123 protein-coding genes, 1 other RNA gene and 1 pseudogene (2 of these 125 cut by a window edge) are annotated in these 107141 nt (G+C 71.9%); 47 read left to right on the plus strand and 78 right to left on the minus strand.

The window, feature by feature from the left end; all coding sequences use genetic code 11:
- The 28 genes from RGE_RS06265 to RGE_RS06400 form a co-directional block, all read right to left on the minus strand.
- Positions 1 to 33: the 5' end (the start) of a DAPG hydrolase family protein gene (locus RGE_RS06265; RefSeq protein WP_014427489.1), read on the minus strand. It extends 870 nt beyond the left edge of the window; the window shows 33 of its 903 coding nt (coding positions 1-33); its start codon is at positions 31 to 33; its stop codon lies off the left edge, out of view.
- A gap of 25 nt (positions 34 to 58) precedes the next feature.
- The gene (locus RGE_RS06270) at positions 59 to 850 is read right to left on the minus strand and encodes an EthD domain-containing protein (protein WP_014427490.1); all 792 of its coding nucleotides are present in this window, start codon (positions 848 to 850) and stop codon (positions 59 to 61) included.
- 320 nt (positions 851 to 1170) lie between these two features.
- Positions 1171 to 1899 (minus strand): SIR2 family NAD-dependent protein deacylase, encoded by a 729-nt coding sequence (locus tag RGE_RS06275; RefSeq protein ID WP_014427491.1) that lies wholly within the window; start codon positions 1897 to 1899, stop codon positions 1171 to 1173.
- Entirely contained in the window at positions 1896 to 2213 is a 318-nt protein-coding gene (locus RGE_RS06280; RefSeq protein WP_014427492.1) for an MliC family protein, read from the minus strand. Before RGE_RS06280 ends, RGE_RS06275 begins: the two co-directional genes overlap by 4 nt.
- Complete coding sequence (locus RGE_RS06285; protein WP_014427493.1) at positions 2210 to 2746, minus strand: DUF523 domain-containing protein; 537 nt, start codon at positions 2744 to 2746, stop codon at positions 2210 to 2212. Before RGE_RS06285 ends, RGE_RS06280 begins: the two co-directional genes overlap by 4 nt.
- Before the next feature lie 4 nt (positions 2747 to 2750).
- Positions 2751 to 3749 (minus strand): GNAT family N-acetyltransferase, encoded by a 999-nt coding sequence (locus RGE_RS06290; protein ID WP_014427494.1) that lies wholly within the window; start codon positions 3747 to 3749, stop codon positions 2751 to 2753.
- 8 nt (positions 3750 to 3757) lie between these two features.
- A complete protein-coding gene (locus RGE_RS06295; RefSeq protein WP_014427495.1) occupies positions 3758 to 4165 on the minus strand; it encodes a hypothetical protein in 408 nt (135 codons plus the stop codon).
- Complete coding sequence (locus tag RGE_RS06300; RefSeq protein ID WP_014427496.1) at positions 4162 to 4758, minus strand: GNAT family N-acetyltransferase; 597 nt, start codon at positions 4756 to 4758, stop codon at positions 4162 to 4164. Before RGE_RS06300 ends, RGE_RS06295 begins: the two co-directional genes overlap by 4 nt.
- Complete coding sequence (locus RGE_RS06305; RefSeq protein ID WP_014427497.1) at positions 4755 to 5801, minus strand: histone deacetylase family protein; 1047 nt, start codon at positions 5799 to 5801, stop codon at positions 4755 to 4757. Before RGE_RS06305 ends, RGE_RS06300 begins: the two co-directional genes overlap by 4 nt.
- A 43-nt stretch (positions 5802 to 5844) precedes the next feature.
- Positions 5845 to 6267 carry a nucleotide triphosphate diphosphatase NUDT15 gene (locus RGE_RS06310; RefSeq protein ID WP_014427498.1) on the minus strand — a complete coding sequence of 141 codons (423 nt, stop codon included), beginning with the start codon at positions 6265 to 6267 and terminating at the stop codon, positions 5845 to 5847.
- The gene (locus RGE_RS06315; RefSeq protein WP_014427499.1) at positions 6264 to 6722 is read right to left on the minus strand and encodes a hypothetical protein; all 459 of its coding nucleotides are present in this window, start codon (positions 6720 to 6722) and stop codon (positions 6264 to 6266) included. Before RGE_RS06315 ends, RGE_RS06310 begins: the two co-directional genes overlap by 4 nt.
- Before the next feature lie 106 nt (positions 6723 to 6828).
- A complete protein-coding gene (locus RGE_RS06320; protein WP_014427500.1) occupies positions 6829 to 7449 on the minus strand; it encodes a class I SAM-dependent methyltransferase in 621 nt (206 codons plus the stop codon).
- 6 nt (positions 7450 to 7455) lie between these two features.
- Positions 7456 to 7929: a DUF2127 domain-containing protein gene (locus tag RGE_RS06325; RefSeq protein ID WP_014427501.1), complete on the minus strand. Its 474-nt coding sequence runs from the start codon at positions 7927 to 7929 to the stop codon at positions 7456 to 7458.
- Positions 7930 to 7977: 48 nt separating this feature from the next.
- Positions 7978 to 8484, minus strand: a complete 507-nt coding sequence (locus tag RGE_RS06330) for a hypothetical protein (RefSeq protein ID WP_014427502.1) — start codon at positions 8482 to 8484, stop codon at positions 7978 to 7980.
- Positions 8474 to 8914: an NUDIX hydrolase gene (locus RGE_RS06335; RefSeq protein ID WP_014427503.1), complete on the minus strand. Its 441-nt coding sequence runs from the start codon at positions 8912 to 8914 to the stop codon at positions 8474 to 8476. The genes RGE_RS06330 and RGE_RS06335 overlap by 11 nt, the downstream gene beginning before the upstream one ends.
- A gap of 99 nt (positions 8915 to 9013) precedes the next feature.
- Positions 9014 to 9460, minus strand: a complete 447-nt coding sequence (locus RGE_RS06340; protein ID WP_014427504.1) for an SRPBCC family protein — start codon at positions 9458 to 9460, stop codon at positions 9014 to 9016.
- Between the two features lie 65 nt (positions 9461 to 9525).
- Positions 9526 to 9903: a VOC family protein gene (locus RGE_RS06345; RefSeq protein ID WP_043783861.1), complete on the minus strand. Its 378-nt coding sequence runs from the start codon at positions 9901 to 9903 to the stop codon at positions 9526 to 9528.
- A gap of 13 nt (positions 9904 to 9916) precedes the next feature.
- Positions 9917 to 10483 (minus strand): GNAT family N-acetyltransferase, encoded by a 567-nt coding sequence (locus tag RGE_RS06350; RefSeq protein WP_014427506.1) that lies wholly within the window; start codon positions 10481 to 10483, stop codon positions 9917 to 9919.
- A 14-nt stretch (positions 10484 to 10497) separates the two neighbouring features.
- Entirely contained in the window at positions 10498 to 11451 is a 954-nt protein-coding gene (locus tag RGE_RS23465) for a GNAT family N-acetyltransferase (protein WP_014427507.1), read from the minus strand.
- A gap of 11 nt (positions 11452 to 11462) precedes the next feature.
- A complete protein-coding gene (locus tag RGE_RS23070) occupies positions 11463 to 11999 on the minus strand; it encodes a GNAT family N-acetyltransferase (protein ID WP_014427508.1) in 537 nt (178 codons plus the stop codon).
- 10 nt (positions 12000 to 12009) lie between these two features.
- Positions 12010 to 12552: an AAA family ATPase gene (locus tag RGE_RS06365; RefSeq protein ID WP_014427509.1), complete on the minus strand. Its 543-nt coding sequence runs from the start codon at positions 12550 to 12552 to the stop codon at positions 12010 to 12012.
- A gap of 4 nt (positions 12553 to 12556) precedes the next feature.
- Entirely contained in the window at positions 12557 to 13402 is an 846-nt protein-coding gene (locus tag RGE_RS06370; protein WP_014427510.1) for a GNAT family N-acetyltransferase, read from the minus strand.
- Complete coding sequence (locus RGE_RS06375; RefSeq protein WP_014427511.1) at positions 13399 to 13923, minus strand: GNAT family N-acetyltransferase; 525 nt, start codon at positions 13921 to 13923, stop codon at positions 13399 to 13401. Before RGE_RS06375 ends, RGE_RS06370 begins: the two co-directional genes overlap by 4 nt.
- Before the next feature lie 76 nt (positions 13924 to 13999).
- Entirely contained in the window at positions 14000 to 14332 is a 333-nt protein-coding gene (locus RGE_RS06380; protein ID WP_014427512.1) for a YnfA family protein, read from the minus strand.
- Positions 14333 to 14391: 59 nt separating this feature from the next.
- The gene (locus RGE_RS06385; protein ID WP_014427513.1) at positions 14392 to 14670 is read right to left on the minus strand and encodes a hypothetical protein; all 279 of its coding nucleotides are present in this window, start codon (positions 14668 to 14670) and stop codon (positions 14392 to 14394) included.
- Positions 14671 to 14822: 152 nt separating this feature from the next.
- Positions 14823 to 15290 carry a GNAT family N-acetyltransferase gene (locus RGE_RS06390; protein ID WP_014427514.1) on the minus strand — a complete coding sequence of 156 codons (468 nt, stop codon included), beginning with the start codon at positions 15288 to 15290 and terminating at the stop codon, positions 14823 to 14825.
- On the minus strand, positions 15287 to 15919 hold the full coding sequence (locus RGE_RS06395; RefSeq protein WP_014427515.1) for a glutathione S-transferase family protein: 633 nt from the start codon (positions 15917 to 15919) through the stop codon (positions 15287 to 15289). The genes RGE_RS06390 and RGE_RS06395 overlap by 4 nt, the downstream gene beginning before the upstream one ends.
- A gap of 30 nt (positions 15920 to 15949) precedes the next feature.
- The gene (locus RGE_RS06400; protein WP_014427516.1) at positions 15950 to 16525 is read right to left on the minus strand and encodes a GNAT family N-acetyltransferase; all 576 of its coding nucleotides are present in this window, start codon (positions 16523 to 16525) and stop codon (positions 15950 to 15952) included.
- Positions 16526 to 16711: 186 nt separating this feature from the next.
- Between RGE_RS06400 and RGE_RS06405 the strand changes: the two genes are divergently transcribed.
- From RGE_RS06405 to RGE_RS06415, 3 genes are all read left to right on the plus strand, one after another.
- Positions 16712 to 17524 (plus strand): ABC transporter substrate-binding protein, encoded by an 813-nt coding sequence (locus RGE_RS06405; protein ID WP_014427517.1) that lies wholly within the window; start codon positions 16712 to 16714, stop codon positions 17522 to 17524.
- 70 nt (positions 17525 to 17594) lie between these two features.
- On the plus strand, positions 17595 to 18350 hold the full coding sequence (locus RGE_RS06410) for an amino acid ABC transporter permease (RefSeq protein ID WP_014427518.1): 756 nt from the start codon (positions 17595 to 17597) through the stop codon (positions 18348 to 18350).
- Between the two features lie 4 nt (positions 18351 to 18354).
- Entirely contained in the window at positions 18355 to 19053 is a 699-nt protein-coding gene (locus RGE_RS06415; RefSeq protein WP_014427519.1) for an ABC transporter permease subunit, read from the plus strand.
- Position 19054: 1 nt separating this feature from the next.
- Here RGE_RS06415 and RGE_RS06420 read toward each other — a convergent pair whose 3' ends face one another.
- The 3 genes from RGE_RS06420 to RGE_RS06430 form a co-directional block, all read right to left on the minus strand.
- A complete protein-coding gene (locus RGE_RS06420) occupies positions 19055 to 19900 on the minus strand; it encodes an undecaprenyl-diphosphate phosphatase (protein ID WP_014427520.1) in 846 nt (281 codons plus the stop codon).
- 133 nt (positions 19901 to 20033) lie between these two features.
- Positions 20034 to 20477, minus strand: coding sequence for a DUF2721 domain-containing protein (locus tag RGE_RS06425; RefSeq protein ID WP_014427521.1), 444 nt, complete (start codon positions 20475 to 20477; stop codon positions 20034 to 20036).
- Between the two features lie 118 nt (positions 20478 to 20595).
- Positions 20596 to 21465 (minus strand): hypothetical protein, encoded by an 870-nt coding sequence (locus tag RGE_RS06430; protein ID WP_043814301.1) that lies wholly within the window; start codon positions 21463 to 21465, stop codon positions 20596 to 20598.
- A gap of 118 nt (positions 21466 to 21583) precedes the next feature.
- Between RGE_RS06430 and RGE_RS06435 the strand changes: the two genes are divergently transcribed.
- From RGE_RS06435 to RGE_RS06455, 5 genes are read left to right on the plus strand one after another with little or no spacing between them, the layout of a single operon-like run.
- On the plus strand, positions 21584 to 24754 hold the full coding sequence (locus RGE_RS06435) for an error-prone DNA polymerase (RefSeq protein WP_014427523.1): 3171 nt from the start codon (positions 21584 to 21586) through the stop codon (positions 24752 to 24754).
- A 54-nt stretch (positions 24755 to 24808) separates the two neighbouring features.
- The gene (gene ypfH / locus RGE_RS06440) at positions 24809 to 25513 is read left to right on the plus strand and encodes an esterase (protein WP_014427524.1); all 705 of its coding nucleotides are present in this window, start codon (positions 24809 to 24811) and stop codon (positions 25511 to 25513) included.
- Positions 25514 to 25526: 13 nt separating this feature from the next.
- Complete coding sequence (gene yaaA / locus RGE_RS06445) at positions 25527 to 26312, plus strand: peroxide stress protein YaaA (protein ID WP_014427525.1); 786 nt, start codon at positions 25527 to 25529, stop codon at positions 26310 to 26312.
- A 32-nt stretch (positions 26313 to 26344) separates the two neighbouring features.
- Positions 26345 to 26662 (plus strand): ExbD/TolR family protein, encoded by a 318-nt coding sequence (locus RGE_RS06450; protein ID WP_014427526.1) that lies wholly within the window; start codon positions 26345 to 26347, stop codon positions 26660 to 26662.
- A 49-nt stretch (positions 26663 to 26711) separates the two neighbouring features.
- The gene (locus RGE_RS06455) at positions 26712 to 27551 is read left to right on the plus strand and encodes a 2OG-Fe(II) oxygenase (RefSeq protein WP_014427527.1); all 840 of its coding nucleotides are present in this window, start codon (positions 26712 to 26714) and stop codon (positions 27549 to 27551) included.
- A 6-nt stretch (positions 27552 to 27557) separates the two neighbouring features.
- Here RGE_RS06455 and RGE_RS06460 read toward each other — a convergent pair whose 3' ends face one another.
- From RGE_RS06460 to RGE_RS06520, 13 genes are all read right to left on the minus strand, one after another.
- Positions 27558 to 28829, minus strand: a complete 1272-nt coding sequence (locus RGE_RS06460) for an MgtC/SapB family protein (RefSeq protein WP_014427528.1) — start codon at positions 28827 to 28829, stop codon at positions 27558 to 27560.
- 10 nt (positions 28830 to 28839) lie between these two features.
- Complete coding sequence (locus RGE_RS06465) at positions 28840 to 30195, minus strand: MBL fold metallo-hydrolase RNA specificity domain-containing protein (protein ID WP_014427529.1); 1356 nt, start codon at positions 30193 to 30195, stop codon at positions 28840 to 28842.
- Between the two features lie 18 nt (positions 30196 to 30213).
- Positions 30214 to 30897 (minus strand): NAD(P)H-binding protein, encoded by a 684-nt coding sequence (locus RGE_RS06470; protein WP_014427530.1) that lies wholly within the window; start codon positions 30895 to 30897, stop codon positions 30214 to 30216.
- 179 nt (positions 30898 to 31076) lie between these two features.
- The gene (locus RGE_RS06475; protein WP_014427531.1) at positions 31077 to 32891 is read right to left on the minus strand and encodes an aminopeptidase family protein P; all 1815 of its coding nucleotides are present in this window, start codon (positions 32889 to 32891) and stop codon (positions 31077 to 31079) included.
- An 87-nt stretch (positions 32892 to 32978) separates the two neighbouring features.
- Complete coding sequence (locus RGE_RS06480; RefSeq protein ID WP_014427532.1) at positions 32979 to 33578, minus strand: hypothetical protein; 600 nt, start codon at positions 33576 to 33578, stop codon at positions 32979 to 32981.
- 90 nt (positions 33579 to 33668) lie between these two features.
- Complete coding sequence (gene kynU / locus RGE_RS06485) at positions 33669 to 34928, minus strand: kynureninase (RefSeq protein WP_014427533.1); 1260 nt, start codon at positions 34926 to 34928, stop codon at positions 33669 to 33671.
- Positions 34925 to 35557 (minus strand): arylformamidase, encoded by a 633-nt coding sequence (gene kynB / locus RGE_RS06490; RefSeq protein ID WP_014427534.1) that lies wholly within the window; start codon positions 35555 to 35557, stop codon positions 34925 to 34927. The genes kynU and kynB overlap by 4 nt, the downstream gene beginning before the upstream one ends.
- Before the next feature lie 8 nt (positions 35558 to 35565).
- The gene (locus RGE_RS06495) at positions 35566 to 35892 is read right to left on the minus strand and encodes a YkgJ family cysteine cluster protein (RefSeq protein ID WP_014427535.1); all 327 of its coding nucleotides are present in this window, start codon (positions 35890 to 35892) and stop codon (positions 35566 to 35568) included.
- Positions 35889 to 37337: a serine/threonine protein kinase gene (locus RGE_RS06500; protein WP_014427536.1), complete on the minus strand. Its 1449-nt coding sequence runs from the start codon at positions 37335 to 37337 to the stop codon at positions 35889 to 35891. The genes RGE_RS06495 and RGE_RS06500 overlap by 4 nt, the downstream gene beginning before the upstream one ends.
- Positions 37327 to 38070: a metallophosphoesterase family protein gene (locus RGE_RS06505; RefSeq protein WP_043784893.1), complete on the minus strand. Its 744-nt coding sequence runs from the start codon at positions 38068 to 38070 to the stop codon at positions 37327 to 37329. Before RGE_RS06505 ends, RGE_RS06500 begins: the two co-directional genes overlap by 11 nt.
- Before the next feature lie 129 nt (positions 38071 to 38199).
- Positions 38200 to 39060: a fumarylacetoacetate hydrolase family protein gene (locus tag RGE_RS06510; RefSeq protein ID WP_014427538.1), complete on the minus strand. Its 861-nt coding sequence runs from the start codon at positions 39058 to 39060 to the stop codon at positions 38200 to 38202.
- Between the two features lie 110 nt (positions 39061 to 39170).
- Positions 39171 to 39698, minus strand: coding sequence for a dihydrofolate reductase family protein (locus tag RGE_RS06515; RefSeq protein WP_014427539.1), 528 nt, complete (start codon positions 39696 to 39698; stop codon positions 39171 to 39173).
- Positions 39699 to 39701: 3 nt separating this feature from the next.
- Complete coding sequence (locus RGE_RS06520; protein ID WP_014427540.1) at positions 39702 to 40451, minus strand: SDR family oxidoreductase; 750 nt, start codon at positions 40449 to 40451, stop codon at positions 39702 to 39704.
- Between the two features lie 63 nt (positions 40452 to 40514).
- Here RGE_RS06520 and RGE_RS06525 point away from each other — a divergent pair, with 63 nt between their 5' ends.
- Positions 40515 to 40898 (plus strand): cupin domain-containing protein, encoded by a 384-nt coding sequence (locus tag RGE_RS06525; RefSeq protein ID WP_014427541.1) that lies wholly within the window; start codon positions 40515 to 40517, stop codon positions 40896 to 40898.
- Positions 40899 to 40969: 71 nt separating this feature from the next.
- On the plus strand, positions 40970 to 41311 hold the full coding sequence (locus tag RGE_RS06530; RefSeq protein WP_014427542.1) for an HPF/RaiA family ribosome-associated protein: 342 nt from the start codon (positions 40970 to 40972) through the stop codon (positions 41309 to 41311).
- A gap of 53 nt (positions 41312 to 41364) precedes the next feature.
- On the opposite strand, the gene argF is transcribed toward RGE_RS06530, so the two are convergent.
- Complete coding sequence (gene argF / locus RGE_RS06535) at positions 41365 to 42297, minus strand: ornithine carbamoyltransferase (RefSeq protein ID WP_014427543.1); 933 nt, start codon at positions 42295 to 42297, stop codon at positions 41365 to 41367.
- Positions 42294 to 43502: an aspartate aminotransferase family protein gene (locus RGE_RS06540; RefSeq protein WP_014427544.1), complete on the minus strand. Its 1209-nt coding sequence runs from the start codon at positions 43500 to 43502 to the stop codon at positions 42294 to 42296. Before RGE_RS06540 ends, argF begins: the two co-directional genes overlap by 4 nt.
- A gap of 189 nt (positions 43503 to 43691) precedes the next feature.
- Between RGE_RS06540 and RGE_RS06545 the strand changes: the two genes are divergently transcribed.
- Positions 43692 to 44012 (plus strand): DUF3579 domain-containing protein, encoded by a 321-nt coding sequence (locus RGE_RS06545; RefSeq protein WP_014427545.1) that lies wholly within the window; start codon positions 43692 to 43694, stop codon positions 44010 to 44012.
- A gap of 89 nt (positions 44013 to 44101) precedes the next feature.
- Here the strand turns inward: RGE_RS06545 and rpsT are convergent, their stop codons facing one another.
- The gene (gene rpsT / locus RGE_RS06550; protein WP_014427546.1) at positions 44102 to 44404 is read right to left on the minus strand and encodes a 30S ribosomal protein S20; all 303 of its coding nucleotides are present in this window, start codon (positions 44402 to 44404) and stop codon (positions 44102 to 44104) included.
- A gap of 138 nt (positions 44405 to 44542) precedes the next feature.
- On the opposite strand from rpsT, the gene murJ reads away from it, so the two are divergent.
- From murJ to RGE_RS06595, 9 genes are all read left to right on the plus strand, one after another.
- Positions 44543 to 46099: a murein biosynthesis integral membrane protein MurJ gene (murJ, locus tag RGE_RS06555; protein ID WP_014427547.1), complete on the plus strand. Its 1557-nt coding sequence runs from the start codon at positions 44543 to 44545 to the stop codon at positions 46097 to 46099.
- Positions 46100 to 46115: 16 nt separating this feature from the next.
- The gene (locus RGE_RS06560) at positions 46116 to 46985 is read left to right on the plus strand and encodes a SirB1 family protein (RefSeq protein ID WP_014427548.1); all 870 of its coding nucleotides are present in this window, start codon (positions 46116 to 46118) and stop codon (positions 46983 to 46985) included.
- 13 nt (positions 46986 to 46998) lie between these two features.
- A complete protein-coding gene (locus tag RGE_RS06565; RefSeq protein ID WP_014427549.1) occupies positions 46999 to 47679 on the plus strand; it encodes an HdaA/DnaA family protein in 681 nt (226 codons plus the stop codon).
- On the plus strand, positions 47676 to 48344 hold the full coding sequence (locus RGE_RS06570; protein WP_014427550.1) for a histidinol-phosphatase: 669 nt from the start codon (positions 47676 to 47678) through the stop codon (positions 48342 to 48344). The genes RGE_RS06565 and RGE_RS06570 overlap by 4 nt, the downstream gene beginning before the upstream one ends.
- Positions 48341 to 49909 carry a polynucleotide adenylyltransferase PcnB gene (pcnB, locus tag RGE_RS06575; protein WP_014427551.1) on the plus strand — a complete coding sequence of 523 codons (1569 nt, stop codon included), beginning with the start codon at positions 48341 to 48343 and terminating at the stop codon, positions 49907 to 49909. Before RGE_RS06570 ends, pcnB begins: the two co-directional genes overlap by 4 nt.
- A complete protein-coding gene (folK, locus tag RGE_RS06580) occupies positions 49906 to 50379 on the plus strand; it encodes a 2-amino-4-hydroxy-6-hydroxymethyldihydropteridine diphosphokinase (protein ID WP_014427552.1) in 474 nt (157 codons plus the stop codon). Before pcnB ends, folK begins: the two co-directional genes overlap by 4 nt.
- Before the next feature lie 13 nt (positions 50380 to 50392).
- Complete coding sequence (locus tag RGE_RS06585) at positions 50393 to 50746, plus strand: DMT family protein (RefSeq protein ID WP_014427553.1); 354 nt, start codon at positions 50393 to 50395, stop codon at positions 50744 to 50746.
- 61 nt (positions 50747 to 50807) lie between these two features.
- Entirely contained in the window at positions 50808 to 51455 is a 648-nt protein-coding gene (locus RGE_RS06590) for a DUF47 domain-containing protein (RefSeq protein WP_014427554.1), read from the plus strand.
- A 19-nt stretch (positions 51456 to 51474) separates the two neighbouring features.
- The gene (locus RGE_RS06595; RefSeq protein WP_014427555.1) at positions 51475 to 52485 is read left to right on the plus strand and encodes an inorganic phosphate transporter; all 1011 of its coding nucleotides are present in this window, start codon (positions 51475 to 51477) and stop codon (positions 52483 to 52485) included.
- On the opposite strand, the gene RGE_RS06600 is transcribed toward RGE_RS06595, so the two are convergent.
- Together RGE_RS06600 and RGE_RS06605 are read right to left on the minus strand one after the other, a co-directional pair.
- Positions 52473 to 52928: an NINE protein gene (locus RGE_RS06600; protein WP_014427556.1), complete on the minus strand. Its 456-nt coding sequence runs from the start codon at positions 52926 to 52928 to the stop codon at positions 52473 to 52475. The genes RGE_RS06595 and RGE_RS06600 overlap by 13 nt on opposite strands.
- A gap of 16 nt (positions 52929 to 52944) precedes the next feature.
- Positions 52945 to 53478 carry a GNAT family N-acetyltransferase gene (locus RGE_RS06605; protein ID WP_014427557.1) on the minus strand — a complete coding sequence of 178 codons (534 nt, stop codon included), beginning with the start codon at positions 53476 to 53478 and terminating at the stop codon, positions 52945 to 52947.
- Between the two features lie 267 nt (positions 53479 to 53745).
- Here RGE_RS06605 and rpsP point away from each other — a divergent pair, with 267 nt between their 5' ends.
- From rpsP to RGE_RS06635, 6 genes are all read left to right on the plus strand, one after another.
- The gene (gene rpsP / locus RGE_RS06610; protein WP_014427558.1) at positions 53746 to 53994 is read left to right on the plus strand and encodes a 30S ribosomal protein S16; all 249 of its coding nucleotides are present in this window, start codon (positions 53746 to 53748) and stop codon (positions 53992 to 53994) included.
- A gap of 6 nt (positions 53995 to 54000) precedes the next feature.
- Complete coding sequence (rimM, locus tag RGE_RS06615; RefSeq protein WP_014427559.1) at positions 54001 to 54582, plus strand: ribosome maturation factor RimM; 582 nt, start codon at positions 54001 to 54003, stop codon at positions 54580 to 54582.
- Positions 54583 to 54593: 11 nt separating this feature from the next.
- A complete protein-coding gene (trmD, locus tag RGE_RS06620; RefSeq protein WP_014427560.1) occupies positions 54594 to 55340 on the plus strand; it encodes a tRNA (guanosine(37)-N1)-methyltransferase TrmD in 747 nt (248 codons plus the stop codon).
- 110 nt (positions 55341 to 55450) lie between these two features.
- Entirely contained in the window at positions 55451 to 55804 is a 354-nt protein-coding gene (gene rplS / locus RGE_RS06625) for a 50S ribosomal protein L19 (protein ID WP_009856317.1), read from the plus strand.
- A gap of 82 nt (positions 55805 to 55886) precedes the next feature.
- The gene (locus RGE_RS06630) at positions 55887 to 56558 is read left to right on the plus strand and encodes a CoA pyrophosphatase (protein ID WP_014427561.1); all 672 of its coding nucleotides are present in this window, start codon (positions 55887 to 55889) and stop codon (positions 56556 to 56558) included.
- A gap of 27 nt (positions 56559 to 56585) precedes the next feature.
- Positions 56586 to 57575 carry a CobD/CbiB family protein gene (locus RGE_RS06635; RefSeq protein WP_014427562.1) on the plus strand — a complete coding sequence of 330 codons (990 nt, stop codon included), beginning with the start codon at positions 56586 to 56588 and terminating at the stop codon, positions 57573 to 57575.
- Between the two features lie 10 nt (positions 57576 to 57585).
- Here the strand turns inward: RGE_RS06635 and rsgA are convergent, their stop codons facing one another.
- Both rsgA and RGE_RS06645 read right to left on the minus strand, forming a co-directional pair.
- On the minus strand, positions 57586 to 58488 hold the full coding sequence (rsgA, locus tag RGE_RS06640; RefSeq protein ID WP_014427563.1) for a ribosome small subunit-dependent GTPase A: 903 nt from the start codon (positions 58486 to 58488) through the stop codon (positions 57586 to 57588).
- Positions 58485 to 59759 (minus strand): M48 family metallopeptidase, encoded by a 1275-nt coding sequence (locus RGE_RS06645; RefSeq protein ID WP_014427564.1) that lies wholly within the window; start codon positions 59757 to 59759, stop codon positions 58485 to 58487. The genes rsgA and RGE_RS06645 overlap by 4 nt, the downstream gene beginning before the upstream one ends.
- A 55-nt stretch (positions 59760 to 59814) precedes the next feature.
- On the opposite strand from RGE_RS06645, the gene orn reads away from it, so the two are divergent.
- The 3 genes and pseudogenes from orn to RGE_RS06660 all read left to right on the plus strand — a co-directional run.
- Positions 59815 to 60375 carry an oligoribonuclease gene (gene orn, locus RGE_RS06650; protein WP_014427565.1) on the plus strand — a complete coding sequence of 187 codons (561 nt, stop codon included), beginning with the start codon at positions 59815 to 59817 and terminating at the stop codon, positions 60373 to 60375.
- Positions 60372 to 61265 (plus strand): AraC family transcriptional regulator, encoded by an 894-nt coding sequence (locus tag RGE_RS06655; protein WP_014427566.1) that lies wholly within the window; start codon positions 60372 to 60374, stop codon positions 61263 to 61265. Before orn ends, RGE_RS06655 begins: the two co-directional genes overlap by 4 nt.
- Positions 61213 to 62076 (plus strand): annotated as a pseudogene (locus RGE_RS06660) (alpha/beta hydrolase family protein); the annotation flags it as partial. The gene RGE_RS06655 and the pseudogene RGE_RS06660, both read left to right, overlap by 53 nt.
- A 48-nt stretch (positions 62077 to 62124) precedes the next feature.
- Here RGE_RS06660 and RGE_RS23570 read toward each other — a convergent pair.
- A complete protein-coding gene (locus RGE_RS23570) occupies positions 62125 to 62874 on the minus strand; it encodes a DUF2087 domain-containing protein (protein ID WP_232504993.1) in 750 nt (249 codons plus the stop codon).
- Between the two features lie 412 nt (positions 62875 to 63286).
- Between RGE_RS23570 and RGE_RS06665 the strand changes: the two genes are divergently transcribed.
- Positions 63287 to 64858: a DEAD/DEAH box helicase gene (locus RGE_RS06665; protein WP_014427569.1), complete on the plus strand. Its 1572-nt coding sequence runs from the start codon at positions 63287 to 63289 to the stop codon at positions 64856 to 64858.
- Between the two features lie 67 nt (positions 64859 to 64925).
- Here RGE_RS06665 and RGE_RS06670 read toward each other — a convergent pair whose 3' ends face one another.
- The 3 genes from RGE_RS06670 to RGE_RS06680 are packed head-to-tail and all read right to left on the minus strand — an operon-like array spanning position 64926 to position 67142.
- Entirely contained in the window at positions 64926 to 65267 is a 342-nt protein-coding gene (locus tag RGE_RS06670) for an FKBP-type peptidyl-prolyl cis-trans isomerase (protein WP_014427570.1), read from the minus strand.
- The gene (gluQRS, locus tag RGE_RS06675; protein ID WP_014427571.1) at positions 65264 to 66157 is read right to left on the minus strand and encodes a tRNA glutamyl-Q(34) synthetase GluQRS; all 894 of its coding nucleotides are present in this window, start codon (positions 66155 to 66157) and stop codon (positions 65264 to 65266) included. Before gluQRS ends, RGE_RS06670 begins: the two co-directional genes overlap by 4 nt.
- A gap of 4 nt (positions 66158 to 66161) precedes the next feature.
- On the minus strand, positions 66162 to 67142 hold the full coding sequence (locus tag RGE_RS06680; protein ID WP_014427572.1) for a LysR family transcriptional regulator: 981 nt from the start codon (positions 67140 to 67142) through the stop codon (positions 66162 to 66164).
- Positions 67143 to 67217: 75 nt separating this feature from the next.
- On the opposite strand from RGE_RS06680, the gene RGE_RS06685 reads away from it, so the two are divergent.
- Entirely contained in the window at positions 67218 to 67919 is a 702-nt protein-coding gene (locus tag RGE_RS06685; protein ID WP_014427573.1) for a pirin family protein, read from the plus strand.
- 48 nt (positions 67920 to 67967) lie between these two features.
- A complete protein-coding gene (locus RGE_RS06690) occupies positions 67968 to 68696 on the plus strand; it encodes a DUF599 domain-containing protein (protein WP_014427574.1) in 729 nt (242 codons plus the stop codon).
- On the opposite strand, the gene argE is transcribed toward RGE_RS06690, so the two are convergent.
- On the minus strand, positions 68662 to 69843 hold the full coding sequence (argE, locus tag RGE_RS06695; protein WP_014427575.1) for an acetylornithine deacetylase: 1182 nt from the start codon (positions 69841 to 69843) through the stop codon (positions 68662 to 68664). The two genes, RGE_RS06690 and argE, sit on opposite strands and share 35 nt — an antisense overlap.
- Before the next feature lie 56 nt (positions 69844 to 69899).
- Between argE and RGE_RS06700 the strand changes: the two genes are divergently transcribed.
- Positions 69900 to 70835, plus strand: a complete 936-nt coding sequence (locus RGE_RS06700; RefSeq protein WP_014427576.1) for a serine/threonine dehydratase — start codon at positions 69900 to 69902, stop codon at positions 70833 to 70835.
- Here the strand turns inward: RGE_RS06700 and RGE_RS06705 are convergent, their stop codons facing one another.
- Positions 70836 to 71786: an alpha/beta fold hydrolase gene (locus RGE_RS06705; RefSeq protein WP_014427577.1), complete on the minus strand. Its 951-nt coding sequence runs from the start codon at positions 71784 to 71786 to the stop codon at positions 70836 to 70838.
- Positions 71787 to 71884: 98 nt separating this feature from the next.
- Here RGE_RS06705 and dnaE point away from each other — a divergent pair, with 98 nt between their 5' ends.
- The 3 genes from dnaE (at position 71885) to RGE_RS24260 (ending at position 76436) form a co-directional block, all read left to right on the plus strand.
- Positions 71885 to 75394: a DNA polymerase III subunit alpha gene (gene dnaE, locus RGE_RS06710; RefSeq protein ID WP_014427578.1), complete on the plus strand. Its 3510-nt coding sequence runs from the start codon at positions 71885 to 71887 to the stop codon at positions 75392 to 75394.
- Positions 75395 to 75479: 85 nt separating this feature from the next.
- Positions 75480 to 75986 (plus strand): hypothetical protein, encoded by a 507-nt coding sequence (locus RGE_RS06715; RefSeq protein ID WP_043783869.1) that lies wholly within the window; start codon positions 75480 to 75482, stop codon positions 75984 to 75986.
- 117 nt (positions 75987 to 76103) lie between these two features.
- Positions 76104 to 76436, plus strand: a complete 333-nt coding sequence (locus RGE_RS24260) for a hypothetical protein (RefSeq protein ID WP_043783871.1) — start codon at positions 76104 to 76106, stop codon at positions 76434 to 76436.
- A 45-nt stretch (positions 76437 to 76481) separates the two neighbouring features.
- Here the strand turns inward: RGE_RS24260 and RGE_RS06725 are convergent, their stop codons facing one another.
- A complete protein-coding gene (locus RGE_RS06725) occupies positions 76482 to 76799 on the minus strand; it encodes a ComEA family DNA-binding protein (RefSeq protein WP_014427581.1) in 318 nt (105 codons plus the stop codon).
- A 230-nt stretch (positions 76800 to 77029) separates the two neighbouring features.
- Between RGE_RS06725 and RGE_RS06730 the strand changes: the two genes are divergently transcribed.
- The 4 genes from RGE_RS06730 (at position 77030) to gmhB (ending at position 79669) form a co-directional block, all read left to right on the plus strand.
- Complete coding sequence (locus RGE_RS06730) at positions 77030 to 77599, plus strand: D-sedoheptulose-7-phosphate isomerase (protein ID WP_014427582.1); 570 nt, start codon at positions 77030 to 77032, stop codon at positions 77597 to 77599.
- Between the two features lie 68 nt (positions 77600 to 77667).
- Positions 77668 to 78618 (plus strand): D-glycero-beta-D-manno-heptose-7-phosphate kinase, encoded by a 951-nt coding sequence (gene rfaE1 / locus RGE_RS06735; RefSeq protein ID WP_014427583.1) that lies wholly within the window; start codon positions 77668 to 77670, stop codon positions 78616 to 78618.
- On the plus strand, positions 78615 to 79091 hold the full coding sequence (locus tag RGE_RS06740; protein ID WP_014427584.1) for an adenylyltransferase/cytidyltransferase family protein: 477 nt from the start codon (positions 78615 to 78617) through the stop codon (positions 79089 to 79091). The genes rfaE1 and RGE_RS06740 overlap by 4 nt, the downstream gene beginning before the upstream one ends.
- Positions 79088 to 79669, plus strand: a complete 582-nt coding sequence (gene gmhB, locus RGE_RS06745) for a D-glycero-beta-D-manno-heptose 1,7-bisphosphate 7-phosphatase (protein WP_014427585.1) — start codon at positions 79088 to 79090, stop codon at positions 79667 to 79669. The genes RGE_RS06740 and gmhB overlap by 4 nt, the downstream gene beginning before the upstream one ends.
- Here the strand turns inward: gmhB and RGE_RS23075 are convergent.
- Genes RGE_RS23075 through RGE_RS06760 form a run of 3 tightly spaced genes read right to left on the minus strand, consistent with a single transcriptional unit; the run spans position 79624 to position 82763 of the window.
- The gene (locus RGE_RS23075) at positions 79624 to 80688 is read right to left on the minus strand and encodes a polysaccharide pyruvyl transferase family protein (protein WP_052310974.1); all 1065 of its coding nucleotides are present in this window, start codon (positions 80686 to 80688) and stop codon (positions 79624 to 79626) included. The genes gmhB and RGE_RS23075 overlap by 46 nt on opposite strands.
- 30 nt (positions 80689 to 80718) lie before the next feature.
- Positions 80719 to 81741 carry a glycosyltransferase family 9 protein gene (locus RGE_RS06755; protein WP_014427587.1) on the minus strand — a complete coding sequence of 341 codons (1023 nt, stop codon included), beginning with the start codon at positions 81739 to 81741 and terminating at the stop codon, positions 80719 to 80721.
- Entirely contained in the window at positions 81738 to 82763 is a 1026-nt protein-coding gene (locus tag RGE_RS06760) for a polysialyltransferase family glycosyltransferase (RefSeq protein WP_014427588.1), read from the minus strand. Before RGE_RS06760 ends, RGE_RS06755 begins: the two co-directional genes overlap by 4 nt.
- Before the next feature lie 174 nt (positions 82764 to 82937).
- Here RGE_RS06760 and RGE_RS06765 point away from each other — a divergent pair, with 174 nt between their 5' ends.
- On the plus strand, positions 82938 to 83534 hold the full coding sequence (locus RGE_RS06765; RefSeq protein ID WP_014427589.1) for a LicD family protein: 597 nt from the start codon (positions 82938 to 82940) through the stop codon (positions 83532 to 83534).
- Between the two features lie 37 nt (positions 83535 to 83571).
- Positions 83572 to 84657 carry a CDP-glycerol--poly(glycerophosphate) glycerophosphotransferase gene (locus RGE_RS06770; protein ID WP_014427590.1) on the plus strand — a complete coding sequence of 362 codons (1086 nt, stop codon included), beginning with the start codon at positions 83572 to 83574 and terminating at the stop codon, positions 84655 to 84657.
- Here the strand turns inward: RGE_RS06770 and RGE_RS06775 are convergent.
- From RGE_RS06775 to gyrA, 12 genes are all read right to left on the minus strand, one after another.
- Positions 84630 to 85718 (minus strand): glycosyltransferase, encoded by a 1089-nt coding sequence (locus RGE_RS06775; RefSeq protein ID WP_014427591.1) that lies wholly within the window; start codon positions 85716 to 85718, stop codon positions 84630 to 84632. The two genes, RGE_RS06770 and RGE_RS06775, sit on opposite strands and share 28 nt — an antisense overlap.
- Positions 85715 to 86821, minus strand: a complete 1107-nt coding sequence (locus tag RGE_RS06780) for a glycosyltransferase family 9 protein (RefSeq protein ID WP_014427592.1) — start codon at positions 86819 to 86821, stop codon at positions 85715 to 85717. Before RGE_RS06780 ends, RGE_RS06775 begins: the two co-directional genes overlap by 4 nt.
- The gene (msbA, locus tag RGE_RS06785) at positions 86818 to 88587 is read right to left on the minus strand and encodes a lipid A export permease/ATP-binding protein MsbA (RefSeq protein ID WP_014427593.1); all 1770 of its coding nucleotides are present in this window, start codon (positions 88585 to 88587) and stop codon (positions 86818 to 86820) included. Before msbA ends, RGE_RS06780 begins: the two co-directional genes overlap by 4 nt.
- Positions 88588 to 88590: 3 nt before the next feature.
- Positions 88591 to 89739, minus strand: a complete 1149-nt coding sequence (lapB, locus tag RGE_RS06790) for a lipopolysaccharide assembly protein LapB (RefSeq protein ID WP_014427594.1) — start codon at positions 89737 to 89739, stop codon at positions 88591 to 88593.
- A gap of 49 nt (positions 89740 to 89788) precedes the next feature.
- Positions 89789 to 90100, minus strand: coding sequence for a lipopolysaccharide assembly protein LapA domain-containing protein (locus RGE_RS06795; protein ID WP_014427595.1), 312 nt, complete (start codon positions 90098 to 90100; stop codon positions 89789 to 89791).
- A gap of 28 nt (positions 90101 to 90128) precedes the next feature.
- Positions 90129 to 90458 (minus strand): integration host factor subunit beta, encoded by a 330-nt coding sequence (locus tag RGE_RS06800; protein WP_259376275.1) that lies wholly within the window; start codon positions 90456 to 90458, stop codon positions 90129 to 90131.
- 63 nt (positions 90459 to 90521) lie between these two features.
- Entirely contained in the window at positions 90522 to 92237 is a 1716-nt protein-coding gene (rpsA, locus tag RGE_RS06805) for a 30S ribosomal protein S1 (protein WP_014427597.1), read from the minus strand.
- A 142-nt stretch (positions 92238 to 92379) separates the two neighbouring features.
- A complete protein-coding gene (locus RGE_RS06810; protein ID WP_014427598.1) occupies positions 92380 to 94416 on the minus strand; it encodes a bifunctional 3-phosphoshikimate 1-carboxyvinyltransferase/cytidylate kinase in 2037 nt (678 codons plus the stop codon).
- 16 nt (positions 94417 to 94432) lie between these two features.
- Positions 94433 to 95314: a prephenate dehydrogenase gene (locus RGE_RS06815; RefSeq protein ID WP_014427599.1), complete on the minus strand. Its 882-nt coding sequence runs from the start codon at positions 95312 to 95314 to the stop codon at positions 94433 to 94435.
- On the minus strand, positions 95314 to 96420 hold the full coding sequence (gene pheA, locus RGE_RS06820; RefSeq protein ID WP_014427600.1) for a prephenate dehydratase: 1107 nt from the start codon (positions 96418 to 96420) through the stop codon (positions 95314 to 95316). The genes RGE_RS06815 and pheA overlap by 1 nt, the downstream gene beginning before the upstream one ends.
- Positions 96417 to 97025 carry a hypothetical protein gene (locus RGE_RS06825; protein ID WP_043783874.1) on the minus strand — a complete coding sequence of 203 codons (609 nt, stop codon included), beginning with the start codon at positions 97023 to 97025 and terminating at the stop codon, positions 96417 to 96419. The genes pheA and RGE_RS06825 overlap by 4 nt, the downstream gene beginning before the upstream one ends.
- A complete protein-coding gene (gyrA, locus tag RGE_RS06830; protein WP_014427602.1) occupies positions 97025 to 99685 on the minus strand; it encodes a DNA gyrase subunit A in 2661 nt (886 codons plus the stop codon). Before gyrA ends, RGE_RS06825 begins: the two co-directional genes overlap by 1 nt.
- A gap of 268 nt (positions 99686 to 99953) precedes the next feature.
- Between gyrA and ompA the strand changes: the two genes are divergently transcribed.
- The 4 genes from ompA (at position 99954) to ssrA (ending at position 102434) form a co-directional block, all read left to right on the plus strand.
- Positions 99954 to 100601 carry an outer membrane protein OmpA gene (gene ompA / locus RGE_RS06835; RefSeq protein ID WP_014427603.1) on the plus strand — a complete coding sequence of 216 codons (648 nt, stop codon included), beginning with the start codon at positions 99954 to 99956 and terminating at the stop codon, positions 100599 to 100601.
- A 79-nt stretch (positions 100602 to 100680) separates the two neighbouring features.
- Entirely contained in the window at positions 100681 to 101385 is a 705-nt protein-coding gene (gene ubiG, locus RGE_RS06840; RefSeq protein ID WP_014427604.1) for a bifunctional 2-polyprenyl-6-hydroxyphenol methylase/3-demethylubiquinol 3-O-methyltransferase UbiG, read from the plus strand.
- Positions 101385 to 102047, plus strand: a complete 663-nt coding sequence (locus RGE_RS06845; RefSeq protein ID WP_014427605.1) for an HAD family hydrolase — start codon at positions 101385 to 101387, stop codon at positions 102045 to 102047. The genes ubiG and RGE_RS06845 overlap by 1 nt, the downstream gene beginning before the upstream one ends.
- A 13-nt stretch (positions 102048 to 102060) precedes the next feature.
- Positions 102061 to 102434: a transfer-messenger RNA gene (gene ssrA, locus RGE_RS23440) on the plus strand.
- A 67-nt stretch (positions 102435 to 102501) separates the two neighbouring features.
- Here the strand turns inward: ssrA and RGE_RS06850 are convergent.
- Both RGE_RS06850 and RGE_RS06855 read right to left on the minus strand, forming a co-directional pair.
- On the minus strand, positions 102502 to 103416 hold the full coding sequence (locus RGE_RS06850) for a DMT family transporter (protein ID WP_014427606.1): 915 nt from the start codon (positions 103414 to 103416) through the stop codon (positions 102502 to 102504).
- Positions 103413 to 103718, minus strand: a complete 306-nt coding sequence (locus RGE_RS06855; RefSeq protein WP_043784907.1) for a putative signal transducing protein — start codon at positions 103716 to 103718, stop codon at positions 103413 to 103415. Before RGE_RS06855 ends, RGE_RS06850 begins: the two co-directional genes overlap by 4 nt.
- A 78-nt stretch (positions 103719 to 103796) precedes the next feature.
- Here RGE_RS06855 and RGE_RS06860 point away from each other — a divergent pair, with 78 nt between their 5' ends.
- Entirely contained in the window at positions 103797 to 104780 is a 984-nt protein-coding gene (locus tag RGE_RS06860; protein WP_014427608.1) for a quinone oxidoreductase family protein, read from the plus strand.
- Positions 104781 to 104784: 4 nt separating this feature from the next.
- On the opposite strand, the gene RGE_RS06865 is transcribed toward RGE_RS06860, so the two are convergent.
- The 3 genes from RGE_RS06865 to RGE_RS06875 all read right to left on the minus strand — a co-directional run.
- A complete protein-coding gene (locus RGE_RS06865) occupies positions 104785 to 105564 on the minus strand; it encodes a DUF2189 domain-containing protein (RefSeq protein ID WP_014427609.1) in 780 nt (259 codons plus the stop codon).
- Between the two features lie 64 nt (positions 105565 to 105628).
- Positions 105629 to 106147, minus strand: coding sequence for a signal peptidase II (lspA, locus tag RGE_RS06870; RefSeq protein WP_014427610.1), 519 nt, complete (start codon positions 106145 to 106147; stop codon positions 105629 to 105631).
- A gap of 89 nt (positions 106148 to 106236) precedes the next feature.
- On the minus strand, positions 106237 to 107141 hold the 3' end of the coding sequence (locus RGE_RS06875; protein ID WP_070099448.1) for a PAS domain-containing protein. It continues 3364 nt past the right edge of the window; only the last 905 of its 4269 coding nucleotides appear in the window; its start codon lies beyond the right edge, outside the window; the stop codon is at positions 106237 to 106239.

The following is a 107141-nucleotide window of genomic DNA, read 5'->3' on the forward strand; positions in this document are numbered from 1 at the left end:
GGCGAGCTCGCGCAGAGTTTCGCTGGTTGCCATTTCTTGATACTCCGTTGAGTGGCCCTCAGGCCGCCGGGCGATAACCGTCGGTGTCGCGAATGATGACGATCTGCTTGGTCATCAGGAAGAACGACTTCGACCAGTTGACGAACTTGCGCGAGGACTTCTGCAGTGCCTCGTGGTATTCGCGGAAGGCGCCTGCCTGTTCCATCGTGTCGTACCAGTGGCAAGACACCAGGTTGTAGACCGGCGGGTTCACCTGCTTGAAGTGCTTGCGCGCCGCGGCGTCGTTGTCGTTCAGGCGCAAACGCCAGTTGGCCTGGCAGCGGCGGAGCTGGCTCTTGGCATACGGAGCCTTTTCCAGCGCTTCGTCGTGGGCTTCGCGCCAGTACTTCTGGAAGTCTTCCGGATAGATGCTGTCGTCACGCATGACGAAATGCATGACCTTCATCCCGCCCTGGTTCTTGAGTCCCGCCAGGCCGGGGTTGAACGACGGCACCGGACAGGCCACCGGAATTTCTTCCTCTTCGGCCATGACGGTGATGCTGTTGCATTCGTCGGCGAAGAACTGGCCGTCCGGGCCCACCGGCGTCGGCTCTTTCGGTTCGAGCGCGTTGATCATGTCCGGGAAGGTGTCGAACATCAGTTCGACGACCGCGTCGCGATCCGCGATCTGCTGGTGCGTCGAATCCTGCAGCGTCCCGAACGCGCTGTCGATGACGTGGTTCTGGATATAGGCGCGGAGCGACGAGCGATGTTCCCGTGCGAGCGTGCCGTGATAGAACTCGATATAGCGTTGGTAATCCGCTCGCGTCAGGCCGGGCCGTCTACGCGAGGCGGCGAGTAGTTTCAGCATGTCATTTCACCTCATGAATGAAGGCCGAGCTTTTGGGGTTGTCAGCTAAGCCCGTTTTGACCAATCGTACCCGCAGGAACGATTGGTCGGGCCATCGTATGCCTGTTGCATCACGGGGTCAACACGCTTTCGCAAGTCCGAGTTGCTCCCACGCGAAGGCGCGTTGCGTCGCGTGATGCGCCGCAGCGCTTGACGAGTGCGTGGGAGAGGCGTGCCCGGGGCGGCACGGCGCCCGACGGGGCGCCCGAATGCGCGGCGCAGCGCGCAGCGTCCGGCGCCTGGGCCGTAGGCCGCGTGCAAGAGCCGCTATGGGCTCGCGCTCAGGCGGTGCCCAGCCAGCGGGGCAGCAGTTCCTCGGCCGGGCCGATCAGCTCTTCGGCGAAAGCCGGGTGGCGCGGGCGCATCGGCTCGAGGTTGAGGTAGACGGTGTGGGCGCCGGCGTAGCGCGCGCCGCGCACGAACTCGGCCGCCGGGGTCACGGTGCCCGAGGTGCCGACGGCCACGAAGAGCTCGCATTCCTGCAGCGCCTGCTGCACGTGGCGCAGCGCCTGCATCGGCAGCATCTCGCCGAAGAGCACGATGTCCGGCCGCAGCGCCGAGCCGCAGTGCGGGCAGCGCGGCACCGCGCCGGCGTGCGTCGTCGAGTCGGGATAGGGCACGAGCGCGCAGTCGTCGTTGCTGCAGCGCGTCGTGCTGACGTTGCCGTGCAGCTCGACGACACGCCGGCTGCCGGCGCGCTGGTGCAGGCCGTCGATGTTCTGCGTGATCAGCAGGAAGTCGTGCTCGGGCCCGAGCGCCGCCTCGAAGCGCGCCAGCGCGAGGTGCGCGGCGTTGGGCTCGGCGGCGGCTACCGGCTCGCGCATGCTGCCGAACAGCGCCCAGGTGCGCTGCGGCTGGGTGTGCAGCGTGTGCACGTGGCCGCATTCGGCGACCTGGGCGTCGTCCCAGATGCCGCCCGGGCCGCGATAGGTGCGCAGCCCCGATGCGGCGGAGATGCCGGCGCCGGTGAGGAAGACGATGCGGCGGTAGTGCGACAGCTCGGGGTTCATCGTTCGGCGAGCGGCTTGCGGCGCACCTCGCGGCAGTCGACCGGCACCCGCCGCCCGATCTCCAACTGCAGTTCCGTGCCCTTGCCACGCAGGCCGACGCGGCCGTTGGAGTAGGCGTAGCCCGAGCCGGTGCGCTGCTGCGGCAGTTCCAGCGTGTCGCCGTCCCAGGCCAGACGCGCAAGCTCGCGCTCCGGCACGAAGACGACGTCCAGCGTGCGTCCGTCGTCGCAGGCGAACAAGGCGTGGATCTCGTCGACGGTCGGCGCGGCGCAGGCGGTGGCGGCGACCGGGGCGAAGAAGACCAGGCGTTTCATCGGGGCTCCGCGGGTTGGGATGGGGGGATCGTGCCGCCGTCCAGCGCCCGAAGCCAGCGATCCGCGGCTTCGATCTCGGTGTCGGCGAACACGGCCAGGCCGGCCGCCGCCAGCCGCTCGGCGGCGACGCCGCGGCCCGGCACCGTCGCGCCGGTGAAACAGCCGTCGTGCACGCAGCGGCTGCCGCACGAGGGGCTGGCGTCCTTCAGCAGTGCGACCGTGGCGCCGGCCGCCTGCGCGGCCCGCAGCGCGGCTTCGGCGCCGGCGACGAAGGCGGCGCTCAGATCCCGGCCGTCGCGCGCGAGCACCCGTGCGCGCCCGGCCAGCACCGCGGCCGCGTCGGCCCCGGGTTCGATCTCGGCCGGCGGCCGCGGCACCGCCAGGCCGGCGGCGCATTCGGGGCAGAAGCCGAGGACCCGGCCTTCGGCCTGCCAGCGCCGCAGCACCGCTGCGTCCAGGCGTTTGTGGCCGCCGTCCCAGCGCACCGCGTCGCCGAACAGGCAGGCGCTGACGAGCACGCGGGCCGGTGCCATCGCGTCAGTCGGCCGGGCGGGCGTAGACCAGCGTCGGGATGCCGTCGTCTTCGTCGCGGCGTTCGACGCAGTGCATGCCGGCCTTCTCGATGACGCGCCGCGACGCGAGGTTGGGCTCGGCGACGGTGGCGATGACCGGCCCGATGCCACGCGCGTCGGCCCAGCCCAGCAGGCCTTGCAGCGCCTCGCTGGCCAGGCCCTGGCCCCAGTGTTCGCGTGCGAAGGCGTACTTGGCCTCGGGCTCGACCTGGCCGCCCGGGTGCACCAGGCCGCAGAAGCCGACGATGCGGCCGTCGCTGCGCCGCTCCAGCGTTGCCATGCCGTAGCCGCGTGTCGCGTCGTTGATCGCGGTGACGCGCCGCCAGGCTTCGCACTCGGCCGGCGTGATGCCGCGGCCGTCGCCGGCCCAGCGCATCGCGTCGGCGTCGCCGTAGACACGCTGCAGCGCTTCGTGGTCTTCGGGCCGCCAGCGCCGGCAATGCAGCCGCTCGGTGTCGAACAGCGCCGCCGGCGCGGCGGGCGCCAGTTCGCGGCTCATGTAGAGCACCTCGAACGGCAGGTGCTCGAAACGCCGCGCAGTGCCGGCGACGAAACCCAGGCGCTCGTACCAGCGCACCAGCTCGCCGTGCGCGGCGATGACGCCGATGCTGACGCGCGCAGCGCCCCAGCCGGCGGCGGCGGCCAGCACGGCCTCGCTCAGCGCGCGGCCGACGCCGCGCCGGCGCCAGGGCGGCAGCACCGACAGACGGTTCAGGTAGACGGTGCCGGGTTCGGCCGGGAAGTCCAGCGCGACGCAGCCGGCGGCCTCGCCGTCGACGCGCGCCAGGATGTAGCGCTGGCCGCGTGCGTTCTCGTCGGCGATCCACGCCGGCGTGCAGAACGACGGGTGTTTCGGGCAGTTGGTTTCGGTGAGGCCGAAACGTGCGGCGACGTCGGCGTTGGAATGCGCGACGATCGCCGCGATCAGTTCGCGGTCGTCGGCGGTGGCGGGCAGCAACTGCATGGGGGGCTTCAGTGGGACGAGCGCATGCGCTCGCGGCGCTCGGCCGGGTCGATGACGACGCGGTCCAGCCAGATCAGGAAACGTCGCGTGCGCAGCGCCTGGGCCTGCGTCAGCTCGCGGCGCAGCGTGCGCGCCTCGATGCGTTCGACACCCCCGTCCTCGTCGCGCCGCAGCCCGCGCGGGTGGCGGTGGCGCAGCGACGGGAAGACCGGCAGCTCGGGCACGACGCGGCGCACGTGGTCCAGTCGCAGCCAGCGTTCGGAACCCTCGCCTTCGACGATGTCGATCGGGACGTGGCGGAACTCGTGGTGCCGGCCTTCCAGGTCGCGCCAGGCGAAGGCGCGCAGGCGCTCGTAGATCCACAGCACCGCCTCGATGACGACGGCGCCGACGGCTTCGATCGGGGTGCGGATCACGGCAGCGTCGAGCCGGGCTGGTCGCGCGGCACCCGTTCGAGGTACTCGGCGACACCGGCGTCGCCCAGGCACTTGAGCATCGCCGTCGTCGTGCGCGTGCTTCCGTCGGCGGCTTCGACCGGCCGCGTGCGCAGCGCCTCGTAGCCGCAGCGGCGCCAGAAACGTTCGGCGCGTTCGTTGCCGACGACGACGCCCAGCCGCAGCCAGCGGGCGCCTTGCGCGCGCGCCCAGGCTTCGAGCGCGGCGTGCAGTTCGGCGGCGGCGCCGGTGCCGCGCTGGCGCGGATGCAGCAGGAACAGCGCCGTGTGCCAGCAGCCCGGCGTGCCGAGGTCGGCGATGACCAGCAGCACGCCGGCCAGCGCGCCGTCGGGCTCGAAGGCGCCGGCGCACCAGTGGCGCGTCCAGCTCAGGTGTTCGGGCGGGCGTTCGGCGAACATCTCGGCGGCTTCGTTTGCCGCCGGCGGCAGGCCGCCGACCAGGACGTAGAAGTCGCTGCAGGCCTCCAGCAGCGCCTGCAAGGCCGGCACTTCGCCGGCCGCGAGTTCGCGCACGGTCAGTCGCGGCGTCGTGAACAGCGCTGGCATGTCGTTCATCGCGCCGCGGCCTCGAAGCCTTCGAGCACGTTGACGACGTTGACGCCCATCGCCGCGACGGCGTAGCCGCCTTCGAGCGTGAACACCGTCGGCAGCCCGGCGCCGGCGATCTCCGCGCCGACCCTCAGGTAGTCGTCGCTGGCCAGGCGGAAGCGCGAGATCGGATCGCCTTCGTAGGTGTCGACGCCGAGTGCCACGACCAGCGCGTCGGGCGCGAAGGCGGCGATGCGCGCCAGCGCCGTGCCCAGCGCCTGGCGCCAGCCGGCGAAGTCGGTGCCGGCGGGCAGCGGCAGGTTGAGGTTGCAGCCCAGGCCGTGCACAGCGCCGGTCTCGTCGGCGTGGCCGAGGTAGAACGGGTATTCGGTGCGCGGGTCGCCGTGGATCGACACCGTCAGCACGTCGGCACGTTCGTAGAACAGGCTCTGCGTGCCGTTGCCGTGGTGGTAGTCGACGTCGAGCACCGCGACGCGGCGTGCGCCGCCGTCGCGCAGCGCCTGGGCGGCGACCGCGGCGTTGTTGACGAAGCAGTAGCCGCCGAAGAAGTCGTGGCCGGCGTGGTGGCCCGGCGGGCGGGTCAGCGCCAGCGCGGCGCGCGCGCCGCCGGTCACCGCCGTGGCGGCCGCCGCCGCGCAGGCCGCGCCGGCTTCGGCCGCGGCCCAGGTGCCGGCGGTCAGCGGCGTGCCGGCGTCGAAGGAGTACAGGCCCAGCCGGGCGGCGAAGTTGTCGGGCTCGAGGTCGGCACGGAAGCCGCGCACCGGCCAGACCGAGGGCAGGGCGTCGAGCGCGGCGTTGGCCGGGTCCAGCGCCACCCAGTCGTCCCAGGCGGTCTCGAGGAAGCGCAGGTAGCGTGACGCGTGCACCGCTTCGAGCAGCGCCCGCGGCACCGGCGGCGGCGCCTGGATCTCGCCCAGCGGCCGGCGGCCGAGTTCGGCCAGCACGTGCTCCAGCCGCGCCGGCACCTCATGGCAGGGCACGAGCTTGCCGCGGAACATCTCCTGGCGCCCGTCGTGGGCGGCGTGGCGGGGGTTGGCGTAGATCAGCATCGTGCAGACGGCTCGCGGGCGAAGCCTTCGATGCTACGCCGCGTCAGACGCCCGGCGGCCGCCAGCCCGAGGCGTGCACGCTGGCCGCCGGCGCGAACAGCGGCTGCGGCAGCGCGTCCCAGGAGAACCAGCGCCATTCGGCGCAGCGCTCGGGCTCCATCGCACGCGGCTCGCCGTCGGCCGCGGGCACGACGGTGATCAGCGTCACGTAGTGCCGGCCGACGTCGGCAAAGACGTTGTTCACCCAGGTCGCGGCGAGCACCTCGCGGGCGACCAGGCCGGTCTCTTCCTGCAGCTCGCGGCGCGCGCAGTCCTCGGGCGTCTCGCCGAACTCCAGGTGGCCGCCAGGCGGCGCCCAGGTGCCCTGGCCGTGCGCGCCCAGGCGCCGGCCCAGCAGCACGAGGCCGTCGCGCACGACGATGACGCCGACGCCGACGCGCGGCGCCTCGGTCTGCGGCGTGCTCAACGCGGGGCGAACGCCTGCTCGAAGCGCTTGCGGTCGAGGTAGCGCGTGTAGCCTTGCAGCGTCTGGGCGACCGCCGGGTTGGTCGTCAGCTCCATGAACGCGACGCGGCCCAGCGCCTCGAAGGCCTTGCCCAGCGAATCGCTGCCTTCGGCTTTCATCAGCGCGCGCACCTGGTCGACGCAGCGCACGGTGATCAGCTGGGTCACCAGATCGGCGACGCGGCGCTGCGACTCGTCGGCTGCGGCCATGCTGACCTGGCTCAGGTCTTCCAGGCTGGGGTGCGTGGCCATCGCGATGAAGATCCAGCGCGTCAGGTCCTTGCGGTCCTTGCCGGTGGTGTTGTCGGTCATGCAGGTCGACACGGCGTCGACGGCGGGGCTGGCCAGCGCGGGGGCGGCGAGGGTGCCGGCCAGGGCCAGCGCGGCGGCCGCGCTTGCGGCGATACGGAGGTTCATCGCGTCTCGGGAGGTGCTGCGGCCCGTGCCCGGCACCGACCATCGGCCCCGGCGGCGCGGGCCGCGTCGCGCAGGATAGCCCGACCGTGACGGTGTGTAACCCGCTTCAATCGACCCGCGCGAGGATCGCGACGCGGCCTTTGTCGCGGCCGCCGTTCGGCCGGTTCAGGAACTCGTGCCGCACGACGATGAAACCTTCGGCCTCGAGCATCGCCAAGCTGGTCTCGGGCGGGTGCGAGTCGTAGAAGAACTCGTGACCGAACATCGTGTCGGTGAAAGCCGGGTGCGCCGAGCCGCCGACGGTCAGCATGAAGCGCGCGCCGGGGGCGAGTGCCGCACGCACGCGGCGCAGGATGGCGGCGTGCGCCGCGCGCGGAATGTGGAACAGCGAGTCCCAGGCCAGCGCCGCGGCATAAGGGCCATCGGGCTCGAAACCTTCGAGCCGCGCCAGGCGCCAGTCGTGGCCGGGCAGGCGTGCGCGCGCCAGCGCCAGCATCGATGCCGACTGGTCGACACCGGTGACACGCAAGCCTCGCTCCGCCACGGCCTCGGCCATCGGCCGGCCGCTGCCGCAGCCCAGGTCGAGCACGCGCGCGCCAGGGGGCAGGCCGTCGAGCAGCTGCGCCAGCAGGCCCGCCTCGGCGTCCGACATCCGCGTGCGTGCATCCTCCCAGTCGGCCGCGATGGCGTCGTAGGAGCGGCAGTTGAGCGTGTGTGGGTCGTGCATGCAGCCTCAGCGAGCCTGCGCCGCGCGCCGCGCCCGCAGCGTCATCACCATCACGGCGACGACGGCGACGTTGGCCGCCATCACGCCCAGGCCCAGCGCGGTCGGTTTGTGCAGCACCTCGGCCAGTTCGATCGGCACGTAGATCGCGCCGCCGCTGGCGGCCAGCCATTCGGCCCAGGCGCGTTCGCGGTACAGGCCCCAGGCCTCGACCAGGCGCAGCAGCGAGTAGGCGATCGCGCCCAGCGCCAGCCACACCAGCCTGGGCGTCTGCAGGTGCGAAGCGGCGTCGATGAGGATCTGCGGGTAGTGCGACGCCGGATTCAGGTGCGAGTAACGCACCAGCCGCGCGGCGAGCGCGCCCAGGTCGGCGTGCACCAGCGACAGCAGCCCGCTGGCCGCCAGCAGCACGACGAGGCCCTTGGCGGCCTCGAACGCGGCGATGGTGCGGATGGCGCGGCGGGCGGTCGACGGGCTGGGCATCGCGGGATTCTGACCGCCGGCCGGGACTGGTGGATCCGTGGGCGAGGTTCAGCCGATCGCGAAGGCCAGCCGGTCCGACGCATCCCAGACGTGGAGGTCGTCGCTCTGGTAGCCGCGCAGCCAGACCTGGCCGTCGGCGCGGCGGAGGTAGAAGCCGCGCGGCTGCGTCGGGTCTGCGGGCTCCGGCGACACCACGGTCAACGAACCCGGCGGCGCACGATGACGGGTCGGTGCCGCCACGACCTCGGCCTGCCCGGGCCACTGCAGGCGCAGCCAGGGCGCCAGCGCCAGCGGCGCCGGATGCCAGCCGCGGCGGGCCGCGGCGGCCAGCAGTTCCGGCCAGGTCGCGCCCTGCGCGAAGCCCAGCCCGGCGACGTCGGCGATGCCGAGCGAGATCGTCCGTACCGGCACGACCTTCTGGAACGCCGGCGATGCGAGCAGTTCCAGCGCACGCTCGTTCAGCGCGATGCCGCCACGCCGCAACTCGGCCAGCAGCCCGGCGCCATCGAGGCCGCCGATGCGAACCTGCGAAGGCGGGGCCGTCTCAGCGCCCACCGTCCCAGCCGAACTCCGAATACAGCTCGCCGGCCGCGATGCACGCCAGCGCGTGGCGCACGTAGGGCACCATCGTCTCGGGCAGCGCGTCCAGCGGGTACCAGGCGAGTTCGCTGCACTTGTGCGGCTCGCGGTTCTCGGGCTCGCCCTGCCAGCGTTCGGCGGCGAAGAACATCGACATGCGTTCGTTGTCGCTGCGGCGGTGGATCAGGTGCACGAGGCGCAGGTCCTCGGGCGCGATGGCGAGGCCGGCCTCCTCGAGCGCTTCGCGCGCCATCGCGGCGCGGGACGGTTCGCCGCCGTCGACGTGGCCGGCGACCAGGCTGTGGAGCCCGTCGGCATAACCGGTGTTGGCGCGCTGCAGCAGCAGCACGTGGCCATCGCGCACGAGCACGAGGTGGACTTCGGGGATCAGGGAAAAGCGTGCCATGCGGCGACGCTAACCGATGCGGCGCTCGGTCCTCGCGCGTGAAATCGCGTTCGGGCCCTCGGCAGGCGCACGACGCCTTCCGGCGTCCTGCGTCCAGGCTCAGGCCGGGATCTCGGGCTCCACCAGCCAGGCGAGCTGGGCCAGCGACTCCTGCCAGCCCAGGTGGCACATCTCCAGCGGGATCGCGTCCGGGATGCCGCTCTGCTGCACCGCGAGCGCCGTGCCGCAGCTGACCGTCGCGAAGCTGACCGCGGTGCGCATCTCGCCGGGCAGCGCGGGGTCGTCGAAGCGGTCGGTGTAGACCAGCCGCCGGCCGGGATCGACCTCCAGGTACTCGCCGCCGAACGAATGCACGCCGCCGTGGCCGAAGTTGCGGAAACTCATGCGGAAACGCCCGCCGGTGCGCACGTCCAGCGTCTCGACGCGGCAGGTGAAGCCGTAGGGCGGCAGCCAGCGCACCAGCGCGTCGGCTTCGGTGAAGGCGCGGAAGACCTTGTCGGCCGGGGCGCGCAGCACGCGGTGCAGGTGGATCGTGCGGTCGGTCATCGTCGGCTCCTCGGGTGGTTCGTCGGCGCCGCGGCGCGGGCAGCAGGCGTGCCCGCCGGCGGCCGTCAGGCCGGCGCGTCGCTGCGCGGCAGCCGCTGCGCGATGCGCCAGAGCACGCCCGAGGGGTCGAACAGCGTGAAGTCGCGCATCGCCCAGGGCCGGTCTTCGGGCGTGCCGATCGAGGTGTCGAAGCGCTCGGCGACGCCGCGTGCCAACGCATGCCAGGCCTCGACGTCCAGCACCTGCAGGTGCATCTGGTAGTTCGCGGCGAAATCCGGCGCCTCGAAGTCCTGCAGCAGGAAAGCGCAGTCGCCGTGGCAGAGGTAGGCGAGCTCGCCGTCGGTCCAGTGCAGTTCGAAGCCCAGCGCCTGGTAGAAGTCCAGCGACCGCGCGAAGTCGCGCGCCGGGACGAAAGCCTTGATCTCTTCGGTCTGCAGCGTCATCACGGTCTCCTGTTCATTCCAGGGCGAGGGAGATGCGCCAGCGCAGCCCCGGCGTGCTGCCGAACTGCTCCGGTTGCGTGAACCGTTCGAGCAGCACGCCGCCGTTGGCGACGATGACGCGCTGCGAGGCCAGGTTGTCGGGATCGGTGGTGATGTCCACCCAGGGCAGGCCGACGGCGCGCGCCTCGGGCAGCATCTGCCGCAGCGCCGCGGTGGCGTGGCCGCGGCGGCGCTTCCAGGGCACGACCGAGTAGCCGATGTGGCCCAGGCAGTACGGCGGCAGTTCGGGCGTGCCGCGCTGCCAGCGCAGGCCGATGACGCCGGCAAAACCCTCGTCGTCCCACATCCAGCGGCGCAAGCCCGGCAGCCGCGCGACCTGGCTGCCGTCGGGCAGCGTCACCGGCGCGCCGCGGCCCTGGCGGTCTTCGAGCAACTCGACGAAGACCGCCGGCGCGCGCTCGATCGCGGCCAGCTCCTCGCGTGCCGCGTCGGCGCCGCGCACCGTGTCGGCCGACCAGCCGGCCTGCAGCGCGGCGGTGTAGCCGGGCAGGTGTTCGAGGGTGGGGCGGACGAGGTGCATGGCGTGGGGCGGGCTCACTCCGGGGCGCGGCGTGCATCCTCCCGCACCCAAGCGTACAGCGTCGTGTCGCGTGGCCCGCCGCCGAGGTTGGGGCGTCGAGTCGCCCTAAGCATCACGCCTTCGAGCTCCAGTCCCAGGCGTTCGAGCAGCCGGCGCGAGCGCAGGTTGTCGACGTCGGCCGTGGCCCGGATGCGCACGATCTGCGGCTGGCTGCGCAGCCAGGCGAGCACCGCGCCGGCGGCTTCGAACGCCAGGCCGCGCCCCCAGGCGCCGCGTGCCAGGAAGTAGCCGAAGTCGGCCTCGTGGCCGTGCGGGCGGCAGGAGATCGTGCCGACCACCGCGCCGTCCCTGCCTTCGACGATGACCCACTGGAACTCGCGTCCGGCGTCCCAGTCGCGCACGGCGGCGGCCAGATGACGGCAGACGTCCTGCGGCCCGGTCGGGCGTGGCCAGTCGAGATGGCGCATTACCTCGGCGTCGTCGGCGGCAGCGAACAGGGCCGCGGTGTCGGCCAGTGCGACCCGGCGCAGGCGGGCGCCGCTGGCTAGTTCCAGGCCTTCGGGTGGCTGCGGCAGCGCCTCGTCTCCGTCCGGCGCGACGACCTCGACCTTGATGCGGTCCGGATCCTCGCAGTACATCGCGTAGTAGCCGGGGCCGCCGGCAAAGGGGTAGCGGTCTTCGTAGAGCAGCGTGTGGCCGGCCGCGCGCGCCCGGTCGCGCAACGCATCGACCTGCGCGCGCGACGCCGCCTGGAACGCCAGGTGGTTCAGGCCGATGCGCTGGCGGTGATAACCGGCGGCGAGGTGTTCGGCCGGCGCCTGCAGGAAACAGAGGTAGTGGTCGCAGTGCAGGTAGTTGACGCCGCCGGACCAGGGCGGGACCTGCCAGCCCAGTGCCTGCATCAGCGGTGTCCAGAAGACGGTGGAGCGATCGAGGTCGCCGACGTAGAGCTCGACGTGATGCAGCATGGAGCCTCTCTTCAGATGCCGTCGTCCAGCCGCGCCAGCATCAGCCGGTAGTCGCGGCGCTCGCCGAGGTCGATGAAGCCGCAGCGCGCGTACAGGCGGCGTGCCGGGTTCTCGGGGTGCACGGTCAGCGACACCTGCCGCACGCCGGCTGCGCGCGCTGCGGCCAGCGCGCCGCGCATCAGCGGCTCGCCCAGGCCGCGGTGCTGGAACGGCGGCTCCAGCGCGATGCCCAGCTGCGGCGTCCGTTCGTCGACCCAGGCCAGGCCCTGGCCGTCGGCCACCCGGCGCATCCAGCAGGCGCCGGCGTCGACACCGGCTACGCGCAGGACGACGCCGACGTCGCCGGGGCGGCCCCAGTCTTCGGCGTAGATGCGCACGGCGGGCAGCTGCAGCACCTCGATCGGGCGCGGGCCTGCCGGCGGCGGATCCCAGAGCGCGACGTGCAGCCAGTGCCACAGGCGGGGCTGGTCGGCGGCGACCAGCGGGCGGAGCTCCAGGGGCGGCGGCTGTTTGCGGCCGTCTTCGGGGGCGGTCGGGGCGTCGTCCATCGCGCCGAGCTTAGCGCCGGGCTTCGCCTTGCGGCGGCCGGGCCCGCAGCCAGGCCTGGGCCTCGCGCGGCGTGCGCAGCTCGTGCCAGCGCAGGCCGGCCCAGCGCGGGTCGGCGCGCAGCTCGGCGTAGCGGGCGCGGTTCTTCGCGAAGGTCTTCAGCGACCACAGCAGGATGCTGTCGCGCGACAGGAAGGCCTTGCGAAAACTTTCGCGGTTGCCGGCCCAGAGTTCCCGACGGCCGGCGACCCGTGCGACGGTGCGCCTCAGCACCCGCGGCCAGACGACGTGGCGGCCGTAGTTCAGCCAGACGATGTCGGTCGCACGTGGCCACAGCACGCCGCGCGCGACGCCGTAGTTGCCGTCGGCCACCCAGGCCTCGCCGGCCACCGCCTCGGCGACACGGGCGCGGAAGTCGTCCGGATCGCGCGCGGTCCAGCCGGGCAGCCAGTACAGCGCGTCGAGTTCGACCCGCGGCACGCCGAGCCGCGCCGCGAGCCGTTTCGCGAAGGTCGACTTGCCGGCGCCGCTGGTGCCGATGACGACGACGCGCATCGGCTCAGCCGCCTTGGCGGCCGCCGGTGGCGATCGACAGGAGCGCCAGTTCGACCCGCTCGACGGCCTGTTGCCGCCGCCAGAAGGCCGGGCCCTCGGTGTTGTCGGCGAAGACCATCAGGTGGCACTTGCCGATGCCCTGGGCCTGCAGCGCCGCCAGCGCGGCGTCCAGCAGCGCGCGGCCCAGCCCGCGGCGGCGCCGGCCGGGTGCGACGGCCAGATGGTGGATCAGCCCGCGCCGGCCATCGTGGCCGCAGAGGATGGTGCCGACGAGTTCGCCGCCGTCCTGCGCAACGAAACTCAGCCCCGGGTTGCGGCGCAGGAAGGCGGCCAGCGCCGCCGGCTCGTCGGCTTCGCTGAGCCCGATGCCGGGGATCGTTCGCCACAGCGCCAGCGCGGCCGGCAGGTGGCGGCGCTCGAACGCGACGACGGTCGGTGTCGTGGCGCCGAGCCCGGGCCGCACGGCGCGGCAGACGGCTTCGAGCCGGTGGCCCTCGGGGTCGACGACGAAGGCGGCGTAGTAGTCCTCGCCGTAGTCCGGCCGCCAGCCCGGCGCGCCGTTGTCGCGGCCGCCGTGCGCCAGCGCCGCGGCATGGAAGGCCTCGACCGCGGCGTGCGTGGCGGCGCCGAAGGCGATGTGCTGCCCGGGGATGTCGCCAGCGGACCTCGCGACCTGCTTCAGCGCCAGCACGTCGCCGCCGCCCGGCGGCCCGTAGCCGACGGCCTGGCCGGTCTCGCCGGGGCACAGGTCGGTCCAGACGCGCACATGGCCCAAGCTGCCGAGCACGGCGTCGTAGAAACGTGCCGCGCCTTCGATGTCGTGCACGCCCAGCGAGAGATGGTGGATCACGTCGCGGCTCCGGAGGCGGGCGGGCGGCCGGCCCGGTGGAACACCAGGTCGCCGGCGTCGTAGCTCTGCAGCACCGGCGCCACGGCTGGCGGCACCTCGACGTAGCCCGCGCGCCGCAGCAGCGCCTGACAGCGCCGGTTGGCCGGCAGCGTGGTGGCCCAGAAATCGACGTCGCCGGCCTCGCGGCGCAGTTCGTCGTGCAGCCAGGCCAGGCCTTCGCTGGCGTAGCCGTTGCCCCAGACCGCGGGCGCGAACAGGAACGCCACCTCGGCGACGCGGCCGACGACGGTGGCTTCCAGCCGGCCGAGCATGGTGCGCGAGTCGGCGTGGCGCACGAGGTACTGGAACCAGCGCTGGCCGGCCGGCGGGCCGGCCAGCGCACGTTCGAGGCCGAGGCGGAACTCGGCGGCCGACGGCACGTTGCCGCCGATGTGTTCGTAGACCGCCGGGTGGCGCAGCACGGCGGCCAGTTCGTCCAGGTGCTGCGGTCGCAGCGGGGTGATGCGCAGACGCGAAGGCATCGGGCGATTCTGCCGCCGCTGCGTGTGCGGGCCGGCGCCGCCCCTTCAGCAAGGGGCCCGGGCTCAGGCGGCCGCCTCAGCCGCGCTGCCAGCCCCAGGCGATGACCGCCATGCCGGTCAGCGCGATGGCCGAGCCGGCGAGGTCCCAGGCCGAGGGCCGTACGCCGTCGACCAGCCAGAGCCAGACGACGGCGGTGGCGACGTAGACGCCACCGTAGGCGGCGTAGACCCGGCCCGAGGCCGCCGGGTGCAGCGTCAGCAGCCAGACGAAGGCCGCCAGCGCCGCGGCCGCCGGCAGCAGCACCCAGGCGCCGGCGCGGCCCTGCAGCCACAGCGCGGGCAGGAAGCAGCCGGTGATCTCCATCAGCGCGGTGGCGACGAACAGGGCGGCGGTGGTGGCGAGGTTCACGGCGTGCGGCGGGGCTGCGGACGCCGCATCCTAGGGCCGGCCCGCCGCCGGCGCCGGCCTCAGGTCTCGGCGCCGCCGCGGGCCTCGAACTCCAGGCCGCCGACGACCCGCGCCAGGCCGTTGTAGAGCAGGCAGCCGACGGCGGTGAGCGCGTAGTTCAGCAGCACGTAGGCCACCGCGGCGACGAGCAGCAGCGTCGGATCGAGCGTCATCGGCGCGCCGTAGGCCATCGCGATCGCGGCCACCGGCAGCAGCGCGACCAGCGCCATCGTGGAGACGAGCACCGCCAGCACCTTGGCGTTCTGGTGCGGGGACAGACGGGCAACCTGTTGCTTCATGGAGGACTCCGGAACGGGGCGCGGGACATCCGCATCCGACGCTGCGAAGGCTAGGCAGCCGGCCGGTGCCCGGCCATCCGCCCAGCGGCGGGATCGGCCGGCCTGCGGGCGAGGGCACCCGCTCGGGCGGATGGCAGCGCCTCACGCGGCGCTCAGAGCGCCAGGGTCATGAAGACGCTGTGCGGGTCGGGCCGGTAGTCGCCGAAAGGCCCGCAGGGCACGAAGCCGGCGCTGGCGTACAGCCGGTGGGCCGGCTCGAAAGCCGCCGTCGAGCCGGTTTCCAGGCTCAGCCGGCGGTAGCCGCGCTGGCGCGCGACGGCGATCAGGTGCTCCAGCATCGCGCGGCCTGCGCCGCAGCGGCGCCGCGCGTGCGGCGTGCGCATCGACTTGATCTCGCCGTGCGCCGGGTCCAGCTCGCGCAGCGCGCCGCAGGCCAGCAGCGTGTCGCCTTCGCGCACGGTCCAGAAGGTGATGTCCGGGCGCTTGAGCCGCGAGACGTCGAGCGCGTGCACGCTCTCGGCGGGCGACTGCGCGTGCATGTCGCGCAGATGCTCTTCCAGCAGCGCGCGCACGTCCTCGCGGGCCGGGTCGTCGGGCGCGATGCGGCGCGTCGGCGTCATGCCGACTGCACCGTGCCGTCGCCGTGCGGCGCGGCCTGGAACTCGGGCAGGGCCTCGGCGGCGGCCGACAGCGCGGCCAGCTGCGGGTAGCGCCCGGCCGGCAGCAGCTCGGGCAGCATCTGCTGCATGAAGTGCCAGCCGACGGCCGCCGTCACCGCCGCCTGGCGCAGCGCGTCGCGTGCGGCCGGCAGCGGGGCGCGTTCGAGTTCACGTTCGAGTTCGCCGCAGGCCGCCTGGAGCTGGCCGGTGACGCGTTCGACCCAGGGCGCGTGCTGCTTCTCGGGCGGGCGCAGGCCGCGCTCGTAGACGATCTGCACGCATTTTTCCAGCGCCGCCAGCGCCAGGCCCAGCAGGCGCAGGTCGCGGGCGCGCGCCGCCGGGTCCTCGGGCATCAGGCTGCGCGGGCGTGCCAGCGCCTCGGCGTAGTCGAGGATCAGCGTCGAGTCCATCAGCACCGTGCCGTCGTCGGCGATCAGCGTCGGCGCCTTGACGACCGGGTTCAGCGCGGCGAACTCGTCGAACTGTCGGAACACCGACACCGACCGGTGTTCGAACGGCAGCCCGAGCAGCTGCAGCGAGACGGCGACACGGCGCACGTAGGGTGAGTCGAGCATGCCGATGAGCTTCATCACGGTCCTCTCCGGTTGGGGCCTCCGACTCTAAGCGGCCGGTGGCGGGCCCGCCAACCGGGAGCCCGCCAGCCGCGCCAGCATCAGCAGATCGTGCGGCTGGCCGCCCCACCAGGCGACTTCGCGCAGCCGGCCTTCGTGCTCGAAACCCAGCCGCTGCAGCAGCGCCAGCGAGGCGCGGTTGCGCTCGTGCACCTGGGCCTCGAGGCGGTGCAGCTGCATCGTCTCGTGGCCCCAGGCGAGCACCGCCTGCAGCGCTTCGTGCATCAGGCCCTGGCCGCAGGCCGCTCGCGCCAGCTCGTAGCCCAGCGTGCACTTGCGCCAGCCGCGGTTCCAGGCGAAGAGGCCGCAGCTGCCGATCAAACCCGCCTCGGGCGCGTCGCGCCGCACCAGGCCCCAGCGGGTGCCGGGGTTGGGCTGGCGGCGCCAGCCGGCGAAAGTCTCGACCAGCGCCCGGGCCTGCGCCAGCGTGCTGATCGGGTCGGTGCCGAACCACTTCATGTGCTCCGCGTCGCCGTGGATCGCCAGCAGCGCCGGCGCGTCGTCGGGGCCGATCTCGCGCAGCAGCAGGCGCGGGGTTTCGAGGGTCGGAAAGGCTGTCGTCATCGCGGTTCGTCGTGGCCGAGGTCGATTCTGGCGCGCGGCACCGCGCCGGCCGCAGTGGAGATGCATCGTGTATGCATATTCCAAAATGCAATAAAGATGGTCTTGTATGCGGGTTTACGATTATTAGGAGCCTCTCGTCTAGACAAGCCGTTGCGGGAGGTGCAACGCATCTGAGGAGAAGAACACATGAAATACGTCCGTCCGCAGGCCCTCGCGCTGGCCGTGCTCGCCCTGGCCGCCAGCGGCGCCTGGGCCGACCGGCTCGACGACATCAAGAAGGCCGGCGTGCTGCGTGTCGCCGCCTTCGACGCCAACCCGCCCTTCGGTTTCGTCGACGCGAAGACGAAGAAGATCGTCGGCCTGGACGTCGACTACGCCGAGGCCTTCGCCAAGAAGCTGGGCGTCAAGCTGGAGATCGTGCCGACCAACCCGGCCAACCGCATCCCGCTGCTGGCCTCGAACAAGGTCGACCTGGTCTTCGCCAACTTCACGATCACCGAAGAGCGCGCCAAGGTCGTCGGCTTCAGCATCCCGTACTTCGCCTCGGGCACGCAGTTCATCGCCAGGAAGGGCACGCTGAAGTCGCCCGAGCAGCTGAGCGGCCTGCGCATCGGCGTCGACAAGGGCACGACCAACGAGATCCAGCTGCGCGAGAAGTACCCGAAGGCGACGCTGGTGGCCTACGACGACACGCCGTTCGCCTTCACCGCGCTGCGCAACGGCAACGTGCAGGCCATCTCGCAGGACGGCCCCAAGCTGATCGGCCTGCTGGCCAACGTGCCCGACCGCGACAAGTACGAGATCCCGCCGTTCGCGATCTCGCAGGACTACATCGGCGTCGGCATCCCCAAGGGCGAGACGGCGCTGACCGAGTTCGTCAACAAGACGCTGGTGGAGTTCGAGGCCGACGGCCGCGCGCAGAAGATCTACGACACCTGGTTCGGCCCGACGACCAAGACGCCGCTCAAGCGCATCTTCAAGATCGGCGACAAGACCTGAACCCGGGCGGCGCCGCCGCCTTGAACCCGCCGGGCCCGCCTTGCCGCGCGCCCGGCTTTCGCACTTCCGGATGGACTGGTTACCCCCCGCGCTGCGCCAGGATCTGCTGGCGCCCAAATACCTCGGCTGGCTGCTCGACGGCTGGTTGATGACGCTGTGGACGACGGCGATGGTCGTCGTCGCCGCGACGCTGCTCGGCGCGCTGCTGGCCGCCGCGCGCGAGAGCGGCCGGCCGGCGCTGACGCGCGCCACCGGCGTCTACCTCTCGCTGTTTCGCAACACGCCGCTGCTGGTGCAGCTCTTCTTCTGGTACTTCGGCCTGCCGGCGCTGCTGCCCGAAGGCCTGTTGCCGTGGCTGAACACGCCGCACGAGCTCGCCCTGGGCGGCCTCGTGCTGCGTTGGCCCTCGTTCGAGTTCCTGGCCGCGGCGGCCGGGCTGGTGTTCTATTCGGCGGGCTACGTCGGCGAGGACATCCGCTCGGGCCTGAGAGGCGTGCCGGCCGGCCAGCGCGAAGCGGCGATCGCGCTCGGCCTGACGCCGTGGCAGGCGCTGCGCCACGTCGTGCTGCCGCAGGCGCTGCGCATCGCGCTGCCGCCGCTGCTGGGCCAGTACATGAACATCCTGAAGAACACCTCGCTGGGCATGGCGATCGGGCTGCTGGAGCTGTCCTACCGCACCCGCCAGGCCGAGGCCGAGACCTGGAAGACCTTCCAGGTCTACGGCGTCGCGACGCTGCTCTACATCGTCGCCATCGTCGCGCTGCAACTGCTCGGCCAGGTGCTGCAGAGCCGGCGCCAGCGCCGCATCGTGGCGGCGGGGAGCTGAGGCGATGGACTTCTCGTTCCTGCAGGACGACCTGGGCTACCTGCTGTGGGGCACCTTCCCCGACGGCCCGCCCGGCGGCGCGCTGCTGACGCTGCTGCTGTCGGCGGGTTCGGGCCTCGCCTCGGCGCTGCTGGGCCTGGGGCTGGGCGTGTCGCTGGTGATGCTCGACGGCGCGGCGCTGGCGCTGCTCAGCGCGGTGCTGGGCCTGCTGCGCGCGATCCCGGTGCTGATGCTGATCTTCTGGACCTACTTCCTGCTGCCCATCGTCTTCGGCCTCGACGTGCCCGGCGTGCTGTCGGTGATGGTGGCGCTGGCGCTGGTCGGCGGCGCCTATCTCGCGCACGCGGTGGCCGCCGGCATCCGCGGCATCGGCGGCGGGCAGTGGGCGGCGGGCATGGCGCTGGGCTTCACGCGCTGGGGCGCGCTGCGCCACGTCGTGCTGCCGCAGGCGCTGCGCATGATGGCGCCGTCGTTCATCAACCAGTGGGTCACGCTGATCAAGGACAGCTCGCTGGCCTACATCGTCGGCGTCGGCGAACTGTCGTTCCTGGCGACCCAGGTCAACGCCCGGGTGATGGTGCACCCGACCGAGGTCTTCCTCTTCGTCGGCGCCGTCTACTGGCTGCTGTGCAGCGCGCTGGACTGGGCGGCCGGCGCCGCGGCGCGTGCCGCCGGCCCCGAGGCCCGCGCGGCCGCCGGCTGAATCAGCCCTGCCAGAGCACGAAGCCGGCGGCCGCCAGGCAGTAGGCGCCGAAGAGGTGCCAGCGGCCCGACTCCAGCCAGCCCGACAGCCAGCGCAGCGCCAGCAGCCCGGCGAAGAAGCTCAGCACCATGCCGATCAGGCCGGGCGTCAGCGTCTGCCACAGCGACGCGCCCGAGGCCTGCGGCGCCAGCGCGTGCGCGCCGAGCAGCCGGTGCGCTTCCTTGACGATGACCGCCGGCGTCAGCACGACGGCCAGCGCGAAGCTGAACTCCTCGGCGCGGCGGCGCGCCACGCCCATCGCCAGCGCGGTGGAGATCGTCGCCCCCGAGCGCGAGAAGCCGCGGAACGGCAGGCACAGCCCCTGCACCGCGCCGACCAGCACCGAGCGCCACAGCGTCAGCCCGCGGTTGGAGCGTTCGGGGATGAAGGACGAGCCGATGATCAGCAGCCCGGCGGCGGCCAGCGCCGCGGCCATCAGCTTGGGGTTGCCGAACAGGTGCTCGATCTCGAAGCCCGGGTCCGAGCCCATCACCGCGTGCTTGATCAGCGCCAGCAGCCCGAGGCCGACGATGCCGGTGGCCGCGGTCGCGGCGAGCACGATGACGGCGTTGTCGCGGAACGCGCTCCACGAGCGGAAATAGGCGTACTTCCAGCTGCGCCAGAAGTACAGGATGACGGCGAACATCGTGCCGGTGTGCAGCATCACCAGCAGCATCGTCATCTCCGGCGACGTGGGGTCCAGCCCCATCAGCTTCTCGGCGGTGATGACGTGTGCCGAGCTCGACACGGGCAGCAACTCGGCCGCGCCTTGCACGGTGGCCAGGACGGCGATCTGGAAGAAATCCATCGGTATCGGGAGCAGGGTGTGACAAGGGCCCGGACCTGCGCCGGGCGCGGCGCCGGGGGCACCGGCGGCGCGGCATTGTCGGCCAGCCGCTCGACGCGGCCGGCGCGCGGGACTCGGTGAGCCTCGGTGAGCGTCAGTGCGGCCGCTTCAGCGTGATGCGCACCGTCTGCGTCGCCAGGTGCACCTCGCGCAGAAAGTAGGCCAGGCCGACCAGCAGCGCCAGCGTCGCGGCGGTGAACAGCAGGCCGACCAGGCCGCGCAGGCTGATCTGCAGATAGACCTCGACGAAGAGCGCGGCGATGACGGTGCACACCAGCAGCGCGGCGCTGGCGCAGGCGGTGATCGCGGCGCCGGCAAAACGCCGGCGGCGTTCCAGCGTCTGCAGTTCCAGCGTCAGATAGGGCTCGGCCACCGGCGGCGGGCCTTCGGTCAGCTTGCGCCCGCGGTCGATGATGCGCGCCAGCCGCGAGGCCATCACGTTGAGCATGCCGGCGATGCCGGTCAGCAGGAACACCGGCGCCAGCGCGAGCTGGATCGCACGCGGCACGTCGCCGAGGGCGGAGGAGGGGTCGATCATGGTCGATCGGGCGCTCGTGTTGCGGGGAAGCCGGCCGTCGAGCGCTGGGCTTCGGCTGCCGGAACGTCGAGCCTCGAACGGCTCAGCGCGCGATTCTGGCCGCTGCCGGCGCCGGCCGTCAGCGCTTCTGCGCCGGACGCATCGTCTGCTGCTGGCGGGTGGCCGTCTCGATCTGAAGCTTGCCGTCGTGCGTGTCGGTGACGAAGGTGATCGTCGCTTCCGACACGCTGCTCATCATCGTCTGCGTCGCCACGTCGTAGTTCAGCGTCCCGTGGCCGCTGCCACCGGCTTGCAAGGCGACTGCGTCGTCCCCCTGGAGCGACAGCGTGTAGACCATGTCGATCTCCGCGACCCCGTCGTGGACGTCGAGCAGGCGCTGGTGGGCCGTCATCTGCATGTCCAGGGGCTTCATGCCCGGGACCGGCATCGTCATCTTCAGGTGCTGCGGCACCGTCTCGCCACGGCGCAGTTGCACGGGTTCCCACGACGGGATCTGCTGCATCATGGCGGTCATCAACTGTTGCAGCATCTCGCGCTGCTGCGGCGTCGCGTTCTCGACCTCGGTCTCGACCGACGCCGGCACGATGTGGCCGTCGGCGGTCAGCGTCCCGCGGACCTTCAAGCCCTGCAGCGGCACCTTGACCGGCAGGGCCTGCTCGCGGCCGTCGGGCAGCTTCAGCGCCGAGCCTTGCGCCACGACCTCCAGCGTCATGCCGTAGCTGCCGTCGGCGGCCGGGGCGCCGGTCGTCGCGTGGAGCGTCTGGCGCTGCTGCAAGGTCGTCGTGAATGGGAAGACGACGGCTTGCGCCTGGGCCTTGGCCATGATGCCCCTGTCCTCCAGCACCCGCACGGTGGTCCGGACTTCGACCACGGACTCCAGCACCTGATCGCGGTTCGGTTGCGGCCGGTAGTCCAGCTCTACGATGTCGGTGGCTGCCCAAACCGGGCCGGCGGACAGCGCAAGACAAAGCAGAAGGGGACGCAGCATCGGGTTCCTTCAAGGGAGGCCGTTCGATTCTGCCGATCGGGGCGGGGCTCCTGCGGCCTGCTTCCTTCGGGAGAAGGAAGGACTCGTGATACTGTATGAATAAACAGTTTTTCGCGCCGTGTCCGCCCTCCCGCCCTACGCCGAGCTGCACTGCCGCAGCAACTTCAGCTTCCTCGTCGGGGCCTCGCACCCGGAGGAGCTGGTGGCGCGTGCGCACGAGCTGGGCTACGCGGCACTCGCCATCACCGACGAAGGCTCGCTGGCCGGCGTCGTGCGCGCGCATGGCGAGGCCGAGCGCCTGGGGCTGAAGCTGATCGTCGGCGCCGAGATGCGGCTGGCGCCGCCGCCCGATCAGCCCGACGCCGACGAACCGCGCCTCGTGCTGCTGGCGCAGACGCGCCGCGGCTACGGCAACCTGGCGCACTGGATCACCGTCGCGCGCCGGCGGGCGGCCAAGGGCGAGTACCTGGCCTGGCGCAGCGACCTCGAAGGCGGCGTGCCGACCGCGCCTTTTCTCGCCGGGCTGCCGGGCTGCATCGCGCTGCTGCTGCCCGATGCCGAGCAGCCGCTGGAGACGGTGTTCGCGCACGCGTCCTGGCTCAAGACCTGGTTCGGCCCGGAACGCGCCGGCGTCGCGCTGGAGCTGCTGCACCACGCCGACGATGCCGATCTCGCCGACACCGTCACGCGTGTCGCGACCCAGGCCGGGCTGCCGGTGGTCGCCGCCGGCGGCGTGCTGATGCACACCCGCTCGCGCAAGCCGCTGCTCGACGTGCTGACGGCCACCCGGCTCAAACGCCCGGTGGCCGAATGCGGCTTCGAGCTGGAGCCCAATGCCGAGGCCCATCTGCGTCCGCGTGCGCGGCTGGCGGCGCTGTACCGGCCCGAGTGGCTGGCGGCGACGCTGGCCATCGCCGAGCGCTGCAGCTTCACGCTGGCCGAGCTGAAGTACGAGTACCCGCGCGAGATCGTGCCCGAGGGCCACACGCCGACCTCCTGGCTGCGCGAGCTGACCGAATCGGGCGCGCGCCGGCGTTTCGCGGCCGGCGTGCCCGACGCGGTGCGCGCGCAGATCGAGCACGAGCTGGCGCTGATCGCGCGCCTGGGCTACGAGCCTTATTTCCTCACCGTCGCCGACATCGTTCACTGGGCGCGTGACCAGGACATCCTCTGCCAGGGCCGCGGCAGCGCCGCCAACTCGGCGGTCTGCTACTGCCTGGAGGTCACCGCGGTCGACCCGTCGAAGTCGACGCTGCTGTTCGAGCGTTTCATCAGCGAGGAGCGCAACGAGCCGCCGGACATCGACATCGACTTCGAGCACCAGCGCCGCGAGGAGGTCATCCAGTACGTCTACCGCAAGTACGGCCGCCACCGCGCCGCGCTGACCGCGGTCGTCATCAGCTACCGGCCACGTTCGGCGCTGCGCGACGTCGGCCGTGCGCTCGGGCTGGACCTGGACCGCATCGAGTCGGTCGCACGCGGCCAGCAGTGGTTCGACGGCCGCCGCATCGACCCCGAACGCTTGCGCGAGCAGGGCCTGGACCCGGCGGCGCCGCTGTGCCGGCTGTGGGTCGAGCTGACCGAGCAGCTGATCGGTTTCCCGCGCCACCTGAGCCAGCACCCCGGCGGCTTCGTCATCGCGCGCGACGAGCTGTCGCAGCTGGTGCCGGTGGAGAACGCGGCGATGGAAGGGCGCAGCGTCGTGCAGTGGGACAAGGACGACCTCGACGCGCTCGGGCTGATGAAGGTCGACCTGCTGGCGCTGGGCATGCTGAGCGCGATCCGGCGCGCGCTGGACTTCGTCGGCGCCAAACGCGGCGCGCCGCTGGCGCTGCACCAGATCCCGCAGGACGAGAAGACGGTCTACGACATGCTCTCGGCCGGCGACAGCATCGGCGTCTTCCAGGTCGAGAGCCGGGCGCAGATGAGCATGCTGCCGCGGCTGAAGCCCCAGCGTTTCTACGACCTCGTCATCGAGGTCGCGATCGTGCGTCCGGGGCCGATCCAGGGCGGCATGGTGCATCCCTACCTGAAGCGGCGTTGCGGCGAGGAGCCGGTCGACTACCCCAGCGCCGAGGTCAGGCAGGCGCTGGAGCGCACGCTGGGCGTGCCGATCTTCCAGGAGCAGGTGATGCAGCTGGCGATCCTGGCCGCCGACTTCACGCCCGGCGAGGCCGACCGGCTGCGCCGCGCGATGGCGGCCTGGAAGCGCAAGGGCGGGCTGGGGCCGTTCTACGAGCGCCTCGTCGGACGCATGGTCGCCAAGGGCTACACGGCCGAGTTCGCCGAACGCATCTTCAAGCAGATCGAGGGCTTCGGCGAATACGGCTTCCCCGAGAGCCACGCGACCAGCTTCGCGCTGCTGGTCTACGCCAGCGCCTGGCTCAAGCGCCACCACCCCGACGCCTTTCTCGCCGCGCTGCTGAACAGCCAGCCGATGGGCTTCTACGCTCCGGCGCAGCTGGTGCGCGACGCACGCGAGCACGGCGTCGTCGTGCGCCCGGTCGACGTGTTTCGCAGCGACTGGGCGACGACGCTGGAAGACGAGGCCGCGGCCGCCGGCGCGCCGCCGGGGTTGCGTGCAGTGCGGCTGGGTTTGAGCCGCGTCACCGGCTTCCCGCAGGACGCGGCCGAGCGGCTGGTCGCCGCGCGCACGGCCGACGGCGCCTTCGCCTCGGCCGAAGACCTGGCGCGGCGCGCCCGGCTGGACCGGCGTGAACTGGCGTTGCTGGCCGACGCCGGCGCCCTGGCGGCGCTGGCCGGCCACCGCCACCAGGCGGCCTGGGCCGTGGCCGGCATCGACGCCCGCGCGACGCCGCTGCTGCGCGCCACGCGCACCGAGGAGGCCGCCATCGCACTGCCGGCGCCCGGCGCCGCCGAGTCGGTGCTGGCCGACTACCGCGCCACCGGCCTGAGCCTGGAGCGCCACCCGCTGGCGCTGCTGCGCGAGCAGCTCGCCGCCTACCGCGTGCAGCCGGCGGCGGTGCTGCGCGACTACCCCTCGGGCCGGCTGGCGCGTGCCAGCGGCCTGGTCACGCACCGCCAGCGGCCCGGCACGGCCAAGGGCGTGGTCTTCGTCACGCTGGAAGACGAGACCGGCAGCGTCAACGTCATCGTCTGGCCGGCGGTGGCCGAGGCCCAGCGCAAGCCGCTGCTGGGCAGCACGCTGCTGACGGTCTACGGCATCTGGCAGCGTGAAGGCGAGGTGCGCCACCTCGTCGCGCGCCGGCTCGTCGACCACACGGAGCTGTTGAAAGGCTTGCAATCGCGCAGCCGCGACTTCCATTGACGGGCATGCGGCGCGCCGCGCGCAGACCCGGCCACGAACGCCGACAATCGCGGGATGCACCTCGCGATCGAATCCTTGCCGGCCCAGGGCGCGCCCGAACAGCTGGTGCTGCTGCTGCACGGCGTGGGCTCCAGCGGCGCATCGATGGCCGCGCTGGCGCAGGCGCTGCGCCACGAGTTCCCGCAGGCCGCGCTGCTGGCGCCCGACGCGCCCGAGGCCTTCGACGGCGGCGGCGCCGGCCGCCAGTGGTTCTCGGTCGCCGGCATCGACGAAGCCAACCGCCCCGAGCGGGTCGCCGAAGCGCTGCCGGCGCTGTGGAGCTGGGTGCGCGCCGAACAGCGCCGCCTGGGCGTGCCGGCGCCGGCCACCGCGATCGCCGGCTTCTCGCAAGGCGCGATCCTGGCGCTGGAGACGGCCGCGCAGTGCGACGGCCTGGCCGGGCGCGTGCTGTCGTTCTCGGGCCGTTTCGCCCGCCTGCCGGCGCGGGCGCCGCGGCTGACGACGCTGCACCTGTTCCATGGCGCCACCGACGCGGTGATCGACGCCGCGCACGCTCGCCGCGCCTTCGAGACGCTGGCCGGGCTGAACGGCGACGCCACGCTGGACGTCGCCGAAGGCCTGGGCCACGTGCTGCACCCGGCGCTGGTCGACCGGGCGATCTTCCGCCTGCGTCACCACATCCCGGCGCGCACCTGGGCCGAGGCCCTGGGCTCGGCGCCGCCGGGCGCGCTGGCCGACGACGACGAACCGCTGCACTGACCTTTCTCCGCCGATGCTCTACCTGCTGTCTCCGGCCAAGCGCCTGGACTACGAAACCCCCGTGCCCGCCGCCGTCGCGAAGAAGGCGAGCGACCCGCTCTTCGTCGAGCGTGCCGCCGAGCTGATCGAGGTGATGCGTGCCAAGACACCGGCCGAGGTGGCGTCGCTGATGTCGCTGTCGGACCCGCTGGCCCAGCTCAACGTCGCGCGCTACGGCGCCTGGGAGCCCGAGGCGACGGCGGCCAACAGCAAGCCGGCGGTGCTGGCGTTTGCCGGCGACGTCTACGAAGGCCTGGACGCCGGCTCGCTGGCCACCGCCGATCTCGCCTGGGCGCAGCAGCACCTGGTCATCCTCTCGGGCCTGTACGGCGTGCTGCGGCCGCTGGACCGGCTGCAGCCCTACCGGCTGGAGATGGGCACGGCGGTGGCCACCGCGCGCGGCAAGGACCTCTACGCCTTCTGGGGCGACGCGCTGGCCGAACACCTGAACGAGCGCCAGGCCGACGAGGCCGCGCCGGTGGTCGTCAACCTGGCGTCGCAGGAGTATTCGCGCGCCGCGTTGCGCCCGGCGCTGAAGGCGCGTGTCGTCGACTGCGTCTTCGAGGAGTGGAAGCAGGACCGCTGGCGCATCGTCAGCTTCTACGCCAAGCGTGCGCGCGGGCTGATGGCACGCTGGGCGATCCAGCAGCGCATCGGCACGCCGTCGCGGCTGAAAGGCTTCGCCGCCGAGGGCTACGCCTTCGACGCCGAGGCGTCGTCGCCCGACCGGCTGGTGTTCCGCCGCCGCCAGGGCGAGTGAGGGCCGCACGCCGCGGCCGTGGAGTGTTCCGAATGACCGTCATCCGTTCGCTGTCCGGGCTGCTGGCCGCCGCGACGATCGCCGCGCTGGGCGGCTGCTACGTTCCGTCGCACGTGCCGCATGCGCTGCTGGAGGTGTCGGCCGACGGCGCCTACAAGCTCGAAGGCCTGCCGGTCGACACCGCCTCGCTGGCCGCCGCCGTGGCCGAGCACAAGGCCCCGGGCGCGGCCCTGGTCGTCGAGATCAAGGTCACGCCGGGCGCGCCGATGACGGCCGTCGACGCCGCGGTGGCGACGATCGAGAAGTCCCAGGCGCGCGTCGCCTTCGTCGGCGCCACCGCCGCGCGCTGAACGCCGCGGCGCGGGTTCCGCGCGGCCGGCGGCGCGGCAGAATCACGCCATGAGCTCCCAGACCGTCACCGCCGAGCTGCGGCGCTGGATCCTGTCGCAGGCCCAGGCCGGTTGCCGCTCCGAGGACCTGCTGGCGTCGATGATGCGCAGCGGCTGGTCCGAGGACGTGGCGCTGGCCGCGCTGGAGGCCACGCTGGCCGAACGGGCCGGCGCCGCCGCCCCGCTGGCCGCCGCGGCGGTGCCCGAGCCGGCACTGGACGGCGCGCCCAACCGGCTGCACACCCTCGACCGCGAGGTGCGCGTGCTGGCCGTGATGTCGCTGCCGCGCGTCGTCGTCTTCGGCGGCCTGCTCTCCGACGAGGAATGCGACGAACTCGTCGCGCTGGCGCGGCCGCGGCTGGCACGCTCGGAGACGGTGGACAACAGCACCGGCGGCAGCGAGGTCAACGCCGCGCGCACCAGCGACGGCATGTTCTTCGAGCGCGGCGAGAAGCCGCTGATCGAGCGCATCGAGCGCCGCATCGCCGAACTCGTGCGCTGGCCGGTGGAGCGTGGCGAAGGCCTGCAGGTGCTGCGCTACCGCCCCGGCGCGCAGTACAAGCCGCACCACGACTTCTTCGACCCGGCGCACCCCGGCACGGCCAACATCCTGCGCCGCGGCGGCCAGCGTGTCGGCACCGTCGTGATGTACCTGAACACGCCCGCCGGCGGCGGCGCGACGACCTTCCCCGAGGTCGGCCTGGAGGTCCAGCCGGTCAAGGGCAACGCCGTCTTCTTCAGCTACGAGCGCCCGCTGGCCTCGACACGCACGCTGCACGGCGGCGCGCCGGTGCTCGACGGCGAGAAGTGGGTGGCGACGAAGTGGATGCGCGAAGGCGTCTTCGCCTGAACCCGCTCAGCCGGCGGCCAGGCGGCTGACGGCCCACCAGGTCGCCCAGGCGGCGCCGGTCGAGGCGGCCAGCGACGCGGCGACGACGCTGCCGAAGCGCGTGCCGCCGGCGACGAAGGCCGTGATCGAACGGGTCACCGCGTTCGTCGAGATCGCCACCAGCACGCCGTAGGCCGCGGCCTGCAGTTCCAGCCGGCCTTCGCCGGCCAGCGCGCCCAGCGCGGCGCAGGCGGCGTGGGCGTCGGCGATCGCCGTCAGCGCCGCGCCGGCCAGCACGCCGGCGTCGCCGAAATGGCGCTGCGCCCAGCCGACGCCGAGCGACGCGGCGGTCAGCAGCACCGCCACCAGCAGCGCCTCGCGCGGGCGCAGCGGCCCGGCCTTGGACGACTCGGGCGCCGTGCCCTTGGCGCCGCGGGCGCGCCACAGCCCGGTGCCGGCGGCCACCGCAGTGGCCACCAGCGCCGGGGCCGCGACCAGCGCCGCCAGCGGCGGCGAGGTCGCGGTCAGGATGATCAGCCCCAGCACCCAGGTCGCCGAGGTCGACAGCACCGAGCCGGCTTCGCAGGCGCGCGCCAGCGCCGGCTCGGCGCGCACGCGCGTGCCCATCGAGGCGATCGTCGCGGTGCTGGAGACGAAGCCCGACAGCAGCCCCGACAGCGCCATGCCGGCGGCGGCGCCGAAGAAACGCAGCGCGACGTGGCCGGCGGCCTGCAGCACCAGGATCAGCGTCGCCAGCAGGCCCAGCGTGCGCGGCTGCAGCCCGCCCAGCCAGGCCACCGGCGTCGCCGGCAGCAGCGGCAGCACGACCAGCACCAGCGCCGCCAGCAGCAGCGCGTCGTGCAGCTCGGCTTCGGTCAGCACGCGGGTCGCGAAGCGGTGCAGCCGCGCCTGCGCCGCCAGCAGCACGGCGATGACCACCGCCGCGCCGCCGCCCACCAGCGGCAGCTGCATCGACACCACGCCGACGAGGTAGGTGACGAACAGCGCCAGCTCGGTCGTCATGCCCGGGTCCCGGCTGCGCTGCACGACCTGGCTGCGCCAGTAGGCCACCGCGGCCAGCGCCAGCACCGCCAGCGCGCCGCAGGCCACGACCAGCGGCTCGCCGATCACCTGGGCGAAGGCGCCGGCCAGGCTGGCCAGCGTGAAGCTGCGGATGCCGGCGGGCTCGCGGTCAGGGCCGCTGCCTTTGCGCCGTTCGCGCTCCAGGCCGATCAGCAGCCCGCCGCCGAGCGCCGAGACCAGGCCCAGCGCGGCCGGGGTGGACGAGGGGTCGAACACCGCCCGGGCCTCAGACGCTGACCTGCTCGCCGTGCTGCGGCACACGCGCCGCCCAGCCCAGCTCGTCGCGGATGCGCACGCGCAGCGCGTCGGCGGCGTCGGGCTCGCCGTGCACGACGAAGGTCTGGCGCGGCGCCTTGGGCGTCGTGCGCAGCCAGTCCATCAGCTCGTCGCTGTCGGCGTGGCCGGAGAAGCCTTCGAGGTGGCTGACCTCGCAGCGCACCGGCACGTACTCGCCGTGGATCTTGACCTCGGTGGCGCCGGCGACCATGCGTGCGCCGCGGCTGCCGCCGACCTGGAAACCGGGGAAGACGACGTGGTGCTGCGGCGACGGCGCCATCGCCTTCAGGTGGTGCAGCACGCGCCCGCCGGTGGCCATGCCGCTGGCCGACAGGATGACGCAGGGGAAGCGGTGCGAGGTCAGGCGGATCGACTGCTGCGGCGTCTCGACCATGCGCACGCCTTCGCAGGCGGCCTTCAGCTCGGCGGGTTTCACCCGCAGCACCTTGGCGAAGCGCCGGTACAGCTCGGTGGCCTGCACCGCCATCGGGCTGTCGAGGAAGATCGGCAGGTCCCGGGGGATCTCGCCGGCGCGCTTGAGGCGGTGCAGCACGACCATCAGCGCCTGGGCGCGGCCGACGGCGAAGGTCGGCATCAGCACCGAACCGCCGCGGCGCACCGTCTCGCGCACGATCTCGCCCAGCCGCGCGGCGACGTCCTCCTGCTCGTGGGCGCGGTTGCCGTAGGTCGACTCGACGAGCAGCACGTCGGCTTCGGGCAAGGGCTGCGGCGGCGGCATCAGCAGGTCGACGCTGCGGCCGACGTCGCCGGAGAAGACGAGGCGCTCGCCGCGGCAGTCCAGCGTCACCGCGCAGGCGCCGAGCAGGTGGCCGACTGGCGTCAGCGTCACCGCGACGCTGCCGATCTTGAACGCCGAGCCGGTGTCCACAGGCGTCAGGCGCTGGATGGCGCGCGCGGCGTCGGCGCGCGTGTACAGCGGCAGCGCCTTCTCGTGGCGCGAGTAGCCGAACTTGTTGGCGCGCCGCGCGTCCTCTTCCTGCAGCTTGGCGCTGTCGAGCAGCAGCACCTCGGCCAGCGCGCAGGTCGCGGGCGAGGCGTAGATGCGGCCCTTCCAGCCGTGTTTGACCAGCGCCGGCAGGTAGCCGCTGTGGTCCATGTGGGCGTGGCTCAGCACCACCGCCTCGGCGTCGAGCAGGGCCGCAGGCGGCGTCTGCCAGTTGCGCTCGCGCAGCACCTTGAAGCCCTGGAACAGGCCGCAGTCGAGCAGCAGGCGCTGGCCGCCGAGGTCCACGCGGTGACGCGAGCCGGTCACGCTGTCGGCGGCGCCGAGGAAGTGCAGGTCCATCTCTCTCTCTTTCTCTCTTCAGCGGGAAACGGTGCGGGCCGGCTGCAGCGCGGCCGATTCGAGCCGCTGCAGGCCGGGCGAGGGGGCTGCCATGGCGCGCAGCAGCGCGGCGGCGACGTCGGCCGCGGCCACCGGGCGCCAGCGTGCCGGGATCAGCCCGACCAGCGGCCGCGACAGGCGCTGCGCCAGCGCTTCGCCGGGGCGCGGCAACTGGCCCAGGCCGTCGCGTTCGCCGAGCAGCAGCGAAGGGCGGGCGACGACCAGCGTCTCGAAGCCCAGCGCCTCGAGCGCGGCCTCGGCCTCGCCCTTGGTGCGCAGGCACAGGTTGGACGAGGCGGCATCGGCGCCCAGCGCCGACACGAGCGCGAAGCGGCGCACGCCGGCGGCACGCGCGGCGCGTGCGAAGGCGAGCACGGCGTCGAGGTCGACGGCGCGGAAGGCGGTGTCGGAGCCGGCGGCGGCGCGGGTCGTGCCCAGGGCGCAGAACGCGGTCTCGGCCGGCGGCAGCGCCGCGAAGGCGGCGGCGGCGAGGAAGTCGGGGACCTGGACATCGACGCGCCCGGCACGCGCCGGCAGCGGCCGCCGCGTCAGGCGGACCAGCGGCCCGGGGCCGGCCCAGAGCCGGTCGATCTCGCGGCCGACGAGCCCGGTGGCGCCGGCCAGCCACGCGGCGGGCGCCGCGCTGCCGTGGGGGATGGTCACGAGCCCATGCTAGCCGCGAGGTCTGCCGCGTGGCGGCAAGACCTTTCGTCGCACGTCAAAACGGCGCCATTTCGGCGCCGTCGGATCAGCCCTCGCGCGTGCAATCGCGCTCGGGCCTTCGGCAGGCGCAGAACGCCTTCCGGCGTCCTGCGTCCAGACTCAGGCAGCGGGGCGGGCGATCAGATCGCCTCGGTGCGCGCCTTCAGCCAGGCCAGCGCGGCGCCGGAGAGCTTGGGCGCCAGGCGCTCGCGCACCGTCGCGTGGTACCGGTTGAGCCAGTCGATCTCGTCCGCGCGCAGCAACGAGCGCTCGATGCAGCGCGTGTCGATCGGGCACAGCGTCAGCGTCTCGAACTCGAGGAACTCGCCGAACTGGCCGTCCTCGGCGGTGGCCGCGGGCACCGCGAGCACCAGGTTCTCGATGCGCACGCCCCACTGGCCGGGGCGGTAGATGCCGGGTTCGATCGAGGTGATCATGCCCGGCTCGATGGCCATCTGCGGCTCGACGACGGCCTTGCTGATGGTCTGCGGGCCTTCGTGCACCGCCAGGCAGTAGCCGACGCCGTGGCCGGTGCCGTGGCCGTACTCGATGCCTTCGGCCCACAGCGGCGCCCGCGCCAGCGCGTCGAGCATCGGGCCCGGCGTGCCGCGCGGGAAACGCACGCGCGACAGCGCGATCGTGCCCTTGAGCACCAGCGTGTAGTCGCGCTTCATCGCCGGCGTCAGCGTGCCGATCGGCCAGACGCGCGTGATGTCGGTCGTGCCGCCGAAGTACTGGCCGCCGCTGTCGATCAGCAGCAGCGTGCCTTCGCCGGGCTTGACCTCGACGACGGCATGCGCCTCCTCGGTGGCGCGGTAGTGCGGCATCGCGCCGTTGGGGCCGAAGCCGGCGATCGTGCCGAAGCTCGGGCCCATCGAGCCCGGGCGGCGCGAACGTGCGGCGGCGAGCTTCTCGTCGATCGTCAGCTCGGTGATGCGCTCGTCGCCCAGCGCGCCTTCGAACCAGGCGTAGAACTCGCACATCGCGGCGCCGTCCTCGGCCATCGCTTCGCGCGTGAACTGGGCTTCCTCGGCGGTCTTGCGGCTCTTGGCCAGCGTGCTCGGGTTGATCTTCTCGACGACCGCGCAGCGCGCGCGCTCGCGCAGGCCCAGCGTCACGCGCTTGGGGTCCAGCAGCAGGGTCTCGGTCTCGGCCAGCGCGGCCAGCGCGTCGCCGGCGCCGGCGTAGGGCGCCAGCGTGAAGCCGTCGGCGGCCAGGCGCTCGGCCAGTTCGGGGGCGATCTTGCCGTCGCCGATGAACAGCGTGGCGCTGTCGGCCGAGACCAGCAGGTGTGCCAGGAACACCGGGTTGTAGGGCACGTCCTGGCCGCGCAGGTTGGTGATCCAGGCGATGTCGTCGACGGTGGAGACGAAGTGCTGCGTCGCGCCGGCGGCCGCCATCGCCTCGCGCAGCGTCGCCAGCTTGGCGCTGCGCGGCACGCAGGCATAGGGCAGCGGGTGCTCGGCGACCGGCGCAGCCGGCAGCGCCGGGCGATCGGGCCAGATCTGCTCGAGCAGGTCGAGGTCGGTGCGCAGCGTCACGCCCTTGGGCTCGAGCGCGGCGCGCAGCGCCTTGGCCGCGGCCAGGCCCAGCACCTGACCGTCGACGACGACGCTGGCGCCGGCCGGCACCTGCGCGGCCAGCCAGTCGACGTGCGCCGAGGCGTTGCCGGTGGGGATGCGCTCCAGATCGATGCCGCTGCCGGCGAGTTCGGCCTCGGCCTGCACCCAGTAGCGGCTGTCGGCGAAGAGCGCGGCGCGCTCGACGGTGACGACCAGGGTGCCCATCGAGCCGGTGAAGCCGGACAGCCATTGGCGGCCCTGCCAGCGTTCGGGCAGGTACTCGGAGAGATGCGGGTCGGCCGACGGGACGAGCAGCGCGTGGGCGCCGGCGGCCGCGAGGGCGTCGCGCGTCCGTTCGATCCGCAGGCGGATCGGGGAAGTGCGGGTGTCCATGGGGAAATGCTCCAGGGGGGATCGCGGCATTCTAGGAGCCGCCTCGTGCCCCTTGCCGTCCCTGGGCGGACGGCCCCCCTGCGGGGGTCAGCCGATGGTCGGCGTGCCGCCCTGGCCGTCGGGGTCGGGCAGGTTCAGGCCGAGCAGGTCGTCGGTCTGCTGCGACTGCTGGACCTTGGCCGCAGCCTCGGCCGTGGCCTGCTGCTGGGCGACGGCGGCCTGGCTGTCGCGGCGCTCGTCCTGGGCCTCGTTCTCGGACTGGGTTTCGGCGGCGCGTGCCTTCTGCACCTCGGCGGGGGAGGGCGCCGCGGTCACCGTGTACTGCAGGTCGCCGCCGGCGCCGACCTCGACGAACTGCACCTGGGCGACGGTGGCGTAGTAGTTCAGCGCCTCGCGCACGCGCTGGCGGTCGGAAGTGCTGCGCGACTGCTGCAGGTCGACGCTGGCCACGGCGGCCGGCACTTCGCTGAAGCTGTAGGTCACCGTGCGCGGCGAGGTATTGCTGCTGGCCAGCGCCTGGTCGATGTTCACGTCGCCGGTCTCGCGCGTCTCCTGCCGCGAACGCTGGCGCACGCGCACGGCGTCGGAACTCGTGTCGACCGCGTGGACCGCCGTCACGGCACGGGCGGCCGAGGCGGCGTCGTGCGACGTCGTCGTGCTCCGGTCGATCTGTGATAGCGGTCCCATGTCGGGCCTATCGGCCGAAAAGCGCCGTGCTTGAGGGTGCAGATCCGGCGATTGGACTAGGGAAAACCCTGATCAAGCGCTGTTTTCGTGTCAAGTCACCGCTTGTCGGCGATTGAACTCGGGCCGGCGCCACTCGCCGCGCTCCAGAACCTCGGCCAGCTGGACCGCGGCATCGTAGGCGTCGACGTGGCGCAGGTACAGCGGCGTGAAGCCGAAACGCAGGATGTCGGGTGCACGGAAGTCGCCGACGACGCCGCGGGCGATCAGCGCCTGCACGGTGGCGTAGGCCAGCTCCGGCTCGTCGCGCGGCGCCAGGCAGACCTGGCTGCCGCGTTCGGCGTCGCTTTCCGGCGACACCTGCACCAGCTGCGGGCAGCGCACACGCAGCTCGTTGGCGAACAGCCGCGTCAGCGCCAGCGACTTGGCGCGCAGCGCCGCCATGCCGCCGAAGGATTCGGCGGCGAGCACGGTGTCGACGCCGCACTCCAGCGCCGCCAGCGCCAGGATGGCCGGCGTGCCGCAGAGGTAGCGCACGATGCCCGGCGCCGGGCGGTAGCCGGGCGTGAACTCGAAGGGCGCGGCGTGGCCCATCCAGCCCGACAGCGGCTGGGCGAAGCGGCCGGCGTGGCGGCGGTGCGCCCAGACGAAAGCCGGCGCGCCGGGGCCGCCGTTCAGGAACTTGTAGCCGCATCCGATCGCGAAGTCCGCCTCGGCGGCGTTCAGGTCCACCGGCACCGCGCCGGCGCTGTGCGCCAGGTCCCAGACGGCCAGCGCGCCGGCGGCGTGCGCGGCGCGGGTCAGCGCCGCCATGTCGTGCAAACGCCCGGTGCGGTAGTTCACGTGGGTCAGCATCAGCACGGCGCAGCGCTCGTCCAGCGCGGCCGGGATCGCCTCGGGCGTGTCGACCAGCAGCAGCTCGAAACCACGCTCGGCGGCCAGCGACTCGGCGATGTAGAGGTCGGTCGGGAAGTTGCTGCGCTCGCTGACGATGCGCGTGCGCTGCGGCGCGTCGGCGCGCACGATGGCGAGCGCCGCGGCCAGCACCTTGTACAGGTTGACCGAGGTCGAGTCGGCGGCCACCAGTTCGCCCGGCGCGGCGCCCACGAGGCGCGCGATCTTGTCGCCGACACGCTGCGGCAGCGTGATCCAGCCGGCCTGGTTCCAGCTGCCGATGAGCCCGGTGCCCCATTCGCCGGTGACGACTTCGGCGACCCGCGCCGGCGTCGCCCGGGGCAGCACGCCCAGCGAGTTGCCGTCGAGGTAGATCGTGCCGGGCGGCAGCGCGAACTGCTCGCGCAGCGGGGCCAGCGGGTCGTGCGCGTCCAGCGCCAGGGCGTCGTCTCGGGTCATGGCAGTTCTCGGAGGATGGCGCGCACCGGCGAGGCGTCGGCGGCGACCCATTTCAGCGGCAGGGCAATCAGCTCGTAATCGCCTTCTGGCACGGCGTCGAGCACGAGGTTCTCCAGCACACGCAGGCCGCGCCGGCGCAGCACCTGGTGCGCGTCCAGCGTCTTGCTGTCGGCCGGGTCGACGCTGGCGCTGTCGATGCCGACCAGGCGCACGCCGAGCTCGGCCAGGCGCTCCAGCGCCTGGGGCTCGATGCCGGCGAGCGCCGGGTCCCAGGCCTCGGGCGCACGTGCGTAGGTGCGCAGCAGCACACGCGGCGGCAGGCCGTCGAGCGCGTGCGTCAGGTGCTCCCAGCGCACCAGCGGCGCGGCGCCGATGGCGTGGATCACGCGGCAGCGACCGAGGTAGGGCGCCAGGTCGAGCAGGCCGACCGGCGTGCCGGCCTCGTCGTAGTGCAGCGGCGCGTCGGCGTGCGCGCCGACGTGCGGCGACAGCGTGACGGTCTGCAGGTTGACCGGGCAGCCGGGCGCGATGCGCGCCGCCCATTGCGCCTGGTAGGGCGCGTCGCCGGGAAAGACCGGGCTGCCGGCGTGCACCGGCGGCGAGATGTCCCAGATCCGCGCTTCGGCCATCTGCGGGCTCAGAGCGACAGCGGCGCCAGCCCGTGGCGTCGGCGGGCGGCGTCGCAGGCGTCGTCGCCGATGCCGAGGTTGGCGCGGGCGCCGAACTCGCGGCAGGGCGAAGGCCGCCATTCGTGGATCGCGCAGGAGGCCTTGACGCCGATGGTGCCGACCAGCGCCGCGCAGCGCGGCGGCGTGCGGTCGGTGCCGCGCATGCGGCACAGGCGCGAGCTGATCTGCTCGGCCAGCGTCTCGGGCACCTGGCCGCCGGCGCCGGCCCATTCGTCGCGGTCGAAGTCGACGCGCCAGCTCGCGCAGCAGGCGCCGCAGTCCAGGCAGGGGTTCATGCGCGCACCACCGTCACGGTGCAGTCGGCGCGCGCGACGACCTGGGAGCTGACGCTGCCCAGGTAGCGCCGCAGTGCACCGGCGCCGCGTGCGCCCATCACGATGTGGTCGACCTGGTTGCGCTCGGCGAAGTCCAGCAGCGCGGCGGCGGCGTCGGGCGCCTCGAGCACGTGGAAAGTCAGCCGGCCTTCGTCGAGTTCGAGCTGGCGCGTCAGCGGCCGCGCCCAGTGTTTCAGGCCGACCAGCTGCTTGACGTGGCGGCTCTGGCCGTCGGCGTCGACGAGGTCGTCCAGGCCGATGCGCGCGACGCGCATCACGCCGACGCAGGCCAGGCGCGCGCCGGGCTCGGTGACGAGGATGCGGCGCACCGACTCCTGCATCTTCTCCAGCAGCTCGGGCGTCGCGTGGTCGATGTCGACCGCGGCGACGACGATCGGGCTGCGGGCGACCTGGCTGGCGGCGCCGAGGCGCGGCGCTGGCTTCGATTCGGCGCCGAGCGCGAAGAACCAGCGCTTGAAGACCTTGGCCGCGCTGCTCTGGCGGTCGCGCGCGGCGCGGGAGGTCAGCGCCACCTGGCCGGGGTTCTGCAGGTCCAGCGCCAGCTGCGCCGCGCTCTGGTAGCGGCGCTCGGGGCGCACCTCCAGGCACTTCAGGATGACTTCCTGCAGCCAGGGCGGGCACTCGGGGCGGATCGCGCGTGGCGGCACCGGGTCGACGTAGAGGCGTTTGCGCAGCCCGCGCACGCTCTCCGGCGAGCCGAAGGGCCGCTGGCCGGTGGTGAAGTGGTAGAGCATCACGCCCAGCGCGAACAGGTCGCTGCGCGGGTCGTTGCGCACGAACTGCACCTGCTCGGGCGACATGTAGGGCGCGGTGCCCATCGGCAGCGCGAACTCCTCTTCCAGCAGGTCGGGCAGGCGGTCGTGGCGCGACAGGCCGAAGTCGACCAGCACCGCGGTGCCGTCGGGGCGCTGCAGGATGTTGCTCGGCTTGACGTCCAGGTGCACCAGGTGCTGGCGGTGCAGCTCGTGCAGCGCGGTGGCGACACGCGAGCCGATCTCGATGATCTCGTCGACCGGCAGCGGCGCCTCGTCGAGCCGGGCGCGCAGCGAGGGCCCGTCGATGCGCTCCATCACCAGGTAGGCGGCGTGCGTGAAGTCGCCGCGCGCGACGTACTTCGGCACGTGCGGGCCGGCCAGCGCCGGCAGGATCATCTGCTCGACCTCGAAGCCGACGATCGACGCCGGGTCCTCGCCGCCCTTGATGCGCGGCACCTTCATGATCAGCGGCAGCGTTTCGGGCTGCGGCTCGCCGTTGGCGTCGACACGCACGACGCGCCAGAGGTTGGCCATGCCGCCCTGGTGCAGCCGCTCCTCGAGACGGAAACCGTCGATGACCTGGCCCGCGGTCAGCGACGACGGCGCGGTGCGCGGCAGCCTATTGCCCATCGGCGAGGCGGTCGGCGAGACGCTGCGGCAGCTCGGCGGCGCGGATCTTGGCGCCCGCGGCCTCGGTGTCGTAGGGCACGCGCCAGTAGGTCAGTTCGGCCGTGGCGTCGTCGAAGGTGGCGTAGCAGGCGGCCGGGTCGCCGTCGCGCGGCTGGCCGGCCGAGCCCGGGATCACCAGCCACTGGCGCGGCGGCAGCAGAGGGATCGCGGTGCCGGCGGTCGGCGTGAAGTCGCCGGCCTTGCCGACGGGCGACAGGTGGTAGAGCTGTGGCTCGTGCATGTGGCCGCAGAAGGTGATGCGTGCGCTGGTCGCCGCCATGCTGCGCACGGCTTCGCTGCGGCCCTGCACGTAGCCCCATTCGGCCGGCGCCCAGCCGTTGGCGTGCACGAACAGCAACTCGCCTTCGCGGTGTTCCAGCGCCAGCGAGGCGAGGAAGTCGACCTGCTCGACGTCGAGCTGCTGGCGCGTCCACTCGACGACGAAACGCGGGTCGGGGCGCATCGCCGGCGACGGGCCCTGCACGACGGCCAGGTCGTGGTTGCCCATCACGGCGATCGCGCCTTCGCGCACCATCGCGCGCACGCGGTCGACGACCCAGGCCGGGTCGGCGCCGTAGCCGACGAAGTCGCCGAGCAGCGCGTAGCGGTCGATCTGCTGGCCGGCCGCGTGGTCGAGCACCGCTTCCACCGCTTCGCGGTTGGCGTGCAGGTCGGTCAGGATCGCGTACTTCATCTCGGGCTCGGGGATCGTGCCCGCGGCGGCTGACAGCCGGCTGGCCACTCGCGGGGATCGACGATCATCCCCCGCGGCGCGGCTCTTGCGCAACCGGGAAAGGCCGCGGGGGACACCCGCGGCCGAGGGTCAGGCGTCGACCAGCTCGGGGTTCCAGGCGTGCACGGTCTGGAACTGCTCGCCGAGGCCGGCGACGCCCAGGCGCATCGTGTCGCCCGGCTGCAGGAAACGCGGCGGCTTCATGCCCATGCCGACGCCCGGCGGCGTGCCGGTGCTGATCAGGTCGCCGGGGTACAGCGTCATGATGCGGCTGAGGTAGGCGATCAGCTTGGCGACGCCGAAGACCATGGTGCGCGTGTTGCCGGTCTGCACACGCTGGCCGTTGAGTTCCAGCCAGAGGTCCAGCGCCTGCGGGTCGGCGATCTCGTCGGCGGTGACCAGCCAGGGGCCGACCGGGCCGAAGGTGTCGCAGCCCTTGCCCTTGTCCCAGGTGCCGCCGCGTTCGAGCTGCAGCGCACGCTCGGAGACGTCGTTGACGACGCAGTAGCCGGCGACGTGCGCCAGCGCCTCGGCCTCGTCGACGCAACGCGCGGTGCTGCCGATGACCACGCCGAGCTCGACTTCCCAGTCGCCCTTGGTGGCGTCGATCGGCAGCACGACCGGGTGCTCGGCGCCGACGGCGGCGCTGGTCGGCTTCATGAAGACCACCGGCTCGGCGGGGATAGCCATGCCCGCTTCGGCCGCATGGTCGGCGTAGTTCAGGCCGATGCAGACGAACTTGCCCATGCCGGCCCAGGGCACGCCCAGGCGCTCTTGCGGCACTTCGGGCAGCGAGGCCAGGTCGACGCCGCGCAGGCGCTGCAGCGAGGCCGGCGTCAGCACGGCCGGCGTGATGTCGACGAGCAGGGAGGAGAGGTCGCGCACGCGGCCCTGGGCGTCCAGGGCGGCCGGGCGTTCGTGGCCCTTGGGGCCGTGTCGTAGGAGTTTCATCGGAAGAGCGCGGGTGCGCGCCGCCGACGGGAGCCGACGCCGCCGCACCCATGGGGCGGTGATGGCGGCGACTGTAGCGTTTCGGTCGAAAAGCGGGTTACGGGGTGGTTTCAGCGCGGAAGCGCGTAGCGCAGCTCGACGAAGTCGCCGAAACGCCGTGTCGAACGCAGCGCCAGCGGCGGCGTCGTGAAGCGCCGCGGCAGCAGCGGCCGGCCGCTGCCCAGCAGCACCGGCGCGAGCTGCACGACGAGCTCGTCGATCAGTCCGGCGTCGGCGAACTGCGCCGCCAGCTGGCCGCCGCCCATGATCCAGACGTCGCGCCCGCCGGCCGCGGCCTGCATCGCCGCGTGCACCGCGCGCACCTCGCCCTGCACGAAATGCAGCTCGGCGCCGGCCACTGCCGGCAACTCGCGCGTGCTGAACACCCAGGTCGGCTGGGTGTAGGGCCAGGGGCCGTCGAGGTGGCGGCACAGCCATTCGTAGGTCGCCGAGCCCATCGCCAGCGCGCCGACGCCGGCGACGAAGTCGTCGTAGCCGCTGTCGGCCGGCATGCCGAACTGCAGCAGCCAGCCGAGGTCGTGGTCTTCGGTGGCGACGTAGCCGTCGAGGCTGGCGGCGCTGTAGTAGACGGTGGCCATCGTTCAGCCGCGGCCGACGAAGGGCATCTTGGTCGCCATCACGGTCGTGAACAGCACGTTGGCCGACAGCGGCAGGCGGGCCATCGCCAGGAAGGTCTCGACGACGCCGTCCATCGCCATGCGCGGTTCGGCGCGCAGGCTGCCGTCGGCCTGCGTCACGCCGCGCGCCATGCGCTCGGTCATGTCGGTCTCGACGTTGCCGATGTCGATCTGGCCGACGGCGATGTCGAAGGCGCGGCCGTCCAGCGCCGCGGCGCGCGTCAGACCGGTGATCGCGTGTTTGGTCGCGGTGTAGGCGATCGAACCCGGCCGCGGCGCATGCGCCGAGATCGAACCGTTGTTGATGATGCGCCCGCCCATCGGCTGCTGGCTGCGCATCAGCGCGAAGGCCGCGGCCAGGCAGTAGAAGGCGCCGTTGAGGTTCACGTCGACTGCCTGGCGCCAGGCGGCGCCGCCCAGTTCGTCGGGTGTCGCCGCCGGCGGGAAGGCGCCGGCGTTGTTGAACAGCAGGTCGAGCCGGCCGTGGCGGCTGCGCACGGTGTCGAACAGCGCCGCGACCGAGGCTTCGTCGGCGACGTCGCAGGCCACCGCGCTGGCGCGTGCGGCGTGCTCGCCGGTGGCGGCGATCGCCGCCTGCAGGCGGTCGAGGCGGCGGCCGGCGTAGACGACCTGCCAGCCCTCGGCCAGCAGCGCGCCGGCGCAGGCCTGGCCGATGCCGCTGCCGGCGCCGGTGACGAGCGCGATGCGGTCCATGGGAAACCTCCTGTGCGACTGGGGTGCAGCCGATTGTGGCGGCGGCCAAGGCGACAATGGGCCATGGCCATCTTCACGAAGACCGTTCTCTACACCGACACCGACGGCCGCGCGCGTTTCCGCGACGAGACCGTCGAACTGAGCGAAGGCACGCCGGCGGCGCGCCTGTCGCCGCTGCTGCCGGCCGCCGGCGTGCAGCTGCGCGAGAGCCCGGTGGGCTTTGCCAGCAGCTTCCACTGCACGACGACGCCGCAATGGCTGGTCGTGCTGCGCGGCGCGATGGAGATCGGCCTGCAGGACGGCACGTCGCGGGTCTTCGGCCCGGGCCAACACTTCTATTCGGCCGACGTGCTGCCCGAAGGCGCCACCTTCGACGCCACGCTGCACGGCCACCGCAGCCGCCAGGTCGGCGACGAGCCGCTGGTCACGATGTTCGTGCGCGGCTGAGGCCGCGCACGCCGCACGCGCGCGCCGCCACGAACCGCGGCCGCGCTCATTCACGACGAGGAGAACGACGCATGCAAGTCCAGGTCAACACCGACAACCACGTCCAGAACGACGACACCCTCGCGGCCTGGGCCGAGCGCGAGATCAAGGCCAAGCTCGAGCGTTTCGGTGACGCGGTCACGCGCGTCGAGGTGCACCTCGCCGACGTCAACGCCTCGCGTGCCGGCGATGCCGACAAGCGCTGCACGCTCGAAGCGCGCCTGGCCGGCCGCCAGCCGGTGGCCGCCAGCCACGACGCCCAGCGTGTCGCCGACGCCTTCACCGGCGCGCTCGACAAGCTGCTGCGTGTCGTCGACTCGACGCTGGGCAAGGCGCGCGACCACCACGCACGCGACTCGATCCGCGGCGGCTGATCAAGAAAAAGGGCCGGCGAAAGCCGGCCCTTGTTTCATCCGCTAGGCGGTCTTCAGCCGATGCGGCCGAGCAGCAGGTACTCCATCAGTGCCTTCTGCACGTGCATCCTGTTCTCCGCCTCGTCCCAGACCACGGACTGCGGCCCGTCGATGACCTCGGCGCTGACTTCCTCGCCGCGGTGCGCCGGCAGGCAGTGCATGAACAGCGCGTCGGGCTGGGCGGCAGCCATCATGCCGGCGTCGACGCACCAGTCGGCGAACGCGGCGCGGCGCGCCTCGTTCTCGGCTTCGTAGCCCATGCTGGTCCAGACGTCGGTCGTCACCAGGTGCGCGCCGCGGCAGGCTTCGCGCGGGTCGGCGAAGACCTTGTAGCAGCCGGTGTCGCGGATGCCGGCCAGCGCCGGGTCGATCTCGTAGCCGCTCGGCGTGCTGACGTGCACCGTGAAGCCGAGGATCTCGGCCGCCTGCAGCCAGGTGTTGGCCATGTTGTTGCCGTCGCCCACCCAGGCCACGACCTTGCCTTCGATCGAGCCGCGGTGCTCGATGTAGGTGAAGAGGTCGGCCAGGATCTGGCACGGGTGGAACTCGTTGGTCAGGCCGTTGATGACCGGCACGCGCGAGTGCGCGGCGAAGCGCTCGATCTTCGACTGCTCGAAGGTGCGGATCATCACGATGTCGACCATGCGGCTGATGACACGCGCGCTGTCCTCGATCGGCTCGGCGCGGCCCAGCTGGCTGTCGCCGGTCGTCAGGTGCACGACCGAGCCGCCCATCTGGTACATGCCGGCCTCGAAGCTGACGCGGGTGCGCGTGCTGGCCTTCTCGAAGATCATCGCCAGCGTGCGGTCGACCAGCGGCTGGTACTTCTCGTAGTTCTTGAAGCGCGTCTTGATGATGCGCGTGCGCTCGAACAGGTAGGCGTATTCCTCCGCGCGGAGGTCCTTGAACTGGAGGTAGTGCTTCATCAGCGAATAGCCGGGTTTCATGCTTCGGCGAGAAAGGCCTGGACCAGCGGGACGAGGCGCGCGACGATCTCGCGCACCTCGTCGGCGGTGACGACGAGCGGCGGCAGCAGCCGGATCACGCGGTCGGCGGTGACGCTGATCAGCAGTCCGGCCTCCTGGGCCGCGCGGGCGATCAGCACGCCGCACGGACGGTCGAGCTCGATGCCCAGCATCAGGCCCTGGCCGCGGAACTCGACGACGCCGGCGGTGCCCGCCAGCGCGCGCTGGAGTTCGGCGCGCAGCAGTTCGCCCATCGCGTGGGCGTTCGCCAGCAGGCCGTCCTCCTCCATGATGCGCAGCGTCTCGACGCCGGCGCGCATCGCCAGCGGGTTGCCGCCGAAGGTCGTGCCGTGGTTGCCCGGGCCCAGCACCTTGGCCGCGCGCGGCCCGGCGACGACGGCGCCGATCGGCACGCCCGAGCCCAGGCCCTTGGCCAGCGGCATCACGTCGGGGCGGATGCCGGCCCACTGGTGGGCGAACCACTTGCCGGTGCGGCCCAGGCCGCACTGCACCTCGTCGAGCATCAGCAGCCAGTCGCGCTCGTCGCAGATCCGGCGCAGGCCCTGCAGGTACTCGCTGCGCGCCGGGTTGATGCCGCCTTCGCCCTGGATGGTCTCGAGGAACACCGCGACGACGTTCGGGTTGGTGCGCGCCGCCTCCTCGACCGCGGCGAGGTCGTTCAGCGGCACGCGCACGAAGCCCTCGACCAGCGGGCCGAAGCCGGCCTGCACCTTGGGGTTGCCGGTGGCCGACAGCGTCGCGATCGAGCGGCCGTGGAAGGCGCGTTCGTAGACGATGATCTCGGGGCGCTCGATGCCTTTGTCATGGCCGAACTTGCGCGCGATCTTCAGCGCCGCCTCGTTCGCCTCGAGGCCGGAGTTGCAGAAGAACACGCTGTCCAGGCCCGAGATCTCGCACAGCCTGGCGGCGAGCTGCTCCTGCAGCGGCACCTGGTAGTAGTTGCAGGAGTGGATCAGCTTGCCGATCTGGTCCTGCAGCGCCGGCACCAGCTTGGGGTGGGCGTGGCCCAGCGTGTTGACGGCGATGCCGGCGAGCGCGTCGAGGTACTCGCGGCCCTCGGTGTCCCAGACTCGGCAGCCTCGGCCGTGCGACAGCGCGACGGGCAGTCGCCCGTAGGTGTTCATCACGTGCGGCATCGGCGCGGAGGGGGCAGGGGCAGCGGTCATCGAGGTTCCTTGTCGCTCCAGAAAGCAAAAACGAAGACCGGCGCCGGAGCTTCGACGCTGTTGCGCGAAGTCGGGCGCCGGTCGGGGCGTTCGATTCTAAGGCGCGGCCCGGATGCCAAATCCTGCGCCGTTGGCGTAAGCCGATCGCAAGAGTCGGCGGCCGAATCCGGGCACAATCTTGCGTTGCAGATGACGCAGATCCAAATAAAGACGCCGCGCAGGCTGTATATCCGGGGGCTCACGACCGCCGGTCGCACCTTCCGACCGAGCGACTGGGCCGAACGACTGGCTGGCGCGATGTCCAGCTTCCGCCCGCGCAGCAGCGCGATCGGCGCCCACATCGGCTACTCCCCGTACTGCGTTCCGCGCGTCGTCGACGGCGTGAAATGCGTTTTCGTCAGCGAGGCGCTGAAGGACATCGAGCCGATGGCCTGGGACTTCGTGATGAACTTCGCGCGCGACAACGAGCTGCAGGTCGTCGACTGCGAGCCCGACGCGGCGGCGGCTTGAGGGCGGGGCGGCGCCAAGGTCGTGATCGACGCGCCAAAACGAAAGGGCCTGCTGACGCAGGCCCTTCGTTCATCACCCGAGAAACCGTCTTAGGCGGCGAGCGCCAGCGCCTTGACCTTGGCGGCCAGGCGGCTCTTCAGGCGGGCAGCCTTGTTCTTGTGGAAGATGCCCTTGTCGGCGACCGAGTCGATGACGCTCTGCGCGGCCTTGAAGGTGTCGGTGGCGACAGTCTTGTCACCGGCGACGACGGCCTTCTGCACGTTCTTCACGACGGTGCGAAAGCGCGAGCGCAGCGAAGTGTTCTGCGCGTTGAGCTTGACGTCCTGACGGGCGCGCTTGCGGCCCGAAGCGAGGCGGACGGTCTTCTTCTTGGCTTTGGACGAGGTGGCCATGCGGTTCTTTGGCTGTTCGGGTGGTGCAAAGACCGTCGAGTATAGCACGCACTCACGCATGCCGCCAGCCCGGCCGGCGCGCTGCCTATAATGCCTGCCGACCCGGCTTCGGGCGCTTTTGCCCACTCGTCGTCCCCCGTGAACCTTCTCCGGGCCGCTTCCACCGTTTCGCTGCTGACGCTCGCCTCGCGCGTCACCGGCCTCGTCCGCGACCAGCTGATCGCCGGTTTCTTCGGCGCCAGCGCCGCGACCGACGCGTTCAACGTCGCCTTCCGCATTCCCAATCTCTTCAGGCGCTTGTTCGCCGAAGGGGCGTTCTCCCAGGCTTTCGTGCCGCTGCTGGCGGCCACCCGGGAACGCGAGGGCGACGCGGCGACGCACCTGCTGATCGACTCGGTGGCCACCGTGCTCGCCTGGGTGCTGCTGGCGACCTGCGTGGTCGGCGTCGCCGGCGCGCCGATCCTGGTCTGGATCATGGCCTCGGGGCTGGAGCGGCTGGACCTCGCGGTGCTGATGACGCGCTGGATGTTCCCCTACATCGGCTTCATGTCGATGGTGGCGCTGGCCGCCGGCATCCTGAACACCTGGAAGCGCTTCGCCGTGCCGGCGGTGACGCCGGTGCTGCTGAACCTGTCGGTGATCGCCGCCGCCGCGCTGCTGGCACCGCGGCTGGGCGGCTGGGGCTTCGAGCCGGTGCTGGCGCTGGCCGGCGGCGTCGCGCTCGGCGGCGTGCTGCAGGCCGCGGTGCAGGTGCCGGCGCTGCGCCGGCTGGGGCTGATGCCGCGCATCGGGCTGACGCCGGCGCGGCTGCGTGCGGCCTGGCGCCACCCCGGCGTGCACCGCATCCTGACGCTGATGGGGCCGGCGCTGCTGGGCGTGTCGGTGGCCCAGATCTCGCTCGTCATCAACACCCAGATCGCCTCGCACGTCGGGGTCGGCGCGGTGTCCTGGCTGACCTACGCCGACCGGCTGATGGAGTTCCCGACGGCGCTGCTGGGCGTGGCGCTGGGCGTGGTGCTGCTGCCGCAGCTGTCGGCGGCCAAGGGGCGCGACGACGCCCAGGCCTATTCCGACATGCTCGACTGGGGGCTGCGCCTGGTCGTGATGCTGGCGCTGCCCTGCGCGATCGCGCTGATCGTCTTTCCGAAGGCGCTGGTCGCGGTGCTGTTCCATTACGGCGCCTTCGACGCCCGCGACGTCGGCCAGACGGTGCGCGCGCTGATGGGTTACGGCGTCGGCCTGCTCGGCCTGGTGGCGATCAAGGTGCTGGCGCCGGGCTTCTACGCACGGCAGGACACGCGCACGCCGGTGCTGATCGCCGTGCTGGTGCTGGTCTGCACGCAGCTGATGAACGCGCTGTTCGTGCCGCTGATCGGCCACGCCGGTCTGGCGCTGTCGATCGGCCTGGGCGCGCTGCTCAACGCCGGGCTGCTGCTCTTCGGCCTGCTGAAGAAGGGCGTCTACACGCCGCGCCCGGGCTGGGGCCTGTTCGCGCTGCGTGTCGCCTTCGCCTGCACGGCGCTGGGCGCGGCACTTGCTTGGGCGCTGCACGCGATCGACTGGATCGGGCTGCAGTCGCATTACGGCCAGCGTGCCGGCTGGATGGCGCTCGTGCTGGCGTCGGTGGCCGCGGGATACTTCGTGCTGCTCGCGGCCACCGGGCTGAACCTGCGCCAGTTCGCGCGCCGTGGCTGACCTACACTGGAGATCGATGGCTGGACCGCTGTATTTCGAACCGCCGACGGCGCTGCAGTATTTCGCCTCGCTGGTGGCGGAGGACGCGAGCCTCTCGGTCGTCGAGGCCGCCGTGGCCATCGCGCAGGACCTGGACCCGGAGCTGGACGCGCAAGCCGTGCTGGCGCAGATCGACGAGCTCGCCGAGCGCCTGCGCCGCCGCATGCCGGCCGACGCCGGCCCGGTGCACAAGCTGCGCATGCTCAACCGCTATTTCTTCGACGAGCTGGGTTTCGCCGGCAACGTCAACGACTACTACGACCCGCGCAACAGCTCGCTGGGCGAGGTGCTGCGCACGCGCCGCGGCATCCCGGTCACGCTGGCACTGCTCTACGTCGAGCTGGCGACCCAGCTCGGGCTGCCGGCCGCCGGCGTCTCCTTCCCGGGGCACTTCCTGGTCAAGCTGACGCTGCCGCGCGGCGAGGTCGTGCTCGACCCGTTCAGCGGCCACTCGCTGTCGCGCGAGGAGCTGGAGGAGCGCCTGTGGCCCTACCGCCAGCGCCACGGCCTGGTCGGCGACTACGAGATGCCGCTGGGCCTGTTCCTGCAGGCGGCCGGCCCGCGCGAGACGCTCGCGCGGCTGCTGCGCAACCTGAAGGAGATCCACCGCAGCGCCGGCGATCGCGAGCGTCTGCTCGCGGCGCTGGAGCGCCTGGTCATCCTGCTGCCCGAAGACTGGAGCGAGCGCCGCGACCGCGGATTGGTGCATGCCGAACTCGGGCACCACGAAGCCGCCGCACGCGACCTGTCCGACTACCTCATCCACTGTCCCGACGCCGAGGACGCGCCCGCGCTGCGCGCCCGGCTCGCTCAACTGAGCGGCCCTTGCCGGCCGACGCTGCACTGACATGACTTCCAGGATGAAGCAGATCCCGCTGGCGATCGGCTTCGACCCGCTCGCCACCTTCGACAGCTTCCTGCCCGGCAGCGAAGCCAACCTGCGCGCGCTCGAGCACCTGCGCCGCCTGCCGATGCCCACCGCCCCGGTCTACCTCTGGGGCCCCTCGGGCAGCGGCAAGACGCATCTGCTGCGCGGGCTGGCGCACGCCTGCCAGCAGGCCGGGCAGCGTGTCGGCTGGTTCGACCCTTCGTTCCCCTGTCCGTGGGAGCTCGCCGCCGACTGGTCGCTGGTCGTCATCGACCGCTGCGACGAGCTCGACGCAGCGGCCCAGCAGTCGGCCTTCACGCTGTTCGTCGAGGCCGCCACCGAAGGCGTGCAGATGGCCTGCGCCGGCCGCCTGCCGCCAGTGGACCTGCCGCTGCGCGACGACCTGCGCACGCGCCTGGGCTGGGGCCCGGTGTTCGCGATGCAGCCGCTGGGCGAGTCGGAGACGCGCGCCGCGCTGCGCCGCGAGAGCGACCGCCGCGGCATCCGCCTCACCGACGAGGTGATGGACCACCTGCTGACGCGTTTCCCGCGTGACCTCAAGCACCTGATGGCCCTGCTCGACCGGCTCGACGAGTTCTCTCTGTCGCGTTCGCGCACGATCACCGTGCCGCTGGTGCGCGCGATGCTGGCCGAGGAAGGCGACCCGCTTTGAACCTGACCCTCTTCGACCTCGACGGCACGCTGCTGCCGACCGACTCCGACCACGCCTTCGGCGAGTTCCTGGTGCGCATCGGCTGGGCCGACGGCGGCGAGTTCAAGCGCCGCAACGACGAGTTCTACGCCCAGTACCTCGAAGGCCGGCTCGACATCGACGCCTACGTGCGCTTCTGCACTGCGCCCTGGCGCGACCGCGACCCGGCCGAGATCGCCGCGGCGCAGGCGCGTTTCATCGACGAATACGCGCGGCCCTCGCTGCACCCGGCGGCGCTGGACCTGGTGCGCGGCCACCTGGACGCCGGCGACGTCGTCGCCGTCGTCACCGCCACCAACGACTTCGTCACGCGCCCGATCGCCTCGCTGTTCGGCGTGCGCACGCTGATCGCCACCGAGCTCGAGCGCGACGCCTTCGGCCGCGCCACCGGGTCGATCCGCGGCGTGCCGGCCTTCCGCGATGGCAAGATCACGCGTGTGCGGCAATGGCTGGCCGACGCCGGCCGCACGCTCGCCGACTTCGAGCGCAGCACCTTCTACAGCGATTCGACCAACGACCTGCCGCTGCTCGAACTCGTCAGCCACCCGGTGGCCACCAACCCCGGCGACGGGCTGCGGGCCGTGGCCCGAGAGCGCGGCTGGCCGATCCTGGACCTCTTCGCATGATCAAGAAATTCATCGACCGCCTGCTCGGCAAGTCGCCCGCACCCGAGGCGCCGGCGGCGCCGCCGGCGATCCCGCTCGGCCAGCGTGTCGAGATCCCCGCCGAGGAGCACCGCATCGACCCGCGGCTGCTCGACGACAACGCGGTGCGCGTCGTGCGCACGCTCAAGGACGCCGGCTACGAGGCCTACATCGTCGGCGGCGCGGTGCGCGACCTGCTCGTCAACCTGCGGCCCAAGGACTTCGACGTCGCGACCAACGCCACGCCCGAGCAGGTGAAGGCGCTGTTCCGCCGCGCCTTCATCATCGGCCGGCGCTTCCGCCTGGTGCACGTGATCTTCGGCCGCGGCCGCGAGCACGAGGTCATCGAGGTCTCGACCTTCCGCGCCTTCATGGACCCGGCTGCGGCCGAGCAGGTGGAGGGCAACGAGAAGACCGTGCGCGGCGAGGCGACCGATCAGCGGCGCGTCGTCGACGCCAGCGGCCGCGTGCTGCGCGACAACGTCTGGGGCCCGCAGATCGAGGACGCGGCGCGCCGCGACTTCACGATCAACGCGATGTACTACGACCCGACGACGCAGATCGTCGTCGACTACCACGGCGGCCTGGCCGACTCGCGTGCCCGCGTGCTGCGCATGATCGGCGACCCCGAGACGCGTTACCGCGAAGACCCGGTGCGCATCGTGCGCGTCGTGCGCATCGCCGCCAAGCTGGGCTTCGAGGTCGAGCCGGCGACGCGCGCGCCGATGCGCAAGATGGCCGCGCTGCTGGCCAACGTGCCGCCCTCGCGCATGTTCGACGAGATGGTCAAGCTGCTGCAGACCGGCCACGCGCTCAAGAGCCTGGCCGAGCTGAAGAAGCAGGGCCTGGACCAGGGCGTGTTCCCGGTGCTCGACGCCGCCTTCCGCGCCGACGCACGACACCCCAAGCGCGACGAGTTCATCCGCTTCGCGCTCGAAGACACCGACGCCCGCGTCAACGATGGCCGCGCCGTCGTGCCGAGCTTCATGCTCGCGGTGATGCTCTGGCACGACGTGCTCGACCGCTGGGCGGCGATCCAGGCCGGTGGCGAAGCGCCGTTCCCGGCGCTGCAGCAGGCCGTCGACGCGGTCTTCGACGCGCGCATCGGCGACATCTCCGGCCGCGGCAAGCTCGGCGGCGACATGCGCGAGATCTGGCTGATGCAGCCGCGTTTCGAGCGCCGCACGCCGGCCGCGGCGCGCGCGCTCGTGGCCCAGGCGCGTTTCCGCGCCGGCTACGACTTCCTGCGCCTGCGCGCCGACGTCGGCGAGATCGCGCCGGCGCTGGCCGAGTGGTGGGAGGACTTCCACCTCGGCGGCGACGACGAACGCGAGGCGATGCTGGCCGAGCTGAAGCCGGCCTCCAAGCGTGTGCACCGCGTGCCCGCGGGCAGCACGGTGGCCGCCGCTGCCGCGGCCACGCCGGCGCCGGCCGAGGCTGCCGACGACGACGCCCCGGCCGACGCCGCGCCGGCCAAGAAACGCCGCCGTCGCCGCCGTCGTCCGGCCGGTGGCGGTGCGCCGTCGGCGCCCGCCGCCGCCGAATGAGGGCCTGGGTCGGCCTCGGCGCCAACCTGGGCGACGCGCGCGCCGCGCTCGCCGCCGCCTTCGCCGCGCTGGGCGCCTTGCCCGGCACGCGCCTCGTGCGGCGTTCGTCGCTGTGGCGCAGCGCGCCGGTCGACGCCGCCGGCCCCGACTTCCACAACGCGGTGGCCGAACTGGACACCGCCCTGGCGCCGGCCGACTTGCTGGCCGCGCTGCACGCCATCGAGGCCGCGCACGGCCGCGAGCGCCCGTACCGCAACGCGCCGCGCACCCTCGACCTGGACCTGCTGTTCTACGGCGACGAGCTGATCGACACGCCGTCGCTGGTCGTGCCGCACCCGCGGGCGCATCTGCGTGCCTTCGTGCTGCGGCCTTTGCTGGAGCTCGAACCCGGCTTCGAGCATCCGCGCCTGGGGCCGCTCGCGCCCTGGTCCGCCGCCGCGGCCGACCAGGCGATCGAGCGCCTCGCTTGATGGAGTACGGACGATGAATTCGCTGCCGGTGCCGGTCCAGACCTTCGCGCTGCTCGCGCTGTCCAACCTCTTCATGACGTTTGCCTGGTACGGGCACCTGAAGTCGCTGGGCGGCAAGCCCTGGATCGTCGCGGCCCTGATCAGCTGGGGCATCGCGCTCTTCGAGTACCTGCTGCAGGTGCCGGCCAACCGCATCGGCTACGCCGGCGGGCTGAGCCTGGCGCAGCTCAAGATCGGCCAGGAGGTCATCACGCTGGCGATCTTCGTGCCCTTCGCGGTGTTCTACATGGACCAGCCGCTGAAGCTGGACTACCTCTGGGCCGGGCTGTGCCTGGTGGGCGCGGTCTATTTCATCTTCCGGTCATGAAACGGTCACCGATCTAGAATCGCGGATTCACGATCCGGCCGGTGATCCCACCGGAGCCCGCATGTTTTTTGGCAAGCTGCTTCCACGAGAAGGCAACTTCTTCGAACTTTTCAACCAGCACGGCGCTTTCGTCGTCGAGGGCGCACGGGCCTTCATGCAGCTGGTCCAGCACTACACCGACCCCCTGGCGCGCGAGAAGCACAGCGCCGACGTCATCGCCGCCGAACGCGCCGCCGACAAGGTGACCGCCGAGGTCAACCGCGCGCTGCACCGCACCTTCATCACGCCGCTGGACCGCGAGCAGATCCACTCGCTGATCAACTCGATGGACGACATCGTCGACCTGCTGCAGGACTCGTCGGAAGTGATGTCGCTGTACGACCTGCAGCACGTCAGCGAGGACGTGATCCGTCTGGCCGAGATCTCGCTGCGCTGCTGCGAGCGCGTGCAGCACGTCGTGTCGCTGCTGCCGAACCTGCGCGACCAGGCCACCGCCGAGTCGGCGCTGAAGACCTGCGAGGAGATCGACCGCCTCGAATCCGATGCCGACCGCGTGATGCGCTCGGCGATGTCGCGCCTGTTCCGCGAAGAAGTCGACACGCGCGAGCTGATCAAGCTGAAGGCCGTCTACGAGCACCTGGAGTCGATCTCCGACCGCTGCGAAGACGTCGCCAACCTGATCGAAGGCATCGTCCTCGAGAATTCCTGACCGCCGGACGGTCCCTCCCATGGATGCAATCCCGGTCGGCTTCTGGGTCGTGGCGCTGCTCGTCGCGCTGGCCCTCATCTTCGACTTCATGAACGGTTTCCACGACGCGGCGAACTCCATCGCCACCGTCGTGTCCACCGGGGTCCTGAAGCCTCAGCAGGCGGTGGCTTTCGCCGCTTTCTTCAACATCGTCGCCATCATGGTGTTCCAGCTGAAGGTCGCGGCGACCGTCGGCAAGGGCATCGTCGAGCCCGGCATCGTCGACCAGCACGTCATCTTCGGCGCGCTGGTCGGGGCGATCGCCTGGAACATCATCACCTGGTGGTACGGCATCCCCTCGTCGAGCTCGCACGCGCTGATCGGCGGCATCGTCGGCGCGACGATCTCCAAGGCCGGCAGCGGCCCGCTGGTCGCCTCGGGGCTGCTGAAGACGGTGGCCTTCATCTTCATCTCGCCGGTGCTGGGCTTCCTGCTCGGCTCGCTGACCATGGTGGCCGTCGCCTGGATCTGCAGGCGAATGTCGCCACTCAAGGTCGACAACGCGTTCAGGCGATTGCAGCTGGTCTCGGCTGGCATGTACTCGCTCGGCCACGGCGGCAACGACGCGCAGAAGACGATCGGCATCATCTGGCTGCTGCTGATCTCCTCGGGCTATGCCAGCGCCGGCGACCACATGCCGCCGATGTGGGTCATCTGGTGCTGCTACATCGCCATCGGCATGGGCACGCTGTTCGGCGGCTGGCGCATCGTCAAGACCATGGGCCAGCGCATCACCAAGCTCAAGCCCGTCGGCGGCTTCTGCGCCGAGACCGGCGGGGCGATCACGCTGTTCGTGGCCACCGCGCTGGGCGTGCCGGTGTCGACGACGCACACCATCACCGGCGCGATCTACGGCGTCGGCTCGGTGCGCAGCGCCTCGGCGGTGCGCTGGGGCCTGGCGGGCAACATCGTGCTGGCGTGGATCTTCACGATCCCGGCAACGGCCTTCATCGCCGCCGTCTTCTACGCGCTCAGCAACTATCTCTTCTGAGGGCCTGGTGGCTCGGTCTCCGGACCGAGCTGCCACTCGAAGAACTTCTGGCCGGCGTAGGCCACGGTGCTCGTGAGCACCACGCCGCCGACCATCAGCGAGGCGATCGCCGCCAGCACCGGCGCCCAGCCGGTGGGGTGCACCGGATGGCCGGGGTTGTGGCGCGCGTTCCAGCGCTCGTCGGGCGTCAGCGCGAAGACGATCGCGCAGAGCATCGATTGCGACAGCATCAGCCCCAGCAGCGGCAGCAGCAGCCAGGCGGCGCGGTCGTCCTGGCCCAGCGTCTGCAGGCGCACGGCGCCCACCAGCCCGGCGGCCGTCGGCACGGCGTGCAGCCAGGCCAGCCCGTCGCGCGCGCCGTGCAGGTAGAAGCGGTGGGCGCCGAAGGCGCCGAGCGCGAAAGCCGCCCAGGCGGAGACGGTCTTGGAGCGGTAGCGCCTCATCCCGCTCCTTCGCGCCTCACTCGGGCGCGCTGTCCTCGCCGGGGCCCAGCGTGCGCTGCATCAGCGGCACGTCGAGCCAGCGGCCGTGTTTCCAGCCGGCGGCGCGCAGGATGCCGGCCGGCTCGAAGCCCAGCGCCTGGTGCAGGCCGATCGAGCCGACGTTTTCCGAGTCGCCGATGACGGCGATCATCTGGCGCGCGCCGGCGGCCTCGCAGCGTGCGATCAGCTCGGCCAGCAGCAGCCGGCCCAGGCCGCGGCCGGTGGCCTCGCGGTGGACGTAGATCGAGTCCTCGACGCAGAAGCGGTAGGCCGGGCGCGGGCGGAAGTGGTTGGCGTAGGCGTAGCCGACGACGCGGCCGCCTTCCTCCGCGACCAGCCAGGGCAGGCCCTTGGCGGTGACGTCGGCGCGGCGGCGCGCCATCTCGGCCTCGGCCGGCGCCTCGGTCTCGAAGGTGCCGGTGCCGTGCTGCACGTGGTGGGCGTAGATGGCGGTGATCGCGCCGACGTCGGCGTCGGTGCTGGGGCGGATGACGATCGGTCCGGTGCTCATGCGGGATGAAGACGGTGCGGAAGGCTGCGGCGCGTGGCGTGAACGGTGCCCGGAAGTCGGCCCGCGCCGCGGCTTGTCGCTTCCGGTCGAGTCGAGTTTATAATGCGCGGTTCCCGGCGCCGGCTTTGGGCAGTGTCATGCGAGCGAACAGCAGGCATGAGACTGACGGCGCGTATCTACGGGGCCCGAAGACGTACTCTTTGATTGCCCGCAGCTGGACGTGTCCTCAGCGGTGCGGCGGTCGCCTCACACATCAGGAATTCCGACATGGTCGTGATCCGTCTGGCTCGTGGCGGCGCGAAGAAGCGCCCGTTCTACAACATCGTCGTCGCCGACTCGCGCGAGCGTCGCGACGGCCGCTTCATCGAGCGCGTGGGTTTCTACAACCCGATGGCCTCGGGCGCCGAAGAAAGTCTGCGCGTCGCGCTCGACCGCGTGACCTACTGGGCCGGCGTCGGCGCGCAACTGTCGCCGACCGTTGCCCGTCTGGTCGTCCAGGCCAAGAAGGCGGTCTAAAGCCGCATGACCGTGTCCACCTCGACGTCACCGCTGACGGCGCCCGACGCGCCGACCCGGCCGGCCGACGCCATCGAGGTGGGCCGCGTCCTCGGCGCCTGGGGCGTCAAGGGCGGGATCAAGGTCAAACCTTTCTCGTCCGACCCGCAGGCGCTGTTCTCTTCCAAGCGCTGGTTCCTGGAGCCGTCCGAGGCCAAGCCCGGGCATCAGGTGCCGACGCTGCTGCGCGTGGCCTCCGCGCGCGAGCAGGGCGACGCCGTCGTCGCCACCATCCACGATCTGACCGACCGGGACATCGCCCAGGCGCTGGCCGGCGCGCGCATCTTCGTCGCGCGTTCGAGCTTCCCGACGCCCGACGAGGACGAGTTCTACTGGGTCGATCTGATCGGCCTGGACGCGCGCAACCGCGCCGACGTCGTGCTCGGCCGCATCGTCGGCCTGGTCGAGACCGGCCCGCACTGCGTGCTGCGCGTCCAGCCGGCCGACGAGCAGGCCGACGAGATCCTGATCCCCTTCGTCGCCGCCTACGTCGACCGCGTCGACCTCGCCGGCCGCAGCGTCCACGTCGACTGGGAAGCCGACTACTGACGGCGAAGCCGATGCGCTTCGACGTCGTCACGCTGTTCCCCGAACTCTTCGCCCCGCACCTGGCGGTGGGCATCACGCGGCGTGCGTTCACGTCCGGCCTCGTCGACGTGCGGCTGTGGCAGCTGCGCGACTTCGCCGACGACGCCTATCGCCGCATCGACGACCGCCCTTACGGCGGCGGCCCGGGCATGGTGATGCTGGTCGAGCCGCTGCTGCGTGCGCTCGACGCGGTGCGCGCCGAACGCGGCGAGGTGCCTGTCGTGCATTTCACGCCCACCGGTCGCCGCCTGGACCAGGCCGTCGTGCAGGAGTTCGCCGCCGGCCCCGGCGCGGTGCTGCTGTGCGGGCGCTACGAAGGCATCGACCAGCGCTTCATCGACCGCCGCGTGACGCACGAGATCAGCCTCGGCGACTTCGTGCTCTCCGGCGGCGAGCTGCCGGCGCTGACGCTGCTCGACGCCGTCGCGCGGCTGCAGGAGGGTGTGATCCCGGCGCCTTCGCACGAGCAGGACAGCTTCGGCGACGGTCTGCTCGAAGGGCCGTCGTACAGCCGCCCCGAGCGCCTGGCGCTCGACGGCGACGAACTCGCGGTGCCGGCAGTGCTGCTGTCGGGCCACCACGGCGAGATCGCGCGCTGGCGGCGCGAGCGTTCGCTGGAGCGCACGGCGCAGCGGCGGCCCGACCTGATCGCCGCCGCGCGTGCCGCCGGGCGTCTTTCACGCGCCGACGAGCGTTTCCTCGCCTCCCTCGGGCTATAATCGAGGGCTTTTCGATCCTCTGCCGGGTAACCGGCGGGCCGGCCATGTGGCCAAGGCTTGCCGACATTCCGATCCACAACCCCCGCGCACGATCGTCATCGGAGAAAACCTTGAACCTCATCGAGACCCTCGAGCAGGAAGAGATCGCCCGCCTGGGCAAGACGATCCCGGCCTTCGCCCCCGGCGACACCGTCATCGTCAACGTCAACGTCGTCGAAGGCACCCGCAAGCGCGTGCAGGCCTACGAAGGCGTCGTCATCGCCAAGCGCAACCGCGGCATCAACAGCAGCTTCATCGTCCGCAAGATCTCCAGCGGCGAAGGCGTGGAACGTACGTTCCAGCTGTACAGCCCGCTGATCGCCTCGATCGAAGTCAAGCGCCGCGGCGACGTGCGCCGCGCCAAGCTGTACTACCTGCGCGAGCGCAGCGGCAAGAGCGCCCGCATCAAGGAAAAGCTGGCGTGATCGCCGGTCGTTCCGGCCCAGCCGGACGGCCTGCCTGCCATGGGGCGCCGCATTGCGGCGCCTTTTTCGTTTCTGCGCCCCGATGACGCCGACGCGCATCCTGCACCCGCAATCGATCCCGGTCGCCGGCGTCGACGCGCACCTGCCGCCGGTGCCACTCGAGCGCCTGACGCCAGCCGCGCTGCGCCGGCGTTTCGCCGCGCCCGGCGACTGGACGCCCGAGCTCGCCGGCGACGGCCGCCCGACGATGGACCGCCCATCGGCCGCCGCCGCGGTGCTGGTGCCGATCGTCGACCGCGGCGACGCCGCGACGGTGCTGCTGACGCGCCGCACCGAGCATCTGCGCGACCACGCCGGCCAGATCAGCTTCCCCGGCGGCCGCGTCGAGCCCGAGGACGCCGACGCCGCGGCCACCGCGCTGCGCGAAGCCGAGGAAGAGGTCGGCCTGGCGCGCGCCCGCATCGAGGTCATCGGCCAGCTGCCGACCTACACGACGGTGACGCACTTCGTCGTCACGCCGGTGGTCGCGATCGTCACGCCGCCGTTCGAGCTGACGCTCGACGCCTTCGAGGTCGCGGCCGCGTTCGAGGTGCCGCTGGCCTTTCTGATGGACCCGGCGAACCACCGCCGCCACGTCTTCGAAGCCGCCGGCGCGAGCCGCCAGTTCCTGTCGATGCCCTGGGGCGAACACTTCATCTGGGGCGCCACGGCGGCGATGCTGCGCAATCTCTACGGCTTCCTCGCCGAGACCTGAGTCAACGCCCCTTATCATCGCCAGCCGATGAGTTTCTTCGCTGTCCTGTTCGCGCTGCTGATCGAGCAGCTCAAGCCCTTGCCGCGGGACAACGGGATCCACCACGCGCTGGTGGGCTGGGTCCGCTGGGCCAGCCGCAACTTCGACGCCGGCAAGCCCCACCACACGGTCGTCGTCTGGTGCGTCGCCGTGCTGGGCCCGTCGATCGCGGTGGCTGCCGCCTACCTGGCGATCGCCCACTTCAGCCTGCTGCTGGCGCTGGCCTTCGACGTCGTGCTGCTGTACCTCACGCTGGGCTTTCGGCAGTTCAGCCACTACTTCACCGACATCCGCGACGCGCTGGACCGCGGCGACGAGAACCTCGCCCGCCAGCGCCTGGCCGAGTGGCGCCACCTCGACGCCAGCGAGCTGCCGCGCACCGAGGTGCTGCGCCACGTGCTCGAGCACGCCTTGCTGGCCGCGCACCGCCACGTCTTCGGCGTCTTCTTCTGGTTCGTCGTCTTCTCGGCGCTGGGCCTGGGCCCGACCGGCGCGGTGCTCTACCGCATGGCCGAGTTCGCGTCGCGTTTCTGGGCCTTCCGCCACCGCACGATGGACGTGCCGACCAGCGAAGGCCTGATGACGCTGTCGCGGCGCTGGTTCGAGTTCATCGACCACGTGCCGGCGCGGCTGACGGCCTTCGGCTTCGCCGTCGTCGGCAACTTCGAAGAAGCGGTCGGCGGCTGGCGGCGCGACGCCGCGCTCTGGCTGTACCCCAACGAAGGCATCATCCTCGCCGCCGCGGCCGGTGCCGTCGGCGTGCAGCTGGGCGGCAGCGCCGCGCCGGGCGTCACGCCCGACCGCTCCAAGACCTTCGCCGCCGGTGCCGAGCCGGGCACCGTCGCCGCCGAAGGCTCGACGCCGGGCGCGCCGCCGCAGATCGGCCACCTGCAGAGCGTCGTCGGCCTGGTCTGGCGCTCGGTCGTGCTGTGGATGCTGCTGCTGGCGCTGCTGACGCTGGCCAACGTGATCGGGTGATCGTCGCGCGCTACCAGCGCTTGGCCGACAGCTCGTCGAACAGCTCTTCGTAGATCCGGTAGCGCGACGGCGCGATCTCGCCGCGCGCCAGCGCCGCGCGCACGCCGCAGCCGGGTTCGTGGCGGTGGCTGCAGTTGTGGAAACGGCACTCGCCCAGCGCCGCGGCGAAGTCCGGCATCAGCGTCGCCAGTTCGGTCGGCGCGATCTGGCGCAGGCCGAACTCCTGGAAGCCCGGCGAGTCGATCAGCGCGCCGCGGCGCGCTTCGTCCAGCCAGTACCAGCTCGTCGTCGTCGTCGTGTGGCGGCCGGCCTTCAGCGCCTGCGAGATCTCGCCGACCTGGGCCGCGGCCTGCGGCACCAGCAGGTTGATCAGCGTGCTCTTGCCCATGCCGCTGGGGCCCAGCACCAGCGTCGTGCGACCGTCCAGGCGCGGCGCCAGGGCTGCGCGCGAGGCTTCGGGCGCGGCTTTCAGCGCCAGCTCGACGACCTCGACGCCCATGCGGCGGTAGGGCTCGAGCCGGGCGCGTGCGTCGGCGGCGGCCGGCAGGTCGGTCTTGTTCAGCCCGATCCAGCACGGGATGCCGGCCTGGCCGGCCGCGATCAGCGCACGCGTCAGCTGCGACTCGCTGAACATCGGCTCGCCGGCGACCAGCACCAGTACCGCGTCCAGGTTGGCGGCGAAGGACTTGGTGCGCCACTCGTCCTGGCGGAACAGCAGGTTGCGCCGCGCCTCCAGGTGCTCGACGACGCCTTCGTCGCCGGCCGGCAGCCAGCGCACGCGGTCGCCGACGACGAGCTCGCTCTTCTTGCCGCGCGGATGGCACAGCACGCGTTCGCCGTCGGGGGTTTCGACGACGACGTGGCGGCCGTGCGCCGCCACCACCAGCCCCAGGTCCAGCGCCTCGAAGCTCAAGATGCGACCGGCTCGGGCAGGGCCGCCAGGCGTTCGCCGGCCGGCGGGTGCGAGTAGTAGAAGCGCGCGTACAGCGGGTCCGGCGTCAGCGTCGACGCGTTGTCCTCGTGCAGCTTCAGCAGCGCGCTGGCGAGCGCCCGGCCGTCGGCCTGCTCGCAGGCGTAGGCGTCGGCCTCGAACTCGTGCTTGCGCGACAGCGCCGCGCCCAGCGGCGAGACGAAGAAGGTGAAGGGCGGCAGCGCGAGCATGAACAGCAGCAGCGCCAGCGCGTCGCTCGGCGCGCCCAGGTTGGGGCGCACGCCCAGGCCCAGGTAGAAGGCCGGCAGCGAGGCCAGCCAGCCCAGCAGCGCCAGCCCAACCAGGCTCAGGCCGAAGATGCCGACCATGCGTTTGACGACGTGGCGGCGCTTGAAGTGGCCCAGCTCGTGCGCCAGCACCGCCTCGACCTCGGCCGGCGCCAGGCGCGACAGCAAGGTGTCGAAGAAGACGACGCGCTTGGACGCGCCCAGCCCGGTGAAATAGGCGTTGGCGTGCGCCGAACGCCGGCTGCCGTCCATCACGAACAGCCCCTTGGCGGCGAAGCCGCAGCGCTGCATCAGCGCCTGCACGCGGTGCTTCAGCGCCTCGTCGGCCAGCGGCTCGAACTTGTTGAACAGCGGCGCGATCACCGTCGGGTACAGCACCAGCAGCGTCAGGTTGAAGCCGACCCAGGCGACCCAGGCCCACAGCCACCACAGCCCGCCGGTGGCGCCCATGATCCACAGGATCAGCGCCGCCAGCGGCAGGCCGATCAGCGCGCCGACCGCCAGGCCCTTGGCCTGGTCGGCCAGCCACAGCCCGGTCGTCATGCGGTTGAAGCCGAAACGCTGCTCGATGCGGAAGGTCGACCACCACTCGAAGGGCGCGTCGAGCAGCGCGCCGATCAGCACGAAGGCGGCCAGCAGCGCCAGCTGATAGGCCATAGCCCCCCAGGCGACGCCGACGCTGCCGAGCAGCGCGCCATTGAGCCCGTCCAGCCCGCCCAGCAGCGTCCAGCCCAGCAGCACGGCGCTGGAGAACGCGGTACTCAGCAGGCCGAAGCGGCCCTTGGCCAGCGTGTAGTCGGCGGCCTTGCGGTGGGCTTCAGGGGTGACGGTGCCGACGAAGGGCGTGGGCACCGCGTCGCGGTGGCGCGCGACGTGGCGCGCCTGGCGTGTCGCGAGCCAGAACTTCAGGCCCAGCGAGGCCAGCAGCGCGGCCGCGAACGCGACCGTGACGACGAGAGAATGCATGGGGCGCGAGTTTAGGCTTCGGCGAGAATCGCCGTTTCCCCCGAAGAACCCGACCATGAGCGACACCGTGCTGGCCCCGAGCGATCAGAACCTGATCTGGATCGACCTCGAGATGACGGGCCTGTATCCCGCCACCGACCGCATCATCGAGATTGCCGTCGTCGTCACCGATCCGCAGCTCACGGTGCGCGTCGAAGGCCCGGTGTTCGCGGTGCACCAGAGCGACGCCACGCTCGACGCGATGGACGCCTGGAACAAGGGCACGCACGGCCGCAGCGGCCTGATCGACCGCGTCAAGGCCTCGACCGTCGACGAAGCCCAGGCCGAGGCGCAGACGATCGAGTTCCTGCAGCGCTACGTGCCGCGCGGCAAGAGCCCGATGTGCGGCAACACGATCTGCCAGGACCGGCGTTTCCTGGCGAACTACATGCCCAAGCTGGAAGCCTTCTTCCACTACCGCAACCTCGACGTCAGCACGCTGAAGGAGCTGGCGCGGCGCTGGAAGCCCGAGGTGCTCGACGGCTTCAAGAAGGCCCAGGCGCACACGGCGCTGGCCGACATCCACGAGTCGATCGACGAGCTGCTGCACTACCGCCAGCACTTGCTCGCCGTGTGAACGTCCCGCGCGCGGATTTCGAGCGCCGCATGCACCGCGTGCTGGCGCACGTGGACGCGCATCTGGCCGGCACGCTGGACCTGGCGACGCTGGCCGCGGTGGCGAACTTCTCGCCGTTCCACTTCCACCGCCTGTTCGCCGCCTGGACCGGCGAGACGCTGGCCGACTACGTGCGCCGGCGGCGTGTCGAGACCGCCGCGGTGCAGCTGCTGGCCCAGCCGCGGCTGTCGGTGCTGAACGCGGCGCTGGGCGTCGGCTTCGGCTCGGCCGAAGCCTTCACACGCGCCTTCCGCGCGCGCTTCGGCGCCGCGCCCACGGTCTGGCGCGCGGCCGAGCGCAAGCACGATCAGGTCGATCGCAAGATCGGTCAGGCCGCGGCGGCGGGGCCGGCCGACGATGGCGGCACGATGAACAAGCCGCCGCCCGCCGATGTCCGACTGCTCGACCTGCCCCCCGTGCGCATCGTCTACCTGCGCCACCGTGGCGCCTACGGCGCGCCGCTGCAGCGCTTCTGGGCGCGCAGCGTCGCCCCCTGGCTCGTGCTGCACGGCCGCGAGGGCCGCATCACCTACGGCATCAGCCACGACGACCCCGGCGTCACCCGCGCCGCGGCCTGCCGCTACGACGCCGGCGTGGCGCTGGCCGATGGCGAGACGCCAGGGCGCGACGAACTCGTCGCCCGCTTGCCTGGCGGGCGCTACGCCGGGCTGCGCTTCGACGGCCCGATCGAGCGCATCGGCGACGGCTGGACGCAGCTGCTGCGCGACTGGCTGCCCGGCACCGGGCTGCAGCTCGACGCCCGGCCATGTTTCGAGCGCTACCCGCCCGACGGCGGCTATGACGCCGGCCGGCTGCGCTGCGAGATCTGCGTCCCGGTGGCGCCGCTGTAGCGCCGCGCTGGCGCTCGTGCTGGCCACTGTCGGGGCGGCCGCGGCGCCGGTCGGCCTGGCCGCCGTGCGCTGGCAGGACCCGGCGCGCGCCGCCTGGGGCGTCGACGGCCCGCGCCCGGTGGCCGCGCTGCTCTGGTACCCGGCGGCCGACGGCGCCGCCGAGCAGGACTGGCAGGTTCCGCCCTTCGAGCCGCTGCCTGTGGCCGTCGGCGCCGCGCCGGCGCCGGGGCGCCGGCCGCTGGTGCTGCTGTCGCACGGCACCGGCGGCTCGGCCGCCAGCCTGGGCTGGCTGGCGCGCGAGCTGGCCGCCGCGGGTTACCTGGTCGCGGCGCTGAACCACCACGGCAACACCGCGGCCGAGCCCGAGGCGCGGCTGGAAGGTTTCGTCGCCTGGTGGGAGCGGCCGCTGGACCTGCGAGTGGCCATCGACCGGCTGCTGGCCGACCCCGATTGGGGGCCGCGCATCGACGCCGGCCGCATCGGCGTCGCGGGTTTTTCGCTGGGTGGGCTGACGGCGCTGGCGAGCGCCGGCGCGCAGCCGCGCTGGGCGGCCTGGAGCGCGGCCTGCGCCGCCGCGCCCGCGACCCCAGGCTGCGCGCTGCCGCCCGAAGCGGTGGCTCGCTGGACCTGGGCCGACGTCGACGCGCTGCGGCGCAGCGAAGGCTTCGCGCCGTCGCTCGCCCGTGCCGACGCCGAGCTGCACGACGCCCGCGTGCGCGCGGTTTTCGCCATCGCCCCGGCGATGGCGGCCGCGCTCGCGCACGCGCCGCTGGCAGTGCCGGTCGAGATCGTCGTCGGCGAGGCCGACGATCAGGTCGACCTCGCCGATCTGCGCGCCTGGGATCAGGTGCCGAGCGTCTCAGTCGAGCGGCTGCCCGGCGTCACCCACTACGCGTTCCTGATGGGCTGCGGCCTGCGCGGGCGCCTGTTCGCCGCCGCGATCTGCCGCGACCCGCCGGGAGTGGACCGCGCCCGCTTGCACGCCGACACCGCGGCGCGGGCGCGTCGCTTCTTCGACCGCGAGCTCGCGCCGCGATGACGGTCGCGTCGAGGGCCGCGGCCGGCTGGCGCGCCAGGCGGCCACCAGCGCCTGCGCCTCGGCGTCGGGGCGCGCCGGCAGCTTCCAGTACTCGCTGCAGTCGCTCTTGCGCGCCAGCAGGCGGTGGTTGACGAGTTCGCGGCGCAGCGTGACGTGGTCGCCGAAGGCGTTGGCCGCCATCAGGATCGTGTTGACCTCGCGCTCGGTGTAGCGGCGGCGGCCGTCGAACAGCGTCCACAGCACCCACATCGCCAGGCGCTGCACGCTGAACTTGTGCGGCCAGCGCACGAGGCGGCCGCGGCTGTCGAACTGCATCAGCGCCTTGCGCGCGTTGGCTGTCAGCGGCAGCACCGGGCGGTCTTCGGCGGCCAATGGCGCCAGGGGCAGCGGCCGCTCGGTGGCGGCGCGCAAGGACTGCACGTTGCGGTGGCCGGCGGCGCGCGCGATCAGGTTCAGCAGTTCGACGTGGCCGGGCGGTTCGGCCGCCGGGCGGGTCTTCAAGGCCTGGCCGAGCGAACGGGCGAAGGCGGACAGGTCGGGTGCCACGAGGGGCAGGGCTTCACGGGACATCAAGGCTCCTCGCGAGCGTGGCGCCATCCCCGAGGACGGGGTGCCGGGGGTCGCCGACTTGCCGGGCGGGCGCAGCTCGCGTGATGAAGCTGTCCTCGTCAGACGGTGATAAGAGGCAGGTTTAGCTCGCGGTAGAGGCCGCGCGGCGACGCCTGGGTGATCTGCCGACCACCGCGCAGTGTAGCGCCGTCCCGCGGAAGCCGGAAATCCTCTACAATGCGGGCTCACGGCGTCCGTTTGTGACGCCGTTCGTTCATCCCCTCTGACCTTTCGTCGAGCCGCGCCCTGCGGCCGCATCTCTCGGGTCGGCGGCGATGCCGTCGCCCCCTTGTTGGATGCGACTTCACCCCTGGATGGTGAACCCCCTGGCCGCTGGCCCGGGGCGGCCGTCCTGTCTCTCGAAAGACGACGAATGAGTTTCGATACCCTGGGCTTGCCCGAAGCCCTGGCCCGTGCCGTGGCCGACGCCGGTTACACCGCTCCGACCGAAGTGCAGTCGCGCGCCATCCCGCCGGCGCTGGCCGGCGCCGACCTGATGGTCTCCAGCAGCACCGGCAGCGGCAAGACCGCCAGCTTCGTGCTGCCCGCGCTGACGCGCATCCTCGCCACCCGCGGCGACGGCAAGCGGCGCGAGAAGGGCGTCATCAGCGGCCCGCGCATCCTGGTGCTGGCGCCGACGCGCGAGCTGGCGATGCAGGTCGCCAAGGCCACCAACGACTACGGCCGCCACGTGCAGGGCCTGCGCGTGGCCACCGTCGTCGGCGGCGTGCCCTACGGCGCGCAGCTGAAGGCGCTGCGCGGCCCGCTGGACGTGCTGATCGCCACCCCCGGCCGGCTGATGGACCACATGGCCAGCGGCCAGGCGGTGCTGGCCAACGTCGAGATGCTGGTGCTCGACGAAGCCGACCGCATGCTCGACATGGGCTTCATCGACGACATCCACCACATCGCCAGCGCGACGCCCGCCGCGCGCCAGACGGTGATGTACAGCGCCACCTTCGCCGGCCACGTCGGCCGCCTGGCCGAGGACCTGCTGCGCGAGCCGCAGCGCATCGAGATCGCCTCGCACACCGACGTGCACGCCGACATCGAGCAGCGCCTGCACTGGGCCGACAACTTCGCGCACAAGAACGCGCTGCTGGACCACATCCTGACCGAGCGCAGCGTCGAGCAGGCGGTGGTCTTCACCAGCACCCAGCGCGACGCCGACTGGCTGGCCGACCGCCTGGCCGAGATGGGCCACCACGTCGCCTCGCTGCATGGCGGCCACCCGCAGGGCCGGCGCAACCGCGTGCTGCAGGGCCTGCGTTCGCGCGACCTGAAGATTCTCGTCGCCACCGACGTCGCCGCGCGCGGCATCGACGTGCCGACGATCAGCCACGTCATCAACTTCGGGCTGCCGATGAAGGCCGAGGACTACGTGCACCGCATCGGCCGCACCGGTCGCGCCGGCCGCTCGGGCCTGGCGGTGACGCTGGCCGAACGTGGCGACGCCGGCATGATCCACCGCATCCAGCGCTTCACGACGCAGCGCATCCCGGCGGCGACGATCGAGGGCCTGGAGCCCAAGATGCCCGAGCCGATGCGCGAGGCGCGTCCGCCGCGCGCCGGTTTCGGCGGCCGCCCGCAAGGCGGCAAGCCGTTCCACGGCGGTGGCAAGCCTTTCGGCGGCAAGCCGTTCGCCGGCAAGTCCTTCGGTGGCGGCGCTCCGGCGCGTGAGCGCGACGGCGAACGTTCCTTCGCCCCGCGCGCCCCGCACGACGAGCGCTTCGCCCCGGCGCGCCCGCCGCGTGGCCCGTTCGACGGCCCGGCGCGTTCGTTCGGTGACCGCGCCGAGCGCGGCGCGGCGCCCGGCAAGCCTTTCGGCCACGGCGCCGGCAAGCCGTTCGGCAAGCCCTTCGCCAAGCCCGAAGGCAAGTTCGGCGGCAAGCCGGCCGGCAAGTTCGGCCCCAAGCCCGGCCCGCGCCGTCCGCGCGAAGCCTGAGCGTCCTGCTCCCATGAAAAAGGGCCGGCATCCGCCGGCCCTTTTTTGTTGGGCGTGCGCCGAAGGCTCAAACGCCCAGCAGCTCGACCTCGAACACGAGGGTCGCGTTCGGCGGGATCACGCCGCCGGCGCCGCGCGCGCCGTAGCCCATCTCGGGCGGGATCGTCAGCACGCGCGTGCCGCCGACCTTCATGCCGGCCACGCCTTCGTCCCAGCCGCGGATCACGTGGCCGCGGCCCAGCGCGAAGGAGAAGGGCTCGCCGCGGTCCTTGCTGGAGTCGAACTTGCGGCCGCGGCCGTCGGCGGCCGCCGGGTCGTGCAGCCAGCCGGTGTAGTGCACCTTGACGTGCTGGCCGGCGCTGGCTTCGGCGCCGGTGCCGGCGACGGTGTCCTCGATCTTCAGGCTCATGGTCTCTTCCTCAGTCGTTCGTCGAAGGCCGCGATGATGCCAGCCCAGGCGGGCACCGCGGCGGCCAGCCAGTCGTGCACGTCCTCGGCGGCCAGCGGCGGCAGGCCGAGCACGGCGCCGGCGGCGCGCAGCGCGGCCAGCGGGTCGGCCAGGTCCAGCGCCTGGGCGCCGTTCTGCTTGGACAGCTTGTGGCCGTCGTCGCCCAGCACCAGCGGCGTGTGCAGATAACGCGGCCGCGGCAGGCCCAGCGCGTGCTGCAGCAGGATCTGGCGCGGCGTGTTGTCGGCCAGGTCCTCGCCGCGCACGACGTCGGTGATGCCTTGCGCGGCGTCGTCGACGACGACCGCGAGCTGGTAGGCCCAGAGGCCGTCGGCGCGTTTGAGCACGAAGTCGCCGACCTCGGCGCCGACGTCCTGCACCGCTTCACCCAGGCGTCGGTCGACCCAGCGCACGCGGCCGTCGGCGCGCAGCCGCCAGGCGCGGGCCGGCCGGCCGTGCAGGCCGCCGCGGCAGGTGCCGGGGTAGACGCGCTCGGCAAAACGTTCGTGCACGACGCCGCGCGCGGCCAGCGCCTTGTCGATGTCGCGCCGCGTGCAGGCGCAGGGGTAGGCGCGGCCGGCGGCGACCAGCTGCTGCAGCGCGTCGGCATAGGCCGGGCCGCGCTCGGACTGGCGCCAGGGCGGCTCGTCGGCCACCAGGCCGCAGGCGGCGAGCTGCTGCAGGATCAGCCGCTCGGCGCCGGGCACGCAGCGCGGCGTGTCGACGTCCTCGATGCGCAGCAGCCAGACACCGCCGTGGGCACGCGCATCCAGCCAGCTGGCGAGCGCGGCGACCAGCGAGCCCGCGTGCAGCGGGCCCGTCGGCGACGGGGCGAATCGGCCGCGGTACACGGCCTCAGTCCAGAGGACCGGCGTGGCGTTCCAGGAGCGCGCGGCGCGTCGTCGGGCTTTCCAGCTGGCCCAGCCACCACTGCAGCGCGCGGCCCAGGCCGAGCGCGCCGCGTTCGGCGCGCCAGGCGTAGTGCAGGCGCGCGGTGTGGCCGCCGCGCTGGGTCTGGCGCGCAACGAGGTGGCCGGCTTCGAGGTGGGCGCGGGCCATCGGCTCGGGCACGAAGCCGCAGCCCAGGCCACGCAGCAGCGCGTCGAGCTTGGTGCGCATCGTCGACACCGTCAGCACGTCCTGGCCGGGCAGCAGGTTGACGGTGACCGGCGCCATGCGCTGCGCGGTGTCGGCCACCGCGACGGCACGCTGATGCACGAGTTCGGCGTCGCTCAGCGGCTCCTCGCCGCGTGCCAGCGGGTGGTGCGGCGCGACGACGAAGACGAACTCCACCTCGCCCAGCGGCCGGATCTCGATGCCGCCCGGGTTGGCGTGGTCGCCGGCGATGCCGATCGCCAGGTCGACCTGGCCCGAGACCAGCGCCTCCCAGGTGCCGGCCAGCACGTCGTGGCGCAGCCGCAGCCGCGTCGCCGGGCCGCCGCGCGTGTTCTCGGGGCAGCCGTCGCGCACCTCGCAGAAGGCCTGCACGAGCTCGAACACCGTCGTCATCGACAGGATGTCCTCGACGCTGATCGCCAGCGTCGTCTCCCAGCCGCTGGCGACGCGGCGCACGCGGTTGGCGACGGCGTCGATCTCCTGCAGCAGCCGGCGGCCTTCGTGCAGCAGCTCGGTGCCGGCGGCGGTGAGCTGCGCCTGGCGCGAGCTGCGGTCGAACAGCAGCACGTCCAGCGAGTCCTCCAACTGGCGCACGCTGTAGGTCAGTGCCGACGGCACCTTGCCCAGCTCGCGCGCCGCGGCGGCGAAGCTGCCGGTGCGCGCGATCGTGTCCATCATCTGCAGCGCCTCGGGGGTCAGCGCCTGACGTCGTTCTGCCATGGCTTCATCTTATTTGAACGGGACCTTCAAGCGCTGCCGCCCCGCCCCCGGGAGCCGGTGCCTACAGTGCATCCCATGATCACGCACCGCAAATCCTCCGACCGCGGCCACGCGGACCACGGCTGGCTCAAAAGCTGGCACAGCTTCTCCTTCGCCGACTACTACGACCCGGCGCACATGGGCGTGGGCAACCTGCGCGTCATCAACGACGACCGGGTGGCCCCGGGCACCGGCTTCGGCACCCACGGCCATCGCGACATGGAGATCGTCAGCTACGTGCTCGAAGGCGAGCTGGCGCACCGCGACAGCCTGGGCAGCGAAGGCGGCGTCATCCGCCCCGGCGAGGTGCAGCGCATGAGCGCCGGCACCGGCGTGCGCCACAGCGAATACAACCACGCCGAGAGCACGACGCACTTCCTGCAGATCTGGCTGCTGCCTCGCGCCACCGGCATCACCCCGGGCTACGAGCACAAACGCTTCGACGACGCCGACAAACGCGGCCGGCTGCGCCTGGTGGCCTCGGAAGACGGTCGCGAGGGCTCGGTGACGGTGCATGCCGACGCGGCGATCCGCGCCGGGCTGTTCGACGGCGACGAACGTGCCGAGCTCGAGCTCGACGCGAAGCGCCTGACCTACGTGCACCTGGCGCGCGGCACGCTGCGCGCCAACGGCGTCGTGCTGGCCGCCGGCGACGCGCTGACGCTGGACGGCGAGACACGCCTGGTGCTCGACGCCGGCAGCGGCGCCGAAGTCCTGGTCTTCGACCTGGCGCGCTGATCGGGTGCCGCGGCGTTCGTCGCCGCGGCCCGGTACAGTCGGCCGCCGATGGATGTCCTGAGCAAGCTGCTGCGCGAGATGCCGCCCGCCGACTGGGCGGCGCTCGCCTTCTACTTCGTCGGCTGGGTCGGCTACGCCGTGTTCGCGCGCCGCCGTGCGCGCCGCCGGCCCTCGGTGCTGGGCGCGACGAACCGCGAACGCGCGCGCTGGATGACGCAGATGGCGCGGCGCGACAACCGCATCGTCGACGCCGGCGTCGTGCAGGCGCTGAGTTCCAGCCCCTCGTTCTTCGCCTCGACGACGATCCTGATCATCGGCGGCCTGTTCGCCGTGCTGTCCAGCGCCGAGCGCGTCAGCGACCTGGTGCACGAGATCCCGTTCGCGACCCACAGCACGGTGCTGATCTTCGACCTGAAGATCCTGCTGCTGCTGGGCACCTTCATCTATGCCTTCTTCCGCTGCACCTGGAGCCTGCGCCAGTACGGCTTCGGCGCGATCCTGGTCGGCGCCGCGCCGCTGCCCGACCAGTTCGCCGACGACGGCGAGCGAGAGGCCTACGCGCTGCGCGCCGGCCGCGTGATGGGGCTGGCCGCCGAATCGTTCAACGACGGTCTGCGCGCCTACTACATGAGCTTCGCCGCCTGCGCCTGGTTCCTGTCGCCGTGGGCGCTGATCGTCGGCATGGTCGCGGTCGTGACCATCCTGTTCCGGCGCGAGTTCAAGTCCGAGGTGCTGGCCGAGCTCAACAAGCCGCCGATGGGGCACCCGACGAACTGAGGCCGTCGAGGAAGGCCTCGCAGCGCGCCAGCTGCTCCAGCGTCACGTACTCGTCGGCCTGGTGCGCCTGGGCGATCGAGCCCGGGCCGCAGACCACGGTCGAGATCCCGGCGCGCTGGAAGAGGCCGGCTTCGGTGCCGAAGGCGACCAGCGTCGTGCGCTCGTGGCCGGCCAGGCGGCGCGCCAGCCGCACCGCGGGTTCGTCGGCGGCTGCGCTGAAGGCCGGGATGGCGCAGATCGGCTCGAAGGCGAAGCCGGTCGCCGGGGCGATGGCCTGCATCGCCGGCTCCAGCGCCGCGGCCGCGGCGCGCACCCGGGCCTGCATCGCCGCGGCGTCCTGGCCGGGCAGCTCGCGGAACTCGTAATGGAAGCGGCAGTCCTCGGCGACGATGTTGTCGGCGATGCCGCCGGCGATCAGGCCGACCGAGGCCGTGGCGTGCGGCACGTCGAAACCGTCGTGGAACGGGCCTTCGCGCCGCCAGGTCTCGCCGAGATCGGCGACCGCGGCGACGACGCGCGCCGCGGCTTCCACCGCGTTGACCGCCTTCGGCGCCAGCGACGAATGCGCGGCGCGGCCTTTCACGCAGCAGCGCCAGCGGTGCACGCCTTTGTGCGCCAGCGCCGGCACCATCTCGGTCGGCTCGCCGACGATGCAGGCGGCCGGCGCGATGCCGGCTTCACGCAGGTCGGCGATCAGGTGGCGCACGCCGAAACAGCCGACCTCCTCGTCGTAGCTGAAGGCGTAGTGCAGCGGCTGCGGCAGGTCGGCTTCGAGCCAGGCCCGGGTGCGCGCGACGACGAGGCCGATGAAGCTCTTCATGTCGGCGCTGCCGCGGCCCCAGAGGCGGCCGTCGTGCACGCGGGCCGACAGCGGTTCGTCGTGCCAGTCCTGGCCGTCCCAGGGCACGGTGTCGGTGTGGCCTGACAGCACGATGCCGCCCGGGCGCGGCGCGCCGATCGTCGCGAACAGATTGGCCTTGCGGCCGGTTTCGTCGTGCGTCAGGCGGATCGGCACGCCCAGCGTGCGCAGATGGTCGGCGAGGGTCTCGATCAGCGCCAGGTTGGAGCGCTCGCTGACGGTGTCCAGGCGCACCAGGCGCCTGGCCCAGGTCAGGCCTTCTTCGGAGGGAACGGCATGGGAGGGCATCGGGCCACTTTACCCGCGCGCCGGCGCCGGGCGCCCGGCATGGCTAGCATGAGCTCATGCAGATTCCGACCCGAGACGAGATCGCCGCCGCTGCGGCCCGCATCGCACCGGACGTGCGTCGCACGCCGCTGTGGCGCCTGCCCGGCGCCGCGCTGGGCCTGGACTGCGCCGAGGTCTGGCTGAAGCTCGAGCAGCTGCAGCTGTCGGGCAGCTTCAAGGCGCGCGGCATGTTCAACCGGCTGCGCTCGCTGCCGGTGCCCGAGGCCGGCGCGATCGTCGCGTCGGGCGGAAACGCCGGCATCGCGGTGGCCGCCGCGGCGCGTGCGCTGGGCGTGCCCTGCGAGGTCTTCGTGCCGGAGGTGAGCAGCGCCGCCAAGCGCGCCGCGCTGGCGGCGCTGGGCGCCCGTGTCGTCGTGCACGGCGCGGCCTACGCCGACGCCTACGCTGCCAGCGTCGAGCGCCAGCGCGAGACCGGCGCGCTGGCGATGCACGCCTACGACCAGCCCGAGGTCGTCGCCGGTGCCGGCACGCTGGCCGCGGAGATCGAAGCCGAGGCCGGCGTGCCCGACCGGCTGCTGGTCTCGGTCGGCGGCGGCGGGCTGGTGGCCGGCATCGCCGCCTGGTTCGAGGGCCGCACGCGCATCGAGGCGCTGGAGCCGGCGCGTGCGCCGACACTGCACGCGGCGCTGGCCGCCGGCGAGCCGGTCGACGTCGAGGTCGGCGGCGTCGCCGCCGATTCGCTGGGCGCGCGCCGCCTCGGCACGATCGCCTGGCAGGTCGCGTTGCGCCATCCGCTGGTGTCGACGCTGCTCGACGACGAGGCCATCCGCGCCGCCCAGCTTCGCCTGTGGCGCGAGCTGCGGCTGGCGGTCGAGCCGGCGGCGGCGCTGCCGCTGGCGGCACTCTGGTCGGGCGCGTTGAAGCCGGCCGCGCACGAGCGCGTCGCGGTCGTCGTCTGCGGCGCCAACCTCGACCCGGCGACGCTCGCCTGATCAGCCGAGGCCCAGGAACTCCAGCACCGGCGCCACGGTCTGCGCCGGGTCTTCCTCGTGCGGCACGTGGCCGAGCGCGGGGAAGACGACCAGTCGGCCGCCCGGGATGCGCCGGGCGAAATCCTCGCCGGCCGACGGCGGGATGATGGTGTCGCGCCCGCCCCAGAGGATCAGCGTCGGCAGGCGCAGCGTCGAGATGCGCGCGGCGTCCTCGCCGGAGCGCGCGATCTTCAGCCGCTCGACCAGCGCGCGGCGGTTGCCTTCGCGCAGCGTCAGCTCGAAGTAGCGGTCGACGAGCTCCGGCGTCACGCGCGACGGATCGCCGTAGGCGCTGGCCAGGCCCTGGGTCACCGCGGTGCGCGGCAGCACCCATTCGAAGACCCGGCCCAGGCCGGGCACCCGCGCGAACTGCCAGGCCAGCGGCATGGCCTTGGACTTGAACACCGTGCCGCTGGCGTCGACGAGGATCAGGCGCTCGATGCGCTGCGGCGCCATCGCCGCCAGCCGCCACGCGACCTCGCCGCCCAGCGAGTTGCCGCCGACGGCGAAACGCTGCACGCCCAGCTGGTCCATCAGTTCGAGCACGAAACGCGCGTAGGCCTCGCCGTCGTAGCGCTGGCCGGCGTAGCGCCCGGCCCAGGGGCCGGTGAGGCCGAAACCCGGCAGGTCCAGCGTGATGACGCGGCGCCGGGGCGCGATCGCATGCACCCAGCCTTCCCAGGTGTGCAGGCTCGAGGAGGTGCCGTGCAGCAGCACCAGCGGCGCGTCGCCGTGGCGCGGTCCCTGGTCGCGCAGGTGCACGAGCTGGCCGCCGAGCTCGACGAAGTCCGAGGGCGGCGGCGCCCAGTTGGCGACCAGCGACTCGACGCTGCGGTCGGGGGCACGCGACATCGCCAGCAGCGCCGCGGTCGCCATCAGCAGCAGGCCGAGCAGACGGAGCAGCAGGCGCATGGAGAGCGGGGCGGGGACGCGGAAGCCGGGGTGCGCGGCATTGTAGGCAGCGCCCGGCGGCCGCCCGGCCGCGCCGACCCCCTCCCTACAATCCCCGGATGCCCTTCGTTCACCTGCGGACGCACACCGAGTATTCCGTCGTCGACGGCACCTTGCGCATCGACGACGCGGCCGACGCCGCCAAGGCCGACGGCCAGCCGGCGCTGGCCATCACCGACCTGTCCAACCTCTTCGGCGCGATCAAGTTCTACAAGGCCTGCCGCGGCGCGGGCGTCAAGCCCGTCGTCGGCGTCGACGTCTGGATGGACCCGCTGCCCGACGCCGCCGAGCGCCAGCCGACGCGCCTGGCGCTGCTGGTGCAGGACCGCGGCGGCTACCTGAACCTCTGCGAGCTGCTGGCGCGCGCCTGGACGCAGAACGTGCAGCGCAACCAGGCCTGGCTGAAGTGGGAATGGCTGCGCGAGCTCTCGGGCGGGCTGATCGCGATGTCCGGTGCCGACATGGGCGCCGTCGGCCAGGCGCTGCTGGCCGGCGACGAGGAGCGTGCCGCTGCCGCCGCGCGCGAGCTGGCCGACATCTTTCCGGGCCGCTTCTATCTGGAGCTGCAGCGTGCCGGTTTGCCGACCAACGAGGCCCAGGTGCGGGCCGCGGTGCCGCTGGCCGCGCGTCTGGGGCTGCCGGTCGTCGCCACGCACCCGATCCAGTTCCTCGGCCCCGACGACTTCGAGGCCCACGAGGCGCGGGTCTGCATCGCCGAAGGCGAGACGCTGGCCAACCCCAAGCGCATCAAGCGCTTCACGCGCGAGCAGCACTTCAAGACCGCCGAGCAGATGCAGGCCTTGTTCGCCGACGTGCCCAGCGCGATCGCGAACACGGTGGAGATCGCGCGCCGCTGCAGCCTGACGCTGGTGCTGGGCAAGCCGCGCCTGCCCGACTTCCCGACCCCCGACGGCTCGCCGATCGAGGTCTATTTCCGCAAGGCCTCGCACGAAGGGCTGGAGAAGCGCCTGGCGGCGCTGTTCCCGAAGGAGGAAGAGCGCGACAAGCGCCGCCCCGAGTACGTCGAGCGCCTGGAGTTCGAGCTCGACACCATCTTGAAGATGGGTTTCCCGGGCTACTTCCTCATCGTCTCGGACTTCATCGTCTGGGCCAAGGCCAACGGCTGCCCGGTGGGCCCGGGCCGCGGCTCGGGCGCGGGCTCGCTGGTCGCCTACGCGCTGTTCATCACCGACCTCGACCCGCTGCAGTACAAGCTGCTGTTCGAGCGCTTCCTGAACCCGGAGCGCGTGTCGATGCCCGACTTCGACATCGACTTCTGCCAGGGCAACCGCGACCGTGTGATCCGGTACGTGAAGGAGAAGTACGGCCGCGACGCGGTGGGCCAGATCGCGACCTTCGGCACGATGGCCGCCAAGGCCGCGCTGCGCGACGTCGGCCGCGTGCTGGGCATGGGCTACGGCCACGTCGACAGCATCGCCAAGCTGATCCCGGCGCCGCCGGGCAAGACGGTGACGCTGGCCAAGGTGCCCGAGAAACCCGACCCCGGCATCATCTACGCGCGCCAGGAAGAACCCGAGATCGACCGCCGCGAGGCCGCCGAGGAGGAAGTGGCCGAGCTGCTGTCGCTGGCCACGCGTGTCGAAGGCATGGTGCGCAACATCGGCATGCACGCCGGCGGCGTGCTGATCGCGCCGGGCAAGATCACCGACTTCTGTCCGCTGTACCAGCAGCCCGGCAGCGACAGCGCGGTCAGCCAGTACGACAAGGACGACGTCGAGGCCATCGGCCTGGTGAAGTTCGACTTTCTGGGGCTGGCGACGCTGACGATCCTGGAGCTGGCGCGCCAGTACATCGTCGCGCGGCGGCCGAACATGAAGGACTTCAGCTACGAGACGCTGCCGCTGGACGACCAGCGTGTCTACAAGCTCTTCTCCGACGGCCTGACCGAGGCGGTGTTCCAGTTCGAATCGCGCGGCATGCAGGGCATGCTGCGCGAGGCCAAGCCCAGCCGGCTGGAAGACCTGATCGCGCTGAACGCGCTGTACCGCCCGGGCCCGATGGACCTGATCCCGACCTTCGTCGCGCGCAAGCACGGCAAGGAGACGGTCGAGTACCCGCACCCGCTGCTGGAGACCGTGCTCGGCGAGACCTACGGCGTCATGGTCTACCAGGAGCAGGTGATGCAGACGGCGCAGGTGCTGGGCGGCTATTCGCTCGGCGGCGCCGACTTGCTGCGCCGCGCGATGGGCAAGAAGAAGGCCGAGGAGATGGCCAAGCACCGCGCGATCTTCCGCGAGGGTGCGGCCAAGAAGGACATCCCCGAAGCGAAGGCCGACGAGGTCTTCGACTTGATGGAGAAGTTCGCCGGCTACGGCTTCAACAAGTCGCACGCGGCCGCGTACTCGCTGCTGGCCTATCACACGGCCTGGATCAAGGTGCACTGCACGGCCGAGTTCTTCGCGGCCAACATGACGATCGAAGCCGACAACACCGACAAGCTGAAGGTGCTGCTGGCCGACGCCAAGCTGTTCGGCATCCGCTTCGATCCGCCCGACGTCAACACCGGCACGCTGCGTTTCGAGCCGATCGAGGACAAGCGCATCCGCTACGGCCTGGGTGCCGTCAAGGGCACCGGCGCGGGTGCGATCGAGGCCATCGTCGCGGCGCGCGAAGGCCGCTCGGGCGACGGCGGCGGCCCGTTCCGCAGCCTGTTCGACTTCTGCGCGCGGGTCGACCGCCAGCGTGTCAACAAGCGTGTCGTCGAGGCGCTGATCAAGGCCGGTGCCTTCGACTCGCTGCACGCCGACCGCGCCGCGACGCTGGCCAGCGTCGGCCTGGCTTTCGAGTGGGCCGACACGCAGGCCGCCAACAAGGACCAGGGCGGGCTGTTCGACTTCGGCGACGCGCACGGATCGAGCACGCAGGAGCCGGCGCTGGTCGCCGTGGAGCCGTGGTCGGTGCGCGAGCGGCTGATGCAGGAGAAGATCGCCATCGGCTTCTACCTGTCGGGCCATCTGTTCGACGCCTGCCGCGACGAGGTGCGCAAGTTCGTTCGCCGCGACATCGTCGAGCTGGTCGACTCGCGCGAGCCGCAGTCGGTGGCCGGCATCGTCTCCGAGCTGCGTGTCATCAACGGCCAGCGCGGGCGTGTCGCGATCTTCAAGCTCGACGACGGCAGCGAGGCCATCGAGGCCGTGGCCAACGAGGAACTGCTGGACGCCAGCCGCGAGCTGTTGCGCGAAGACGAACTGGTCATCGTCGTCGGCAAGCTGCAGCCCGACCGCTTCTCCGGCGGCCTGCGCCTGAATGCGCAGCAGGTCTGGGACCTGGCGACGGCGCGTGCGCGTTTCGGCCGCTACCTGTCGGTGGAGGTCAACGGTGGCCTGCCGCCGGTAGCCGACGTGCTGAAGCTGTGGCCGGCGCGCCGCGTCGAGACCGAGGAGGGCGAGACCCAGCAAGGCCTGGCGGTGCGGCTCAAGCTCAAACGTGCGACGGCCGTCGGCGAGCTCGACCTCGGCAGCGACGCACGCTTCTGGCCCTGCGACGAGGCGCTGGCGCGCTGGAAAACGATCGCCGAGCAGGGGCGCGCATCCATCGTCTACGAGTGAAAGCGTTTGTTTCGCGCGGCCTTGTCTGACATCCGGTGCGTGGCGGGCGGCGTTGAACTCCCGTGATCCACTTTCTGGAGACCCGATGAGAAAGACGATCGCGAGCGCATGCTTGAGCGTGCTGGCGCTGGCCGGCGGTGCCGCCCAGGCCACCAATGTCGGCGTGTCGGTCGAGATCAGCCAGCCCGGCGTCTACGGCCGCGTGGACATCGGCCGCTTCCCGCAGCCGGCGGTCATCGTGCCGCAGCCGGTGATCATCGGCCGGCCGGTCGTCGTCGCGCCCGAGCCGGTCTACATGTGGGTGCCTCCGGGCCACCGCAAGCACTGGGGCCGCTACTGCGGCCAGTACCACGCCTGCGGCGTGCCGGTGTACTTCGTCGACCACCGCTGGTACGGCCGGCACGTGATGCCGGCACGCGAAGTGCGATACGAGCGCCGCGAAGACCGGCGCGACGATCGCTGGGATCGTCGTGACGACCGTCGGGACGATCGACGGGATGATTGGCGCGACGACCGCCGTGGCCCGCCCGGGCCGCGTGACGACCACCGCGGCCCGCCGGGGCATCACGACGACCCCCGCGGCCCGCGCTGAGCCGCGCAGCGCCGGCGCCGAGTCGGACGTGTCGCACGCGGCGGCGCGGCCTGCACCGATCGGCGCCGCCGCCCTCACGGCGCAGGATCCTCGCATCGCAAGCACCGAGGATCCACGATGAAGAACCTCCATCGGAACCGTTGCATGCCGGCCTGGCTGGCGCTGGTCGGCGCGCTGGCCGCCGGCAGCGTGATGGCCGCGGAACCCGCGGCCGCGCCGCCGGCGCAGGGCACCGTCGTCGCACTCGACGGCCACGAACGGCGCGAGGATCGCCGCGAAGACCGCCGGGAAGACAGACGCGAAGACCGCCGCGAAGATCGCCGTGAAGACCGCCGCGACGACCTCGTCAGCGACGCGCGCGAGGAACGGCGCGAAGACCGCCGGGAAGACCGGCGCCAGGACCGCCGCGAAGATCGACGCGAAGAACGCCGGGACGAACGTCGCGACTGAGGCCACTAGCTTGCGGCGCGCCGCGCCGCAAACGCCGGCCGGCCTTCACTTCGCCGCTTTCGCCGCCTTGGCGGGCTTGGCCTCGCCGCCGGCCCAGGCGGCGCCGGCCACCGTCAGCCCGGCCTGCGAGAAGCGCGCGGCGTTGCCGGCGCCGATGCCGGGCACACGGTCGACCATGTCGGCCCAGCTCTTGAACGCGCCGGCCTTGCGCGCTTCGAGGATCTTGGCCGACAGCCCGGGGCCGATGCCTTTGACGGTCTCCAGCTCGGCCTGGCTGGCTTGGTTGGCGTCGACCGCGGCGTGGGCGTTGAAGGCGAAGGCCGCGAACAGCAGCGCGGCGACGGGACGCAGGAATCGCTTCATGGAGGGCTCCCTCGGCACCAGGTGCCGTCGTGGCCCGCCGGCCCCATGCCGACGGTGCACGGGGCGCATTCTTCGCAGCCGCAGGACGCCCGGCATCCCTCCGCCGGGCGCCACCGAGCGGTGCACCGCGCCGGGCGAGTGCTTGAGCCGTGGCAGACCACCGGTGGAGGGGCCGGATATAGTCGCCGTCGCCGCCGCGCACGGCGGTGCGAGATGGTGAACCTTCCGAGATGACTTCTCTTTTTGCCTTCAACCTGACCGAGCACCGGACGCTGTTCGTGCAGCTCGACGCGCTCGAAGCCGAGGTCGAGCGTGCCGGCGAGACGATCGCGCGCGCGCTCGAAGCCGGCGGCAAGCTGCTGGTCTGCGGCAACGGCGGCTCGGCCGCCGACAGCCAGCACATCGCCGCCGAGCTGACGGGCCGCTTCATCCGCGACCGCCGGCCGCTGGCGGCGATCGCGCTGACGACCGACACCTCGGCGCTGACCAGCATCGCCAACGACTACGCCTTCGACGACGTGTTCGCGCGCCCGGTGCGCGCGCTGGGCCGCGCCGGCGACGTGCTGCTGGGCATCTCGACCTCGGGCAACTCGGCCAACGTGCTGCGCGCGGTGGACGCCGCGCGTGAACTGGGCATCACGTCGATCGGCCTGCTGGGCCGCGACGGCGGCGCGTTGCGCACGCGCTGCGACCAGGCGATCGTCGTGCCGAGCACGACGACGGCGCGCATCCAGGAAGCGCACATCCTGATCGGCCACACGCTGTGCGGGCTGGTCGAACAGAAGCTGGGGCTGGCATGAGCCCTCAGGACTTGTCTGGGGCTCATTCCCGCTTGGCGGGACCGGCCGCCAGGCCGGAGGGTGCTCCAGTGAGTGTTACCGCCACCTGGCTGCGCCCTGCGCCCGAGGCGCTGGCCGCGCGCCGCGTGCTCGTCGTCGGCGACGTCATGCTCGACCGCTACTGGCACGGCGCCGTCGATCGCATCTCGCCCGAGGCCCCGGTGCCGGTGGTGCGCGTCAACCGCGAGGAGGAGCGCCTGGGCGGCGCCGCCAACGTCGCGCTGAACGTGCGCGCGCTCGGCGCGCAGGCGACGCTGCTGACCGTCGTCGGCGACGACGAGCCGGCGCGCCGGCTGCGCACGCTGCTCGAGGCGCAGGACGTGCGCGCCGTGCTCGGCGCCGATGCGCAGCTGCGCACCATCGTCAAGCTGCGTGTCATCGGCCGCCAGCAGCAGCTGGTGCGCATCGACTTCGAGAACCAGCCGACGCACGAGGTGCTGGCGCAGCTGCTCGACGACTTCGAGCGCGAGTTGCCCAGCCACGACGCGGTGCTGTTTTCCGACTACGGCAAGGGCGGCCTGGCGCACGTCGGCCGCATGATCACGATGGCGAGCGAGGCCGGCAAGCCGGTGCTCGTCGATCCGAAAGGCAGCGACTACTCGCGCTACGCCGGTGCCGACCTGATCACGCCGAACCGCGCCGAGCTCGCGCAGGTCGTCGGCCCCTGGGGCAGCGAGGACGAGCTGCGCGAACGCGCACGCGCGCTGCGCGACCGCCTGGGCCTGGCGGCGCTGCTGCTGACGCGATCCGAAGAAGGCATGACGCTGTACGACGCCGAAGGCGAGCGCCACGTCGACGCCGACGCGCGCGAGGTCTTCGACGTCACCGGCGCCGGCGACACCGTCATCGCGACGATGGCCGCGCTGATCGCCGCCGGCCTGCCGGCGCGCGACGCGATGCCCTGGGCCAACCGCGCCGGCGGCATCGTCGTCGGCCGCTTCGGCACCGCGAGCGTCGGCTACGACGAGCTGTTTGCATGAGCTTCATTGACAAGCTCTGCGCCCGCGCCGACGCTCCGGCGCGCCTGGCGGCGTTGCCGCGGCCCTGGGTGTTCACCAACGGTGTCTTCGACGTGCTGCACCGCGGTCACGTCAGCTATCTGGAGCGGGCACGCGCGCTCGGCGGCTCGCTGATCGTCGGCGTCAACAGCGACGTCTCGGCACGAAGCCTGGGCAAGGGTCCCGACCGGCCGCTGAACCGCGAGGAAGACCGCGCGCTGGTGCTCGCCGCACTGGAGTCGGTGTCGCTCGTCACCTGGTTCGACGAACGCACGCCGGTGGCGCTGCTGGCCGAGCTGCGGCCCGACGTCTACGTCAAGGGCGGCGACTACGACATCGAGACGCTGGAAGAGACGCGCCTCGTGCGCGGCTGGGGCGGCAGGTCGCTGGCGTTGCCTTTCGTCGACGGCTACTCGACGACACGGCTCGTCGAGCGCATCCGCGCCGGAACGTGAGCGCACGCGCCGTCTTCCTCGACCGTGACGGCGTGGTCAACGTCGACCACGGCTACGTCGGGCGCTGGCAGGACTTCGAGTTCGTGCCCGGCGCGGTGGACGCGATGCGCCGCCTGCACGAAGCCGGCTGGCGGCTGGTGGTCGTCACCAACCAGTCGGGCATCGCCCGCGGCTACTACAGCGAGGCCGACTACGAGGCGCTGACGGCGCGCATGAAGGCCGAACTCGCCGCCGCCGGCGCGCCGCTGGCCGGCGTCTACCACTGCCCGCACCATCCGAAGGGCACGGTCGCGGCTTACACGCGCGACTGCGGCTGCCGCAAGCCGGCGCCGGGTTTGATCCTGCGCGCCGCGCAGGAGCTCGGGCTGTCGCTGGCCGACTCGGTGCTGGTCGGTGACAAACCCAGCGACGCCGAGGCCGCACGCGCGGCCGGTGTCGGCCGGGTCGTTCTCGTCGCCGACGGCGCGGCCGACGCGGCGCTGGCCGACGCGACCGCGCCCTCGCTGGCCGCGGCGCTGGCTGCTGGCCTGATTCAGCCCAGCCGGTCGATCCCCGCGGCGCGCAGCGCCTCGACGTAGTCGGCGCGCAGCCGCGCCTTGCGCTCCAGCAGTGCGGCGCTGCGCTCGCCGACCTCGGCGATCGCCTGCTCGACGCGCGCGACGACGCCCTCGACCGGCTCGCCGACCTCGATCATCCCGGCGCCGAAGCCGCGTGCCGTCTCGCCGCGGCGGTCGTGGCCGACGCACAGGCCCGGCACGCCCAGCGAAGCCGACAGGCCGACGCCGTGCACGCGGTGGCCGACGACGAGGTCGTAGCGGTCGTAGAGCTCGACGTAGTCGCGTGCGTCGTAGGAGTAGCGGATCGTCGCGCCGGCGAAGTCGCGTTCGAACAGCGGCAGCTCGTCGACGTAGTGGGCGACGAACTCGAACTCGTGGCGCGTGCCCAGGCGCTCGATCAGCGCGCGGTACAGCGCGACGAGAAAGGCGTGCGTGCCCTCGGCGACGTTGTTGTGGCGCGCGGCCAGCGGGTGGCCGTAGATCAGCGCGATGCGCTGCACCGCGTCGCGGCGGCGCTCGTGCGGCGCGGCCAGCAGGGCCGGGCAGATCATCTGCCGCGCCGGCAGCGGCGCCAGCGAGGCGGTGGTCAGCGCGTCGCGGCAGGCGATCAGGCGCGCGGCCTTCAGCACCGTGGTCTCGGCCTCGCTGAAGTGCTCGCGGTCGAAGCGGAAGGGCTTGACCGTGCCCAGGCCGAGAAAGGCCGTCGGCGTGCCGCTGCGCGCCAGCGCCTCGTACAGCGGCTCCAGCCGGCGGCCGCGCCATTCGGGCGAGCCGGCGAAGACGACGAGGTCCACCCAGTCCAGCGACATCGAGTCCTTGAACGAGTTGTCGAGGAAAGCCTGGCGCCGGCCTTCGCCGAAGCGGCGCTGCAGCAGCGCCACCGGGTCGAAACGCTTGGCGCGCCGGATCTGCGGGTTGCGGTTGAAAATGACGGGGTTGAAGTCCAGCCCGGCGGCGCGCAGCGCGTTCAGGCAGCCCATCAGGATGAACTCGTCGCCAGGGTTCCACTGGCGCGTGGTCGAGAAGAGGACGTTGGGCATCGGGTACACCCCGGCGGGGCGGGTGGAGATTCAGGGCTGCGCGACGGCGCGAGTTTCCAGCATCGTGCGCACGCGGGCCAGGACTTCGGGGACCTCGATCGACGCCATGTCGCGGCCTTCGACGGCCTGCAGCAGCGGGTCGTGGCGCAGGGGCGGCGTGGCGCCGAACAGGCCCAGCGCCGGCACTTCGACGGCGACGGCGATGTTCAGCACGCCGGTGTCGTTGCCGACGCACAGCCGGGCGTGGCGCAGCACCGCGGCGCTGAGCTGCACCGAGGGCTGCGTCAGCGTGCGCACGCGCGGCTGCAGCGCCGCGGGCACGGCGGCGGCGATGCGCGCTGCACTGTCCGCCTCGGCCGGTCCGCCGACGAGCACCACACTTTGGCCGTCGGCGGCGAGCGCACCGGCCAGCGCGGCGAAGCGGTCGTCGCCCCAGTGTTTGCGCGGCTCCGAGGAGCCGATGGACAAGGCGACCGGCGCCGTCAGGCCGGCGAGCCATTGCGCAGCCGACTGCAACGCGTCGTCCCGCACGGCCAGCCGTGGCAGCCGGGGCCCGTCGACGAAACCGTGCGCGAGCGCGAAGGCCGTCGCTTCCGTGTAGACCCAGTTGCCTGCGCCGGTGTGCGGCCGGATGTACGGCGGCTCGTTGAGCCAAAGCCGCTCGGCGGCCGAGAAGCCGAAACCCGCGCGACGCGGAATGCCGGCCAGCCAGGCGAGCACGCCATAGCGCGGGCGCGAGGCGAAGATCAGCACGCGGTCGAAGCGATGCCGGCGCAGTTCGCCGACCAGCGCCCACTGTGCGGCGAGCGAGTCGTGGCGGCCGCGGCGGCGTTCCGAAGCCCGCGGCCGGTGGTCGAACTCGATGACCTCGGCGATGCAGGGCTCGCCGGCCAGCAGGTCGGCAGCACGCGACGAGGGCCTGGCCATCAGCACGATGCGCCCGTCGCGGCTGGCGGCGGCGATGGCCCGCAGGTAGGGCAGGTGCCAGACCAGGTCGCCGATGCCGCTGCGGTGGTGGACGACGAGGGTGTGCGGCGCGGTCGTGCGCGTCATGCGGGCAGCAGCGTCACGCCCAGTTCGCCGAAGGCCCGCGACATGTCCTCGCGCTCGTCGTTCGACTTGAAGTGCAGACGCTCCCATCCGAACGCCAGCACCGGCACCGCCGGACCGTAGATCTGGCGCGCGAACAGCAGCGCCGACGAGCGCACGCCGAGCACCGCGGCATAGGGTTCGTGCTGCATGTAGGTCTCCAGCGGCTGGTCGAGCTCGAGCACGTGCCAGTCGGGCTGCAGCAGTTCGCGCGCGGGGTCCTTGGGATGACCCTTGTAGTCGACTTCCTGGATGCCGGCGTCCTGCAGCCAGTGCTGCATCGCCGCGGCGATGCGGTCGCGCTCGGCGGCGTCGGCCAGGCCGGCGCCCTGCAGCGGCTGGCCGACGACGAGCGCGCGGCGCACCGCGTGACCGGCTTCGCCCGCCGGGGCGACCAGCGGCGCCAGCGTCACCGCCTTGTGCGCCGGGTACTCGTGCGGCAGTCCGGGCAGCACGTAGACGCGGTCGCAGAACGGCGCGTCCGAGCCGATGCGGTCGCCGCCGAAGGTCCAGTAGCGCAGCTCGGGCGCGGCCAGGCGGCGCAGGTGGCGCAGCTGCTGCAGCGCGCGTTTGCCCGCCGTCAGCGGGTAGCGGCGGATGCTGATGACGCCGTCGGGCAGGATGCGCGCGCGCATCCTGCGCGCGCCGCAGCGCTCCGGCAGCGCGCGCAGGAAATAGTTGACGGCCTCGGTGTCGAAGACGGCGCTGTGCAGGTGCAGCGTGTCGCAGCGGCCGACGAGCGCGGCCACCGCGTCGAGGTTGGCCAGCAGCCGGCGATGGGAGCCGAACGGGCCCGGCAGCGGCTCCCAGCGCGGCCAGGGCATGTAGGCCGAGGCGTCCCAGTCCTCGGCCTCGACCAGCGGGCCGACGCCGCGCTTGTACCAGACCAGCACCTGCCGGGAGCCGCGCTCGTGCGTGGCCGCGATCTGGCGCGCGGCGAGCAGTTGCAAGGGCGAGGCGACGAAGTAGACGGCAGTGGTGTTCATGGAAGCGGTGCCGGGGGCCCGGCAACTGCCACGCCCGAAGCGGCCGACAGTCTCGGCATGCTCCGCAGGCTTCGTTGCAATGAGGTGTCAGAGCGGTGACGGCAGCCACCGAAGTTGTTAAGGGCTGCGACCGGCGCGCCTATAATCCCCGGCGCGATTCGCGCAGGAGAAACCATGGCCCAGGAGCCACCGCTGGACGTCGCTGCGGGCCGGCGTTTGCTTTTCGATGTCGTCGATCTGCTCGATCGCCACGAGATTCCCTATCACCTCGAAGGCGGTACCCTGCTGGGCATCGTCCGCGATGGCGACCTGCTCCCCTGGGATCACGATCTCGATATTTCGATACCCGCTCCGGAGATCGTCCGCCTGGACGCCCGTCGTCGCCTCGACCTGCGTCTGAAGTTCTGGCGCCTGTCCGTCCGGCACTTCTCGCGCGACGATCCCGCGCACGGCTGGCGGCGGGGTGAGGTGCGCATCGTCAAGCTCACCCAGCGGAAGTATCTGTTCGGCCGCGGCTGGCCGCGTCTGGACATCTTCGCCAAGTACGAGGCTGGCGGCCGGATGCACTGGGTGGCCAAGGACCGGATCATGTCCGTGTCCGCCCATCATTACGCCGGGAACGATACCGTGGAGTATTTCGGGCGGCGCCTGAAGATTCCTCTGGACGTCGATGGATATCTCTCTGCGAAATATGGCGAGTGGCGTATTCCGGTCAAGCAATGGGATTGCGGGACGCAGGAACTGACGATTTCCGGAGATTACAAAGAGTGACGCCTCGGAGATGCGCGCGGCGCGGCCGCGCGGAGCCATGAATATCGTTTTCGACGGCGCCAGCTTCTACTACCTGCCGCAGTACCTCCCGGTCGCCGACGAGTTGCGCCGGCGCGGTGTCGCCAGCCGCTTCCTGCTGCACGCCGACCCCGCCGACCCGCTGCTGCCGGCCGCGCGGGCGCAACTCGCCGCTGCCGGCCACGACTGCGCCATCGTCGGCCACGGCGACGCCGCGCTGGCCTGGTATCGCGACCAGGCGCCCGACTGGATCGTCTTCGGCAACGAGTGCCGCTACCTCGACCGGCTGCCGCCGTCGACGCGCACCGCGCTGCTGTACCACGGCATCGGCGTCAAGGCCTGCTACTACGACGCGCCGCTGGCGCGTTTCACGGTGCGCTTCAGCGAAGGCGCCTTCCGCACCGCCGAACTGCAGCGCCTGTATCCCGAGGGACGTTTCGTCGACGTCGGCTTCGCCAAGCTGGATCCGCTGCTCGAGGGCCGCCGCGACGTCGAGGCTTTCGACCTGCGCGCCGCCGGCCTGGACCCGGCGCGGCCGACGGTGCTGTACGCGCCGACCTTCTATCCCAGCTCGATCGAATGCCTGTCGCGCCGCTGGCCGGCCGAACTGGCCGACGTCAACGTGCTGGTCAAGCCGCACCTGCTGACCTGGACCAGCGACAAGTACGCCGCGCAACGCCGCCGGCTGGAAGCCTGGCGCCGCCTGCCCAACGTGCACGTCGCCGAGCCGGCGGCGTTCTCGCTGCTGCCGTTCATGGCGGTGGCCGACGTGCTGGTCAGCGAGGCTTCTTCGGCGATCTTCGAGTTCGCGGCCCTGGACCGGCCGGTCGTCTGGTGCGACTTCTACCGTCTGCGCTGGAGCTATCGCGGCCCGCTGCGCTACCGCCACGAGCGCCGCATGGATCAGACGATCCACGGCTTCCGCGACGTCGGGGCGCACGCCGCGCGGGCCCGCGACCTGCCGGCCGTCGTGCGCCGCGAGCTGGAGGACCCGCGGGGCCACGCCGAAGGGCGCGCGCGCTGCACGGCACAGCTGATCGGCCGCACCGACGGCCGCGCGTCGGCGCGGGTCGCCGACTACCTGCTGGGCGCCAGCTCGCGGTAGACGGCGAGGTTGCCGCGCACCATCGCGGCCACCGAGAAGCGCGCGACGACGTGTTCGCGTCCGGCGGCGCCGTAACGCTCGCGCAGCGCGTCGTCGGCCAGCAGTGCGTTCATGTGGCGCGACAGCGCGGCCACGTCGCCCGGCTCGATCAGCTCGCCGTTGACGCCCGGCAGCACGATCTCCGGGATGCCGCCGGCGCGGCCGGCGACGATCGGCAGGCCGCAGGCCGCGGCCTGCAGCAGCGCCACGCCCAGGCCTTCCATCTCGGCCGGATGCACCATCAGGTCCAGGTTGGGCAGCACGCGCGGCAGGTCCTGGCGGAAGCCGGGGAAGAGCACGCGTTCGCCGAAGCCGGCGGCGCGTGCCTCGTTCTCGATCGCCTCGCGCAGCGGCCCCTGGCCGAAGAGCAGGAAACGCGTGCGCGGATGCGCCGCCAGCACCGCCGGCAGCGCAGCCAGCAGCGTGCGGTGGCCCTTGCGCGCGATGAACTGCGCCGCCATGCCGACCACGCGCTCGTCCGGCGCGATGCCGAACTCGGCCTCCAGCCAGGCGCGCTCGCTGCGGCCGGGGCGGTACTGCTCGACGTCGACCGAGCTCGGCACGCAGCGCAGCTTGGCGCGCGGCACGCCCTCGGCCTCGAGCACGCGGAAGATGCCCTCGGAGATCGTCACGACGCGGTCGTAGAGCCGGTATTTCAGCGCCACCCAGGCGCGCGGCTCGGGGTTGTCGACACGCCGGCTCAGCACCACCGGCACGCCTTCCAGGCGCGCGGCCAGGCCGCCCCAGAAGTCGCTGCCGCGGCGGCTGTGCAGGTGCACGACGTCCGGGCGTTCGGCGCGGATCAGCCGGCGCAGGCGGCCGAGCATGCCGAGGTCGGCGTCGCCGCCCATCGCGATCTGCACGACGCGTGCATGCGGCGCCGCGGCCTCGGCCACCGCGCTGCCCAGCGGCGCGGCGAGCACGTTGTCGACGCCTTCGGCGCCGAGCCCGCGCAGCAGGAACACGACCTGCAAGGCACCGCCGTACAGGTGCTTGCCGGCCTCGACGTGGAGAACCTTCATGGAGCGGAGATGATCGGGATCGTCGGTGCGCCGCCCAGCAGCCGCATCGCGGTGTCGAAGACACGCGGCACCTGCAGCGAGCGCATGCAGTCGAAGCGGCCGGCGCAGGTGGGGCGGCGGCGGCAGGGCGAACACGGCAGCGCGTCGTAGAGCACGACGCTGCGCGGGGTCGCGGTGTCCAGGTAGGGGCGGGTCGAGCCGAACAGCGCCACCGTCGGCACGTCCAGCGCGGTGCCCATGTGCGTGAGCCCGGTGTCGACGCCGACCAGCAGCGCGGCCTCGGCCAGCGCGGCGACGGTCTCGTCGAGCTTGAGGCGCCCGGCGAGGTCGACGGCCATCGGCGCCAGCGCGGCGATGCGCTTGGCGGCCTCGACGTCGCCCGGGCCGCCGACGATGACCGGCGTCAGCCCGCGCTCGGCGAAGGCGGCGGCGAGCTCGGCCCAGCGGTCCTCGAACCAGTGTTTCTGCGGCCGCGTCGTGAACGGGCACAGCGCGACCCAGTCGCCCTGCACCCCGGCTTCGGCGAGCACGGCGCGGGCACGTTCACGCGGCGCGGCGCCGACCGCGAGGTCGAGGCGGAAATCGGTCTCGGCAGCGCCGAGCGCGACGCCGAGCGCGCGGTACTCGCTGCCGATGCGCCGGTCGGCGCCACGCGGCGGCATCACGCGGTGGTGCATCAGGAACTGGCTGCCTTCGTGCGAGCGCAGGCCGACACGCTGCGGCGCGCCGGCCAGCCAGGCGCAGACGCCGCTCTTGAGCAGGCCCTGGGCGTCGAGCACGAGGTCGTAGCGTTCGGCACGCAGCTGGCGCCGCAAGGCGAGCACCTCGCCGGCCAGCTTGCCGAGCTGGCGCTCGCGCCACAGCCGCCGCCATTCGGCGCGCGGCAGGCGCTTGATGCCGTCGAGCCGCGGGTTGTGCGCCAGCAGCGGTGCGGCCACCGGCTCGACCAGCCAGTGGATCGTCGCGTCGGGCCAGCGCGCGCGCAGCGAGCGGATCAGCCCCGAGGCCATGACGACGTCGCCGATCGCGCTCAGGCGCACGATCAGGATGCGCGGCGGGCGCCCGGCGGGCAGGGCGAGCGGCAGCACGGTGGCGGCGTTCACGGTGCGAGGGCCGCGCCCGGCGCGCTGCCGTCGCGGAACTGGAGCTGGTGCAGCTTGTGGTACAGGCCGCCGCGCGCCAGCAGTTCGTCGTGGGTGCCGACCTCGGCCACGCGGCCCTGGTCCATCACGACGACGCGGTCGGCGTTGGCGATCGTCGACAGCCGGTGGGCGATCGTCACCGTGGTGCGGCCGCGCTTCAGGTTGTCGATCGCCTGCTGGACGATGCGCTCGCTCTCGGTGTCCAGCGCCGAGGTGGCCTCGTCGAGCAGCAGGATCGGCGCGTCCTTCAGCAGCGCGCGCGCGATCGACAGGCGCTGGCGCTGGCCGCCGGACAGGCGCGTGCCGTTCTCGCCGATCGGCGTGTCCAGGCCCTGCGGCAGCTCGCGGATGAACTCCATCGCGTGCGCGGTCTCGGCCGCGCGTTCGATGTCCTCGCGGCTGACCTCGCCCGGCGCGCCGTAGGCGATGTTGGCGGCGACGGTGTCGTTGAACAGCACGACGTGCTGGGTGACCAGCGCGATGTTGGCGCGCAGGTCGGCCAGGCGCAGCTCGTGGGTGTCGATCTCGTCGAGCAGGATGCGGCCGCGGTCGGGTGAATAGAAGCGCGGGATCAGCGACATCAGCGTCGACTTGCCGCTGCCCGAGGCGCCGACCAGCGCGACCGACTCGCCGGGGCGGATGTCCAGCGTCACGCCGTCCAGCGCGTCGCCGTCGGCGCCGGCGTAGCGGAAGCCGACGTTCTCGAAGCGCAGATGGCCGCTGGAACGCGGCAGCTCGCGCGTGCCGGTGTCGCGCTCGGGCTCGGCGTCGATGACCTCGAACACCGAGGCTGCCGCGGCCAGGCCGCGCTGCAGCGCTTCGTTGACGTTGGACAGGCGCTTGAGCGGCGCCAGCAGCAGCGCCATCGCGCCGAAGAACGAGACGAAGCCGCCGACGGTGAGCTGGTCGGAGCGCGTGGCCAGCGTCGCGTAGTAGATGATCGCGGCCAGCGCCAGCACGGCGATGAACTGCACGATCGGGCCGTTGGCCGACGAGGTGCGCGTCGTCTTCATCATGTAGCGGCGCACCGCGGCCGCGACCTCGTCGAAGCGCTTGGCCTCGTAGGCGGCGCCGCCGAAGATGCGGATCTCGCGCGGCGCGCCCAGCACCTCGTGCGCGACGTGCGTCATCGAGCCCATCGAGTTCTGCTGCGCGCGGCTGAACTGGCGCATGCGCCGGCTGACCGAGCGGATGACCCAGGCGATGACCGGCAGCACGGTGAAGAACAGCAGCGACAGCTTCCAGTTCAGCCACAGCATGTAGCCGAGCAGGCCGATGACGGTCAGCGAGTCCTTGACGATCGTGATCAGCGAGGTGGTGATGATCGGGCTGATCTGCTGCGCGTTGTAGGTCAGGCGCGACATCAGCGTCGCCGTCGGCTGGCGGTCGAAGTAGGCCAGCGGCAGCGACAGGATGCGCTGGAACATCGCGTTGCGCAGGTCGAGCACGACGTGCGTGGCGACGCTGGCCAGCGTCACCGAGTGCACGTAGTCGGAGAGGCCGCGCACGACGAACAGCCCGATCAGCGCCAGCGGCATCAGGTGCGCGAACTCGGGATCCTTCTCGACGAAGCTGCCGTCGATCAGCTGGCGCAGCAGCGCCGGCACCGAGGCCTCGGCGGCAGCGTTGACGATCATCGCCAGCACGCCGAAGACGAAGACCTGGGTGTACGGGCGCACGTAGCCGAGCAGTCGCCGGTACAGCGCGAGGGAGTCGTTGCGGGCCATCGGTCAGCTCTCGTCGACGCGGCGCGGCGGGTAGCTGTCCCAGCTCAGGCAGCCCGGGCATTGCCAGAAGTACTGGTGGGCCTCGAAGCCGCAGGCCGCGCAGCGGTAGCGGTGCAGCGGGCGCGCGGCGCGCGCCAACGCCTGTTCGACGAGCTCCAGCGCCGCCGGGTCGCCGGCCGCCGGCTTGGGCGGCGTCGCGAGCAAGGCGTGCGCGGCGGTCAGGCTGGGCTGCTGGCGCAGGCTCTCGGCCAGGCGCCGCGGCTGGCCGGGCGGGTCCAGGCGGCCCAGCGCCTGCAGCACGTCCAGGCTGGGGCTGCGTTCGAGCGCGCGTTCGAGCTGCGCGCGCACGTGGTCGAGCCGGCCGCAGGCTTCGCCGCTGGCGGCGTAGTCGGCCGCCACCAGCGCGAAGGCGCCCGGCTGCAGGGCGGCCAGTTCGTCCCAGAGCGCGACGGCCTCGTCGTGCTTGCCCGCGGCACGCGCGCGGCGGCCGGCGATGACACGCGGCCTGGCGGCGTGCGGCGCGGCTTCGCGTGCCCGCTTGAGCGCCGTGTCGGCATCGGCGGCGTTGCCGGCGGCGTCGGCCTCGTCGGCCAGTTCGCACCAGTAGTGGGCGATGCGTGGTGCGTACGAGCCGGTACCACTCTTGTCCAGGCGCGTGGCGATCTCGATCGCGGCGCGCCAGCTGCGCGAACGCTCCTGCAGCGCCAGCAGCGCCAGCCAGGCCTCGGTCTCGAAGGCCGTGCCTTCGAGCGCGCGGTAGGCGGCTTCGGCACGGTCGAAGAGGCCGGCGCGCATGTAGTCCTGGGCCAGCTCGTGCTGGGCGCGGTCGCGTTCGCCGGCCTTCAGGTCGGCCCGCGACAGTAGGTGCTCGTGCACGCGCACCGCGCGTTCGAATTCGCCGCGGCGGCGGAACAGGTTGCCGAGCGCGAAGTGCAGCTCGGTCGTGTCGGGGTCGTTCTGGACGGCTTCGATGAAGGCGTCGATCGCCTTGTCCTGCTGCTCGTTGAGCAGCAGGTTCAGGCCTTTGAAGTAGGCGCGCGGGGCGTCACGGTTGTCGCGGCGCACCTGGCGCAGGTCGAAGCGCGACGCGAGCCAGCCGAGCGCGAAGGCCACCGGCAGGCCGATCAGCAGCCACTGGAAATCGAAGTCCATCGGGCGTCGGTTCGGGTCGGGAAAAGGGCCGGCTCGCGGGGCGAACCGGTCACAGGCCTTCGCGAGGCGGGTGCTCCAGCGGCAGCTCGGAGACGGGGGCCGGCGCGGGACCGGGGGCGGGCACGGGGGGCGTCGGCGCCTGCAGCCGCGCCTTGCGGCGCTGGCGCCACCAGCTCGGCAGCATCGCCAGCACGCCGACGGCCGCGCCGGCGGCGAAGGCCGCGAGAACCACGATCACCATCGGCGCCTGCCACTCGGCGCCGAAGAACCAGCGCACGGTGGCGTTCTGCTGATTGTTCAGCGCGAACGCGAAGAGGGTGAAGAAGACGAAGGCTCTGAAGAGCCAGACAAGAAGGCGCACGGCGCCGATTCTAGGATCCGGCGCGCCTTCAGGCGGCGTCGGAATCTTGCTCGGCGGGCTGGCGCGCGTCGACGGCTTCGCGCAGCGCCTTGCCGGGCTTGAAGTGCGGGACCAGCTTCTCCGGGATCACGACCTGTTCACCGCTGCGCGGGTTGCGGCCCATGCGCGGGGGGCGACGGTTGATCGAGAAGCTGCCGAACCCGCGGATCTCGATGCGGTGGCCGCGGGCCAGCGCGTCGGTCATCGCGTCGAGGATGGTCTTGACGGCGAACTCGGTGTCGCGCTGCGTCAGCTGCGAGAAACGCTCGGCAAGACGGGCGACGAGGTCGGATCGGGTCATGGCAGGGACGGATCGCAAGCGGCTTGAAACGCGAAAAGGCCCGCGCGCCTTCGAAGGGCGCGCGGGCCGAACGGCAGCGGTTTACTCGCGGTTGTCGAGCTTGGCGCGCAGCAGGGCGCCCAGGCTCGTCGTACCGGCGTTCTCGCGCTCGTTGGTCTGGCGCAGGGCCTGCATCGACTGTTGCTCGTCGGCGTTGTCCTTGGCCTTGATCGACAGCTGGATCGAACGCAGCTTGCGGTCGACGTTGATGATCATGACCGAGACGTCGTCGCCTTCCTTCAGCACGTTGCGCGCGTCTTCGACGCGGTCGCGGCTGATTTCGGACGCACGCAGGTAGCCGGTGACGTCGTCGTTGAGCTGGATCTCGGCGCCGCGCGGGTCGACCGTCTTCACCTTGCCGGTGACGATGGCGCCGCGGTCATTGAGCGTCGTGAAGCTGGTGAACGGATCGACGTCCAGCTGCTTGATGCCCAGGCTGATGCGCTCGCGCTCGACGTCGATCGCCAGCACGATGGCTTCGACTTCCTGGCCCTTCTTGTAGTTGCGGACCGCGCTTTCGCCCGGCTCGTTCCACGACAGGTCGGACAGGTGCACCAGGCCGTCGATGCCCGCAGACAGGCCGACGAAGACGCCGAAGTCGGTGATCGACTTGACCGGGCCCTTGACCTTGTCGCCGCGCTTGACGTTGGCGGCGAACTCTTCCCAGGGGTTCGGCTTGCACTGCTTCATGCCCAGCGAGATGCGACGCTTGTCTTCGTCGATCTCGAGGACCATGACTTCGACTTCCTCGCCCAGCGAGACCACCTTGGACGGGGCGACGTTCTTGTTCGTCCAGTCCATTTCGGAGACGTGCACCAGGCCTTCGATGCCCGGCTCGATCTCGACGAACGCGCCGTAGTCGGCGATGTTGGTGATCTTGCCGAACAGGCGCGTGCCGTTCGGGTAGCGGCGCGAGACGCCCAGCCACGGATCGTCGCCCAGCTGCTTGATGCCCAGGCTGACGCGGTTCTTCTCGGCGTCGAACTTGAGGACCTTGGCCGACAGTTCCTGACCGACCTGCACCACCTCGCTCGGGTGACGCACGCGGCGCCAGGCCATGTCGGTGATGTGCAGCAGGCCGTCGATGCCGCCGAGGTCGACGAACGCACCGTATTCGGTGATGTTCTTGACCACGCCGTGCACGATGGCGCCTTCGGTCAGCGTCTCGAGCAGCTTGGCGCGTTCTTCGCCCATCGAAGCCTCGACGACGGCGCGGCGCGACAACACGACGTTGTTGCGCTTGCGGTCGAGCTTGATGACCTTGAACTCCATGGTCTTGCCCTCGAACGGGCTCATGTCCTTGACCGGACGCGTGTCGAGCAGCGAACCCGGCAGGAAGGCGCGGATGCCGTTGACCAGCACCGTCAGGCCGCCCTTGACCTTGCCGCTGACCGTGCCGGTGACGAAGTCGCCCGACTCCAGCGCGTTCTCCAGCGCCATCCACGACGCCAGGCGCTTGGCCTTGTCGCGGCTGAGGATGGTGTCGCCGTAGCCGTTCTCGACGGCGTCGATGGCCACCGCGACGAAGTCGCCGACCTGGACTTCGAGTTCGCCCTGGTCGTTCTTGAACTCGTCGATGGGCACGTAGGACTCGCTCTTGAGCCCGGCGTTGACGACGACGTGGTTGAACTCGATGCGCACGACCTCGGCGGAGATCACTTCGCCGACACGCATGTCGGAGCTCTTCAGCGATTCCTCGAACAGGGCGGCGAAGGCATCAGCGCCGCTCTTGGCGATGACGGTAGTGGAAACGGACATGTGGTTCCTGTGCCCGGAGGAGTTGAAGGCAGAGCCGGGCGGTGCTTGCAGCGGGGGCTGCAGGGTTCGTTGGACACACCCGCCGCGCCCGATGGCCTGACGGCCGGAAGGGGAGCGCAGCGGAACCTGGAAACGACGCGCGTCAGGCCGTGCGGCCGAACGGGCGGCGCTGTCGCCACCAATCCAGCACCTGGGCCACCGAGTCATCGATGGAAAGTGCCGAGTTGTCCAGCTCCAGCGCGTCTTCGGCCGGCTTCAACGGCGAGACGCTGCGCGATCGGTCACGCATGTCCCGCGCCTCGAGGTCCGCGCGAAGGTCGTCGATATTAGCAGAAATTCCCTTGGAAATCAGTTGCTTATAGCGCCGCTCGGCGCGCTGGGCGGCGCTCGCCGTGAGGAAGACCTTGAGCGGCGCGTCGGGGAAGATCACGGTGCCCATGTCGCGGCCGTCGGCGACCAGCCCCGGCGCGCGGCGGAAGGACTGCTGCAGCGCGTGCAGCGCGGCGCGCACCGCCGGCCAGACCGAGACGCGCGAGGCCATCAGGCCGCTGGTCTCCAGGCGCAGCTCGTCGGTGATGTCGCGCCCGCGCAGCCAGGTGCGGCCGGCGTCGGCGCCGTCGCCGAAACGCAGGTCCAGGCGCTCGGCCAGCGCGGCCAGCGCGGTCTCGTCGTCGGGCGAGACGCCGTCCCAGGTCGCGGCGATGCCGGTGGCGCGGTACAGCGCGCCGGAGTCCAGCAGCGCGTAGCCCAGCGCCGCGGCCACCTCGGCGGCCAGCGTGCCCTTGCCCGAGGCCGTCGGGCCGTCGATCGTGATCACCGGCACCTCGGCCGGCTCGGCGCGCGCCAGGCCGAACAAGGCCTCGAAATAGTCGGGGAAGGTCTTGGCGACGCAGTGCGGCTCGAGGATGCGCACCGGCACCTTGGCGCCGACCGTCGGGTTGAACGCCGCCAGCGACAGGCACATCGCCATGCGGTGGTCGTCGTAGGTCCGGATCTCGGCCGGCTGCCAGGTCTCGGGGGCGCGGACCTCGATGAAGTCGGTGCCTTCGACGACCGTCGCGCCGACGCGGCGCAGCTCGGCGGCCATCGCGGCGATGCGGTCGGTCTCCTTGACGCGCCAGCTGGCGATGCCCTCGATGCGTGTCGGGCCTTCGGCGTACAGCGCCATCGCCGCGAGCGTCATCGCGGCGTCGGGGATGTGGTTGGCGTCCAGCGTGATGCCGGCCAGCGGCCAGCGCCCGCGGCGCACCTCCAGCCAGCCGGGGCCGGTGCGCACGTCGGCGCCCATCGCCTGTGCGGCTTCGACGAAGCGGATGTCGCCCTGGATCGAGTCGCTGCCGACACCCTCGATGCGCACAGCATCGCCGCCGCAGGCGGCGATGGCGCCGAGCGCGACGAAGTACGAGGCCGACGAGGCGTCGCCCTCGACGTGGATGTCGCCCGGCGAGCGGTAGCAGCTGCCCTGCGGGATCGTGAAACGCTGCCAGCCGTCGCGCCGCACGGCGATGCCGAAGCGCGCCAGCAGGTTGACGGTGATCTCGACGTAGGGCTTGGAGATCAGCTCGCCGTCGACCTCGACGACGAGATCACGCTCGCCGGCGGCCAGCGGCAGGGCCAGCAGCAGCGCGGTCAGGAACTGGCTGGAGACGTCGCCGCGCACGCGGATCGCTCGCTCCAGCGCCAGACGGTCGCCGGCGCTGCCGCGCAGGCGCAGCGGCGGGTAACCCGGCGTGCCCAGGTCCTCGATCGTGCAGCCCAGCGGGCGCAGCGCGTCGACCAGGTCGCCGATCGGGCGCTCGTGCATGCGCGGCACGCCGGAGAGCTCGAAGTCGCCGCCTTGCAGCGTCGCCAGCACGGCCAGCGCCGCGGCCAGCGGCCGCATCGCGGTGCCGGCGTTGCCGAGGAACAGCCTGGCCTCGTGCACCGACAGCTGGCCGCCCAGGCCGGTGACGGCCAGCGTGCCGTCGGCATCGTGGGCGATGCCGCAGCCCAGCGCGCGCAGCGCGTCGAGCATGACGCGCGTGTCGTCGCTGGCCAGCAGGTCGTGCACGCGCGTCGTGCCGTCGGCCAGGCCGGCGAGCAGCAGCACGCGGTTGGAGATGCTCTTGGAGCCGGGCAGCCGGACGGTGCCGGCCGCGCCTGCCATCGGCGGCAGGTCGAGGAAGGGAGTGCGGAACATCGGGTGGAAGGCGGCGTCAGCGCTGCGTCGATCGCGGCGCGCCCATCTGCCAGCCGGCACGGCCTTCGGCGGCGGCGCGGATCATCGTTTCCAGCGCGTCGGTATTGCCGCTCAGCATCAGCTGTTCGAAGGCGTCCAGCGACTGGCGGAAACGCTGCGACTGCTTGAGGATCTCTTCGCGGTTGGCGGTCAGCACGTCGCGCCACATCTCGGGGTTGCTGGCGGCGATGCGCGTGAAGTCGCGAAAGCCCGGGCCGGCGAGCGACAGGAAGTCGCGCCCCGCGGGCTGGCCGACCACCGACGAGAAATAGGCGAAGGCCAGCAGGTGCGGCAGGTGGCTCACGGCGGCGAAGGCAGCGTCGTGGTTCTCCGGCGTCATCTTCAGCACCTGGGCGCCGATCGCCGACCAGACGTCGGTGGCCTTTTGCACCAGGTCGGGCGCGGTCTGCGGCAGCGGCGTCAGGATGACCTGGCGGCCGGCGTAGAGCGCCGCGTCGGCATGGCCGATGCCGGCCAGTTCCTTGCCGGCGATCGGGTGCGCCGGCACGAAGGACGCGAGGCGCTCGCGCAGCACGCGGCGTGCGGCGTCGACGACGTCGCGCTTGGTGCTGCCGACGTCCATGAACAGCACGCCCGGCTCGACGAGATGGCGGATGGCCTTGAAGGTCGCTTCGGTGGCCGCCACCGGCACCGACAGCAGCACGATGTCCGAGCCGGCGACGGCCAGCAGCGCCGATTCGGCGACGACGTCGATGACGCCGAGCTTCTTCGCGCGTTCGGTCGTCGACGGGCTCTTGCTGTAGCCGATGACGCGCTTGACCAGGCCGGCGCGCTTGAGCGCCAGCGCGAAGGAGCCGCCCATCAGGCCGCAGCCGATGACGCCGAGTTGCTGGAACATCAGTGCACGTCCACCGGGTAGGCCCCGAGGACTTTGAAGAAGGCGCAGGCGTCGTGCAGCTCGCGCAGCGCGGCACCGACCTTGGGCTCGTCGGGATGGCCCTGCACGTCGATGTAGAAGTAGTACTCCCACTGGCCCGAACGCGCCGGGCGCGACTCGAAGCGCGACATCGAGACGTCGTGGCGCTTGAGCGGCACCAGCATGTCGTGCACCGCGCCCGGCCGGTTCTTCACCGACAGCACGAGGCTCGTGCAATCGTGGCCCGAGGGCTTGGGCACCGGGTGGCGGTCGGGGTGGGTGACGATCGCGAAGCGCGTGCGGTTGTGGGCGTCGTCCTGGATCGCAGGCGCCAGCACGTGCAGGCCGAACTCGCTGGCCGCGCGAACGCTGGCGATGGCCGCGACGCTCGGGTCCTGCGAAGCCAGGCGCGCACCTTCGGCGTTGCTCGATGCCGGGCGGCGCTCGGCGTCGGGCAGGTGGTGGCTGAGCCAGCCGTGGCATTGCGCCAGCGCCTGCGGATGGGCGCAGACGGCGCGGATGCCGTCCATCGAGTTCTCGCGCCGCAGCAGGTTCTGGCGGATGAACAGGCTCGTCTCGCCGATGATGAACAGCGGCGTGTGCAGGAAGAGATCCAGGGAACGCGCGACCACGCCCTCGGTGGAGTTCTCGACCGGCACGACGCCGAAGTCGGCCGCGCCCGAGGCGACGGTGTGGAAGACCTCGTCGATGCTCGCGCACTGCACGCGCATCAGCGAGCTGCCGAAATAGCCGATCGCCGCCTCTTCGCTGAAGGTGCCGGCGGGGCCCAGGTAGGCCACGCGCGTCGGCGTCTCCAGCGCGCGGCAGGCCGACATGATCTCGCGCCAGATCGGCGCGATGCTCGCGGTCTGTAGCGGGCCCGGGTTGACGGCCTTCATGCCGTCGATGACCTGGGCCTCGCGTTCGGGCCGGAAGACGACCGAGCCCTCCCGCTTCTTCAGCTCGCCGACGGCCAATGCCAGGCCGGCGCGTCGGTTGAGCAGCGCCAGTAGCTCGCGGTCGACCGAGTCGATCTGCTGGCGCAGGCCGACCAGTTCGTCGGAGGACTCGACCTGCGGCGTCTTCACTTGGGCGTGCTGGCCGGCGCGGCGGGCGCGGCCGCTTCGAAGCGCTTGCGCACCGACTGCTCGAGCGCCTTCACCTTGGGCTCGACCAGCGGCTTGGTCTCGGCGACCAGTTTCTCGCCCAGCGCACGCTGCAGGTCGCCGTTCATCGACTGGAACTTGCGGTTCACCGGCGACTCGAGCATCGTGATGAGCTGCTTGAGCTCGTCTTCGCTGAAGCGTTGCTCGAGGAGCGCGCCGATGGTGCTGGGCGCCAGCTTGACGGCGCGGTCGCGCACGATAGGCGTCGCTTCGTCGGCGTACTTCTTGGCGTCGGCCTGCAGCGACTTGGCCATCGCTTCACGCTTGTCGGCGGGCAGGCGCTGCAGCGCCATCGCCGCCTGCTGCATCAGCATCACCGCCGGCTGCTCGGCGAGCTGGCGCGCCATGTTCTCGATCGCCGGCTGCTGGATCTGCAGGATCTTGGCGACGAGCGCCTTCTTCGCCGGGCTCGACGGCGCGGCGGCCGCCGGGGCGGAGGCCGCCGCCGAGGCCGGCGCCGGCGCCTTCTGGGCCATCGCAGGAACGGCCGCGGCGAGCGCCAGGGCCAGCACGAATCTTTGAGTCATCACGCGTTCTCCGTGCCGGCATCGCCGGCGCTGTCGTTGGACGTGTCGTCGCCGGCGCCTTCGGTCTGCGCGTCGTTCTCGACGATGCGCTGCAGGCCGGAGAGCCGGGTGCCGTCGTCCAGCGAGATCAGCGTGACGCCCTGCGTCGCGCGGCCCATTTCGCGGATTTCGGCGACGCGGGTGCGAACGAGCACGCCGCGGTCGGTGATCAGCATGATCTCGTCGGTGTCGCGCGCCAGCGTGGCCGCCACGACCTTGCCGTTGCGCTCGCTCTGGAGCATCGAGATCATGCCCTTGCCGCCACGGCGGTGGCGGGTGTATTCGGCGATCGGGGTGCGCTTGCCGTAGCCGTTCTCGGTCGCGGTGAGCACGCTTTGCGTCTCGTCCTCGGCGACCAGCAGCGCTATGACGCGCTGGCCGGGTTCGAGCTCCATGCCCTTGACGCCGCCGGCCTGGCGGCCCATCGGGCGCACACCGCCTTCTTCCGGGTCTTCGTTGAAGCGCACCGCCTTGCCGCCGTCGGAGAACAGCATCACGTCGTGATGGCCGTCGGTCAGCGCGGCGCCGATCAGGTAGTCGCCGTCGTCCAGGCCGACGGCGATGATGCCGGCCTTGCGCGGGTTGCTGAAGTCGTCCAGCGGCGTCTTCTTGACGGTGCCGAAGGCCGTCACCATGAAGACGTAGTGGTCGGCCGGGAAGCTGCGGAACTCGCCGGTCAGCGGCAGCACGACGGTGATCTTCTCACCCGGCTGCAGCGGGAACATGTTGACGATCGGCTTGCCGCGCGAGTTGCGCGAGCCTTGCGGCACCTCCCAGACCTTCAGCCAGTAGACGCGGCCGCGATCCGAGAAGCACAGGATCCAGTCGTGCGTGTTGGCGATGAAGAGCTGGTCGATCCAGTCGTCTTCCTTGGTCTGCGTCGCCTGCTTGCCGCGGCCGCCGCGGCGCTGGGCGCGGTACTCGGTCAGCGGCTGGCTCTTGATGTAACCGGTGTGACTGAGCGTCACCACCATGTCGGTCGGCGTGATCAGGTCTTCGGTGCCGAGTTCCTGCGCGTTGCGCTCGATGACGCTGCGGCGCGCGCCGACCTTGGTCTGGCCGAACTCCTGTCGCAGCGCGTTGAGCTCGTCGACGAGGATCGCGGTCACGCGCTCCGGACGGGACAGGATGTCCAGCAGGTCGGCGATCTGCGTCATGACCTCGCGGTACTCGCCGATGATCTTGTCCTGCTCCAGGCCGGTCAGGCGCTGCAGGCGCATCTGCAGGATTTCCTGCGCCTGGTCCTCGGACAGCCGGTACAGGCCATCGGCCTGCAGGCCGTAGCCCGCGGGCAGGCCCTCGGGGCGATAGGCAGCGCGGCCGCCGGCCGTCGATTCCTCGGCGCGCGCGAGCATCTCGCGCACCATCGAGCTGTCCCAGGCCTTGGACATCAGCGCCGCCTTGGCCATCGGCGGCGTCGGGCTGGTCTTGATCGTCTCGATGAACTCGTCGATGTTGGCCAGCGCCACCGCCAGGCCTTCGAGCACGTGGCCGCGCTCGCGCGCCTTCTTCAGCTCGTAGACGGTGCGGCGGGTGACGACCTCGCGCCGGTGCTCGAGGAAGATCTCCAGCAGCTGCTTCAGGTTGCATAAGCGCGGCTGGCCGTCGACCAGCGCGACCATGTTGATGCCGAAGCTGTCCTGGAGCTGGGTCTGCTTGTAGAGGTTGTTGAGCACGACCTCGGGCACTTCGCCGCGCTTCAACTCGATGACCACGCGCATCCCGGACTTGTCGCTCTCGTCCTGGATGTGGCTGATGCCCTCGATCTTCTTCTCGTTGACGAGCTCGGCAATGCGCTCGAGCAGCGTCTTCTTGTTCACCTGGTACGGGATCTCGTCGACGATGATCGACTGGCGCTGGCCGCGGTCGATGTCCTCGAAGTGGCACTTGGCGCGCATCACGACGCGCCCGCGCCCGGTGCGGTAGCCCTCGCGCACGCCTTCGAGGCCGTAGATGATCCCGGCGGTCGGGAAGTCCGGCGCCGGCACGATCTCCATCAGCTCCTCGATCGTCGACTCGGGCACCTTTAGCAGGTGCAGGCAGGCGTCGACGATCTCGTTGAGGTTGTGCGGCGGGATGTTGGTCGCCATGCCGACCGCGATGCCGGCCGAGCCGTTGACCAGCAGGTTGGGCAGCCGCGCCGGCAGCACCGTCGGCTCCTTCTCGGAGCCGTCGTAGTTCGGGGCGAAATCGACCGTTTCCTTGTCGATGTCCTCGAGCATCTCGTGGGCGATCTTCGCCAGACGGATCTCGGTGTAGCGCATCGCCGCGGCGCTGTCGCCGTCGACCGAGCCGAAGTTGCCCTGGCCGTCGACGAGCATGTGGCGCAGGCTGAAGTCCTGCGCCATGCGCACGATCGTGTCGTAGACCGCCGTGTCGCCGTGCGGGTGATATTTACCGATCACGTCGCCGACGATGCGGGCGCTCTTCTTGTAAGGGCGGTTCCAGTGGTTGGACAGCTCGTGCATCGCGTACAGGACACGGCGGTGCACGGGCTTGAGGCCGTCTCGGGCGTCGGGGAGGGCGCGTCCGACGATCACGCTCATCGCGTAATCGAGATACGAACGCCGCATCTCCTCTTCGAGGCTGATCGGCAGGGTTTCCTTGGCGAACTGGGACATGCGGTAGCGCGCGAGGCGCGAGCAGGTTCGACCCGACCGGAACGGCCAGGCACGGGGCGTGCAATTCTACGGCCCGCCGCATGTCGCAGCGGAGCAACAGCCAACCGAGCACGCCTGGGTGCAGGGGTCAGAATGCAGGCGTACCGATGCCCTATGGCACAATCGTCCGCAGGTGGTAAGTACCCGCCGTGTCGGGATTTGCCCGGAGTTCAGGCTTTCGGTTTGGACGTTTCGCAGTTCTGCTGCGGCTTTCCTCGAGAGGAGAAACATGAAGAAACTGAACAGGGTGGCGATGCTCTTCGCATCCGCTGCGCTCGCCGCCCCGATCGCGGTCCTGGCACAGGACAAGCCGGTCGACAACTGGCGCGCATCGGACGGCACCGTCTGGAAGAACGGCACGAACGAGCTGTGCTGGCGTGATTCCAACTGGACCCCGGCCTCCGCCGCGGACGAGTGCGACGGCGCCATCAAGCCGCCGCCCCCGGCCCCGGCCCCCGCGCCGAAGGCCGCCCCGCCGGCCCCGCCGCCGCCGCCCCCGCCGCCGCCGGCTCCGGTCAGCGAGAAGGTCACCTTCGCCGCTGACGCGTTCTTCGACTTCGACAAGGCGACCCTGAAGCCCGAAGCGAAGGCGAAGCTCGACGACCTGGCCTCCAAGGCCAAGGCCGTGAACCTGGAAGTCGTCATCGCCGTCGGCCACACCGACTCGACGGGTCCGGATGGCTACAACCAGAAGCTGTCGGTCAAGCGCGCCGATGCCGTGAAGGCCTATCTGGTCGACAAGGGCATCGAAAAGAACCGCGTCTACACCGAAGGCAAGGGCGAGAAGCAGCCGGTCGCCGACAACAAGACCCGCGAAGGCCGCGCGAAGAATCGTCGCGTGGAAATCGAAGTGGTCGGTACGCGTACCAAGCAGTAATCGCCTGGAACCCCGAGGGTTCCCACAACGAAACCCCGCTTCGGCGGGGTTTCTCGTTTGTCGCGCTTAGGATTCGACCATGACTGTCAATGCCGACGCCCAGGAACTGGCCAAGTTCAGCGATCTCGCCCACCGCTGGTGGGATCCGGAGAGCGAGTTCCGGCCGCTGCACGAAATCAACCCCCTGCGCCTGGACTGGATCGACAGCCTGGCGGGCCTGCGCGGCAAGACCGTGCTCGACGTCGGCTGCGGCGGCGGCGTGCTGTCGGAGTCGATGGCCCGACGTGCCGCGCACGTCACCGGCATCGACCTGTCGACCAAGGCATTGGGCGTGGCGCGGCTGCATGCGCTCGAGTCCGAGGTGATGAACCTCGAGTACCGCGAGATCGCGACCGAGGCGCTGGCCGCCGAGCGCCCGGCGAGCTTCGACGTCGTGACCTGCATGGAGATGCTGGAACACGTGCCCGACCCGGCATCGGTCATCGAGGCCTGCGCCCGGCTGGCCAAACCCGGCGGCTGGGTGTTCTTCTCGACGCTCAACCGCAACCCCAAGGCCTTTCTGTTCGCGATCGTCGGCGCCGAGTACGTGCTGAAGATGCTGCCGCGCGGCACGCACGAGTACGAACGTTTCATCCGCCCGAGCGAACTGGCGCGCTGGTGCCGCGACGCCGGCCTGTCGCCGGCCGGCAGCCGCGGCCTGCAGTACAACCCGCTGACCAAGCGCTACTGGCTGTCCGACGACACCAGCGTCAACTACCTGGTCGCGACGCGGAAGCCGGCCTGATGGCGCGCGCCGCGGCGGTGCTGTTCGACCTCGACGGCACCCTGGTCGACAGCGCACCCGACCTGGCCGGTGCCGCCAACGACCTGCGCGTGGCGCGGGGGCTGGAGCCGCTGCCTTACGAGCGCCTGCGGCCGATGGTCGGCACCGGCGCCCGTGGCATGGTCGGCGCCGCTTTCGGCCTGGCGCCCGGGGACGAGGGCTTCGAGCCGCTGCGCGATGCCTTCCTCGCACGTTACGCCGAGCGCCTGCTGCAGACCACGCGTGTCTTCGCCGCCGTCGAGCCGATGCTCGTCTCGCTCGAATCGGCCGGCCTGCGCTGGGGCATCGTGACGAACAAGGCGATGCGTTATGCCGAGCCGGTGGTGCGCGGCCTGGCGCTCGACGTGCGCGCTGCGGCGCTGATCGCCGGCGACACCACGCCGTTCTCCAAGCCGCACCCGGAGCCGCTGTTCGAGGCCGCCCGCCGCCTGGCGCTGGCGCCGGGTGACTGCGTCTACGTCGGTGACGACCACCGCGACATCGTCGCCGGCCGCGCCGCCGGCATGCGCACGCTGGCCGCCGCTTGGGGATACCTCGGTCGTGGCGAGCCGATCGACGCCTGGGGCGCCGATGCGGTGCTGGAAAATCCGGCCGCGCTCTTGAACTGGCTGGAACTGGCCTAAACTAGGCACCTCAGGGACCGACCTGGCTTCGACGTAGGTGCGGAGTCGGCGCGGGGCATGCCGAGCACCAGTTCGCTCGTAAATCCACTGGAAACAAAGTAACTGCGAACGACGAACGTTTCGCCCTCGCCGCTTAACACCGGTGAGCCTCGCAACAGTTGGCCGATGGGCTGGGTCTGAGGCGGCAACGCCGAAGACTGCGAGGTCATTCACATTGGCTCGTCCCGTGCCGGGTCACTCGGCTCGGGCCTAAAACCAAGTGACTCGGGGAACGGATAGCGTGCTGCTGCGCGATCCGGGCCCTCAAACTCAAATCAGCCAGCTACGCATGTAGAACCGTCCGGCGATGGCTTGCGGACGGGGGTTCGATTCCCCCCGGTTCCACCATCCAAACCGAAGGCCCCGGCCGCGCAAGCGACCGGGGCCTTTTCTTTGTCTTTGTCGGCCTCCGGCCTCAGCGCCGGTTGGACACGAAGATGCCGCCGACGATCAGCGCGAAGGCGACCGCGTGGTAGACATGCGGCGGCTCACCCAGCAGCGCTGCCGACAGCAGCGCGGCGAACAGCGGCGTCAGGTTGGCGAAGAAGCCGGCCAGCGCGGGACCGACGGCGCCGACGCCCAGGCCCCAGCAGCGATAGGCCACCAGCGAAGGGCCGACGGCGATGAAGACCAGTGCCGCGACGACCGTCGGCGACCACAGCACCGGCTGCGGCATCCAGATCGCTTCGCCGACCGCCGACAGCGTCGCCCAGGCCAGGCCGAACAGCACCTGCACCATCAGCGCCTCGGCCCAGTTCCAGTCCGGGCGCTGCTCGCCGCTCATCGATGCCGGCGGGCGTGCCAGCTGCCAGCTGTAGCCGGCCCAGGACAGCGCCGCGACCAGGATCCACAGGTCGCCGGCGACGAGCCGGATCGAGCCGATCTGCAGCAGGTCGCCGCGCACCAGCACGATGACGACGCCGGCCAGCGACAGCAGCGCGCCCAGCAACTGCGTCGGCCGCGGCCGCTCGCGGTAGAAGATCGCGCCGACGAGCATCATCCACACCGGGATGCTCGACGCGATCAAGGTCACGTTGATCGGCGTCGAGGTGTGCAGCGCCAGGTACTGCAGCGCGTTGTAGGCGCCGACACCCAGCAGTCCGAGGACCGCCAGCGGCCGCCAGCGGGCGCGGATCTGGGCCCGTCGCTCGGGCGTGGCGACGGCGCGCCAGCCCAGCGGCAGCAGGATGGCCAGCGCCAGCCACCAGCGCAGGCAGTTCAGCAGCAGCGGCGGCATGCTGGGCGCGAGCAGGCGGCCGAGCAGGGCGTTGCCGGCCCACAGCATGGCCGGCAGCGTCAGCAACGCTGCGATGCGGGGCGTCAGCGTCATGCCGCGGGCCTCTCGGCGCCGCAGCTCCAGCACTGCTCGAACGGGCCGTCGACGATCTCGTGGCAGCGCGGGCAGGCCCAGGTGTGCTCGGGCGGGTGGCGCCACTCGGCGAGCAGCGTCTCGGCGCGCGCTCGGTCGGCGTCGTCGACCCAGACCTCGGGCAGGCTCTGGTCGGGCGGGATCTCGCCGGCGATGCCGCTGGCGTAGGCGCGCTGCACGCTGGTGGCGATGCCGGCGGCGCCGAGCTGGTCGGCCCAGAGGGTGGCCAGCACGAGGTTCGGGGCTTGGATCAGTCTTCTCATCGGGCGGCGCATCATGCCACCGTCGGCGGGGTGGTCCCCCATCGCGTAACCTGAGGGCCTCTTCACGAGGAGAACACGATGCCGCGCGCGATCCAGATCTCGGCCTTCGGCGGCCCCGAGGTGCTGCAGTGTGTCGACCTGCCGGTCGGCGAACCCGGCCCCGGCCAGGTGCGCATCCGCCACCACGCCTGCGGGCTCAACTTCATCGACGTCTACCAGCGCACCGGCCTGTACCAGAACCCGCTGCCGCTGGTGCTGGGCATGGAAGGCGCCGGCATCGTCGAGGCCGTCGGCGAGGGCGTCGCGCACCTGCAGGCCGGCGATCGCGTCGCCTACGCGGCGGGGACGCCGGGCGCCTACAGCGAAGTGCGTGTGATGCCGGCGACGCAGGTCGTGCAGCTGCCCGACGGCATCGACTTCGAGACCGGCGCGGCGATGATGCTCAAGGGCCTGACGGCGCAGTACCTGCTGAGGAAGACGCTACCGGTCGAGGGCCTGCAGCCCGGCGACTGGGTGCTGTTCCACGCCGCGGCCGGCGGGGTCGGCCTGATCGCCTGCCAGTGGGCCAAGGCCCTCGGCCTGCGCCTGATCGGCACCGCCGGCGGCCCGGCCAAGTGCCAGCTGGCGCTGCAGCACGGCGCGGCGGCGATGATCGACTACACGCGCGAGGACTTCGTCGCCCGCGTCAAGGACATCACCGGCGGCCGCGGCGTCAAGGTCGTCTACGACTCGGTCGGCCGCGACACCTTCGACGGCAGCCTGGCCTGTCTGCGCCCCTTCGGGCTGCTGGCCTGCTTCGGCAACTCCTCGGGCCCCGTGCCGCCGTTCGCGATCGGCACGCTGGCCGCCAAGGGCTCGCTGTACCTGACGCGCGCGACGCTGTTCACGCACATCGCGACACGCGAGCGCACGCAGGAGATGGCCGACGAACTCTTCGACGTCGTCGCCAGCGGCGAGGTCAAGATCCGCATCGACCAGCGCTACGCGCTCGAGGACGTGGCCGAGGCGCACCGCGCGCTGGAGGCCCGGCGCACGACCGGCTCGACGGTGCTGCTGCCCTGAGCGATCAGTCGGCCACCGCCTCGCGGTAGGCGTGCCACGAGGCGTGGCCGACCACCGGGCCGGCCAGCAGCAGGCCGGCGAAGCCGGGCAGCAGCGCCAGGCCGACCAGGGCGACGATGGCCGCCGCCCACAAGGCCATCACCGCCGGCTGCGTGCTCACCAGGCGCAGGCTGGTCAGGCCGGCGCTGATCGCGTCGCTGCGGCGGTGCAGGATCATCGGGATCGAGACCGCCGAGATGGCGTAGATCAGCGTCGCGAAGATCGCGCCGACGGTGGTCCAGGCGACGATGAAGCCCAGGTTGGCCGGGTCCAGCAGCGCCAGCAGCGAGCCGCGGAAATCGGGCATGCCGTCGAACGAGACGGCGAAGATCACCAGCGCGGCTCGCCCCCAGACGAGTTCCAGCACCAGCAGCACCAGACCGAAGATCGCCATCGCGCCGCCGCGTTCGCGCCAGGCGAGCATCGCGTCGACCAGCGTCGGACGTTCGCCGCGCTCCAGCCGCTGGCTGACGCGGTACAGCCCCAGGCACAGGAAGGGGCCGCTCAGCAGGAAGCCGGCCGACAGCGCCAGCGTGTAGGCCGGCGCGTACTCGAAGACCGCCAGCAGCGCCCAGCCCATCGCGACGAAGCAGGCGCCGAAGAACAGGCCGATCGCCGGCGCGCGGCGGAAGTCGCGCCAGCCGGCGGCCAGCCAGCGCCGCGGCGCGGACAGCGCCAGCGTGCGCAGCGCCGGCATCGCCGAGGCCGGCGCGTCGTCGACGGCAGGAGGTTCGGCCGGGTCCACGCGGCCAGCGTAGGCCGCGCGCCGGGGTCTCGATACGGGGGAAGCTCGGGCGCGCGCGGGCGCGTCACTTGCCCCCGCGGCGCACGCGCAGGATCTCGTCGAGCACCAGGCAGACGGCGCCCAGCGTGATCGCCGCGTCGGCGAGGTTGAAGCTGGGGAAGTAGCCGCCGCGGAACATCGGCTCCAGGAAGCCGAAGCGGAACTGCAGGAAGTCGATGACGTGGCCGTGCAGCAGCCGGTCGATGACGTTGCCGACGGCGCCGCCGAGGATCATCGTCACCGCGAAGCTGAACAGCCGCTGCGTCGTGTGGTTGGCGAGCATCCAGACGATGATCGCCGAGGCGATGACGCCGACGATGACGAAGAACCAGCGCTGCCAGCCCGCCGCGTCGGCGAGGAAGGAGAACGCGGCGCCGCTGTTGTGCACACGCACGATGTTGAAGAAGCCGGTGACGACGCGGGCTTCTCCGTCCTGGAAGTAACCGAGGATCAGCGTCTTCGTGAACTGGTCCAGGACGACGACGATGAAGGCGAGACCGAGCCAGAAGGGCAGGCGGTTGGACGAACGCGAAGACGTGGCCATGAAGTCGTGATGCGGGGGACCACCGCCGGTGGCCGGCGGGCGGGCCGCTACTGTATCGCGAGGCCGCGCACCGACCGCCCCGTGCCGCGTCAGGACTCGGTGAGTTGCTGCAGGCGCGTGGCGAGCGCGGCGACCCGTTCGTGCAGCGCGCGTGCGGCGCCGGCCAGCGGTTCGGCGCCGGTGGCGACGCGCGCCGCGTGTTCGAGTTCGCGCGCCTGCGCCTGCAGCCCCTGGGCGCCGATCGCGCCGCAGGCGCCGTGCAGCGAATGCGCGGCGCTGGTCCAGGCCGCCAGACGCTCGTCGCCGCCCTCGGCCACCAGCGCCGGCATGCCGCCGGCGTAGACGTCGGCGAAGCGCCGCATCAGCCGCTGCAGCACGTTGGGCCGCCCGCCGACCAGGCGCAAGGCGGCCTCGACGTCGATCTCGCCCAGCGTCTCCAGCCGTTCGGCGAAGCTGCCGCCCGCCGAGGGCGGCGTCGCGGCGGGCGACGCGGCCGCGGTGGCCGCCGGCAGCCAGCGCAGCAGCGTCGCGTACAGCGCCTCCGGGTCGACCGGCTTGGCGACGTGGTCGTTCATGCCCGCGGCCAGGCAGGCGGCGCGGTCTTCGCCGAAGGCGTTGGCGGTCATCGCCAGGATGGGTGCCGCGAAGCCGGCGCGGCGCAGCTCGCGCGTGGCTTCCAGGCCGTCCATCTCCGGCATCTGCATGTCCATCAGCACCGCGGCGTAGTCGCGCGCCAGCGCCAGCCGCAGGGCCTCGCGGCCGTTGGCGGCCAGGTCGACGTCCAGGCCCACCGCACGCAGCAGTTCGAGCGCGACCTCCTGGTTGATCGGGTTGTCTTCGGCCAGCAGCAGCGGCCGCGTGCTGCCGCGGGCGCGCAGCGCCTTCTCGGCCTGGCCGGCGCTGTGCGTCAGCCGCGGCGGCTCGCCGCCGGCCGCCTTCAGCACGCGCTGCACGGCGTCGTGCAGCGCCGACACGCCGATCGGCTTGACCAGCA

The sequence above is a fragment of the Rubrivivax gelatinosus IL144 genome (assembly GCF_000284255.1).
In the GTDB taxonomy this organism is placed as follows: domain Bacteria; phylum Pseudomonadota; class Gammaproteobacteria; order Burkholderiales; family Burkholderiaceae_C; genus Rubrivivax; species Rubrivivax gelatinosus_A.

Excerpts from the sequence above, each read along its gene's own strand:
- RGE_RS06270 (WP_014427490.1), bottom strand. The coding sequence starts at position 850 with ATGCTGAAACTACTCGCCGCCTCGCGTAGACGGCCCGGCCTGACGCGA.
- RGE_RS06275 (WP_014427491.1), bottom strand. The coding sequence starts at position 1,899 with ATGAACCCCGAGCTGTCGCACTACCGCCGCATCGTCTTCCTCACCGGC.
- RGE_RS06280 (WP_014427492.1), bottom strand. The coding sequence starts at position 2,213 with ATGAAACGCCTGGTCTTCTTCGCCCCGGTCGCCGCCACCGCCTGCGCC.
- RGE_RS06285 (WP_014427493.1), bottom strand. The coding sequence starts at position 2,746 with ATGGCACCGGCCCGCGTGCTCGTCAGCGCCTGCCTGTTCGGCGACGCG.
- RGE_RS06290 (WP_014427494.1), bottom strand. The coding sequence starts at position 3,749 with ATGCAGTTGCTGCCCGCCACCGCCGACGACCGCGAACTGATCGCGGCG.
- RGE_RS06300 (WP_014427496.1), bottom strand. The coding sequence starts at position 4,758 with ATGAACGACATGCCAGCGCTGTTCACGACGCCGCGACTGACCGTGCGC.
- RGE_RS06305 (WP_014427497.1), bottom strand. The coding sequence starts at position 5,801 with ATGCTGATCTACGCCAACCCCCGCCACGCCGCCCACGACGGGCGCCAG.
- RGE_RS06315 (WP_014427499.1), bottom strand. The coding sequence starts at position 6,722 with ATGAACCTCCGTATCGCCGCAAGCGCGGCCGCCGCGCTGGCCCTGGCC.
- RGE_RS06320 (WP_014427500.1), bottom strand. The coding sequence starts at position 7,449 with ATGCACGACCCACACACGCTCAACTGCCGCTCCTACGACGCCATCGCG.
- RGE_RS06325 (WP_014427501.1), bottom strand. The coding sequence starts at position 7,929 with ATGCCCAGCCCGTCGACCGCCCGCCGCGCCATCCGCACCATCGCCGCG.
- RGE_RS06335 (WP_014427503.1), bottom strand. The coding sequence starts at position 8,914 with ATGGCACGCTTTTCCCTGATCCCCGAAGTCCACCTCGTGCTCGTGCGC.
- RGE_RS06340 (WP_014427504.1), bottom strand. The coding sequence starts at position 9,460 with ATGACCGACCGCACGATCCACCTGCACCGCGTGCTGCGCGCCCCGGCC.
- RGE_RS06345 (WP_043783861.1), bottom strand. The coding sequence starts at position 9,903 with ATGACGCTGCAGACCGAAGAGATCAAGGCTTTCGTCCCGGCGCGCGAC.
- RGE_RS06350 (WP_014427506.1), bottom strand. The coding sequence starts at position 10,483 with ATGCACCTCGTCCGCCCCACCCTCGAACACCTGCCCGGCTACACCGCC.
- RGE_RS23465 (WP_014427507.1), bottom strand. The coding sequence starts at position 11,451 with ATGCTGCATCACGTCGAGCTCTACGTCGGCGACCTCGATCGCTCCACC.
- RGE_RS23070 (WP_014427508.1), bottom strand. The coding sequence starts at position 11,999 with ATGGACGACGCCCCGACCGCCCCCGAAGACGGCCGCAAACAGCCGCCG.
- RGE_RS06365 (WP_014427509.1), bottom strand. The coding sequence starts at position 12,552 with ATGCGCGTCGTCGTCATCGGCACCAGCGGCGCCGGCAAGTCGACCTTC.
- RGE_RS06375 (WP_014427511.1), bottom strand. The coding sequence starts at position 13,923 with ATGCCTTCGCGTCTGCGCATCACCCCGCTGCGACCGCAGCACCTGGAC.
- RGE_RS06385 (WP_014427513.1), bottom strand. The coding sequence starts at position 14,670 with ATGAAGCAACAGGTTGCCCGTCTGTCCCCGCACCAGAACGCCAAGGTG.
- RGE_RS06390 (WP_014427514.1), bottom strand. The coding sequence starts at position 15,290 with ATGACGCCGACGCGCCGCATCGCGCCCGACGACCCGGCCCGCGAGGAC.
- RGE_RS06395 (WP_014427515.1), bottom strand. The coding sequence starts at position 15,919 with ATGAAGCTCATCGGCATGCTCGACTCACCCTACGTGCGCCGTGTCGCC.
- RGE_RS06400 (WP_014427516.1), bottom strand. The coding sequence starts at position 16,525 with ATGACGACAGCCTTTCCGACCCTCGAAACCCCGCGCCTGCTGCTGCGC.
- RGE_RS06405 (WP_014427517.1), top strand. The coding sequence starts at position 16,712 with ATGAAATACGTCCGTCCGCAGGCCCTCGCGCTGGCCGTGCTCGCCCTG.
- RGE_RS06410 (WP_014427518.1), top strand. The coding sequence starts at position 17,595 with ATGGACTGGTTACCCCCCGCGCTGCGCCAGGATCTGCTGGCGCCCAAA.
- RGE_RS06415 (WP_014427519.1), top strand. The coding sequence starts at position 18,355 with ATGGACTTCTCGTTCCTGCAGGACGACCTGGGCTACCTGCTGTGGGGC.
- RGE_RS06420 (WP_014427520.1), bottom strand. The coding sequence starts at position 19,900 with ATGGATTTCTTCCAGATCGCCGTCCTGGCCACCGTGCAAGGCGCGGCC.
- RGE_RS06425 (WP_014427521.1), bottom strand. The coding sequence starts at position 20,477 with ATGATCGACCCCTCCTCCGCCCTCGGCGACGTGCCGCGTGCGATCCAG.
- RGE_RS06430 (WP_043814301.1), bottom strand. The coding sequence starts at position 21,465 with ATGCTGCGTCCCCTTCTGCTTTGTCTTGCGCTGTCCGCCGGCCCGGTT.
- ypfH (WP_014427524.1), top strand. The coding sequence starts at position 24,809 with ATGCACCTCGCGATCGAATCCTTGCCGGCCCAGGGCGCGCCCGAACAG.
- yaaA (WP_014427525.1), top strand. The coding sequence starts at position 25,527 with ATGCTCTACCTGCTGTCTCCGGCCAAGCGCCTGGACTACGAAACCCCC.
- RGE_RS06450 (WP_014427526.1), top strand. The coding sequence starts at position 26,345 with ATGACCGTCATCCGTTCGCTGTCCGGGCTGCTGGCCGCCGCGACGATC.
- RGE_RS06455 (WP_014427527.1), top strand. The coding sequence starts at position 26,712 with ATGAGCTCCCAGACCGTCACCGCCGAGCTGCGGCGCTGGATCCTGTCG.
- RGE_RS06465 (WP_014427529.1), bottom strand. The coding sequence starts at position 30,195 with ATGGACCTGCACTTCCTCGGCGCCGCCGACAGCGTGACCGGCTCGCGT.
- RGE_RS06475 (WP_014427531.1), bottom strand. The coding sequence starts at position 32,891 with ATGGACACCCGCACTTCCCCGATCCGCCTGCGGATCGAACGGACGCGC.
- RGE_RS06480 (WP_014427532.1), bottom strand. The coding sequence starts at position 33,578 with ATGGGACCGCTATCACAGATCGACCGGAGCACGACGACGTCGCACGAC.
- kynU (WP_014427533.1), bottom strand. The coding sequence starts at position 34,928 with ATGACCCGAGACGACGCCCTGGCGCTGGACGCGCACGACCCGCTGGCC.
- kynB (WP_014427534.1), bottom strand. The coding sequence starts at position 35,557 with ATGGCCGAAGCGCGGATCTGGGACATCTCGCCGCCGGTGCACGCCGGC.
- RGE_RS06495 (WP_014427535.1), bottom strand. The coding sequence starts at position 35,892 with ATGAACCCCTGCCTGGACTGCGGCGCCTGCTGCGCGAGCTGGCGCGTC.
- RGE_RS06500 (WP_014427536.1), bottom strand. The coding sequence starts at position 37,337 with ATGGGCAATAGGCTGCCGCGCACCGCGCCGTCGTCGCTGACCGCGGGC.
- RGE_RS06505 (WP_043784893.1), bottom strand. The coding sequence starts at position 38,070 with ATGAAGTACGCGATCCTGACCGACCTGCACGCCAACCGCGAAGCGGTG.
- RGE_RS06510 (WP_014427538.1), bottom strand. The coding sequence starts at position 39,060 with ATGAAACTCCTACGACACGGCCCCAAGGGCCACGAACGCCCGGCCGCC.
- RGE_RS06515 (WP_014427539.1), bottom strand. The coding sequence starts at position 39,698 with ATGGCCACCGTCTACTACAGCGCCGCCAGCCTCGACGGCTACGTCGCC.
- RGE_RS06520 (WP_014427540.1), bottom strand. The coding sequence starts at position 40,451 with ATGGACCGCATCGCGCTCGTCACCGGCGCCGGCAGCGGCATCGGCCAG.
- RGE_RS06525 (WP_014427541.1), top strand. The coding sequence starts at position 40,515 with ATGGCCATCTTCACGAAGACCGTTCTCTACACCGACACCGACGGCCGC.
- RGE_RS06530 (WP_014427542.1), top strand. The coding sequence starts at position 40,970 with ATGCAAGTCCAGGTCAACACCGACAACCACGTCCAGAACGACGACACC.
- argF (WP_014427543.1), bottom strand. The coding sequence starts at position 42,297 with ATGAAACCCGGCTATTCGCTGATGAAGCACTACCTCCAGTTCAAGGAC.
- RGE_RS06540 (WP_014427544.1), bottom strand. The coding sequence starts at position 43,502 with ATGACCGCTGCCCCTGCCCCCTCCGCGCCGATGCCGCACGTGATGAAC.
- RGE_RS06545 (WP_014427545.1), top strand. The coding sequence starts at position 43,692 with ATGACGCAGATCCAAATAAAGACGCCGCGCAGGCTGTATATCCGGGGG.
- rpsT (WP_014427546.1), bottom strand. The coding sequence starts at position 44,404 with ATGGCCACCTCGTCCAAAGCCAAGAAGAAGACCGTCCGCCTCGCTTCG.
- RGE_RS06560 (WP_014427548.1), top strand. The coding sequence starts at position 46,116 with ATGGCTGGACCGCTGTATTTCGAACCGCCGACGGCGCTGCAGTATTTC.
- RGE_RS06565 (WP_014427549.1), top strand. The coding sequence starts at position 46,999 with ATGAAGCAGATCCCGCTGGCGATCGGCTTCGACCCGCTCGCCACCTTC.
- pcnB (WP_014427551.1), top strand. The coding sequence starts at position 48,341 with ATGATCAAGAAATTCATCGACCGCCTGCTCGGCAAGTCGCCCGCACCC.
- folK (WP_014427552.1), top strand. The coding sequence starts at position 49,906 with ATGAGGGCCTGGGTCGGCCTCGGCGCCAACCTGGGCGACGCGCGCGCC.
- RGE_RS06585 (WP_014427553.1), top strand. The coding sequence starts at position 50,393 with ATGAATTCGCTGCCGGTGCCGGTCCAGACCTTCGCGCTGCTCGCGCTG.
- RGE_RS06590 (WP_014427554.1), top strand. The coding sequence starts at position 50,808 with ATGTTTTTTGGCAAGCTGCTTCCACGAGAAGGCAACTTCTTCGAACTT.
- RGE_RS06595 (WP_014427555.1), top strand. The coding sequence starts at position 51,475 with ATGGATGCAATCCCGGTCGGCTTCTGGGTCGTGGCGCTGCTCGTCGCG.
- RGE_RS06600 (WP_014427556.1), bottom strand. The coding sequence starts at position 52,928 with ATGAGGCGCTACCGCTCCAAGACCGTCTCCGCCTGGGCGGCTTTCGCG.
- RGE_RS06605 (WP_014427557.1), bottom strand. The coding sequence starts at position 53,478 with ATGAGCACCGGACCGATCGTCATCCGCCCCAGCACCGACGCCGACGTC.
- rpsP (WP_014427558.1), top strand. The coding sequence starts at position 53,746 with ATGGTCGTGATCCGTCTGGCTCGTGGCGGCGCGAAGAAGCGCCCGTTC.
- rimM (WP_014427559.1), top strand. The coding sequence starts at position 54,001 with ATGACCGTGTCCACCTCGACGTCACCGCTGACGGCGCCCGACGCGCCG.
- trmD (WP_014427560.1), top strand. The coding sequence starts at position 54,594 with ATGCGCTTCGACGTCGTCACGCTGTTCCCCGAACTCTTCGCCCCGCAC.
- RGE_RS06630 (WP_014427561.1), top strand. The coding sequence starts at position 55,887 with ATGACGCCGACGCGCATCCTGCACCCGCAATCGATCCCGGTCGCCGGC.
- RGE_RS06635 (WP_014427562.1), top strand. The coding sequence starts at position 56,586 with ATGAGTTTCTTCGCTGTCCTGTTCGCGCTGCTGATCGAGCAGCTCAAG.
- RGE_RS06645 (WP_014427564.1), bottom strand. The coding sequence starts at position 59,759 with ATGCATTCTCTCGTCGTCACGGTCGCGTTCGCGGCCGCGCTGCTGGCC.
- orn (WP_014427565.1), top strand. The coding sequence starts at position 59,815 with ATGAGCGACACCGTGCTGGCCCCGAGCGATCAGAACCTGATCTGGATC.
- RGE_RS23570 (WP_232504993.1), bottom strand. The coding sequence starts at position 62,874 with ATGTCCCGTGAAGCCCTGCCCCTCGTGGCACCCGACCTGTCCGCCTTC.
- RGE_RS06665 (WP_014427569.1), top strand. The coding sequence starts at position 63,287 with ATGAGTTTCGATACCCTGGGCTTGCCCGAAGCCCTGGCCCGTGCCGTG.
- RGE_RS06670 (WP_014427570.1), bottom strand. The coding sequence starts at position 65,267 with ATGAGCCTGAAGATCGAGGACACCGTCGCCGGCACCGGCGCCGAAGCC.
- RGE_RS06680 (WP_014427572.1), bottom strand. The coding sequence starts at position 67,142 with ATGGCAGAACGACGTCAGGCGCTGACCCCCGAGGCGCTGCAGATGATG.
- RGE_RS06685 (WP_014427573.1), top strand. The coding sequence starts at position 67,218 with ATGATCACGCACCGCAAATCCTCCGACCGCGGCCACGCGGACCACGGC.
- RGE_RS06690 (WP_014427574.1), top strand. The coding sequence starts at position 67,968 with ATGGATGTCCTGAGCAAGCTGCTGCGCGAGATGCCGCCCGCCGACTGG.
- argE (WP_014427575.1), bottom strand. The coding sequence starts at position 69,843 with ATGCCCTCCCATGCCGTTCCCTCCGAAGAAGGCCTGACCTGGGCCAGG.
- RGE_RS06700 (WP_014427576.1), top strand. The coding sequence starts at position 69,900 with ATGCAGATTCCGACCCGAGACGAGATCGCCGCCGCTGCGGCCCGCATC.
- RGE_RS06705 (WP_014427577.1), bottom strand. The coding sequence starts at position 71,786 with ATGCGCCTGCTGCTCCGTCTGCTCGGCCTGCTGCTGATGGCGACCGCG.
- dnaE (WP_014427578.1), top strand. The coding sequence starts at position 71,885 with ATGCCCTTCGTTCACCTGCGGACGCACACCGAGTATTCCGTCGTCGAC.
- RGE_RS06715 (WP_043783869.1), top strand. The coding sequence starts at position 75,480 with ATGAGAAAGACGATCGCGAGCGCATGCTTGAGCGTGCTGGCGCTGGCC.
- RGE_RS24260 (WP_043783871.1), top strand. The coding sequence starts at position 76,104 with ATGAAGAACCTCCATCGGAACCGTTGCATGCCGGCCTGGCTGGCGCTG.
- RGE_RS06725 (WP_014427581.1), bottom strand. The coding sequence starts at position 76,799 with ATGAAGCGATTCCTGCGTCCCGTCGCCGCGCTGCTGTTCGCGGCCTTC.
- RGE_RS06730 (WP_014427582.1), top strand. The coding sequence starts at position 77,030 with ATGACTTCTCTTTTTGCCTTCAACCTGACCGAGCACCGGACGCTGTTC.
- RGE_RS06740 (WP_014427584.1), top strand. The coding sequence starts at position 78,615 with ATGAGCTTCATTGACAAGCTCTGCGCCCGCGCCGACGCTCCGGCGCGC.
- RGE_RS23075 (WP_052310974.1), bottom strand. The coding sequence starts at position 80,688 with ATGCCCAACGTCCTCTTCTCGACCACGCGCCAGTGGAACCCTGGCGAC.
- RGE_RS06755 (WP_014427587.1), bottom strand. The coding sequence starts at position 81,741 with ATGACGCGCACGACCGCGCCGCACACCCTCGTCGTCCACCACCGCAGC.
- RGE_RS06760 (WP_014427588.1), bottom strand. The coding sequence starts at position 82,763 with ATGAACACCACTGCCGTCTACTTCGTCGCCTCGCCCTTGCAACTGCTC.
- RGE_RS06765 (WP_014427589.1), top strand. The coding sequence starts at position 82,938 with ATGGCCCAGGAGCCACCGCTGGACGTCGCTGCGGGCCGGCGTTTGCTT.
- RGE_RS06770 (WP_014427590.1), top strand. The coding sequence starts at position 83,572 with ATGAATATCGTTTTCGACGGCGCCAGCTTCTACTACCTGCCGCAGTAC.
- RGE_RS06775 (WP_014427591.1), bottom strand. The coding sequence starts at position 85,718 with ATGAAGGTTCTCCACGTCGAGGCCGGCAAGCACCTGTACGGCGGTGCC.
- msbA (WP_014427593.1), bottom strand. The coding sequence starts at position 88,587 with ATGGCCCGCAACGACTCCCTCGCGCTGTACCGGCGACTGCTCGGCTAC.
- lapB (WP_014427594.1), bottom strand. The coding sequence starts at position 89,739 with ATGGACTTCGATTTCCAGTGGCTGCTGATCGGCCTGCCGGTGGCCTTC.
- rpsA (WP_014427597.1), bottom strand. The coding sequence starts at position 92,237 with ATGTCCGTTTCCACTACCGTCATCGCCAAGAGCGGCGCTGATGCCTTC.
- RGE_RS06810 (WP_014427598.1), bottom strand. The coding sequence starts at position 94,416 with ATGTTCCGCACTCCCTTCCTCGACCTGCCGCCGATGGCAGGCGCGGCC.
- RGE_RS06815 (WP_014427599.1), bottom strand. The coding sequence starts at position 95,314 with ATGTTCCAGCAACTCGGCGTCATCGGCTGCGGCCTGATGGGCGGCTCC.
- RGE_RS06825 (WP_043783874.1), bottom strand. The coding sequence starts at position 97,025 with ATGACTCAAAGATTCGTGCTGGCCCTGGCGCTCGCCGCGGCCGTTCCT.
- gyrA (WP_014427602.1), bottom strand. The coding sequence starts at position 99,685 with ATGTCCCAGTTCGCCAAGGAAACCCTGCCGATCAGCCTCGAAGAGGAG.
- ompA (WP_014427603.1), top strand. The coding sequence starts at position 99,954 with ATGAAGAAACTGAACAGGGTGGCGATGCTCTTCGCATCCGCTGCGCTC.
- ubiG (WP_014427604.1), top strand. The coding sequence starts at position 100,681 with ATGACTGTCAATGCCGACGCCCAGGAACTGGCCAAGTTCAGCGATCTC.
- RGE_RS06845 (WP_014427605.1), top strand. The coding sequence starts at position 101,385 with ATGGCGCGCGCCGCGGCGGTGCTGTTCGACCTCGACGGCACCCTGGTC.
- RGE_RS06850 (WP_014427606.1), bottom strand. The coding sequence starts at position 103,416 with ATGACGCTGACGCCCCGCATCGCAGCGTTGCTGACGCTGCCGGCCATG.
- RGE_RS06855 (WP_043784907.1), bottom strand. The coding sequence starts at position 103,718 with ATGAGAAGACTGATCCAAGCCCCGAACCTCGTGCTGGCCACCCTCTGG.
- RGE_RS06860 (WP_014427608.1), top strand. The coding sequence starts at position 103,797 with ATGCCGCGCGCGATCCAGATCTCGGCCTTCGGCGGCCCCGAGGTGCTG.
- lspA (WP_014427610.1), bottom strand. The coding sequence starts at position 106,147 with ATGGCCACGTCTTCGCGTTCGTCCAACCGCCTGCCCTTCTGGCTCGGT.